The organism is Vibrio hepatarius (assembly GCF_001274785.1).
GTDB classification, from domain to species: Bacteria; Pseudomonadota; Gammaproteobacteria; order Enterobacterales; family Vibrionaceae; genus Vibrio; species Vibrio hepatarius.
The window spans coordinates 807,401-922,743 of record NZ_LHPI01000001.1 but is presented as its reverse complement, the minus strand read 5'-3'; the positions used below and the strand labels follow the sequence as shown (position 1 = coordinate 922,743).

Below are 115,343 nucleotides of genomic sequence, written 5' to 3'. Positions count from 1 at the left end.
GAACTCGCCATTGAATTGGCGGCTGCATGTGAACAGAAAGGTGTTCTTTTTGTTGATGCTCCTGTCTCAGGCGGTCAAGCCGGGGCTGAAAATGGCGCTTTGACCATCATGTGTGGTGGTCAACCTAACGCATATGATCAAGTAGCCCCAATCATGCGCAGCTATGGTAAGCAATCAAAGCTAATGGGTGAAAATGGTCAAGGCCAGAGAGCTAAGATGGTTAATCAAATATGCATAGCGGGTGTTTTGAAAGGCTTGAGTGAAGGGCTACTGCTAGCTCAACGTTCAGGTTTAGATATTGGCGAGCTCGTAGATGTATTAAAGCATGGTGCTGCGGGTTCTTGGCAAATGGAGAATCGTTCATTAACGATGTCAAAAGGTGAATTTGACTTCGGGTTTGCGATCGATTGGATGCATAAAGACTTGGGTATCTGTTTAGACGAAAGCAGAAAGTTGGGTATCACACTACCACTGACAACGACGGTAGACAGTGAGTATCAAGAGTTACAGAAGCGTGGCTTAGGGTGCATGGACACATCTGTACTTATTAAAGTTTACGAATAATTAATGAATTAAGGATTTTTCAACATGGAATGGTTAGGGAACGACATTACATTATGGGTGTTAGTTGCACTGATGCTGTCCGCATTCGCTGCTGGGTTTATTGACTCAGTAGCTGGTGGAGGTGGTTTGATTTTAGTGCCATCATTTATTCTAGCGGGCTTACCTCCTCAAGTAGCGTTGGGACAAGAAAAGATAGTAAGTACTCTCGGGACAATTGCAGCAATACGCAATTTTGTCAGAAACAAGTGCGTAGTTTGGACTGCGGTTGCAACAGGTATACCTGCTGGATTGATAGGTGCTTATGTAGGTGCAGAAGCTATTCTTTATTTCGACCCAGATACGGTTGGTAAGATCATACTTGCAATGCTTCCTATTGGTATCGTGCTTTCGTTCATTCCTAAAAAGAGTGGCGAGCAAGATAAGGATGTGCCAATTAACAAAAACGTTATCCTATTTGGTGTCCCAGCAGCCGTGTTTGTGATTGGTTTCTATGATGGATTCTTTGGACCTGGTACTGGCAGCTTTCTGATCCTTGCTCTTCATTATCTGTTGAAATTTGATTTAGTGGCGGCATCTGCGACGTCAAAGTTGTTCAACTTTGCATCTAATGTTGGGGCTCTAATTGCTTTCATGCTAGCTGGCAGTGTGCTGTATGCGTTGGCTGTTCCTTTGGTGATTATGAACTTGTTAGGCAACCACGTCGGCAGCTCTTCTGCGATGAAATATGGCCCTAAACTGATCCAACGTACAATATCTTTGTCGCTTAGCCTATTGATGATTTCGTTGGGTTACAAATTTATCTTCTAGTAAGAACTTACAGCTTAGCTAATCGCTTAAAATCATCTTTCGAGCCCTTTATTTGATTGAAATTAAATAAAGGGCTTTTACTGTTAATGGGCGACTAATTATGCGCCTTTGCGAACTTTCTCTTTTACCATCAAAGAGTAACAATTAGAATTGAGTGATCATTTTCCAGTGGGTGCGAGTATGATTCGTCACAATTTAATCGGTTTTTTATCGTCGTTGTTTGCTCTGGTCGGTCTGATTTTTGTCATGATGGATGGCTCTCACTTTCCACTCCTGCAGTGGCCTTACGAAGCTTTTCAGGGATTGGTTTTCTCTTTCGTTTGGGGTTTTGGTGTATCGATTACGATTGGTTATTTCTTCTCAATAATGGTCGTTGTTACAGTTTTGGTTGTAAGTTTTGCACTAGGGCATAAATTATCACGCTGTTTTGGTCGAAATAGGTAAACTTCGCTTATTGAGGTTACAGTTACAGCTACAGCGGTAAGACGTTAGTACTCTTCTAACCAGCATTTAAGATGTTTGGCGGCTTTAGCTCAATTACACTAGGTAAACTAACAAGATGGAATGGAATTTAGATCCAGTACTGTTTTCTATAGGACCGTTAAGAGTTCATTGGTATGGCGTGTTATTTGCCATAGGAATTGCTTCGGGTTTTAGTGTTATGAAACGCATATTTACCAATGAAAATCGGCCCTTATCAGAACTGGATTCTTTGTTAGTTACTTCTATAGTCGGCATTATTTTAGGAGCTCGGTTAGGGCATTGCCTATTTTACGACCCTCATTACTATTTTGAACATCCGCTTAAAATAATCGCTATTTGGGAAGGGGGACTCGCTAGTCATGGTGGTGGCTTAGGTGTGTTTATCGCTGCCTTGTATCATGCCAAACGCTACAATATTGGAAAGTTGTGGCTGTTAGATAGACTTGCTATCTCAACCGCTATTTTTGCATTTTTTGTGAGGCTTGCAAATTTTGCCAACTCAGAGATACTCGGAACATCATCAGACTTACCTTGGGCTATCATTTTTCAACGATTAGACAACATCCCCAGACATCCTGCACAGCTATACGAATCTATTTGCTATTTGGCTATATTTTTTCTGCTTTGGTCAATATACCGAAAAACGAACATTGCGCGCTATGACGGAGCGATTCTAGGGATATTTTTAACATTAGTATTCAGTGCTAGATTTATGATCGAGTTTGTTAAAGTGAAACAAGCGTCCTACACAACAGATCTCGCTCTTACTGTTGGGCAGCTACTTAGTGTGCCATTTTGGTTAGTTGGATTATCTCTGTGTCTTTGGGCTATGTTCCATCGTAAAAATAGCTTGTAATAACGTTTTTAAGATTGATTCCTAACGTTTGATTTTTTCTTTTAACCGTTGGTTTATTAGTCCAAGGTGCATTGCTTCCTTTTTGATAGCTAATTGAGCATTCTTTAACACGATCGAAATTAATCAAGGCGGCGATAGTGCTTTTTCGAGCAAGCTAATAATATCTCTTTCTTTATAAACTTGAGAACTGAGCAAATGAATCAAACCCAACACCAAAGATGGTCAAAAATCAGGTCAGGTGGCTTTTTCAAATATGTAACACTAAACACTATTTCGATAGTACTGGGTATATTTTCGGTTAGACTTCTCATCCATGCTTTCTCAAGTGAGAAAGTTCCTTTTGAGGAGTTTCTATCAGCTCAGTTTATGAACTTAGGAATAACTGCTTTAGTTCTACCTTTTGTCTTTTGGGGCTTTTGGTTGTATCAGGAATCGAAATACAAAAAAGTGTCGGAAAGATAGCGCGTAAAATAAATACTCAAAGGATTATAAGTGGAAAAGGTTCTCATCAGCTCTTGTTTGCTCGGTAACAAAGTTCGCTACAACGCCAGTTGTCTATCTGTATCGATGTCTGAGTTGGATTGGCTCAAGACCAATGTTGAATTGGTGGTTGTTTGCCCTGAAGTATCGGCTGGTTTGCCGACACCGAGAGCTCCCGCAGAGATCATCAACGGAAAGGGTACTGATGTGATTCAAGGCTCTGTGAAAGTCGTAGGTAATGATGGTGTAGACGCTACTGCACAGTTTCTTGACGGGGCACACAACGCTCTCAGGATGTGCCAACGATTAGGTATCAAGTACGCGGTTCTAGCAGAAGGCAGTCCATCGTGTGGTAGTTCTAAAATCTACGATGGCACATTTAGCGGAGTGAAAGTGGACGGCTCTGGCGTGACTGCAGCGCTTTTAGAGCAGGAAGGCATCAAAGTATTTAGCCAACACACCATTGCAAGCCTTAAAGCAAAGATCGAAGTGAACTGTTGATTATGCGTTTCAATCCCTTTCTCAGCATTTGTTCTGCCAGCTTAAAGTGATTGAGCTCTTTTGCAACGCGCGAGTTCCACGAGATATTAAACTTGTATCACACATTTTAACTGTGATTATATACAGTACTTAATCTTTGCATATCATAAGGTTTTTGAACGTAATCAAGTACCACAGATGACCATTAATTTAGAAGCAGGCATTAAACAACTCGTTGAGGAATTTATTGCCAATGGCAAACCTTGCCCTTCCGAGCAAAGCGTTGCTGAGCGACGTGCTGGGTATCTTGCTAGCACGGTTTTAGCTGGCTCAAGCCCGGTGATGGAACAAGAATTTGTTGATGTGTTAAACGGCGTAGAGGTGAAAGTCTATAAACCAACGGACAAAGCAAACTTGCCCGTAACGATTTACTTCCACGGTGGGTGCTTTATTAGTGGTGGATTTGCAACCCATGATGCTCAGATAAGGCAGTTAGCGCATTTATCAGAGTCCATCGTAATCTGTATTAAGTATCGATTGGCACCAGAATATACTTATCCAGCCGCCCATGATGATGCTTTCCAAGCGGTACGCAGTATTCAGAGCATGGACGTAAATACGGTGGAGATACCGATCAAATCGTTTTTGTTGGTGACAGCGCAGGTGGACAACTGGCTCTCGCGACAACAATGCGATTAAAGAATCAGAATCTTTGGTTGCCTAGAAAGCAAGTTCTTATCTATCCGATGCTTGATCCCAACGGTGCTTCAGAAAGCTATAAACAGAATGGAAACGACTTTGTAATTACCGCCAAAATGCTACTTTCGGGTTTTGATATCTATGCGGGCAGCGCAGAAAAGCGGACTTTTACTCAGGAGCTTAATCTTCTGGAAGGTTCAGATTTTAGTGGTTTACCTGAAACGTTAATTATTACCGCTGAATTTGATCCTCTACGTGACGAAGGGGAGTTGTTATATAAACAGCTGATTGCCCAAGGTGTTTCAGCTTGTTGTGAACGTTACCTTGGTGTGATACACGGCTTTTTCCAGTTGTCAGGTGTTAGTCAGTCTGCAAAGCGTTGTATTCGCAACATCTCAGATGCAATAAAACATTAGATTAAATGAAGTGTTAGAGCTTGGTGAATGTGAGCTCTATGATCAGAGCTCAAGGTCGCTTATGAGATGATGACGATTTCATCATTCTCATCGATAAATAGTACGGCTTTGTGCTGTTCGATTAACTGAACTGCAGATGATGGGGTAACAGCGCCAATTTCACCTTTAGACTTTATCGTCAAAGCATCCCATGCGCGATCTCGGTACTTACCTGTTTCGGTGTACTCAATTAGTACTTTCATAGGCCCTCTCTTATTCGGCTCCGGTGAATGTATAACCAATCTTAATCCTTTGGTTTGAGTTACGCATTAGTTAAAAATGAAACATTAAATTAACATTTTAATAATAATCTTATTTCACATGCACATAGGATGAAGTTGTCTTCTCACCCGTTTGGATTAGGTTTTTTGGTTCAAAGCGTCTTTGATATGGTGGTGTAGGGAGTGTGCCAATACGGTGTTATGTGACTTGATCTCGCTTACGATCAAATTGGATAGATTACAGTAACCATACAGACACGGAGGTATATACCATGAGTAACACTGCACCAAGTAAAGTTAAAGGACATTGTCGTTGTGGTCGCGTAACGTTTGAAGTAACAACTAAACCATTGATTACGATGGCTTGCCACTGCACAGGCTGCCAGCGAATGAGCTCAAGTGCGTTCAGCTTAAGCTCTCTGTTTTTGAGTGAATCATTCACAGTTACATCTGGCGAACCTGTCATTGGTGGCTTACACGGTAGTATTCGTCATTTCTTCTGCGGGCACTGTATGAGTTGGTTGTTTACACGTCCTGACGGCATGGAAGAGTTCGTCAATGTACGCTCAACGATGTTGGAAGATGCGAACAACTACAAACCATTCGCCGAAACCTATACTGATGAAAAGCTCGAGTGGGCAAAAACTGGCGCAGTGCGCAGCTTTAAAAAATTCCCACCAATGGAGAGCTTTCACGAGTTGCTTGAAGAGTATGCAAAGACTCAAGGATAAACCTTAAATACAGACACAAATACCTTGCACTACTTACAGCAGTTATACCGGAATTAAGATTAAGGAATGTTTCATGAAATACGCTCCAATCAAACCTGAGATTACCTTTGATGATTTCGCGAAAGTAGATATTCGCGTAGGTAAAATTGTCGAGGTGAGTGAGGTTGCCAAATCCGACAAGCTTATGAAGCTCACGGTGGATTTTGGGGACCACACTCGCTCGATTTTGGCTGGCATTAAGCAGGAGCGAGACGATCCTAAAGAAATTGAGGGTAAACAAGCGTTGTTTGTCGTGAATTTGCCTGAACGAAAAATGGCGGGAGAAGTTTCGCAAGGCATGCTTTTTGATATTGGTTATGAAGACAAATTGCAGCCATGTCTCGCTTGCCCAGAGAATGAAATGCCTAATGGCGCGAGGGCAGGTTAATGGCTTAGCAAACCGTTTTTAAAATACTGCAGTGAAGTGTTAAAGCTATGGAGCAAAGAATGGACGTCGTCGTTATTGAACAACACACCTCAGAGTATCCTAATCCGATCGTTTTGAACCAAGGCGATAGGGTAGCTTTGGGTGAAATGGATGATGAGTTTCCAAATTGGATATTCGTCACGACAGAAGCCGGTGTTAAAGGTTGGGCTCCGATCCAATATATTGATAAATCAGGTTGTGGCTCAGAAGGAACATTGCTTCACGATTATGATGCGTGGGAACTGAACACGGTAGTAGGTGAGAAGCTCACCGTGCTGTTTGAACTCAACGCTTGGTATCGCGCTTCCAGAACAAATGGTGAAACCGGTTGGGTACCTGTTCGTTCTGTACAGCCAGCATGAAAGTAAATCCTTAATCCAGAGAGGCTTATTTGAATAAACGTATCGTTTTTACTGGTGGACCAGGCTCAGGAAAAACTTCAGTTATAGAGTAATTAAACACGTTGGTTATGAACTAATTGAAGTGCCGAAATTATTAGTTCAAGAAAAGGCAGAGTTTATCTTAGACAAATTAGCAAACGACATTAGCTGACAAGGCTTCCAATCTTGTCAGCAAGTTTCCGCTCATATCATTTATTATTTAATGCTGTGTTTAAGTGTGTTCTCCAGTACCGAAATAGATTCAGCATTTGATGCTCGATCAAAATGCACGTTGACCTGAGTGCCTGCTTTTTCAAACACGACATCATCAAAATCCGTCATCGCAATTTTGTAACCGTTACGAGCAAACAGACTGGTTACTCGAGTTCGTTGTTGTATTTTTAATGCGGATGAAAGCAATTTATCCATACCGTATTGTTCCCCGTTATTTGGCAATCGTTGCAAAGCTTAGTATGAAAGTGCGTTCTTAGCTATGGATATTTTTGCATCTATTTCGCATGTATATGAAATGTCATGCGTTTTAATTATGGGTTGATTAGGGTTTAGATTAATTCCTTATTTAAAGTATGGTTTTGTGTGAGCTAGGTGGTAAAGAGCTTGGTTGTTAATCATGTTGTTTGTTAGTTATAAGAAATAATTAGTTACAAATTACTAGCACGTATTTTGTGGGATTGTCAGGCATGCCCCGCGTGTAGAGCGAGAAGGTTCTGAGTAGCCAATAATGTAAGTTAGTTGGGCGATGTTGCCGCCAATTAGGATTTAGCGATCAAGCTGATATAACAAGGTAGTTTCGTACCATCGCTGCTATTACACTTGGGAAGGTTGCAACTTAAATTCCATGTCTCTTAAATAAAAGTTTACTGTATTTATATACAGTTATTTGTTGTTTTCATATGTTTGCTTATGTATGGTCATTGACTGTTATTTCTAATAAATAGGCAAAGAACAATGCGTGATTCGCTGAGAGAAAAAGTCGTTCAGGTATGCTCGAAGAAGATAGAGCAAAAAGGAGAGAGCGTGGGTGTGTCATTTTATGCATTTTTCGCGAACAAAAATGATGACCCAGAGCTATTGATGGAAGCAGCAACTTGGTGGATTCAAACCCATCAACTCGATCGCTTTGAAAAAGCGACTAAAGTTATGGCAATGGTCAAGTCCGGGCTGTAAAGCTTGCTTAAGCGTGGACTGAGACTCTTTGAGTAGTCAAAAAAGGTATAGGTGACAAATGTGCGAAAGTCAGACCGGCTTTTTCAACTAACGAATATACTTCGAAAACATCAACCGCTTACAGCTCTGCAATTGGCAGAAATGCTGATGGTGTCTGAAAGAACCATTTATAGATATGTCGACGATCTATCTGCTTCAGGGATACCGATTTATGGCGAGCCTGGGATTGGTTACCGTTTAGTTGAAGGTTTTGAGTTACCGCCACTGCAGCTATCGAGAGAAGAGCTAGAAGCGCTTATTACGGGTGTCAGCTTTACAGCTTCCTTAACAGGAAAAAATCTTGCGGCTTCAGCGCACTCTTTGTTGGCTAAGATTGAAGCTGCGCTGCCTAATAGTTCGGATATGATCTCCAATGAAGAACGAGTGATTCGCGTACCAACGATTTATCGTGAAGCCAAAATATATCAACTATGGGGTAAAGTGCATTCCGCAATTGAATCTAAGTGTTGGTTAACGTTGACCTACAATTCACTGTCTGGTGCTGAGACAGTTAGATCGGTGTTCCCGCTAGGATTGTTTTATTGGGGAGGGAAGTGGACTCTTGGCTGTTGGTGTGATCTTCGCAAAGCATATCGAGACCTAAGGCTAGATCGCATCACTGAGTTAGAGTCTAGCGAACGCATAGCCGAACTACCTGAGCATGTTTGTTTGCATGAATACATGGAGATAAAAAGTTCTCAAGCCTACTGACACAACGTTGTCAGTAGGTGTGCCTTATTGTTGGAATTCAACCAACGATATAGGGCACTAATATGATTAAGAACAACAAGATTGAAAACATAGGTGGGATGGAGTTTGCGACGTTCAAACTAAAAGAAGGAGTAACAGAAGTTCGTTTAATAGAACTTGCCCAACGAGTCGAGGAGCAATTTCTCAGCCAACAAGAGGAGCTCATTCTCCATTTTCTCGTTCGTGGCTCTGATGGTCGCTATGCAGATGTGGCAATTGCGAGCTCACAAGTGAAAGCGGAAGAGTACTGCCAGCAGTGGTTAGAGAATGACGCCGCATTGGAGTACTTAGAACGTCTTGATAAAGACTCAGTGAATATGACGTTTTGGACAAAAATCAACTAGGGCGTAACGACACTAATGGGTGGGGCTAAAGGCTTTGTTATGGTTGTTTCCCCACTTACTTTTCCAACCTAGTCAACGACTGATAATCCATTGGCGTCACACTGACCAGCTTTTTAAATTCTCGCTGGAAGTGTGCTTGATCGCTGAAACCCAAATCAAACGCAAGCTCAGACAGTGGCACCTGATTATTATGGCTGATCTTATACACTGCTGACTGACAGCGAATCGCGCGGCTGAACGCTTTTGGCGTCAGGCCAGTATCGTTACGAAAGGTGCGTTGCAAAGTTCTGGCAGAGTAACCCGTGTCGTTGACCAAATCCTGTATCTGAATATTGCCGCGCGCATTGGTAACTCTTGCGATCACTTCCATAGTGAGATGAGAGCAAGTGCGGCTATCAAATTGGCTGACAAAGTCATTCACCGCGCGCGCTTTGCCTAAGAAATCATCCGCCTTGCAAACTTGCTCAAGAATCTTCTCGGCACCATAAACCAAATCACCTAAATCCAATCGGTTCGAAATCACTTCCTCTACATCCAAGTTAAGCAAGTCCGGTATCACGCCCGGTCTAAAACGCACGCCAAAGTAATAATGATCTTGCGTAAAATCCGCTTTTTTTGCTTCAAGGGGCGTACCGCAAATGTAGGCTTTCGGATTATCGGGATTACAGTCGAAGAGTAGGTCGATGCATCCATCTGGAATAGCAATAGTGGAATCTGTACCACTACTCGCGTCAAACGAATAGAAGTGAGAAGTGCATGCACTCTCAGGTGTCAATAACGTATTAAAACGCTTAGCCCCAAGCACAAACCAAGGCTGGACTGAGTGCAAGGAGGCAATTTTAAACTCGAGATTCGCGTCAGGCATACTTTTCTACTCATTAAACGTCAGAGTATCAAAGTCCCATTTTGTTAATTGGATGTAAATTTATATTGTTAATATGTTAATCAATTTTGTGACCTAGCCCATGACTTGTGTCGCAAAAATTCAATATCGCTGCGTGTCTTCACTCTAGTATCAGTTTTAACAGATAAATCACTCAGTTGATTGTGAGCGTTTAAATAGGCTTTTCACGACCAACTGAGACTAATACAGGGAAGTAGGAACACGTATGTCTAGCAATACAAAAATCGATTTTATCTACCTATCTGAACCAGACATGATCAAAGCCGGTGTAACGGATATGGCAGCATGTGTGGACACGATGGAAGAGATGTTCGCACTGTTACACCAAGGTGATTACCGCATGGCGGGACCAAATAATGATTCTCATGGTGCGATGATTACGTTTCCAGAAGAATCACCAATCCCAACCATGCCAAAGCCGACCGCAGACCGCCGCTTGATGGCGATGCCAGCTTACTTAGGCGGCGATTTTGGTACGTGTGGCGTGAAATGGTACGGCTCGAACATTGCCAACCGCGAGAAAGATCTTCCGCGCTCCATCCTAATGTTCATTCTCAATGATATTGAAACCAGTGCACCACTCGCGATTATGTCGGCAAACTTGCTTTCAGCTTACCGCACTGGGGCGATTCCTGGCGTGGGCGCACGCTACCTTGCTCGTAAAGATTCCAAAGTGATTGGTCTGCTTGGTCCTGGTGTGATGGGCAAAACCTCAGTGGCTGCATTTATGGCTGCGTGTCCAAACATCGACACTATCAAGATCAAAGGTCGCGGCAAGAAAAGCCTAGACAGCTTCTTAACTTGGGTGTCAGCGACATTCCCACAAATCACCAATGTTGAAGTTGTCGAGAGCGTTGAAGACGTCGTTCGCGGCTCAGACATCGTAACTTACTGCAACTCGGGTGAAACGGGCAACCCAAGCCTCTACCCAGAAGTGAAACGTGAGTGGGTCAAACCGGGCGCGTTTTTGGCAATGCCTGCAAGTTGCCGCTTAGATGCGGGCATGGAGCAGGGCGATGTACGTAAAGTGCTCGATAATACCGGCCTTTACCAAGCGTGGTACGAGGAAGTGCCAAAACCTGCACACAACATTATCCCACTCGTTGGTGTTCGCTTTATGGACATGATCGAAGAAGGCAAGTTGACCATCGATGACTTAGAAGACCTTGGTTCGATTGTCGCGGGTGAAACACCAAAGCGCCAAAGTGAAGACGAAATCATCATTCTTTCTGTTGGTGGCATGCCAGTAGAAGACGTTGCGTGGGCAACCAAGATTTATCGTAACGCCGTCGAGAAAGGTATTGGCGTCAACCTCAATCTTTGGAATCAACCAGAACTCAAATAACAACGCAGAACACTAGGCTAGTCATTAAAAAGGAAGTCCCCATGACACGTATCGTAAAGGTAAAAACCGGCTCAAAACTGGAAGAAATCGCAAGCTACTCGCGCGTCGTTGCGGTAGATAACTGGATTTTTGTTTCAAACACCGCTGGCCGTAACCCAGAAACAGGTGAAATGCCAAAAGACGTATTTGAACAAACAGAGCAAGTGTTTACCAATATTGAAGTCGCTTTGGCGTCGGTTGAAGCAAGCCTGAAAGATGTCATCACGTCGAAAGTCTTTATTCAAAATCCAGACAACGTTCCGGCCGTGATGGAGTTTGTTGGCACCAAGTTTCGCGGGGTGAACCCAACCACCACGGTCACTTGTCCTCCGCTCGGATCTTCTATTTACGAAGTCGAAATTGAAGTGACGGCTTATCGCGGCGCATCACAGGCAGACGTAGAGGAAATCGTGCTTTCAAGATAAAGGCGGCTAAGGGCGCCGTATCGAGATGAGCGAGAGGTTAGGATGACAAAAAATATCATACGACTGGAAACATCAAACGTTTTGCCGAAGTCCACCGGAGTAGTGATTATCGGTGGTGGCATTGTCGGCGCGAGTGCAGCGCTGACATTAGCCGAAAACAACGTCCCTGTAGTTTTGATCGAGAAAGGTTATGTAGCGGGTGAGCAGTCATCACGAAACCTTGGCTGGATCCGTAAAACCAGCCGACACAAAGAAGACGTGCCTTTGGCGCTAGCCGCTGACCGTTTGTGGGCTGGTATGAGTCAAAGAGTCGGGCATGACCTTGGCTACAAGCAAGCAGGGATTATGTTCCTTGCTGACACTGAACAACAAATGGACATTTACCAAGATTGGCTGGACTCAGTGGATTCGTTGGACCTCGATTCCAGATTGCTAAGTAGCGACAAGGTTAACGCCATGCTTGGTAACAGCAATAAGTCATGGAAAGGGGCGATTTACACCCCTTCAGACGGACGTGCTGAACCGTGTATCGCAACAGTAAAAATCCTAGAAAAAGCAGTGGAACTCGGCGCGCAGGTAGTGCAGCACTGCGCAGTCCGAACGCTTGCTATGTCGGGTGGCCGTGTAAGCGGCGTAGTCACAGAGCAAGGTGAAATCAACTGCGAGCAGGTGTTGTTAGCGGGTGGTGCGTGGTCAAGACGCTTCTTGGGTAATCTGGGTGTCTCGTTGCCAACTCTGCCACTGATTTGCTCAGTGATTAGAACTAAGCCAATGGAGGGGCCGACCGATATTGCGGTGGGTGCGTCAAACTTCTCGTTTCGCAAGCATCACAATGGTGGTTTTGTGATCACGCAGCGCGGTGCGTTAGATGCACCAGTCTGTCTTGATCATCTGTTGATTGGACACCGTTATCTTGAACAGTTGAAACACCAACGTAGCTTTCTACGAATCAAACTCGGCAAGCATTTTGTCGATGATTTAAGAATGCCACGCAGTTGGAAACCGAGCAGCGATACGCCGTTTGAAAAGGTGAGAACGCTCAATCCAATTCATAACCAGAACCTTATCAACGAAGCGATGACCAATTTGCGCCAAGCCTATCCCGTATTTGAACAAGCCGAGATAGACGAAGCGTGGGCAGGGCTGATTGATGTAACGCCAGACTCGAACCCAGTGATCGACCATGTCGCGGTAATACCGGGCTTAACCCTAGCCACAGGGTTTTCTGGGCACGGGTTTGGTACTGGGCCAGCTGCGGGACATTTAGCGGCAGATTTAATCATGGGTAACGATCCGATTATCGATCCGACCCCTTATCGATTTAACCGCTTGTAAGAGTCATTTTCGGGTCTGGAAAGCACCTTAATCAAATTGGTAGGAACTTGCTATGGCAGTAGATATTGAAGCAATTGTGTATGCATCGGATGCCAATAAAGGCAGCCGAAAAGTGTTTGAAGCTGCAATTAACCAAGCAGTGAAGCATCAATCAAAAATTATCTATGTGCATGCGGTGAATAAGGCAGACGTGATTACGCCGGATATCTCTTATTCCTACCTGCCGAGCGACATCGATAAGCTGCATTCCGCTCAACACAGAAACGAGCTAATCGAAAAGCTTAAAACACGAATCCATCGATACATAAAGGAAAAACTGACCGATCTGGATATTCAGGTTCAGTTTTCGATATGTGTTCAATTCGGTAATCCAGAGGAGGTGATTATCAACACGGCAAAGCAGTTTAATGCCGGACTGATTGTTATGGGCAATAGAAAATCCAGTGAATTGTCCAGAGTATTTCTCGGTTCTACAGCCAACAAAGTACTGCAGAAAAGCGAAGTACCCGTATTGATAGTACCAATAGCGAAAAAATAGAAATGCTGGGCATCACCAGCTTCAGAGTACAAAAGGAATTATGATGAAAAGGACTAAACTGATTACTGCAATCGCACTTGCATCGATTTTTGCACCACTCACAAGTGTTGCCGCAGACTACCCAAATCGCCCAGTAAAATACGTTGTGCCGTGGCCTCCGGGTGATTTGGAAGACGTGCTTACTCGTCTAATCGCAGAAGAGATGGCGAAAGAAACAGGCAAGCCAGCCACAGTCGTTAACAAACCTGGTGGCGCTGGAATCATTGGTGCAGCAGAGGTTTCACGTGCGCGCCCAGATGGTCTGACGATCGGCTCGTTCGTTGCCGATATCCTCACCACACACATTCTTTCTGGCAACGCACCGTTTGACCAAACAACATTCGAGCCGGTTGGGATCTTCCTAGACTATCCGTTTGTGATTGCTGCAAAAGCGGATGCGCCATACAACAACCTGAAAGAGCTAGCCGATTACTCGCAAAGCAACAATGTTTCGCTTGCTCACTTTGGCTACCAAGCGCTGCCTACCGCGATCACGTTTAAAGCGGCGGACCAAGTTGGGATTAAGTTCTCGTCAAACGCACCGTTTGATGCGATCAACTGTTCAACGTTAGCCAATGGCGATGCGGACGTGGTCAATACCGTTACGCAAACCATCCTTTCTTGTTTGAAATCTGGCGACGTGAAAATCATCGCTTCGATTACGCACGAACGTTTAAGCATCAGCCCAGATGTCGCAACGCTTAAAGAGCAAACTGGCGTAGAACAAACAACGTGGAACGGTCTGTTTGTGAAGAAAGGCACACCTGACAACGTCAAACAAGTGATCGCAGATATTGCTCAAAAAGCACTTAAGACAGACAAAGTGACGGCGATCAGCCAAAACACTGGTGCCAACGTTTTTTGGATGGGTGGCAAAGAAGCGCAGCAAGTGATTGATAATGACTTTGCTAGTGCCAAAGAGCTGCTGAACTACATGAAGTAAGTCCTTTGGGTGAGTAAACATATCTGGTTCATTTACTCACCCTTTTTTCAGGGAGTTGAACGCATATGACGATTGAAATCAACGAAGTGGTTCTGGAGCAAGAAGACAAAGCAGGTCTTGCGACAAAGAGTCTCCCATCACACTACTATTTTTACTTGCTTTCCTTTATTGGCTCGATGGTACTGATATTGCTCCAACCTAGTCAGGCAAAAGAGGTGCAAAACGCGCACGGTTGGTTCTCTCAGCCTTACGTCGCACCATTACTAGGCCTAAGTATCATCGCTCTGTTTAGTGGTATTTATCTGCTGGTAAATACGATTAAGCACTATCACTGCTTGAGAAGCATTAATCCCATCGAACTGACCTTTAGTGCCATCAGCAGGTATCGAACGGCGGTGATCATCAGCGGTTTCTTTTTCCTCTACATCTTCAGTTTGTCGGTGATTGGTTTCGCGCTATCCAGCTTTATCTTGGTGCTAACCATGCTTTGGATAAGCAACCTGTTCACTCGCTTTTGGGTGATCACTTCCTTTGTCTCCATCGCCATCATCGTATTGGTGTTTAGAGTCGCGATTGCGCTGTGGCTGCCCGATGTGTGGCTGTTCTCGTTCCTTCCCGACCAAATGGCTGACTTTGCCAATATGTACTTGTAGTAATTGGATGTTGTATCGATATGGACACTATTTTTCTCGGAATCAATGAAATACTCACCATGCAAGTCGTACTCGCCATAGTGTTCGGGGCGATTCTTGGTGTGTCGATTGGCTCAATTCCTGGGCTAGAACCTGCAGGCGTAATGGCGATTTTATTGCCAATGACGTTCAACTTTGACCCGTTGCCAGCGGTCACCTTGCTGCTCGGGGTATACGGCGGCGCTTGGTATGGCGGCGCGATCCCCGCAATATTAATGAATACTCCCGGTACGCCCGTGGCGGTGCTGACAACCTACGACGGCTACCCGATGACGCAAAAAGGCGAGGGTAAGCGTGCGCTGTCAATCGCGTACTCGTCATCTTTCTTCGGTGGCATGGTCAGTGTGCTGTCTCTTGTTCTTTTGGCACCTCTTCTATCTCAAATCGCGATGCATTTTGGCTCGGCCGAGTTTGCCATGTTGGCTGCACTTGGAATGATCTTTGTCGTTATGGCGCACTACAAACAAGCGTTTGCAGCGGCGATGATGCTTGGTCTAGGTATCTTCCTCGGTACGATTGGTATTGACCGCTCTTACAACACCATGACGTATACCTTTAACCAAGAATGGCTGTTTGGTGGTGTGCCACTGGTGCCAACCGTGATTGGCCTCTTTGCGATGTCTCAGGCATTTGTTTTGTTATCGCAGAAAGGCAACGACTCGCAAGTCACGACTTATGAAGGCAAAGGGCGCTTCTCTGGAATGCTGGTGGTGATCAAGCATAAATGGACCGCAGTTCGTTCAGCAATTTTAGGTGTCATCATGGGATTGCTACCGGGTGTGGGTGAGTTTGGTTCTCAGTTCTTTTCTTATACTTTGGCGCAGAAACTCTCTAAAAACCCAGATAAGTTTGGCCAAGGCGCAGAAGAGGGCTTAATTGCCTCTGAAACATCGAACAATGCCGTGACGGCTTCAGTCATGGTTCCGCTGTTGGCATTTGGTATTCCTGCCGACGCGTTGATGGCTATGCTGCTGTCTGTGTTTATGGTGCATAACTACACGCCGGGCCCTACCTTATTTGCCGAGCGACCAGAGTTCATTTCTGGCTTATACATCTCGCTGTTTTTAATCAACATCGTCGCATTCATCTATCTGACTTTCAGCAGTAAATGGATTGCTAACCTAACGCGCATTCGCGGACGCTTTATCGGTGCGCTGATACTGGTACTCGGTTTTATTGGCAGCTATAGCCAAAACTACCAATTCTCTGATGCGCTTATCGCACTTGGTTTTGCGGTGTTTGGTTACATTCTTAAACGCGAGCAGATCCCAGCTGTGCCAATCATCTTAGGTTTGGTACTTGGTCCGGTATTTCTTGCCCGTACCAAGCAAGCTCTTGGAGTCTCAAACGGTGACTTCTCAATCTTTTGGGACAGACCAATCAGCCTAGCTTTGCTGAGCATGATCGTCATTTCTATTGGCATCTTTATTTACAGCATGGTTAGAGATAATCAAACAAAAACACAATAACGAACGTCGAAACGAAAGGAACTCACAATGAACCAATTTGGAATGACTATTGATGGTCAAACCGTACAAGGTGAAATGCCATCATGCATCGTGCTCAACCCTGCAAACGAGCAAGAAGCGTTTACCGCGCCAGTGGCGTCAATTGCGCAGCTGAATAAAGCGGTTGAGAGTGCGAAAGCAGCGTACCCTCAGTGGAGTGCACTGTCTCAAGTTCAGCGCGATGGATACATCAACAAAATCGCTGATGTGATAGAGCAAAACGCAAGCGAGTTGGCCGAGATTATCGTGAAAGAACAAGGTAAACCGATGCAACTTGCACAGATGGAAGTGGGTGGTGCGGTGGCATGGACAAGGCACACTGCGAGCATTGAAGTTCCGGTCGAAGTCTATGAAGACTCAGAAAACAAACGCATCGAAGGCCGCAGAAAGTCGATCGGTGTTGTGGGTTCGATTACGCCTTGGAACTGGCCTTTAATGATCGCTATTTGGCACATCATTCCAGCACTGCGAATGGGTAACACAGTGGTACTAAAACCTTCAGAACTGACACCAATCAATACGCTTAAACTGGGTCAACTGTTGCAAGACGTACTGCCTGCTGGGGTGTTGAATGTGGTCTCCGGCAGTGGCGATGTTGGCCGCGCAATGAGTGAGCACAAAGACATCAACAAGCTGGTATTCACTGGTTCGACGCAGACTGGTCAGAACATCATGCAGGCGGCGGCGACAAACTTAAAACGTTTAACGCTTGAGCTGGGCGGTAACGACGCGGGTATCGTGCTCCCGGGCGCGAATCTGGATGCGATTGCTGAAGGGTTATTCGCCACCGCATTCATCAATATGGGTCAAACTTGCGCGGCATTAAAACGTCTTTATGTACATGAATCTCAACATGACGAGCTGTGTCAAAAGCTGGCCGATATTGCCGAAAAACAAGTGGTGGGTGAAGGTAGCGCAGACGGCGTAACCTTTGGTCCAGTGCAAAACAGCCAACAGCTTGAGAAAGTGATCGCGCTGGTGGAAGAGGCAAAACAACAAGGCGCGACGATTTACGCTGGTGGCGTGCGACCAGATAAGCCGGGCTACTTTTTCCCGCCAACGATTGTCGGCAACGCACAAAGCGGAATGCGAGTCGTTGAGGAAGAACAATTTGGCCCTGTATTGCCAGTGATTAAGTACACAACAGTCGCGGATGCAGTAGCGGCAGCGAACAGCGTTGAAGTGGGCTTAGGTGGCTCGGTTTGGGGCGACGTTGAGCAAGCGAGTGAGCTAGCCTCTAAGCTGGAATGTGGTTCGGTGTGGATCAACGGCCACGCGGAAGTATTGCCTCACGCGCCATTTGGCGGCTGTAAGATGTCTGGCTTTGGCGTGGAATTCGGCCTAGAAGGGTTGCTCGAAAACAGCCTGCTGCAAGTCGTGAATATCAATAAATAGTGCTCTTCCTGAAGCCCAAGAAAAACTAGATACCTTCTTATTAGCTTTATGACTGATAAGAAGTATCTACCCCCCGTCACGTATCAGCCTAATAACACTACTTATTGAAAGCAAATGTGTTGGTACGACCTTCAACTAAAGAATAACCGTTTACTGGTACATAGGATTGAATGTGAAGAAGAAGCTAATTCCATTGATTGCGGCATTAATTGGTATTAATGCGTACGCAAACGAGGCGGAGCGCCCTAACATCTTATTTGTCGTCGTTGATGACATGGGTTACTCCGATTTAAGTAAATTTGGCAGTGAAGTGCCGACCCCAAACCTTGATGAACTTGCCAACCAAAGCGTGATCATGTCTAACATGCAGGCGGCACCTGCGTGTTCTCCGACGCGCGCCATGCTTTGGACGGGTGTGGATAGTCACAAGGCGGGCTTGGGTAACATGCTCGAAGAAATGGCGCCCAATCAGGAAGGTCAACCGGGCTATGAGGGGATGATCAACGACAAGGTTGTCCTTATCTCAGAAACGTTGCAACAACAAGGTTACGAGACTTTCTATGCTGGCAAATGGCACTTAAGCAAAGGGGAGGAAAATCGAGCTTTCGAGCGTGGTTTCTCCCAGACATTTGCCCTTAACAGTGGCGGTGCAAGTCACTATGACGATATGAAGCCAGCGTATTCACCGACACCTGAAGCAAAAGCGCCGTACTCAGTAAATGGCAAACTGATCGACAAATTGCCAGCAGAGTTCAATTACTCCACCCAATATTACGCAGATAAAGCGATTGAATTTATCGAGAATGCGCAAGACAAACCTTTCTTTGGAGTGATTAGCTACACGGCGCCGCATTGGCCATTGCAGGCACCGGATAAAGTCGTAGAAAAATACCAAGGCAACTACGATCAGGGATATGAAGCCTTGTATCAAGCGCGATTCGACAAGCAAAAACAGCTAGGACTGATCCCGAAAGACTCAAACTACACCAATAGATACCCAGAGGGACAGGCGTGGGATGAGCTGTCGGACGAGCAGAAAAAGCGCGAAGTAAAATCGATGGAAATCTACGCTGCGATGATCGATCAAATCGACCAATACACAGGTAACGTGATCCAAAAACTCAAGCAGCTTGGAAAGTACGACAACACCATGATTGTGTTCTTGTCGGATAACGGGACGGAAGGTCACACACTCGATGAGGTTTGGCCGATGGACCAGTTTCCTAAGATACGAACCACAATCAACAATACCCACGATTTCAGCTATGAGAACATGGGCAAGAAAAACTCGTACGCATTACTCGGTCCAAACTGGGGCAGGGTGACATCGCCTGGGTTTGATATGTTCAAAGGCTACCCTCAACTTGGTGGTACTCAGGTCATCTCGTTCATCAAATATCCACATGTCGATAAGCAAGGCGTGATGGTGGATACGCTCACCACGGTAAAAGACTTTGTTCCAACCATTCTTGACGTGACCAAGCTGACACAAGCCCACAAAGACAATATTGGCAAAGAACACCATATGTATACTGGACGTTCTCTGGTCGATATAGAGCGCTCAAACGTGAGTGACGAACTGGTTGTTAGAGAGCTGTTTGGCAAAGTCTCTGTGAATGACGGTCAATGGATGGCGACGAGAAACTTTGTCGAGAAAGATAGCAAATGGGCACTGTTCAACGTGCAAAGTGACGTATCCACAACGGTAGATTTGAGTGAACAACATCCTGAGATACTCAAAAAGTTAAAACTTGCGTGGGTCGGTTATCAACGAGAAAACAATGTCATCATCCCTGATTGGGTGAGCGGCTATTAATCGTCAGGGCTTACTTCATTGTGGAGTAAGCCCTTTTTCTTTCCCTAACTCTAGCTAGCGACCTATGACCAAGTACGTTTTCATTTTTACGCTGTTATTAATCAGTCACTTCTCTTTTGCTGGTAAAGAGACTGCGCAGTATGTTGGCTCGCAAATCTGCGCTCAGTGCCATCAAAAGCAAGTCGATGATTGGAAAGGGTCTCATCATGAACTGTCGATGAAGCACGCGAGCGAAGACACGGTGTTAGGCGATTTTGATAATTACCAGTTGAGCGAGAATGGTCGAACGACACTGTTTTATCGTGAGAACGATCAGTTCTGGGTCAAGATGGAGAATGAAAAAGGCGAGTTTGAAAAGTATCAGATTAAGTACACGTTTGGCTGGGAACCGCTGCAGCAGTATATGGTTGAGTTTGAAGATGGTCGCATACAACTCATTCCGTATTCGTGGGATTCGCGTGAGGTCAGCAACCGAGACCGCCGTTGGTTTGCTCTGCACCCTGATGTGAAACCTTATGATGAGTTTTATTGGCGCAATGCGGGGCAGAACTGGAACTATATGTGCGCGGATTGCCACTCAACCAACGTCCAGAAGAACTACAATGCGAAGGAGAATAGCTACAACACCACCTGGTCAGAAATCAACGTGGCGTGTGAGTCTTGCCACGGACCAGCAAGCAAACATATCGAGGCCTTCTCAACTAAACCAACGCCCAATAACTTTGGCTTTGAGCGTAACCTAGCGCAACGTGTTGTCAAATGGATCAGCCGAGACGGTCATGCGACGCTAGAACCAAACCAAATACAACCGACCGATCAAATACGAGTCTGCGCTCAATGCCACAGCCGCAGAGTGCAACTAAACGACAGCTCACTTACAGCGCAACATTCATTGCTGGATAAATATCAACCGAGCCTGATAACCGACGAGCTCTATTATCCAGATGGTCAGGTGTTTGATGAGAATTACGTCTACGGATCGTTTCTCCAGTCTAAAATGGCAGCAAAAGGTGTTACTTGTACCAATTGCCATGACCCACACTCGGCCAAATTGAAGTTACCCGAGCCTGCATTGTGTAACCAATGCCACTCCGCGGAAAAGTTTAATACGACCAAACACACCTTTCATGACGTAAATAGTGAGGCAAGCCAGTGCTCTAACTGCCACATGCCGAAACGCACTTACATGCAGATTGACGAGCGACGAGACCATTATTGGCACGTTCCGAAACCTGAAATCAACCATGTGTCAGGTGGGACCAGCACTTGCAGAAGTTGTCATAGTGATAAGACCGAATTGTGGGCGGCTAAGCAGCTCAATACTTGGTATCCAGATCGTAACTCGTCGCTCGCTGATACACGTATTTACAGCGACTATTTGCTAGCAAAAGACAAACAAAGCTCGTTGGACGTTCTGATTCAACTTATCGAGCAAGAAGAGCGTCCAGAGATCGTTACTGCTTCTTCACTGCTGAAATTGAAAAAGTACGACTCGCCAAAAGTGTTGCCAGTCATGGAACAAGCGGCGCAAAGCGATAATGAGCTAATCAGAATGAGTGTTGCTCAAGCATCATCACGCTTACCTGTAAGCCAGCGCTGGCCACTGCTGAAAACACTGCTTGAGGATGAAGTGTTGGCGGTGAGAAGCGAATCTGCACGAGCACTCGCGGTAGATTGGAACACACTAAACTCACAGCAAAGAGAGCAACTGAAAGCGCCGTTGAGCGAATACATCGATATCCAAACCTTCAACGCCGACCGTGCGTATGCGAGAGCAAACTTAGGGGATTTGTATCGCTTTCAAGGAGAGGTGGAACAATCGATTCAGCAGTACCAAAAAGCAATAGAAATCGAGCCTTACTACGAATCCAGCTACGTGAATCTAGCGGACGTGTATCGCGCCATTGATAGGAATGATTTGGCGATCTCCACCTTACAGCAGGGCTTGCTAAACCAACCTCGTTCGTCTGCAATCCCATTCAGCCTAGGGTTGGCATTATTGCGTAATAGAGAAATCAACAAAGCCGCATTGTATTTAAAAGCGGCTGCGGAGAAGAGTAACAGCAACGACTATTATTGGTATGTTTATTCCCGCGCGGTCGAATCCTTAGATGTTCGAAAATCGATTCTGGCTCTCGATAGAGCACTCAAAGTCAGTAATAAGTCGGTGTACTTGGATTTGATCTGCGAACTTATCGATAAGAACAGCCTCGCCACCGATCAGCTGTATGCGGGTTACAATTGCGCTCAGCTTAATCAGTGAACCTCAATCGGCGGTCGGTTTGCTTTCACCTAATTGAGCCAGCCAGTGGGCGAGTCGACGAATTTTTGGTATCACAGTAAGGTTAAGAGCGAATGCGACAGGCCAAGCGACAAAGAACGAATCTCGCCACGCGCTCAACCATTGCAGGTTTAGCCCGACTTTACTCAGTGATATCACCCCAGACATCATCAGCGCCATAAACAGCGAGCCCAAAATTGCTTGGATTAGAATCTCTTTTTTACTCATTTCCCTATCTCTAATTTGCTACGAAAAGTGCAAGTGATTACCACAAGTGTCTATTCATTCCTGAGCGGCTTTTTTGCATTATTATCCCAGCTACAAAGCAAACAGATAAATAAAACGATAAGTCAGTACTCAACAAGAATAAGGAATTACTATGTCTCTACAACAGGATTTTCGCGACGCAATGTCTAAGCTTGCTGCAGCAGTGAATATTGTCACTACAGGCGGCGAAGCTGGTACTGTCGGTATTACTGCTACTGCGGTTTGTTCAGTCAGTGACTCACCTGCAACAGTCTTGGTTTGTGTTAACCGCAACAGCGCCTCTAACGCAATCTTCAAGCAAAACGGCAACATGTGTATCAATGTTTGTGCAAGCGAACACCAAGAAATGTCGATGCATTTCGCGGGTATGACGGGCCTTGCAATGGAAGAGCGCTTTGCCCTTGAAGGCTGGAAAAACAACGCAGACCAAGTTCCAGTTTTACACGGCGCTCTGGCAACACTGGAAGGCAAAATTGCCTCTAGCCAGGAGGTCGGCACACACACAGTATTCTTTGTTGAGTTACACACTATCCACTCGAACAACAAAGACGGTTTGATTTACTTTGACCGTGAGTTCAAGAATGTTGATGCTCGTGAAGTGGTTGCTGCTGTCGCTTAATATCGACGTGTTAGCATCATAACCTGTAAAAACACCCACTGTTACGTGGGTGTTTTTTTATTTGGTTTGAATGGCGATCAGCTCGTTGAGTAGGTCGGACAACTGCTCATATTTGCTTTCGCCAAGCGCTTCTTTTAACGCAACGTATTGGTCCTCAATTTGAGGTCGAAGCTGTTCGACTAGGGCTGCGGCTTTGTCGGTCATATGAATGTAGAACTGACGACCATCGTGTGCCGACTTTTGCTTGGTTACCAGTCCTTGCTTCTCTAGACGGCTAATAATGCCGGTTAAGCTCGGACTGAGAATGCATGTCTCTTTTGATAGGGTAGAGAAATCGATCGAACCCTTAGTATCTATCACTCTTAAAATGCGCCATTGCTGCTCTGTTAAGTCATTGTCTGCCAGAACAGGGCGAAAGAAGTGCATTGCAATATCTCGCGCTTTAAGTAATTGAAGTGGTAGAGAATTTTCGTATTTAGTCACTTAACTAACCTTATTTTTACTCTTTCTAGCCAACATTTATGCCAACGTTGTTGGATAATACGACTCATCCCTGCGCATATGCTATTACAAGATATAACCTTGGTCTAATAGTAATGGCGTTAGTGTCCGAGTAATTAAACAAAAAAAGCTCTTTAACCAGTAAAGAGCTTTCTAACATCAATAAAGCATATTTGGCAGGTACAGGGCGATAGCCGGTACCAACACAATTAATGCTAATCGAACCATATCCGCTACCCAGAATGGCAAAACGCCTCTAAAGATGGTTGCGGTATTTATGTCTTTAATCAGCCCTGACAGAACGAAAACGTTGAGCCCAACAGGCGGGGTGATCAAACTGATTTCGGTGACTACCACCACGATGATGCCAAACCAAATCGGATCAAAACCAAGCTCGACAATGACAGGGTAGAAGATAGGTACTGTCAGCAACATCATCGACATGCTTTCAAATACACAACCCAAAATAATGTAGATAACCAGAATAAGGCCGAGTGCCATCATCGGGGTAACATTGGCAGTTTGGATCATCTCAACCAAAGCAGTGGGTAAACCCGCGCGGTTGACGAAGTTCGATAAGATCAACGCTGAAATGACCACCGCGAATAGCGAAGCCGAGGTCTTGGCCGTATCGATGAGGATTTCACGTAGTACAGTGTAATTTAACTTGCCACGTACACCTGCCAACGCAAAAGCACCACACGCACCAATACCCGCTGCTTCGGTCGGGGTAAACGCACCGATGTAGATGCCACCCATCACGATCACAAACAACAGTAGGGTAGAGAAGATGCCTTTTAGCGCCAGCATTCGGTCTTTCCAGCATACTCGCTCACCCGGAGGCGCGCTTTCTGGTTTGCGTGACACCACCCACTGCACCGCAAGAAGGTAAAGTACGATACCGAGCAAACCCGGTAAGAAGCCTGCGGCAAACAGCTCGCGGATACTGGTTTCGGTCAATAGACCATAAATCACCAACATCACGCTTGGCGGAATCAAAATCCCTAACGTGCCCCCCGCCGCGATAGAAGCAGAAGCCAACCCGTCAGAGTAACCGTATTTACGCATCGGTGGCATGGCGACTTTTGACATGGTTGCCGAGGTCGCAAGGCTTGAGCCACAAATTGCAGAAAAGCCACCACACGCAAGGATGGTCGACATTGAGAGACCACCGCGACGATGACCAACAAACGCATTGCACGCTTTGTACAACTCGTTGGAGATACCTGCTTTGGTGACGAAGTTACCCATTAAAATAAACAGTGGAATCACAGACAGCCCGTAATCTTGGCCGGTATCGATAATGCGTCTCGCCGCCATCGACATGGCTGCAGACCAGTTGTAATCGTTGATGTACCAAAAGCCGACAAAACCGATCACACCCATCGCAAACGCGAGAGGTAAACGCAGCAAAATCAGCGCAATCAGTACTGAAAAACCGATAATAGATTCAATCATTTAGGCCTCCTTGCCTTTAATGCTTACGTCTGACTCAGAGGATTTGCCAAATAGCATTTGCTTGGTGTAGTAACCCGCATTGAATAGGGTTAACGCACCGCCTACAAAGCCGGTAATTGAAATCAGGTAGGTGACATAACCCAGCGGTAGCTCAAGGATCTCTGTCACTTCTTCGTATTCAAGCGAGCGACCCGCTAACTTCCAGTTGGTTGCGGCGACCAAAATCAGCGAACAAGCACAAATAAGATTGATGATGATCTGACGTAAACTGATCCATTTGCTTGGAAAGTAGTTGTCCAGCAAATCGACGCAGATGTTCTCTTCCTGCCAAGAAACCAAAGGAAAAGCCATAAAGACCATAATCGCGAGCAAGACTTCAACCATTTCTGTTGACCCCAGAATGGGAGCATTCAGTAAGTTTCGAGACATCACATCTACAAACGTGACGACCATCATCAGGAACAAGCTCAAAGCAGCGAGGGAACCAAGCCCTCGCTCAATGGCTTTAGAAAGACTAAAACCAGACATCGCGTTACATTCCTTTCGCTAGCTGTTGGTTGAAGAACTGATACGCTTCTGGACCATTTACTTTGCGTTTTTCTGCAACCTTGTACCAATCTTCCACGAGAGGCTCACTGGCTTGTTTTAGCTGAGTAATCATCTCTGGCGTCGCAGGTGTAAAGGTATGGCCGCCTTGTAGCGCTTCTTGGTAAGCACTTTGGTCAGCGTCGTCCCACATTTGACCAAATAGGCGAGACAGCTTCTCACCAGAAACCGAACGGATCGCTTCTTGGTCTTTCTTAGAAAGGTCAGCGAAGGTGTCACGGTTCATAATGATCGCAAAGCTGCCGCGGTACAGACCACCTGGAATTACCAGTGTGTTGTCTGCCACTTCTGCCAAACGGAACGAACTCAACGCTTCAAACGGTAGATAAGCGCCTTCGACTACGCCTTGAGATAGCGATTCGTAGACTTTATTGGTTGGAATAAACACCGGCGTGACTTTCATGTCTTTTGCCATGGTCGAGATCACCCCGCCACCGACGCGAATCTTCTTACCTTCGATGTCACTGAGCGCGTGAACTGGTTCTTTAGTGATAAGTTGACCTGGTCCGTGAACGCTCAAACCCATCACTTCAACGCCGCGGTGCTCACGGCCTTTCTTCAGGTACTTCTCGTAAGTACGCCAGTACGCCATCGACATCAATTCAGAGCTGCTTCCTTCAGCGAAAGTCGGGATTTCTGGAAGTTGAGTCAGTTTGAAACGACCTGCTTTGTGGCCATGAAAAATCCAAGTGACTTCACCAATTCCATCGGTGACGACATCGATTTGTGTATGGGGAGGGGCGAGATCGTATTCGACTTTCAAAGTCACTCGGCCTTCGGTGGCTTCCTCAATCCACTGACCCCAAGTAGGCCAAACAACTTTGTTGATGCCGTGGTTTGGTGATCCCCAAGTGCTGACTTTGATTACTTTTTCTGGTTCCGCATGTGCCGACATAGAGCTCATTAGCAAAAGTGCTGATGTCGCTATTGAAGCGATTTTGTTTACTCGCATGACGCTAGTCCTTTTTCGTTCACGTTAGGTGGGTTTGCTCACTGAGTGAGTCATAATGATTTTATTTAATATATTAACTAAAAAGGGGTAAACACAAACCGGAATGTTAATGAAGTGTGGAAAATATACTTAATATGTTAATTAGATCAATTTCTGGAAAATAATTTGTCTGATTTGCTCATTTTCTTGCTCGAGTTCGACCTGTAACGGTCAGCAAACCTTTAAAAACAGTGATCCAACTCACCTAATCTGTGAAATGAAAACCAACCAATTTCATTTATTAACTCACGTCGTTGTTTAACTTATTGATACAAAAGGAATAAAAATTTATCGGTGTGAAATTGGACAATAGTTAATATATTAAATAAAGTATTTAACATGTTAATTAAGTTCATCGGCTAGTAGCACGACATGCACACGCCAGAATGAGCAAGTAGCCATAACAAATGTCGGTCGATATAAAAAAAGGAATACAGAATGTTAACAAAGGAGCAGTTGCAAGAAGCGGCTGAACGACTGTACCACGCTGAGAAACAGCGTGAACAAATCTCTGCATTAACGCTGCAGTACCCAGAAATGACGATGGATGATGCTTACCAAATTCAGAGTGAATGGGTAGGGCGCAAGGTGAGCGAAGGTGCTCAGGTCAAAGGTTATAAAATCGGCTTAACGTCTCGCGCTATGCAAATGGCGGTTAATATTGATCAGCCTGACTACGGCGTACTGCTTGACGATATGTTCTTCCCAGATGGCGCGCAGATTAAAGCGGATGATTTCCTTGATCCACGCATTGAAGTCGAGCTGGCGTTTGTCCTGAAAGATAAGCTAGAAGGTGACAATGTCACTATTTTTGATGTGCTTAATGCCACGGACTACGTTGTACCTGCATTAGAGCTCATTGCTGCACGTTGTCATCGTACCGATCCTACCCGCAAAGTCTACGACACCATCGCTGATAACGCGGCAAACGGTGGGATTATCTTAGGCGGTCGACCAATCAAACCAACGGAATTCGATTTACGTTGGGCAGGGGCGATGCTCTACCTCAATGGTCAAATAGAAGAGACTGGCTTGGCGGCTGGAGTATTGGGCCATCCGGCGAATGGTATTTGCTGGGTGTGTAAACGCTTTGCACCACATGGTGTTTCTCTTAAACCGGGACAAGTGATTCTAGCGGGTTCATTCACTAGACCCGTCGCGGTTAAAGCAGGCGACACGATTCACGCTGATTTTGGTCCGCTTGGCGGCATTTCAGTGAAGTTTGTGTAGAGGTGGCTATGTTACCGATTAACCAATTTAAGCAGCAATTGCATCAGCCTCAGACTCTTTGGGGATTATGGCTTGGTCTGCCAGACACAAGCTGCGCGGAAATCTGCGGTAGCGCGGGTTTTGACTGGGTGTTGATTGATGGTGAACACGCTTCTTTCGACTTAACCAGCATCAAACTGCATTTACAGGCGCTTGCGCCACATTCGGCGTCTCCGATTGTGCGTGCTGAAGAGGCGAATCCAACTTTGATCAAACGCCTATTAGATATTGGTGCTCAAACCCTGCTGTTGCCGATGATTAACACCAAACAACAGGCAGAGCAGGCGGTACGTGCGTCTTACTACCCGCCAATGGGTGAACGCGGTATTGGTGCAGCCTTGGCGCGTGCGTCTCAATGGAATCGAATTCCGAATTACCTGCATCAAGCAAACGAGCAAATTAGCGTGCTGTTGCAAGTCGAAACGCAGCAAGCGATCGATAACATCGAAGAGATCGCAGCGGTGGAAGGAGTAGACGGCATCTTTATTGGCCCGTCTGACTTATCCGGCTCAATGGGGCATATCGGCAATCCGTCGCACCCTGTAGTGGTCGCCGCGATTGAGCACGCGATTGAAGTGATTCAAGCCCACGGTAAAGCGGTCGGTATTCTGAGCTTAGACCCAGCGCAAGCGCAGCAATACGCTAAGCGTGGGGTGAAATTCATAGGTGCGGGTGTCGATACCTTGCTGCTTAGAGCTGGCGCAGAGTCACTCGCGCACTCGCTGAAACAGCCGTTATCTGAATCGAACAAGCTCGTCGACAACGTTTATTAACTCGTAGAGTCAGAAACTAGAGAACAAATAATGAATACACAACTACAAGGAAAAGTGGTGTGCGTGGCGCTAAATGACGCTGAGCAACTGCAATCGATGCAGGCCACCTTTGAACAAGCGCCATACAAAGCGTTACCGACTCAACCGGTACTCTACTTTAAACCGCACAACACGTGGAACCACGCCCAGCAGCCGATCGCGTATCCAAAAGGGGACGAGTTGGTTGTCGGTGCAAGTGTCGCACTGATTATTGGTGAGCGTTGTTGCCGCGTGAATGCTCAGTCTGCGTTGGATTACGTCGCAGGTGTGGCTCTGCTACATGACTTTTCACTGCCAGAAACCAGCTACTACCGCCCAGATATTAAGGGTAAGTGTCTCGACAACTCGGCAACACTAAGCCAAGCGGTCATGGTGTCTGATATTGGTGATTTATCACAACAGACAGTGACTACGTATATCAATGGGAAGCAAGTGCAATCACTGCCGTTATCGTGCCTTGAACGTTCAGCTGAGCAGTTGATTGAGCTGATTTCACACATTATGACGCTAGAAAAAGGCGATGTGATCGCGATTGGTTTCGCAGGAGAAAGAACCAAGCTTGCACCGGGTGACGTGGTGCGCTCAGCGTTGGGTGAGTCGGTAGAGTTGGAGAATCAAGTAAAAGGAGAGGCAGCATGAAACGCGCACGTATTGAATATTTGGGAGATGTGCTGTCCGTTACAATTGGCGATGGTGACAATGCGATAACAGCAGATGGTCGCACGATTCCAGCAGGTCAATTTACTTGGCTATCACCAATCGAAAACCCAGGCACCATCTTTGCGCTTGGCTTGAACTACGCGGATCACGCTTCTGAGTTGGCGTTTGAGCCACCAAAAGAGCCGCTTGTGTTCTTAAAAGGTACCAATACGCTGACCGCGCATCAACAACCGTCATACCGCCCGAACGATATCGAATTCATGCATTACGAGTGTGAATTGGTCGCGGTTGTGGGTAAAGAAGCACGCAACGTGAAACGTGAAGATGCGATGGACTACATCCAAGGTTTCACCATCTGTAATGACTACGCGATTCGCGATTACCTAGAAAACTACTACCGTCCAAATCTACGTGTGAAGAGCCGTGATTCTTTGTGCCCAATCGGCCCTTGGATTGTCGATTGTGACGACATCGAAGACGTGAACAACCTTGTGCTCACCACCCATGTAAACGGCGAGTTGACGCAGGAGGGTAACACCTCAGACATGATTTTCGATGTGCCGTTTTTGATTGAATACCTCAGCAGCTTTATGACCTTAAAACCAGGTGATTTGATTGCGACCGGTACACCAAAAGGTCTTAAAGATATCCAGCCAGGCGATGTAGTGCGCTGCACTATCGAAGGCGTTGGCAGCCTTGAAAATCCCGTGTTGTCGGAAGACGACTTTTACGCGCGCCGTACAGTAGAACAGTAAGGAAGTGACATGACTCAACAGCTTGAACAAAATTTAGCGACCGCACAGAAATACCTCGCGCGTTTTCGTGACAACACACTTGGCCACTTTATTAACGGTGAGTGGACGTTAGGCTCAAAAGGTGAAACCTTCGATAACCTAACTCCCACGGACAACACTTCGCTGGGAAAAGTGGTAAAAGGAACCGCCGAAGACGTAGACGCAGCGTGCGAAGCCGCACAACAAGCGTTTACCGCTTGGGCAGAGATGTCTGGTGCGGAGCGCAAGAAGATCCTACACAAACTCGCAGACAAGATTGAGCAGCGCGCGGAAGAAATCGCGCTGGTTGAATCGATGGACTGTGGCCAGCCTTTACGCTTTATGCGTCAGGCGGCAATTCGCGGCGCGGCGAACTTCCGTTTCTTTGCTGATAAATCACCTGAAGCGAAAAACGGTTTGTCACTGCATCAAGATACGCACACGAACTACACCATTCGCACGCCAATTGGCCCAGTTGGGGTGATCACGCCATGGAATACGCCATTCATGCTATCAACGTGGAAGATTGCGCCAGCACTGGCGGCGGGTTGTACTGTGGTTCACAAACCTGCTGAATTCAGCCCATTAACCGCGGCGATTTTGGCTGAATGTGCCAAGGAAGCTGGTCTACCTGATGGCGTTTGGAACATTGTGAATGGCTTTGGTGAAGTTGCCGGTAAAACACTGACAGAACATAAAGCGATCAAAGCAGTTGCGTTTGTCGGTGAAACCGTGACTGGTTCAATGATCCAAGCGCAAGGCGCACCAACACTGAAACGCGTGCACTTTGAGCTTGGCGGTAAAAACCCAGTGATCGTATTTGATGATGCAGACTTTGAACGCGCGCTCGATGCCGTCGTATTCATGATCTACAGCCTCAATGGTCAACGTTGTACCAGCTCAAGCCGTCTGCTTATCCAAAACGGCATCAAACCGAAGTTTATTGAAGCGTTGAAACAGCGCGTTGAATCGCTGCAAGTTGGTCATCCATTAGACCCAGAAACGGAAGTTGGTCCGTTGGTTCATCAATCCCATTACAACAAGGTAATGAGCTACATGACAGCGGCCGAAGAAGACGGCGCAACCATCGCAGTGGGTGGACGTAAGCTGCCAGAAAAAGGCGCAGGCAACTACCTGACTCCGACTCTATTTACTGACGCAGACAACACGATGCGAATTGCGCGTGAAGAGATCTTCGGTCCAGTACTGACGTGTATCGGTTTTGATAGCGAAGAAGAGGCGTTAGAGATCGCCAACGACACTGACTATGGCTTATCTGGTTATATTTGGACGTCCAACACCGGCCGCGCAATGCGCATGGCAACCAAAGTGGAAGCGGGCATGATCTGGGTGAACTCGGAAAACAACCGTAATCTGCCGTCTCCATTTGGTGGTGTGAAGATGTCTGGCATTGGTCGCGATGGTGGTGACTGGAGCTTCGATTTCTACATGGAAACCAAGAACGTTTGTATCGCTCACGACTTGCACCGCGTGCCAACGCTTGGCAAGTAAGCGAAGAAGAACCGACGACCTAGCTAATCTCGGGCTCTGACACGGAGCCCGAAAGGAGAACAAAGTGCCACATTTTATTATGGAGTATTCGCCAAACGTTGAAACGGATATTGATATTTCGGCTTTGATGCAGGCGATTCACCGCGAAGCGATTGACACAGGCGTGTTCCCGAAAGGCGGAATTCGTACGCGTGCAATCAAATGCGACTACTACTTGGTTGCTGACGAAGATCCGGAAAACCGCTTTATCCACCTCACCGCAAAGGTTGGTGTGGGACGAGACATGGAAACCTTGAAAAATGCAGCCCAGCGAGTATTCGATGTTTATTGTGAGTTCTTGTCAGAAGCGTTTGAGAAGCACTACCTCAGCATTGGTTTTGAGATGGTCGAACTTCACCCGCAACTGAACTTCAAGAAGAACAATATTCATCAAAAGCTGGCGCAGGCTTCTCAGTAGTTTCAGGCAATAGTGGTTTAGGGAAGAGCAGATGGATCAGCTTAGCTATGTGGTGATGACGATACTGCCAGTGTTTCTGGTTATCGGTGTTGGCTACGTTGCCTTTAAACGAGAAATCATCCCCCACAATGGTCATAAAAGCTTAGCGGCGTTTGTGTTCAATTTTGGCTTGCCAGCGGCGATTTTCAGTGCGTTAAGCAGTAAGCCACTTGAACAGATTTGGAACACCGATTACGTCATCGCCTATACCTTAGGTTCATTGTTGGCGTTCGGATTAGTAGCAGCGATTGCGCTGCTTAAGTTGAAAAAATCGCCATCTCACGCCGTGATTTTGGGCTTAGGCGGGAGCTTTTCCAACAGTTTATTGATTGGCTTTCCAATCATCTATTTTCTGTTTGGTACCCAAGCGTTAATTCCATTTTCGCTTACGCTGGTGGTCGAAAATCTCATCATGTTGCCTTTGTTATTAACCTTGGCGGACATGTCGAGCCGAGAGAGCAAAGGCAGTCTGAAAAAAACGGTTTTAGAGACAACGAAGAACTTGGCGAAGAATCCAATCGTGATTTCGATTGTGCTCGGCATGCTTTGTTCGGGGCTCAACTGGCAAACGCCTGAAACGGCAACGCGCATTATCGATATTTTAGCTAGCACGGTGACGGGCGTTGCGCTTTTCACCATTGGTGGCGGCTTGGTAGGGGTGAAGCTATCGGGTATGAAACAAGAGATCAGCTTGGTGATGTTGGCCAAGTTGGTACTGCATCCAGTGATTGTGATGCTGTGTTTAATTGGTTGGTTTGAACTTGATCCAACCATGAGTGCAGTCGCGGTGATTTTGGCCAGTATGCCGATGTTTGGTGTGTATGCCGTCATCGGACAAAGGTACAACCTGGGAGGTATGTGCGCAGCGGTGCTACTACCGACCACTCTGTTAGCGATGGTGACCGTGAGTGTTATGACCACCTTCGCGCTGACACTATTTCAATAAGATCAGTAATTTGGAAGATCAAAACAATAACGAAGCATTGTGCGAGCGACGTATTAAACAATGCACTAGGTAAAAGGAAATTAAGAATGGGTAAACTCTGTATCGCGGCTAAAATTACGCACGTCCCGACCATGATCATGTCAGAGCAACCAGGCCGTTTATTCGGTTGCCGCCAAGCCGCTATTGATGGTCACAAAGAAATTGCCAAAATGGCAAAAGAGATGGATGTAGACACTATCATCGTGTTGGACACACACTGGTTGGTGAATGCCGGTTATCACATCAACTCAAATGATTCGTTTTCGGGCAACTACACCAGTCACGAGTTTCCACACTTCATCCAGAACCTTGAATATCAATACCGTGGCAACCGCGCGCTCGGTGATTTGATTGCAGACAAGGCGACGGAAAAGGGCGTGTTTACCCTTTCTCACCAAGTGGATTCACTTGATCTGGAATACGGCACGTTAGTCCCAATGCGCTTTATGAACCAAGATAACCATTTTAATGTCGTGTCGGTTGCGGCTTGGTGTACGGTTCACAGCATTGAATCGTCTCGTATTCTTGGTGAAGCGATTCGTGAAGCGGTAGAACAAAGCGACAGCCGAGTAATGCTGCTTGCCTCTGGTTCGTTGTCGCACCGTATTTGGGATAACGATGAATACGAAGCAAACAACGGTACGTTTACGATTTCAAAAGAGTTTAACCGCCAAGTTGATTTGCGAGTGCTCGAGCTGTGGCGCAATCGCGATTACACAACATTCCTAGAAATGCTCCCTGACTATGCTGCGCTGTGTTCGGGTGAAGGTGGTATGCACGACACTGCAATGCTGTTCGGTGCGTTAGGCTGGGATCAATACCAAGGCGAAAGCACGGTGATCACCGAGTACTTCCCAAGCTCTGGTACTGGCCAAGTTAACGTTGTGTTTGAGGTTACGGAGTAAGACATGAACTTAAATTACCCAGAGCTGTTTCAGCAGCGCTGCTATATCGACGGTCAGTGGGTTGCTGAAAGTGGTCAAACACAAGCGGTAACCAATCCATCTACTGGTAAAGTTATTGGTGAAATACCAGTTTTCGGCGAGCAGCAGGCGAAAGAGTGTATTGCTGCGGCGCAAGCCGCGTTCGAGCTATGGAAGAAGACCACAGCAGACCACAGAGCGGATGTATTGCGCAGATGGTACGAGTTAATGATGGTCAATATCGATGACTTAGCGGCGATTTTAACTCTGGAACAAGGTAAACCCTTTACTGAAGCGAAAGGTGAAATCACTTATGCGGCGAGCTTTGTCCAGTGGTACAGCGAAGAAGCGCGTCGTGCGTATGGTGAGATCATTCCAAGCCACCGTGAAAACGGCAAAATTGTCGTCACCAAAGAGCCAATTGGCGTGGTTGCCGCGATTACACCGTGGAACTTCCCTGCGGCGATGATCACGCGTAAAGCGGCGCCGGCATTTGCGGCTGGTTGTTCTATGGTGCTAAAACCGGCGCAAGAAACGCCGTTTACCGCGTTGGCATTAGCTAAGCTAGCGGAAGATGCCGGACTGCCGAAAGGTTTGTTCAACGTGATCACTGGCGATTCACGTGCGATCGGAGGTGTGTTTACCAGCGACAAGCGCGTGCGTAAAGTCTCGTTCACGGGCTCAACCAATGTCGGCAAAATCCTGATGAACCAATCTGCTTCAACCATCAAGAAATTGGCGTTGGAGTTGGGCGGCAATGCGCCGTTTATCGTGTTTGAAGACGCTGATATTGATGCTGCGGTTGAAGGTGCAATGATCGCTAAGTTCCGCAATGCGGGTCAGACTTGTGTCTGTGCCAACCGTCTGTTTGTCCATGATGCAGTGTACGATGAGTTTGCTGAAAAGCTGGCCAACAGAGTGAAACAACTCAAAGTTGGTGATGGCTTTGCTGATGGTGTCGCGATTGGCCCTCTGATTAACAGCAGTTCGGTTGCAAAAGTACAAGAGCATGTTGACGATGCGGTTGCAAAAGGCGCAAAAGTGCTCTGCGGCGGATTACTTAATGATGAACAACTGTTTGTCGCACCTTATGTGTTAACCGACATGAGTGACGACATGCTTGTCGCAGAGGAAGAGACGTTTGGTCCGGTTGCGCCGCTGTTTAGGTTTAAAGACGAAGCGGAAGTGCTTGAACGCGCGAACGATACCGAGTCTGGTTTGGCGGGCTACTTTTACACTCGCTCACTTGGCCGAGCTTGGCGTGTCGCAGATGCGCTAGAAGTCGGAATGGTGGGGATCAACGAAGGTTTGATCTCGACAGCGGCGGCACCGTTTGGCGGGATTAAAGAGTCTGGGCTTGGGCGCGAAGGTTCTCGTCATGGTATGGACGAGTACATGGAAATGAAGTACATGTTGATGGGTGGGTTGGATAGCTGATCCTTCCCATATCTTTGAGAATGCAAAAAGAGATAACGAATTAGTCGTTATCTCTTTTTTTGTTGAGGCGAAAGTCAGAAGCGGTTTCTCCAACCTGCTTTTTGAAAAAGCGCGCAAAGTATGCAGGGTCTTGATAGCCGAGTTCGTAAGCCACCTGGGAAACGGGCATAGGTGTAAGTAGCAGCAAGCGTCTGGCTTCCTGCATCACACGTTCTGCAACTAAGCGCTTGGACGATAGACCACTGATCTTACGGCAGATGTCATTAAGCCTCGCGGTCGTTAATCCCAACTGATCTGCATACTCTGGCAGCGTCAGGTGTTGCTTGTAATTGACTTCTATCATCTGGTTAAAGCGGTTAAAGATAGCGACATCAGCGCTGCGAAACATAGTAGATACTGGCTGAGTGTTGGCATGGCGCATCACATCGATCAGCACCAGTTGCAATAGTGCTTGGTTGGCAACATCACTCATAAACTCGGTGTTGTCTTGCTCGCTCAACAACATCTCTAATAACGACACTAGCTTAGACGGATTCTCCAAACGGGTACAAAACGGCTGCAACGCGGTTGAAGCCACGTCGTTTCGGCCAATTTCAATGTCGAGCAGACGCCAAACCAACGGCTGACTCGCTGTTATTACATAACCGTTGGCGTAGTCATCGGTGACAAAAGAGTGCGGGACTGTCGGTGGGGTAAAAAACAGCGTCGTACCTGTTTCAGAGTAGTGCGCCTGATCGAGCAATACGTGCGTTGTTCCTTCAAGAATAATATGAAGTTGGTAGTAGCGATCGTGGTAATGGGTGGGCATGTTACGACCAAAAAACAGTGCCAGACTGTCGAGTCGCTCAATATGAAAGTCACTATCGTCATAGCGCGAATCGTAGACTTTACCGATATCCAAGTTAGGTATTGCCACTTGTTCCATGTGTGCTGTCCTTGCTTATTATTCTGCCTTGAACTTAAGCATATCAAATAATAGTTAATATGTTATCTATATCTGCGAAAAGTACAAGTAAACACAGGTAACATCCATTTAACATCACATCGAGTGTGGCAATAATGAACCTACATCCCAATGAGAACAACAACAGGGTTTACGTCAAAAGGAATCGATGATGAAACAGCACAATCCTCTACTTGAAAAGTTAAACGCTATCTTGCCAACCATTGCAAAGAACGCACAACAGGCTGAACAAGACCGCACTCCACCGGAAGAAAATATCCGTCTACTACGTGAAATCGGCTTTTTCCGCGCGTTCCAACCAAAAGCTTACGGTGGCTTGGAAATCTCTCTACCTGAGTTTACTGATTGCGTGGCAGCACTGGCTGGTGCGTGTGGCGGTACAGCATGGGGCGCGAGTTTGTTAGCGACTCACAGCCACCAAATGGCGATGTTTTCTAAGCAAGCTCAAGAAGAGTTCTGGGGCAGCAACCCAGAAGCAACAGCGAGTTCAAGCATTGCGCCATTTGGTAAAATTGAAGAAACCGAAGGTGGTGTAATCATTAATGGTGACATGCGCTGGAGTAGTGGTTGTGACCATGCAGACTGGGCGATTTTAGGCTTTAACCGCTTTGATGACGCGGGCAACAAAATCTACTGTTTCGGTGTTGTTCCACGCCACGAATACAAGATCGTTGATGACTGGTATGCCGCGGGCATGAAATCAAGCGGTACGAAAACGCTCGTGTTGGACAACGTATTTATTCCTGAGCACCGCATCGAAACGGCAAAAGGCATGATGGAAGGCCACTCAGCGGGCTTCGATTTGTACCCTGACAGCGACATCTTCTACACACCTTACCGCCCTTACTTTGCTTGTGGCTTCGCGGCTATCAGCTTAGGTATCGCTGAGCGTATGTTGGTCGTCTTTGCCGAGAAGCAGAAAAACCGCGTCCGTGCTTACACAGGTGCTAATGTCGGTGTCGCAACACCTGCACTCATGCGTCTGGCTGAATCGACTCACCAAGTTGCGGCAGCACGCGCATTGCTTGAGAAAACATGGAACGATCACAAAGAACACGGTGAACGTAAAGAATACCCAGACGCCGAAACCCTCACTTACTGGCGTACGAACCAAGCTTACGCTGTGAAAATGTGTATCGCTGCTGTCGACCGCTTATTTGAAGCGATGGGCGGTATGGCTTGGTTTAGCGATAACGAGGGCCAACGCTTGTTCCGCGATTCGCACATGACGGGCGCCCACGCTTACACGGATTACGATGTTTGTGCACAGATTCTAGGCCGACAATTAATGGGACTAGAACCTGATCCAACAATGGTTTAATAGACTAGGGCGTGTTGACCTTTCGAGATGATTTTTGCAGCAGTTTGTGGGTTCTTTGTACAAGGCAGAGGCTTTGAAATGTAGTTACTTTACTTGAGAAGCAGATAACGCAGTAGAAAGGAGCCACAAACGCTGCCCAAAGGGTTCGATTAAAAGCGTTTTACTCCTTGTTGAGAGGTGTTTTGCTTAGAATAACTAGGCTGCAAACCTCTCGCCGCGATTAAAACGCTTTTATCTCGAACAAAATTTAACCACGAAAGGTCAACACGCCCTAGAGACCAGTTAGTTTCTTTGCCTGCCGACACAGCCGCGAGGTTGTGTCGGTTTTTTTGCGTCTATTACTTTGCCCATAGCCACACCATCATTCAGCTTAAACAACGGTTCCGTCTCGAATAAACCGACTAACTAGCCATCTTTAACCTCAACGTAGTAGCATAGAATGCGCAACGCATAGCGAGCATCAGCCAAGACAGGACTGAGCGACACAAGGAAGAGACATGTACGCAGTGATTTTTAAAGCGAGAACGGGCAAACAAGATGCTCAGTATTCAGAAATGGTTAAGGTGATGCGGGACTTAGCGTTTGAGCGCTACAACTGCCAGGACTTCATCGCTGTTACGGAAGGTGAGCAAGAGATCGCCATCTCCTATTGGAACAGTGAAGAAGATATCCGCCAGTGGCACAAAGACTCTCAACATGCGGTAGCGCAGCAGTTAGGGCGTGATAAGTGGTATCAATCTTACGTGGTTGAAATAGTGAAAGTGGAAAGGCGATACGCGTTTGGCGAGTAAGTTATCAAGCGAATGGGTTTAATCAGATTGTTCTCTTAACATGACCGATAAGGATACCGTCATGATCAGTCATATCGACCATATTGTTCTTACCGTTTCAGACATCGAACAATCGGTAAGTTTTTATAAACGCGTGCTTCACATGCAAGAAGTAACTTTTGCTAATGGGCGAAAGGCCGTTACGTTCGGCAAGCAAAAGATTAACTTTCAATTGTTGGGCCAAGAGCCCCGTAACAAAGCGCGAGTTGGGGCGGGGGACTTGTGCTTGATTAGCCACTGGCCGCTTGCTGACGTCGTACAACATCTGAACGCAGAAAATGTCCAAATCGTTGAAGGTCCAGTACAAAAATCTGGTGCGGTTGGCGCCATTCAGTCGGTTTACTTTCTTGACCCAGACAGCAATTTAATCGAAGTCAGTGTATACGAATAACATGCGTACTGAATATTCAGTCGATGAGCAAACTGTCGATTAAGAACAAACAACCGGATTTAGGCTTGCTTATTTCTTAGACAACAAATCCGTTGACAAGCTCTCACTCATATATGAGGATGATTGCATGAAAGCGAATAATCCACGTCACCAATCTCGAATTATCATCATTCTATAAGAATGGTGGGATTGTTGATGCGCTGAATTTTCTAACCCACCCAGTTGAGGTGGGTTTTCTTTTTTCTGCCTCTGGGATCTTTGATGGTTTATGGAGGTTTAAATGAAAAGAGTTGCGGTGTTCGGTAAACCCGGTAGTGGCAAATCCACCTTGAGTAAAGCACTGGTTGCTGAATCAGGTATCCCTTTGTATCCGCTAGATTCGATTGTCTATCAGCCAAATGGCGAGGCGGTCGAGCGAGACGTGTTTGACGCAGCTCATGACGACATATTATCGAAAGAGAGTTGGATAATCGATGGCTTTGGACCGATAGGTTCGTTTTATCAGCGCTTAGAGGTCGCAGATACGCTGGTGTACATTGATTTGCCGCATATCACCAGCTACTGGCTAGTAACGAAACGGTTATTGCAAGCGGTAAAAGTCAAACCGCAAGGGTGGCCTGATGGCAGTTCTGCCTTGAAAGTAACGTGGCAAAGCTACAAAACTCTCAGGTTATGCCCAAAGTTTTGGAATCAAGATTTCGCTAATAAGCTGGAAGCAATGGCGCCGGATAAAACGGTGCACGTGATTCGTTCACTTTCTGAGTTAAACCATTTTGTATCCCAGCATGTAAGCAAGCTTGAAGTTTAACGTCACTAAGTAAGGAGAATGGCGTGAAGTGTTTAGTTGTCGTTTCCCATCCACTAAAGGACAGTTTGTGCCATTATCTGGCATCTCAAACGGTCGAACACCTTGAGTCAAAAGGTTATCAGATCACGCTAGTGGATCTGTACGAGAATGGTTTTGCTGCCGCATTAACTGAGCAAGAACGACAGAGTTATTACCAATCGACGTTTGATACTACTCAACTCGCTCAAGAGATCGAGCAGTTAAAGCAAGCTGAGTCGTTGGTGTTGGTCTTCCCAACTTGGTGGTTCGGCTTCCCAGCGATTTTGAAAGGGTGGTTTGACCGAGTTTGGGCGCCCGGACATACCTATAACCACGCATCGAATCTTGGACCCATTACTCCCCGTTTAGACAAGCTCAAAGAAGTGAAAGTTGTCACCACGCTTGGTTCGCCTTGGTGGGTTGATAAGTTGGTGCTTTGGCAACCAGTAAAACGAGTGTTGAAAATCGCAATTTTGGGTGCGTGTGTGAAACGTTGTCAGTTCGACATGCTATCGATGTACAAAAGTGAAAATGCCAGCAAGGCACAAGTGGATGCGTTTGTACGAAAAATTAAGGCTAAGTTTTAGTCTCTAAAAGACAAGTAACAGTACCCGTTGGGCAATGGATAATGAGAAAGGAACAATGATGATAGCAAGGGAATGGAAAGCGACATGCCCGAAACAACACGAGCAAGGGTTTATCGAGTATCTTTACCAAACTGGCGTTAAAGAAACGTCTGAGACAGATGGCTTTTTGGGAGCGCAGATATTTAATCGAGAGCTCAATGGTGAAGTCGAAATCACGCTTCTAACGTACTGGAAAGATCTTGAGTGCATTAAAGCGTTTGCGGGAGAGGATATTGGTGTTGCAAAGCTTTATCCAGAAGACGAAAAATATCAATTGAACCCAGATCGTCATGTTAATCACTATCAAGTGCACGAGAATCTGTGGGCATAGAGAACCCGTTTGTGATGGTTGAGTATTCTTGTCGCAGACGATACTCAGCCAGATTGACATTAAGGTCGAATCAGCGCTCAACTCGCAGTATCATACGGAACACATTTAGTTTAAGAAGTAGTGAGTTATGTCTTTTCCTCCATGTCCGAATTGTCAGTCAGAATTTGTTTATCAGGATCAAAACAACTTAGTGTGCCCAGAGTGCGCTCATGAATGGAATCCAGAAGAAGTTGCCGCAAGTGAGGCATTCAATGTTAAAGATGCGAACGGTACATTGCTATCTGAAGGTGACAAGGTAACTTTGGCTAAAGACTTGAAAGTAAAAGGCAGTTCTTTGGTGCTCAAGATAGGCACTAAAGCAGTCATCAGACGGATTGTTGAAGGCAAAGACCATCAACTGGACTGTAAAGTAGACGGGGCTGGTGAAATGATGGTCACGGCTCAATTTGTCAAAAAAGCGTAACCTTAGCATCGACTCCTCTAGGCGCGATGACTGCTCTCAACTATTGCGCCTTTCTCTCTAATAGACTGCATTCTCAAGGAAGTTACACTATGGTTGAAAGGATCAACTACGCTACGTTACCGCAAATCGCTGGCCCTTATGTTCACGCAACCAAGCATGACAAAACCCTGTATGTTTCGGGTTTAACTGCGTTTGGTACATCCTCTCAATCAGAAGGATTACCAGAGCAATGCTCGCAAATTCTGTCACAAATATCTTCGATTTTAGAATCTGAGCAACGCAGAAAGCAGGACATTATTAAGCTCACTATCTTCGTTCGAGATATCTCGTTGCTTGCCACCATTCGAGAACAACTATTTGAGTTCTATGAAGGTTTTCTACCTGCTTGTTCATTGGTAGAAGTTTCTAAGTTAATTCATCCTGACTTATTGATTGAGATAGAAGCGGTCATCGCGCTGGTGGATTGAGCACAAACCACTGACTTTAAAGCGGCTTAAATGGACGTTGTCCTCAGGCGCTGAGCTAAACTTTTGGTCTACACTCTCTAAGGTATTTCAAGTTAGAGGGTTCTACTATGGACCGCAAATTTATACTCACTGCGTTTGGTTATGCGATATTAGGTCTACTTCTTGGTATCTACATGGCTGCATCAAAAAATCATGGTCAATATGTCACCCATGCGCACATTATGTTAATAGGCTTTTTGCTTTCATTTGTTTACGGCTTATGCCATAAACTGTGGTTAAACAACTCGACGTCTAAGCTGGCGATTGCTCAGTTTTATGTTCATCAAATAGGCTCTTTTGTTGTCCTGCTTGGACTGTTTTTACTCTATGGCCAATTTGTCGCATTAGAAACGATTGACCCCATTTTAGCCGCAGCGTCTATCACGGTATTTGTCGGTGTGGTATTGATGAAAGTTGAGTTTGTGAGGTGTACGCGAAAACGTTAATAGTGCGGAGAAGCAGCATCAGTGCAAGGAGGCAAAATGAACATTGGAATCTACATTTATGATCAGGCAGAAGTGCTCGACTTCTCTGGCCCATTCGAAGTTTTTAGCACCGCAAAGCGGTTAGGTAATGAAAACTGGTATGTGTTTTTCGTTTCTCAAAGCGGTGAACCAGTCATTGCTCGGGGTGGACTCCGGTTGTTGCCAGATTATTCTATTCAGAGTCATCCAAAAATCGATGTGCTGCTTGTCGTCGGCGGTGTACATACCAACGAAATGCTCAAGCCAGATGTGTTGGATTGGATAAAGTCGGTTGATCAACATGCGCAAGTTGTCGCTTCTGTTTGTACTGGAGCGTTTCTATTGGCGAATGCCGGACTGCTGAAAGGATTATCAGTCACCACTCATTGGGAAGATATTGCAGATTTAAAAGCGCAATTTTCAGATTTGAAGGTGGCAGACAACAAGCGCTGGGTGCAATCGGGTAAGTACATCACTTCTGGCGGCATCTCAGCAGGAATCGATATGAGCTTACATTTAGTCTCGCAATTAACCACTAAGGTTTCGGCCGAGAAAGTGGCTCATCAAATGGAATATAACTGGCAGAAAAACGTTAAGTAAGCCACTCGTTGCATTGGTCGCTAAAGAAATAGCCTCATCCTTGAGGCTATTTAACGTTATAGCGCTCGGATTTTACGAACCTCGTCGCTTGTGATGCCTAGTGATTCAAGGAACTTCTGATGTTCTTGCGGTTCGAGTTCTTCGAATTTTTGGTGCCACTTGACCATGTCGTTTTCACTAAAGCCAGCAGCTACCATGATTTGTACCCAACGTTCTTTGTTCACGATGTTTTCCTCCAACAAGTTTGGTTCTTGAAGCAACACAACGACTGCTTTCTGTTGTGCGCGCAGGTTTTGAATCTCTCGTTCCAGCTCATAGAAATGATCTTTGAGGAGCTGGGTCTGAGATTTACCTTTTTGGTTCAGCAAGGAGCGGATGCTAGACACCGATAAGCCGTAAGAGCGATAAGAAGTGATAGCACCTAAGCGCTCTACTTCTTTCTCCCCATACCAGCGATAGCCGTTGTCTGAACGGTAAGCTGGCACTAGCAGTTGCTCTTTTTCGTAATACAAAATGGTGGTTCGAGAAATCCCAAATTGTTTTGCGAGTTGCGTAACGGTCAGCATAAACACTCCATTAGTTGAACGAATTTAATCGTGAACCCTAGACTTATAGACGGGTCAAGGTTTAATGGTAAGTTTTATTTATTAGTTTGCAATTGGGTAGGTTGGTGGACTGGAGATGTGCGCAGAAACAAATAGAGAGGCAAGTTGGATTACCTCTCTGCTGGTTACTTTATGTGTGGTCATGCGGCCGCTTATTGAGGTTTAGCACCTCTCATTGAGCCGCGGTGCATGGTGAACTCGTCAACGTCGACAAATCCATCTTGGTCTGCGTCGATGCTCTCAAACATGCCTTCACTGTAAGCCGAGTTTTTCATCAATCGGCCTTCTTCTTTACGTTGTTCCTGACGCTGCGTTTGAAAAGCTTCAAACTCCTCTTTCGAGATTAAGCCATCTTGGTTGGTATCAATATCTTCAAACACTGGTGCTTGGGACATTCCCATGCCCATACCCATTTGGTTATTACCTTTGCCAGCCGCGTAAACAGAAAGGGAAACGGACAGGCAACCTAACAACACAGAAACGATATAACGATTCATGACATTCTCCTTTGCCAATAAGCCGTCCCAAGTATAGAACTCGTTAACCTTAAGTTTTGTGAGGTTAAGCGAGTTTACAAGGAAAGAATTTTATTGGCACGATTGAAGAGCATCTGGGCGAGCTGATTTATTGAGAAGGATTACAACGGTCAGCAGGCTTCAGTATGTGTAACTGGTGCTGCCTGCTGATTGAGAGAGGGGGAAATTAAACCGCCTCTCCCGCTTCGTCTTCTTCAACGATGTCGGTTTCAGTGCTTGCCTGCGCTAGCCAAAGCTGCATGGCTGGGCTTTGAAGTAATCGCTGCTGATAGGTTTTCGCTTGATCTGAAAGTTCGATCCCGTAGGTTTCAAAACGCAATGCGACGGGTGCGTACATAGCATCGGCAACCGACCAATCACCAAACAAGAAGCCCTCTGGATAATCTGTCATTTGCTGTGACCACAACTGATCGATTCGAGCGATATCTTTAAGTGCACCTGCGCTTAAATGTACTTTGCGCTTGGCGCGGCAGTTCATTGGCATTTCATTGCGTAGATAGCCAAACCCTGCGTGCATCTCAGAGGCGATAGCGCGAGCTTTGGCTCTTTCACTTGCAGAAGTAGGCCAAGCTTTACCATCTAAATACGCTTCATTGACGTATTCGAGTATGGCTAACGATTCCCAAACCACAATCTCGCCGTCAACCAAAACGGGCACTTTGGCCGTCGGCGTGACCTTTTCTAGAGCACGGTAAAACTCATCGGTAAATAACGTCAGCTTGATGACTTCTGCATCAAGTTCGTACTGCGCAAGTATCAGCCATGCGCGTAATGACCAACTGGAGTAGTTTTGATTTGCGATATAAAGTTGCATGTTACTTCCTTGTCTGTTGTTTAATTGATTCTAGACTAAGGGATTGTTTTCTTTCGAACTAACGGATAGTTTCAATGGTATATATTGAAAAAATTGATGGATAGTCATAGGCAACATGGATATCGATGCGCTGAGGAGTTTCCTCGCTTTTGTTGAAACGGGCAGTTTTACGCGTGCAGCAAAACAGATCAGTCGAACTCAATCCGCTTTTAGCGCCCAAATGCGCAAGCTTGAGGATGAGCTAGGTGTGAGTTTGTTTGAGAAGCAAGGACGCAACCTAGTATTGAGTGAAGCGGGGCTCGCATTGCGTACTCACGCAGAAGAGCTAGTCAATCTGCACAACAAAGCGCTGAAACAGGTCAAGCGTTATGAAAACAAGCGTCCACTTAGGCTCGGCTGTCCAGAAGACTATAACGAAAGCATCCTACCTAAAGTCATTCGAGTCCTCACTGAGGCTGAGCCGACCTGTTCGATACATGTTTACAGTCAACCTAGTGTCATGCTTCGTCACTGGCTAGATGAAGGCAAGATTGACGCGGCAATTCTCACCAGAGCGCCCAACAGTGAAGAAGGGCATTGGTTAGCGAGTGATCAGGGCGTGTGGATCGCCAATCAAGATTATGATGTTGAAGTTTCTAAACCGATACCTCTGGCTCTGTTTCAGGCCGATTGCAAGTATCATGCTGCCGCTTTGGATGGGCTGATAAAAAATGGGCAAAGTTACCAGTTACTTGCGTGTTGCGATACTGCTTCGGCGCAACGAGCAATCGTACGCAGTGGCCTGGCGATCGGGGCGATGGGAAAACTCAGTGTTACTGATGATTTGAGAATCTTGGCGAATATGCCTGCGTTACCTTCGGTAGATATTGTCTTGGTTTCTGGACCAGAAGCGCATCCGTTACTTGATGACGACTGTCTTAAGTCACTTCTTAGCGCAATAACTCCGGTCTGATGGGGGGAGTTATTTTTCCCCGTTTTTTTACGACTTTGTTCATACTTACCGCACGCTAATTTTGTGAAAAAGTAGTGCGGTAGATAGCTTAAAGAATATGCAACATATGATCGTAATTGATATAAGCTATAAACCTTTCTTATTGTCTGAATAATAAACAATAGCTTATGAAAATTTGCTTGTATATTAAATAATAATTATCTAAATCAACTTAAGTATTAGATTTATAAAAACCATATTATGATAATGGTTTTTATTTTGTCTCAATTTATAGACTGTCGTTAATAATAAATTTCTCTTTATAAAACAAAGTGATCGCCAATCATTTTTGTTTGAAATTTAATCCTTTCTGAAGATTTTTATCTCTCATTGAACTTCTTTTGTTTAACTGTAAGTGATTGAATATTTTTGTATTTGTGCTTATGGGGTGAGAGTGATTGTTACGTGGCTTTATTGCCCATAACAGTTATTTCAAAAAATGCAATTTATATATTATTTCCCTAGTTTTCCTTAATTTGCATAAAGATATTTATTTGCTAGTTTCTTGGTATGAGCGAGGCGTTTTATTAAAAGAAAGTATTTAAATAATAAATTAAGTTCATATTAAATCGAAGGAGTGAGTATGCGCGTTAGTATTTTCGGAATGGGTTATGTGGGTACTGTATGTACGGCCTGTTTAGCTAATCGTGGGCACCAAGTAATTGGTGTTGATGTCGTTCAAGAGAAAGTAGACATGATTAATCAGGGGCAATCACCGCTTGTTGAGCCTGGTTTGGAAGAGCTGCTCGTTAAGGGATTAAATAACAGTAAAATATCAGCAACTACTAGCGCGATTGAAGCGGTTATGGAAACCGATATCTCGTTCATATCAGTACCAACGCCTTCAAAGCCGAATGGCGACCTCAACCTCGAATACGTGAACATTGTTTGTAAGCAAATTGCTGAGGCGATCAAACTCAAAGGTAAACATCATACTGTGGTCATCCGCAGTACCGTATTACCGGGCTCGGTGATGGGGGAGATTCGTGAGACTTTGGAAGAAGCCAGCGGCCTCGAAGCGGGCGTTGGATTTGGCCTTGCGGTTAACCCGGAGTTTCTGCGTGAAGGTACGGCATTGTACGATTACGACCATCCGCCAATGACGGTGATGGGATGCCTAGATAAAACCTCTGCAGAACAACTTACCGAGCTGTATAGCGATATTGACGCGCCACTGTTTGTCGAAACCATCGAAACCGCAGAGATGATCAAATACACCTGTAACGTGTGGCATGCTGTCAAAGTGGCGTTTGCCAACGAAATTGGCAGCATTGCTAAAGCATCGGGTGTAGACGGTCGCAAAGTGATGGAAATCTTCTGTGCTGACAAAAAGCTAAACATCTCGCCTTACTACATGAAGCCGGGTTTTGCCTTTGGTGGTTCTTGTTTGCCAAAAGATGTGCGCGCGTTGTCATTCAGAGCGTCGCAGCTAGATGTAAAACACCCGCTACTTACCTCAATCATGGAAAGTAACGAATGCCATGTAAACAACGCGTTCAAGATCATCGAACAAACCGGAAAACGCAAAGTCGCGCTGTATGGCTTGTCGTTCAAACCAGATACAGACGATTTACGCGAGTCACCTCAAGTGAAGTTGGCGGAAATGTTGCTCGGCAAAGGTTACCAATTACGCATCTACGATGAAAATGTCAGCTACGCGAGAGTCCACGGAGCAAATAAAGATTACATCGAACACAAGATCCCGCACCTCTCGTCTTTGCTACAGGAAAACAAAGAAGATGTGCTGGTGGATTCAGAACTGATCATTCTTGCCAATGGCTGTAAATCCTTTGATACCTTGCTAGACCAAATCTCGGACGAACAAGTCTTGATAGATATCACTGGCTTTATGAAAGAGAAATCTCTAGGTAACAAGCAGGGCATCTGTTGGTAATAGCGCTATGTGGTGGCTGACCTCGTTTCTGAAAGAAGCAACTGGTTGGATCTTTTTACTGACCGCGATTGGTGGCTTGGCGTTGCTTGTGCCATCAACCGTGTTTCAGCTAGACCATCCGGATTACATCTTATTGATTGGTGCGTTAAGTATTTGGCGTTACGGGGTGGTGATACTTCACTTTGTCCGCGGTGTATTATTTTTATACGTGGTGTTTCCAATTCATAGAAGACGGGCTCTTAAGGCGCTTGAACATCAGGCGCCGTCGCACATCTACTTAATGGTGACCAGTTTTCGCATTGATGCTCTCACCACCGCGAAAGTCTACAAATCGATCATTGAAGAAGCGATGCGTTGTGGGTATCCAACCACTGTCGTTGCCTCGATTGTAGAAGAGAGCGATGAGTTGATTTTTAAAGCGTTATGGCAAGAGCTTCAACCCGATGAAAGCATCAAGCTGCGTATCGTCAGAATCGCGGGGACGGGAAAACGGGATGGTTTAGCGCATGGTTTTCGTACTATCGCAAGAGATACACCCGACAGCACGGCGTTAGTGGCGGTGATTGATGGCGACACAGTGCTAGAAAGAGACGTGGTAAAGAACTGCGTTCCCTATTTTTCGCTGTACAGAAACATTGGTGCGCTGACGACCAATGAGTTTTGCGAAGTGCTCGGAAACTACTGGATGAGCCAATGGCACAAAGTGCGTTTTGCCCAGCGTCACCTCAATATGTGCTCTATGGCGCTATCGAAAAGGGTACTCACACTCACTGGGCGTATGTCGATGTTTCGTGCGGAAGTGGTCACCCAGCCCGAATTTATTGAAGATGTGGAAAGCGACAATCTAGACCATTGGCGTTTGGGTAAATTCCGCTTTTTGACCGGTGATGATAAATCCAGTTGGTTTTCTTTGATGCGGCAAGGGTGGGACACCTATTACGTTCCAGATGCGTTGATCAACACCGTCGAGCACCCGCCAGATAAACGTTTCTTCCGCGCGACAAGGCAGTTGATGTTCCGATGGTATGGCAACTCATTGCGACAGAACTCTCGGGCAACCAAGTTGGGCCTGAAGCGTTTAGGACCGATGACGTATTACGTGCTGTGGGATCAGCGCATCTCTATGTGGACCAGTATTCTTGGCCTGTCGGCATCCATTGTCGCCGCTGCGAAGTATTCGCCAATCTATCTGGTTATCTACTTTTTGTGGATTTCAATAACACGGACGGTCGTGACTGTGATGCTACTTGTCTCAGGGCATAGAATCAGCCCAGCTTTTCCTCTGATGCTGTATTTCAATCAGATAGTCGGGTCTATATTGAAGATATACGTGGTTTACCGCTTAGACAGGCAGTCTTGGACAAGACAAAAAACCAAACTCGAAGCACATGACGGCTCGTTCCAAGCCAAGTTTAACAAGGTATCCACTTACATTATGACTTTTTCAGCGGTTTCAATATTTACTGCGGTGTTATTGCATATCGTCTAGGAAAGGGTGAAAAAGTAGGGGTTGATTATGTCAACGGCAAAAGTGAATTTAGTCCATGAAACCGAAGCGCAGCGCCGACACGCTCGGGTCAAACTGCCAGCAAAATTGGTGGTGAAGAACCAAGACGGTGCGCAGCTCCTACTCAACGTGCTCGATGTTTCAGCCAGCGGGTTTTCGATTGAAGCCGCTAGCGGTCAACTCTCAACGGATCGCGTATATAAAGGCGAGCTGTTGGTGAAGATCAACTCGATTGAGCTGAGATTGCCGCTGGAGTTTGTTGTTAAGTACTTCAATGGCGAGAGCAAAAAGGCGGGTTGCGAGTTTAGCTCGTTAGATCAAGAAAAAGCGTCGCTACTACGCATGTTAATCAGTAAGTTTTTAGCGGGCGATTTGACCACCAGTGCCGATGTATTAGCGACATTAAGCCGCGACAATTTTGTCAAAGAGCGCAAGCAGAGTGGTTCAGCTGCTTTGTCTGGATTAAGAAAACTAAAAGCTTTGGTACTGACGGCCTTTGTGGCTTGTATCGGCTTGCTGGCGTTTAGTTATGTCGCGTTGAACTTGTATCAGCACTACTTTGTGGTCAAATCTGTCTCAGCGATGATTGATATCGATAAAGAGCCCGTGTTGTCTCCTACTAATGGCTATTACGAACTGTTGGTCAATGTTGAACAACCCGTTGAGCGGGCTATTCCGTTGGCGGTCATCACCTCATCTGTTTATGAGGTAATGAGTTCCATAAATAAAGCGGATTTTACCAGTGAACAGTTAAAAGAGATCTTGCCGCCAGAGCTGAACAGCTTAGTGAAAAGTCCGTGTCATTGCCGCGTTGTTACCTCACTTAAGAGTGACCGTGAATTCGCCAAACAAGGTGATTTGCTTTTCCAAGTCGCAGCGTTAGATGCTCAGCCTTATGTCACGGCCTATTTCAGTTTTAAAGATGCTGAACACATTACCCAAAACTCGACCGTGCACATTACTATTCCTGGCGATAAAACCCGCTATACCGGTTTGATATCTAATGTGGTGGTCTCTGATAACGACAAACGACCGGATTCCATCATCGCAACGATAGTACCGCAGCAGCCACTCGATATTAGCAGCATTGCACGCCCGGTTAATGTCTCAATCGGTGAGTTTTTTAGTTACAGCGATGTAGATTTCAGCGCTATCGCCAAAGAGTTTGGAACAACCATCGAGTAGGTGCCAGCTATGAAGCGACTGGGAATCATTTTCTTTGTGTTACTCGCCGTTGGATGTCAATCCACTCAAGATATCGAGTTCGCGCGCCTGTTTGAACAGCAGCAACGCGGTGTACAAGCTGAGCAGAGTTTGGTGGCAATGAGTGACGCTGGGTATCTGAAAGCAACCGCCTTTTTAACGCGCTTATACACCAACAGCGAAGACCCACAAAAACAACAGCTCGCTCGCCAGTACTATCAACAACTTGACCAAGACACGTCTAATGCAGATTACGCGCGCCAGTATGTTAAATGGATCGCCGAAGTGAGTCGTGAGCATCCAAGTTATACCCAAACGGCTTATAGCACACTATGGAACCGACAAACGTTGCATCTTGATGTGGCGGACGAGCTAGTCAAATTCTATGGATGGCATCCTCAGCAATACGATATTAGCTCACTAGAGCGTTTTTATGACGAGTGGAAAACCAGTTGGAAGAAAGAAGAGCGGCAAGACGCGCTGATGTATCTGAATCTGGTTACGGATCCCAGCATTTACGCCGCAGATATCGATTTGCTTTGTCAGAAGCGAGGTTCGCAGGAAGACACCAGTGACCGAGCGACTTGTCATCAGCTTTATCTGAAGTTAGCCAAGCAAGCCCAAGACATCAACGCGATAGATGAGCGGATCGAAGAGATCGTTGCGGATTACCAACGCGGTGACATCACCGAAGACGGGGTTGTGCGGTGCAGTCGTACACTGATTGATTACAGCTATGGTGGCAGCTATTTGGCGAAAGGGATGCGGCTGGCAGGAGTGGATTTTAGCTCAGACAAACTGTTTTTGTTTGCAGCGCGATACGAGATGAAAGAAGAAGTACTGATGTCAGAGCAAGAGCTGCTTTCGGGTTTAACCGCGCGTGCGGCTGAGGGAAACCAAGAAGCCACTTTGATGCTAGGGCTGCTGTATATGAGGGACGACCGAGTACCAGAAGATCCAGAGCGCGCGGAAAGCTACCTTAAACTGGTGCTCGAAGACCCGCGAGCGCAGCATAACTTGGGTTTACTTTACCTGTCAGCCAAGCTCGGCGAGGAGAAAATGCAAGACGGCATAGACCTGCTGTTAGCGTCTGCGCGTGGTGGTGACGGCCAAAGTTACATTGAGTTGGCAAAAGCCTTTTATGACACCGCGGGTATCACGCCGAATTACAGCTACGTTTGGATCTTTGCCAATATGGCATTGGAATTTGCCGAGTTTAAAGACCAACAACAACGAGAGACTATTGAAAGCTGGATAAAAGAATCAGGCTCCCAACGAGCTCAAGCCATTTCTGAGCGGTTATTAGAAATTGAAAGACGCGAAGTCCGATGGAGTTTAGCGCTGATGTAGGCGCTGGTGAGGTGAGCGATGAACAGAGAGGCGACAATCAGCCAGATCAACTCTAGACAGGGTGCGAGACGTAAAATCTGGCGTTGTTTGTGCACGCTTTTATTTATCCTCTCACTTGCGCCTGGTTATGCCCTATCCAGTGATATCGCGTTGGAAATGGTCACTCGTGATGCCCCTGAGCTACGCAGTGATCAAAGCTTGCCGGATATGTCTGCTTACAATGTGGCAGGAATCCAGCAACAAATTGCCTCAGCACGGACGAAACCCAAAGCCAAAATCACCCGTCCCAACATGCTAGGCCAAGTGGAAGTGCGCTGGCTCTACGCTGGCGAGAACTTTTGGCAGTTTGCGCAAATGCAAAACAGCATCCCTAAAAGTATTACCATCGCGAACGGCACTGCGGAGCTGGAAGATTTGCAGAGGGCATTTCCGCGCTATGTGGTGAAAGAGACGGATTCAATCTATCTAGCCAAATTGCCGATCGTGGTGAGCATTGGTGCGGGATTAATCATTGATGGAAAAACGCTGAAGTTATCACAAGAGAAAGGCGCGTTTATTTCAAATGGTGGCGCGCTTTATATTACTCACTCTAATGTCCTAGGGTGGCGAGAAAAAGAGGGCAGCGCCGCTACATATCAAGCCGCGGAGGCATATCGTCCATTTGTTACTAGTTGGGGGGGCAGTGAGCTTTATATTGCTGAATCGAAACTCTCTAACTTGGGCTATTCTGAATCTAAAAGTTTCGGTGTTACTTTAACCAGCTACAAAGTCGAGGTTGACGATAGGTTATTTCAACGCAAAGACTTTGACTTTAATAAACTGGCGAGTAGCTGGATTGTGGATTCGACATTTGAAGATAACTACTACGGTTTCTATTGTGACGAAGCGAATCGTGTCGTGCTGCAAAATAACCGCTACAACGACAATATTGTTAATGGAGTCGCGCCGCAAAACGTGGCAGAGCGTCTGATCGTTGCCAATAATGATGTAATGGGAACCAAAGAAAAGCACGGCATCGTCATCTCCAATAAACACAGCAAAAGCTTTGTGTTTAATAACGCCAGTCATGAGAACAGCCGCTCTGGAATTGCGTTAGATAACCAGTCTGAAAACAACTACCTCTACAATAATATGGCGTACAAAAATGGTGGTGATGGTATTACCGTGTACGAGTCTAATTCCAATGTGATTGCTAACAATAAAGTCTACGGCAACGACTCACACGGTATTAGAGTGCGTAACAGCGAGCGAATCTCATTGGTTGATAATTACATCTTGTCGAACAACAAATATGGTGTGTTCTTTGATACGGAGCCGTTAACTGGTTCGCCAAGCGACAGCGGCTCAATAGATGTTGCGAACCAAAACAAATCTTCTGGATACGTTCATGGTGGTGTGATCGCTAATAATCACAGTGGCTCGGTGTACTCGAAAAGTAGCGAGTTCATCTCTTTGTTTGATTTAAAGTTAGAAGGCAACGGCGCCAGCGCTCTGCGGCTCGGCTTTGGTGGTGACATAGAAGAGTTCCACAACCAAATCGTCAAAGTGATGCTGGTGGAGAAGCGTGTTGTGTCGTTGAGTAAAGCCAGTGTGGCTAGACAAGGAGCACAATAATATGCGTGTAATGTTAGCAACGCTCGCTTTGTCTATCATATCTGCTGGCACTTTGGCTGCAGAGGAACAGCCGTACCAAATTGAACCTGTCACCACGCTGTGTAAAGCCGCAGCGAATCCAGCGAATCCAGCGAATTATCGCTCGTCGGAACTTAGTTCGTTTCAACACTTAGTCGCGGGTAGTCATGGTTGGGTGTATCGTTCGAAGACGGACTTTATCGAAGACTTCAGACATAGCAAACGCTATCAAGGTTTGGCGCGCTTTAACGATGCATTAAGCCGTCGTGGTATCAGGCTAGTTGTGATGTACTATCCGACCAGAGGTCTTATCAATCCAAGTGACGCTCCGGATAGCGAATTCAATGCTGAAGCAGCCAAGTATTCCTACCTAGCGAAGCTAAAAAAACTAAGAGAAGTAGGGGTGCTTATTCCCCATTTCGAAGATCTATTAGATGCACAAAACGCTGACCGTCCACTCTATTTCAAACGCGATATTCACTGGACGCCAGACGGCTCGAGAGCGGTTGCATTTGAGGTGGCAAAGGCAATTAGAAACTCTGTTAGCTTAGACCCAAATACTCATTCGAATGTGGTGATTACCAAGCAGGGACGTTATTCGGGAACCAATAGTATTGCGAGTGCGATTAAACAACTTTGCAATCAACAATACGCACCGGAATACGTGCAAGGCTATGGCTATGAAGTGCAATCGAACGATACGAGCGACAAATCGGCACAAGTGGTGTTAATTGGTGGTGGATTTACGGCTTTAGCAGATTTGAATTTTATTGGTTTTCTACAGAACGAACTCAGTGCCCCTGTTGAAGATTTCACTCAGGTGAGTGGCGGATTATTGGGTGGTTGGTCTGCGTATTTAAAAAGTGAGGCAATGACTCATTCACCACCTAAAGTAATTGTTTGGGAAGTGCCGCCTTATTATCCACTGGATGACGATAAAGCGTTTGCTCAGTTAACGCCTATGCTAGATGGCGGTTGCAGCAATAAGCGAACTGTTGCGCGCACTACATTTAACCAGTACGACTACAACACTGGGAGTATCTCGGCATACCTTGGTAACAGCGTGGAATCCAAGTCGCTGCGAAATTTGATTCTAGAGCTTGACGTTGCGGCGCCTGATGTAGAGGAGGTCGGGTTTAAAGCTTGGTATTCAGATGGGCAAGTGCGCAGCTCATCCCTACAACACAGCCGAAGTCTCAACGGTGCCAGCCAGTTCGTGTTCGAACTTTCAGGAAACTTACTCACACCCTCAGGGCATCTGATTGCCTTGGAGCTTACACAAGTGAATGGTCAATCTGCGGCTCGTTTTAAGCGCGCGAACCGACGTGCTCAAATGTCTGTCAAAGTTTGTTCGAGAGGTCGTTAGCGTGTGTCGCGTTGTTTTAGCCGTGGCGCTACTGGGCGTGTGTCTATCTAGCCGTGCTGATGTTGCGATACCTAAAGGGTACCAACAGATTCAAGATTCATTGAGTTATAGCCAAACTAGAAAAGAGCCTTGCGAATATCCCAAACCTTATAGCGATGAATTGTCGTTTGTTAGCCGCTATCAAGGCAGTGACAAAGCGAGAGATACGGTAAATAAACAAGCAGAGAAAGCGTACAAAGAAAGCACCAAAGCGACTCGAGATTTACAGTTGTTTATTGCAAAGAAAACCGACGATATTTTAATTAGAGGTAATGTTCTAGTTGGAGCTGATTGTATTATAGAGGCGTTAATCGATTGGAAAAATAACAGCAGTTTATTAAATGATACAGAAAATAAAACTGGTATCGCAGTGAGGAAATGGACGTTGTCGGCAATATCTTCAAGTTTATTAAAGATAAATAATATTTTAAATAAATACCATCGCGACAAATATTCAGAAGTAAAGGTTTGGCTTGAAAATATGGCTGAGAAAGTTATTGTTGATTACTCAGGAAGGCCATTAAATAAGGTTAATAACCACGACTATTGGGCAGCTTGGAGCGTAATGGCGACAGCGGGATTATTGAATAGAGATGATTTTTATCTGTGGGCGAAATCCGTCTATGTCACTGCGATGGGGCAAGTGGACTCACAGGGCTTTTTGGCCAATGAGCTGCGTCGTCAAACCCGAGCGGCTATGTATCACAACTACGCGCTAACGCCGTTAGTCGGTGTGGCTGCGTTTATGCGCACAAATGGCGATGATCCGCTAACAGTCAACGATGGCGCATTGGGAAGGCTCTACTCTGTCGTGATTCAAAGCACTCATGATTCAACGATCTTTGAGAAAAAAACAGGCCATACCCAGATTGATTACGACTTCTTTTCCTCTGGGCGAATGGCGTGGTTAGCCATCTATCGAACTTTGGTTAATGAGGACAAAAGTATGATAAAACTCATTGATAAAGCAAGACCATTATCATCCAGTCGCTTAGGTGGAAATTTAGAATTAGTATATATGTAAACAACTTACCTGAATATTGGCAATATAAAAATTAAGCGCACTATATTAGTAAGCATTAATTAAACTATAGTTTAATTAATGCATTTGGTTTTATAACTTAAGGCAACAAATTACAATCCTCTTAAATATACATGACAATCGAAACTCACTAATCAGCGATGTTATATACACTATACTTTGTATGATCCAGCAAGTCTGGAATTATTATTTATTGGAATGCAAATAGTTTCTCTGAAACAATCACCTTACTGCGCGTGCCGTAAGGTGGTCAGGCTGTGTGGCTATTGTATATTGTTTTTATTAACGGGAGTTCGATATGAAAAAAACTTCATCGACATTGCCACGGCTGATCCCCTTACTGTTAATTACTTCGTTAACCGCTTGTGATGGCTTCTGGGGTATCAATGACTCCGACGACACCGATCCAAATCCACCGGGTAACAATGGTAACTCTAACTCTGGTGATAAAGGTGAGGTGGATAACATTGTTGACCCAGGTGATAACGGTGGAACCGATGGTTCTGGAGACGGTGATGGCTCAGACGGTTCTGGGGAAACAGGAGGAACCGGCGAAACAGGCGGCTCAGATGGTTCAGACGGCTCGGGTGAGACCGGTGGTGGCACTGGTGAAACCGGAGGCGGTGGATCCGTTACCGAGCCGACCACAGGCTTAGATCCAAACATGCCGCCGTCAGGTAACTTTGACTTAACGGTTTGGAAGCTGACGCTACCAGTATCGAAAGATGAATACTTTGGCACGGGTGGTACGAATGCTGCCGAAATTTTGCCTTTGGAAGCGCCATCTAGCGACTTAAAAACACTGCCACCATTAGATGAAGGCTATGAAGACCCAAACTTCTTCTATACCGCCACAGATGGCACCATGCTGTTTAAAACCCCGCTTTATGGTGGTACTAGTACGGTAAACTCGTCTTATGTTCGGACTGAGCTGCGAGAGCTTTACAATTGGGACCCAAGTAAAAGTAGCGGTGATGCTAACTGGGATAACGAAGGTTCGCATGTGTTAAGTGCCAAACTGGAAGTCGTGTCTTATTGGCCTGACGACCCGCAAACAGTGGTTGGGCAAATACACGCGAAAGACTCAAGCAAGGCACTGGTCAAATTGCAGTGGGATGGTCCAACGAAAAAAGTCCGTGCGATCATCAACGAAGACCCGTCTAAAGGTAATCCGTTTAGCTTGGACTTTGGCGTCGTAGGGCAAGGCAAATTCACCTACACCATCAGCCTGATAAACAAAGATCTGACGATTACGGTTAACGACATTACTCATTCACTAACATTTGGTGAAGGCAATATGAGTGCTGATTGGGATAAACACGTTTACTACTTCAAAGCAGGCAACTACGCACAAGCAGATAAAGCGGGTGGCGGTATGTTTGAAGTGGCGTTCTCTGAGTTAAATGTCCGCCATAGCAATTAGGTTTTTTTAAGCTATCTAGGCAATAGGAACCACTACAAATTAAATAGGTTATGCATTAGATGCATAACCTATTTTTGCTTGTGATTTGATGATACGTAAGTCAGAACTGAAGTTGTATTGTTGCCTCAGTATCTGAGCTGTGTTCGCGTGCTCTAATACGCGTTACCGCCGTGCTGCTATTTTCGTTAACCAGTATAAACGCCGCTTCTGACGCATTGGTCGCAATCAGTGTATTGATGTAGCTGGTGATATCTATCTCTTGGGTAGAAAATGCTTTATTCGTTAGCGTAAAGCTACCCAAATATTCACCTACCGCAGGTTTATCTGCCCAAGTCACTGCTAACTCGACCCAATTTGTATCGGTGCTAAACACGTTGGTTGTGGCGTTGTCTACGCGAGACAGTGCGGCCTCAACAGTCAATGTCGCACTTGATACCGGCTCTGTGTAAGCCGAAATATCGAACTTGAGCAAGGTCTGGCGGTTGTAGTCATCACCTGAGAGTTTCACTTCTAGTGTGTTTCTGGTGCCGTAGTTGCTATTTGGGAACCCATCTCTAACGTAGGTATCTGCAATCACTGGGAGGATTTGACCTACAGAGAGTTTGATAAGTTCGAATGCCGCTACTGTTGAGCTCGACAGATTATTGAAAGTTACTTCACCGTTAGTGGCTGTGTAAGTGTCGACTAGTGCACCATCTTTGAACAGTAAGTAATCAACATCTTTGGTTAGGTTTTCAATCCGGTACTCGACGTTCGGTTCACCAGAGATTGACTGCGTCGTCCATTGATAGTTGGCTTTGCTTGCCGCGACGACTTTTATCTCAATCTCACCAGACGCTATGTTGACCCAAAATGGCAGCGCTTCTACGCTGGTGGTAGTGCCGATAATCCCCGAATCTAAGACCATGGATGATGAAGAGACCGATGCACCCTCAAGCAGCATTTCGCGCACACGGGTGACATCACTGTTCTCTTGCGCGTTAAAGATACGTCCGTCATTGTTGATGAGTTCAACTGTGGCGAGGTCGGTCAGTTTTACATCGACAGGTTCATCGACTTCGACGGTCGCATCACTACTAATGGTTCCTGCACTATCGACTTTCACTTCTAATTGCGAGAAATTGTGCGAATTGCTAAGAATCTGGATATTAGTTGAATCATAAATTTCAACGTCGGTTGGCCCTTCAAACGTGTTGTTGACCACTAGGATATCGTCAGAGTCTCTAAACTTAATTAAGCGCCCGTTGTTTCTCACCAAATTATTTTGGAAGGTGTTATTCGCAGGTCTGCCATCGGTAGTTTCAGGCGTGTCCGAACCACCATATTGATACAAACCATTCTCGATATTGTTGTCGATAGTGTTGCCTTCCATCAGGTTGTCGTGGCTACCTAATGAGAGTCGAATACCGTGCTTGTTACCCGTGATGGTGTTGTTGCGAATGGTATTACGATGACTTTCGAAAATGGCAATACCGTTGTCTGCATTGTCATAGACGGTATTGTTTTCCACTAAGGTATCGTTGGTATCTCGGTGCAACATGATGCCGTGACGGTTACGGTAAGAGTGGTTGCCTGTTATGACCAAATCATTGCAACGGCGCGAACAGATAATCCCGTGGTTACCATTGTCGTGAACGTTGTTGTCGGTGATCACAAGTTCATCGGAATCATCGTGAGGGTCAAGGCCGTAGGATTCATTGTAGGCAACCTCGCTATTGTGGATAGTCATGCCAAACGCACCATAGGAGTACATGCCCATGTAATTATGGTGGATGTAGCTATTGATGATGTCACCATACACATCGACGCGGTCAAAAATTGTTGGATCACTGTCGCCACCGCGTACTTTCCAAACTAAGCCGTAAGACTCAGCATCATAGAAACCCAGATACGAGACTTCACTGTCGATGATGTTCATCGTCGACTCTTTCGCTACGCCGCCTTCTTCAACAGAGTTGACATGAATGAACGCCCGGCCGTTGTCTAGGTCGGTATCCGGAGCGTTGGAATTTGTATCCCAGCTTGTGACCGAGACAGAGCGCATGTCTACAGTGCCGTGCTTGGCCTGTATCTTTACGTGATACTCGTCGAAGCCGTTACGACTCAACATTCTGAAGGTGTTCACATCGCCGCCGATTGTAGTGCCGTGGAGGTTGAGTTGAGAACCATCTTCAATTTGGATCTCTGTCTTTAACAACCAAACACCAGGCGAGGTTTGCTCCAACAACTCTCCGAGCGCGACCGAACTGTATTTATTGACCACGATGCTCTCGATTTGCGAGAGCATACACGTCGCGCCATTCTCGATGTAAATACGATGACTCGAAGAAGAAAACCGTATATCGCTATCGCTGCATGCCCATGACGAAGACGCAAACACAAGTAAACTAAGCCCTACAAGGAGATTGAGTACTCTCCCTACTTGATGAAAACATAACGTTTTTGCCGCGTTATGTAGAATTGAACTACCCATTGTAAGTATCTCTCAATTGGATTAAGTCGTTCTTTCCTGAACGAACTAACAAATGAGCCCACTTGTTATCACTGTCGACACGTTATCTTAGGCTGCAGTTTGACTCTTTGACCGCCTGTTGAGTCTTATGCTTGTTTTGGCCTGATAAGCACTGCGCTCAGCTCATGTGTAACTGATTTTCCATGAGCTGATGTGTCTTTATGAACCCATTACTCATTAAGTAAAAGTGCCATCACTTCCGCTGTTTTTTCCTGCATTAATAGTGGGTCACCTCTGGATTCAACGTTCAATCGAACGACCGGTTCGGTGTTTGACGTACGCAGGTTAAAGCGCCAGCCGTCAAACGTTAGGCTGATTCCATCGGTGTAATCATCTTCTAAAGCTTCCTCTTTGTATCTGTCCAAGACGCGCTGTATTGCAGCTTCTGGGTCTTCCAGTTTGCTGTTGATCTCACCTGAAGATGGGTAAGCAGTAATTCTATCTGCCACTAGCGTTGATAGCGGCTTGCCTCTCAGTGACAGCAGCTCTGCGACGAGAAGCCACGGAATCATGCCGCTGTCGCAGTATGCGAAGTCACGAAAGTAATGGTGGGCGCTCATTTCGCCGCCATATACTGCATCTTCACTGCGCATCCGTTCTTTGATAAACGCGTGGCCGGTTTTGGTTTGAATTGGCTGACCTCCGTTCGCTTTGACGACATCGATGGTGTTCCAAGTTAAACGTGGGTCGTGGATGATTTTCCCGCCCGGGTTCCTTTGTAGGAAGGCTTCACCAAGTAATCCGACGATGTAGTAACCTTCGATAAAGCTGCCTTTTTCATCAAATAAGAAGCAGCGGTCAAAGTCGCCATCCCAAGCAATCCCCATATCGGCGTGGCTATCCAGTACCGCGTTGGAGGTTTCCGCTCGTCGTTCTGGTAGCAGTGGGTTAGGAATACCGTTAGGAAATGTCCCATCCGCTTCATGGTGTATTTTGACGAAGTCGATAGGTATATGTTTGGCTTTGAAGCGTTCTTCTATGGCGTCGATGACGTGCCCAGCTGCGCCATTGCCCGCATTCACGACCAGCTTTAATGGTTTGAGGTTTTGGATGTTGATGTAGTCGCTCAAAAGATGGCAGACATATGCGGCCAAAGTATTTTGGCATTTCAACTTGCCGCGGTGCGTCGAATGTGGGAAGTCGTTGGCTTCTGCGAGTTGTTGAATCATCTTCAATCCGGTGTCACCAGAGATGGGCTGGCTGCCGGCTTTGACGAGCTTCATACCGTTGTAATCAATCGGGTTGTGACTGGCAGTGACTTCAATACCTCCGTCAACGTCTAGGTAAGAGGTCGCGAAGTAAATCTCTTCAGTACCCGTCATGCCGATGTCGATCACGTCTACACCGGCATCCATCAACCCATCGGCAACCGCGAGCTTGAGTTCTTCAGAAGTCAGACGAACGTCGCCACCCACGACCACGCTCTTGGGTTTGAGAAAATCACCGTATGCTCGACCAATTCGATAAGCAATATCGGCGTTTAACTCCGTACCTAGTTTGCCCCTGATATCGTAAGCCTTAAAGCAGGTTAGTTTTTCAGACATAATTAACTCCGGCCGTATCTATCTTCAAAACGGACAATGTCATCTTCGCCAAGGTAAGGCCCTGACTGAATTTCAATCAGCTCTAAAGGGATCTTGCCTGGATTCTCAAGTGCATGAACTACGCCTAAAGGAATGTAAGACGACTGGTTTTCGTAGAGCAGCATTTCCTGATCGCCAATGGTGACTTTTGCGGTACCAGAAACGATGACCCAGTGCTCGGCGCGATGGTGGTGCATTTGAACCGACAGTTTCTCGCCGGGTTTAACCGTAATGTGTTTAACTTGGTAGCGTTCACCATGGTCGATGGAGTCGTAATTACCCCAAGGTCGATAGATTTGACGATGGTCCTCAAACTCGGTGCGACCGCAGGTTTTTAACTCACTAACGATATCTTTGACGTCTTGAACTTTGTCTTTATGGGCAACAAGGACTGCGTCTTTGGTATCAACCACAACGATGTCTTCTAATCCAATAGTTGCGATGAGGCGGTGTTGGCTATGCACCAGACAATTGTGGCTGTCATGGATAAGTGCGTCGCCAATGAAGGCATTGCCGTGAATGTCTTTGTTCTGTACTTCCCAAAGCGCAGACCAACTCCCAATGTCACTCCAGCCTGCATCGAGGGGGAACACCACTGCATCTTTGGTATGTTCCATCACGGCATAGTCGACGGACTCATCTGGGCAAAGTGCAAACAACGCTTCACTGATTCGTGTAAAGCCTAAGTCGGTGGTGTGGCCTTCATAGGCGGCTTTGGTGGCTTCAAAAATATCAGGGCGTAGCAGCTCAAGCTCTTGTAGGTAGCGACTTGCTTTGAACAAAAACATGCCGCTGTTCCAAAGATAACCACCGGTTTTTAAGTAATCTTGAGCGGTTTCTAAATCAGGTTTCTCGACATACTGATTCACCTCAAAACCATAACCACCATTGAGTTCATCACCTTGTTGGATGTAACCGTAACCTGTATGCGGGCAGGTTGGCACTATACCAAAAGTGACCATTTTACCTTTCTCCGCGCTTGGAATCGCACTGGTGAGGGTTTGCTGGAACTGAGCAATGTCTTGAATGATGTGGTCCGCTGCCAAAACTAATAGCAATGGGTCTTGCTCGTCTTCCATTGCCGCAAAGGCTGCCAGCGCTATGGCTGGCGCTGTGTTGCGTGCAACAGGTTCGAGAATGATTGGACCAAGTTGGTCATTTTTGCGTAACTGTTCCGCGACGAAAAATCGGTTTGCTTCACTGCATATGGTGATTGGGTGTTGAACGTCCATCCCTTTCAAACGCGCCGCAGTGGCTTGCAACATGGTTTGGTCTTCGGTAAGACGCAGAAATTGTTTTGGATAATGCGAACGAGAAAGTGGCCAAAGTCGAGTGCCAGAACCGCCTGCTAAGATAACTGGTAGCATCATGATAAGAACCCCCACACGTTCAGTGTGTCAACTCACTAGAATTTCCGTGGTGAAAGTCGATTTTTAGGCGTGCAAAGGACTGCGCATGAACCATTGTATTAAAACGTCATACGTTTGCTCATCCTTGTGCGGAGACCTCTCTATCGGCTCTCTGTACAACATACTTTCGTTGTACATTTCCCTTGGATACCTCTTTAAAGTAGACAAGCCAAAGCGAAAAAAGAGTCTAAGAAGTGAGACAAGTAACAAAGGTGTTAATAATAAGAGGTGTTATTAGGTTGGTGACGAAAGGGAAGCCTAACCAAACTACACACTAATCAATACGTTGTATTCAATAACCGGACAAATGACTTTATATCGGTTTTTTTCAACTTGTATTAACTTTGCGAAAGCAACACCGCGCAGCTTACAGAGCTTAAGTAAGCAAATTGTTGAACTGCTTTGGTATGTGTATCGTAAACGGTAATGCTTTGATTTAATTTGAATTTTCCTTTATCTATTTAAAAGCGATTTTGAGGACGCCTGTGATAACTGTAAGAAATTGAGGAAGTTAATCTTGAACGGTAGATTGTAGCGTTGCAATTTTTGTTTACATTGGCGGGTGAGTGTTAAATCAGTGCGAATTGTCGGCCGGCACAATACTGACATCATACTCAATGTATTCACTCAAGTGCTTATATTCTCAAGACTAAAGTTCAAGTGCCATTAGTTGCTTATCGTGGTAGCCTTTGAGTCCTTTGGCTTAGCCACGACTGAGACGACTCGAATGCAGAATCAACAGGTTTTTAATCGATACAGTTTGGCCGGATTAGGTGCCACCTTAATCGGTAATGGGATTGGTCGTTTCGCCTACATTGCGTTGATGCCAGCGTTAATTCAAGCAGGTTGGTTTGATGAAAGCCAAGCATCGTACCTTGGGGCCGCGACGCTAATTGGTTACATCTTTGGTGCGCCTGCGATAGGCTTGCTAACTAAGCGTTTCTCGATTGGCGTGCTGATAAAAGCCGCGATGTTAGTCAGTAGTTTTACCTATTTGGGCTGCGCAATAGAGAATGCCCCTATAGCTTGGTATTACATGCTGCGAACACTAGCAGGTATTGCGGGTGCAATGCTGATTATACTGGCGCCGCCGATCGTGGTTCGCATGCACACCCCAGCGATCCGTGCGCGTATCAGTGGGATTATCTTTTCCGGCATTGGGCTTGGCGCATTGTTGTCTGGCACACTCGTTCCTTTGTTGATTTACCACAGCATTGTTTCCGCATGGTTGGGCATGGGCGTAGTGGCGCTGATTACGACTTTCTTAACCTGGAATGCGTGGTCTACTCAGTCTGAGCAACAAGCAGCGGGTGTCGTTAATGCTTCTTTCGCCAATTTATCCAACGTCCAGCGCATTACCGTCATCCTTATTTTGATTGCCTACAGCCTAGATGCGATTGGCTATCTGCCACACACCATGTTTTGGGTAGACTACGTCGTCAGAGAACTTGAAATGCCTTTCTTTACCGGTGGGCTTCTTTGGGCGAGCTTTGGCTTTGGTGCGATGATAGGTCCATTGTTAGCTGGCGTAATGGGAGACAAGTTCGGCGTAAGGCGCTCACTGGTAGTCTCTTTCATGTGTAAGTCTGCCGGCGTTGCTCTGCCTGTGATTAGCCAGCATCCAACCGCGCTATTTGTCTCTGCTTTACTGGTCGGGATTTTTACCCCAGGTACTGTCTCTTTGGTTTCTATTTATACCCTCGAATCCGTCGGTTATGAATTACATACTAAGGCGTGGGGGATGATGACCATGGCATTTGCTTTGTCTCAGGGGATCGTTGGTTATTTAATGGCGTATCTTGCACCCACGCTGAGTTCGTACAATGTGCTGTTCTCAACCAGTGCGGGTGTTCTTATGATCTCGGCGTGCCTTATCGCGATTTCGCCGACACCGATTAGAGAACCGTTTCCCGAAGGCGATGCATTACAAACAAAGGATTGATAATGAAACTATACCTCAACGATACTTCACCATTTTCTCGAGTTGTACTCGCTGCCGCCAGCCTAGTTGAAGATCTGTCTATTGAGTTGGTTTGGGTGGACCCATGGCAGTCACCACAAAATCTAACACGTGTGAATCCATTCTCCATTATTCCAGCTTTGGAATTGTCAGACGGTATACCTCTGGTTGAGAGCCTGTGCATTTGTCAGCATCTCATCAACCGTTTCAAGCCGGTTGATCTAAACGATATCGACTATACGGACGCTCGCGAAGTCCAAGTATTAGGCATCGCAAAAACATTGATGGAAGTGGGTTTTAGAACCGTTGCATTAGGTCGATTTACAGATGGTGACAATGAAATGATTGTACGTGGCCGCAATGGTGTGGGCGAATGCTTGCAACGATTAGAGAGTCAACTTAAGCATGAGCTCAAGCCTGTAGCGACAAAACCAAACCTTGCGATTTTGTATCTGCATGCCGCACTCGACTATGTCGCGTTTAGGCATAGTGAGGCGTTTCAGTTGCATGCTGGAGAAAACACAGCGGCGTTTCTCGAACAATCACCATTTAGACGAGTACTCGATAGCATCACTCCAGATGAACTAGCGAGTAAGCCTACATTTGAGCAAATTAAAAAAGCAGCGCTGTAATCCAGTGCTGCTTTTCGTCCAAGTGCAATTTAGTGTATTAACCGATCAATTGTGATCGCATTCACCGCACTCTGTATCAATTTCTGGTTCATACTCATAGGCGTACACCAGATCAGAGACTTTGCTTGGTTGTAAAACTTCTTCTTGCGGGATATTGAATCTAAAAGCCATGATACGGTTGAAGATGCCCCAGTGCTTCAGTAAGCACTCTTCATGATCGGTGGTGATATCTTTCCACGTTTCAATCATAAATGGTGTTAGGCTAGCTGCGCCGTGGGCAAACATCATCATTTGCCATTTAATTTCCCATACATTCACTGGTGTTTGCGGGTTCGCAGTGTTGTACTCGTCTGCAATGCCATTAATGATGTGTTCTATTTCACCTGTATTATCAATGAAATAGTCAAATAGAGCATCTTCTTGACGAACTGCGTCAGCGATAAGTTGAATAGGCTGTTTATAAGTGAGCATGTGTGCGAGAAGGCGAACAGCAAATATGTACAACTTAACGTTTGCAGGGGAATCGGCCGGGATGCGCTCTATAACAGTGAGAAGGTATCCTGCCATGTATTTATGTAAACCATCACTGATGGCGTGCCAGATTTTCTCTTTGCTACCGAAATGGTGTCTGAGTAGGCTATGTGATACACCGACTTTATCACTGATGTTACGAAGAGATACGCGCTCATAGCCCAGCTCACAAAAGAGCTCGGTTGCAACACGCATTATCTCGCATTTTGTCTGCTCAGCGCTTTTTGCGCTGCGACGACCTTGTTTCTTTTCTATCATTTTTTCTATCAATTACTCGCGACCGCGGTATTTCTACCAGATATAAACGAAAGTTTCATCTTTATCGTTGGCAATAAAGCTAGCATACCAAAGTTTTTACTGCCCATGCGGTAAATAAACATTGATGTCGTCGATGATTTAACCAGATTGTGATGTAGAAGTACAAAAAGTAGGGAATTAACGTGTTTCAGTTTGATTGCCGTTTCTCAGCATTGCTCAGTCGATTCAAGAATATTTGCATCTAACGGCAATCTCTGTAGGTAGACATCGCTAAAGTGTTGTCTATTTGGCTAAGTCAGTCAGTGTGTTTGCTTCCGATTTTCGAGCAATAAAACCATTGATGAAACAAATTTCTCAATCAGTAAGCGACGAATCCAACAGATAAAATCAGATAAATCTGAGGTCGTGAATAAGAAAAGCAGTAAACACTGCAAAACATCTGTTTACCGAACAGTGTTTGAGGTTTCTGGTAAAAAATTCTGTTTAATGTTTTGGATATGTCCATAACCCTAGGTTTAAATATTTATATTAAGATTGTATATATTATACTTTTGTCTATATCTATAAAGTTAAATAATTTGCTTAAATTTAAGTTGGTTGTCTTTAAATACCCAGTGACACACATATTTTCTTAATGATGAATATACAAAAGTATTAATAGAACAATACGATTTTATCATCTCAACTAAATGTTAAATAATTATTAAAACTTTCCGTATGAAAACCGGTTAAGTATCATGAAAACAATGAAAATCAGTTGAAATTCAGTTAAATCAGTATGTTGCCGTTTATTGGTTAGGCTCTCTCTCTGTTGTTTGGTAAGTAATACAATAGCTTAAGAGTGATTAACAACTGAATAACATTTCATTCTATATGAGACTTTGTTCAACATTATGTATTTAAGTTGAAATAGTATTTGAACTGTAACAAATAGAGTTTAGCTTTATTAATTAAGGCAAGGGTAGATGCCCCAAGCATAAAAATTTTAATAAAATTTGTCTGCGTTATTATTAATTCAGACATTTAAACTTAAATTAATAATTGCTGTTAGAATGGAGTCTATTAATGAAAAAGCTCGCTTTGATCACGGGATCAAAAGGCGGAATTGGTTCTGCAATCTCTTCTCAATTAGTGGCCGATGGCTATCGCGTTATCGCTACTTACTACACGGGTAACCTTCAATGTGCTTTAGATTGGTTTAACGAAAAAGGCTTTACAGAAGAGCAAGTTAGACTGTTTGAGCTAGACGTAACTGATACCGAGCAATGTGCTCAGCGTTTGGAACAGTTATTGAAGGATGAAGGTACGATCGACGTAGTGGTTAACAACGCTGGTATAACTCGTGACGGCGTATTCAAAAAGATGACACCTCAAGCGTGGAAAGACGTCATCGAAACCAATCTAAATAGCCTTTTCAATGTGACTCAACCGCTTTTCGCCGCAATGTGCGAAAAAGGTGGCGGGCGCATCGTCAACATTTCATCCGTCAACGGGTTGAAAGGTCAGTTTGGTCAGACAAATTACTCTGCTGCTAAAGCTGGCATGATCGGTTTCTCAAAAGCGCTAGCAGCGGAAGGTGCGCGTAGCGGTGTAACGGTTAACGTTGTTGCACCGGGTTACACAGGCACGCCGATGGTTGAGCAGATGAAACCGGAAGTTCTCGAATCCATTAAAGCTCAAATCCCTATGAAGCGTCTTGCGACACCAGAAGAAATTGCTAAGTCAGTTTCATTCTTGGTGAGTGAAGCAGGCGCGTACATCACCGGTGAAACGCTGTCGGTTAACGGCGGCTTATACATGCATTAAGGATTTGAACCATGGAAAAAGTATACATAGTTGCGGCTAAACGCACGCCAATCGGTGCATTCGGCGGCTCGTTAAAAGACATCTCTGCGGGTGAACTAGGCGCAGTTGCTATCAAAGCAGCACTAGAACAAAGCGGGGTAAAGCCAGAACTTATTGACGAAGTGATCGTTGGTAACGTTGTTGGTGCCGCGCAAGGGATGGGGATTGGTCGTCAAGCGGCTATCTTTGCTGGCGTACCAGAAAGTGTCCCTGCTTATACGCTAAATATGGTGTGTGGCAGCGGGATGAAAACCGTGATGGATGCGGTCAGTCATATCCGTTCTGGTGATGCGTCAGTGGTTGTTGCAGCGGGTGTCGAAGTGATGTCGCAGATTCCATTCACGGTTTCTAGCGCTATTCGTGACGGCCACAAAATGGGCAACATGAATCTAACAGATCTGCTGATCAACGACGGCCTAACCGATGTGTTTAACCAATATCACATGGGTGTGACGGCGGAAAATGTCGCTCGTGAAGTGGGTATTTCACGCGAACAGCAAGACGACTACGCACTGGCAAGCCAGATGAAAGCGGTAGCCGCTATCGAAGCTGGTAAGTTCGAACAAGAAATTGTTCCTGTCGAGGTGAAAAAGCGCAAAGAGACAATTGTTTTTGATACCGACGAATACCCAAAAGCGAACGCTACCTTAAGTGCGCTGCAGAAACTGCGCCCAGCTTTTGACCGTGAAGGAACTGTTACAGCAGGAAACGCCTCTGGTATCAATGACGGCGCGAGTGCCATTGTCGTAGCGAGCGAGTCTGCGGTAGAGCAGTACGGATTAACACCAATTGCTGAAATTATCAGTTATGCGCAATCAGGTTTGGATCCTAAAGTCATGGGATTAGGCCCTGTTGAAGCGGTAACACGCGCTTTGGACAAAGCCGAGTTAGCAACTAGCGATATTGACGTCTATGAGCTAAATGAAGCATTTGCTGCTCAAGCTTTAGGAGTTATTCACTGCCTAGCAGACGAACATAATGTACCGGTTTCTTCAATCTTGGATAAAGCCAACGTCAATGGTGGCGCTATTGCGTTAGGTCATCCACTAGGTGCATCCGGTAACCGAATTTTAGTTTCACTTATTCACGAACTTAACCGAAGCAATGGCCAATATGGCGTAGCATCGCTTTGTGTGGGTGGTGGAATGGGCACAGCTGTTGTCATTAAATCAATCGCTTAGCACTGTTGCTAACGCATTGTAATTTAAATGGAATTAACTTAGGAGTAATACTCATGTATACCGATTTTTTCAAAACATTCACTGACCAAACTGAAAAGAACCTAGAACCGTACCTAAAGTTCAACAAGCTAGTAACGAAAAACGTTGAAGTGCTGACTGAGCTTCAGCTAAACGCTATTCGTACTTACAGCGAAATGGGTTTAACTCAGATGAAAGCAGCAAGTGAAATCAAAGATGTGACTACACTTACTGCATTCAACAGCCAGCAACTGGGTGTTTTGACTAAGTTGTCTCAGCAAATGTTGGACGACAGCAACAAGCTTCAATCGATTGCTAAAGAATTCAAAGACGATGTAGAGCAACTCACTACGGAAAACCTTAAGACAGTGACTCCCGCATAACACTGTGTTTACTGCCGCCGCAAGGCGGCTTTTTTTCCGATTTTAGGAGTAATGCTATGTATCAAAACTTCTTTTCGGACTACCTTGTAAAGCTCCAAGAAACCAATCAACAGTGGTGGGCTGAACTTGAGAAAAGCAGGGCAGCCGTCAATTCACCGCTGAACAAAGCGATGCAAGAAGTCAACTTTGAAGATACGGCTAAGCTATTCGAAAGTGCCGCAAATCAACCTGCGACACTATTGCAAATTCAAGCCGAGTGGTGGCAACAGCAGATGCAAATCTGGCAAAACGTTGCGCTGGTTGGTAATACTGCACCCGTCGTGGAACCAGAAAGTGGTGACAAACGATTCTCCAATCAAGAATGGCAGCAAGACGTCTTCTACAACTTTATTAAACAATCTTACCTGTTGTTTAGTAAAACCTACATGCAGACGATCGACAGTATTGAAGGTTTAGATGAAAAGAGTAAAGAGCGCCTGAGCTTTTTCTCGCGTCAGGCGATCAATGCTCTGTCTCCAAGTAACTTCATCGCAACCAACCCGGAATTGCTGAAGTTAACGTTGGAGCAAAACGGTGAGAACTTGCTAGCTGGCTTAGATCAGCTTAAGGCCGATCTGGAATCAAGTGCTGACATTCTCAAAATTCGCATGACGAACAACAACGCATTCCGTGTTGGTGAAGATATTGCGAATACTGCGGGTGATGTGGTGTATCAGAACGAGTTATTCGAACTGATTCAATATCGTCCGCTCACTGAGGCTGTGAACGCGGTTCCTCTGTTAATCGTTCCGCCGTTTATCAACAAGTACTACATTCTTGATCTGCGTGAAAAGAACTCAATGGTTCGCTGGTTGCTCGAACAAGGTCATCCAGTATTTATGATGTCTTGGCGCAACCCTGGCGCGAAGCAGCGTGACGTAGAGTTTGGTGACTACGTTACTGAAGGCGTGGTGAAAGCCGTTTCAGCGATTGAGTCGATCACTGGTCAAGAACAGATCAATGCTGCGGGTTATTGTATTGGTGGTACGGTCCTAGCGAGCACCATCGCTTACTACGCAGCCAAGCGAATGAAAAAGCGTATAAAGAGTGCCACTTTCTTCACCACGCTGCTTGATTTCTCCCAACCGGGCGAAGTGGGTGCCTATATCAATGACACCATCATCAGTGCAATTGAGCTGCAAAATAATCTCAAAGGCTACATGGACGGGCGTTCATTGAGCGTCACATTTAGCTTGTTGAGAGAAAACAGCCTTTACTGGAACTACTATGTCGACAACTATCTCAAGGGTAATAGCCCGGTAGACTTCGATTTGCTCTACTGGAATAGCGACAGCACTAATGTATCGGCGGCATGCCATAACTTTATGTTGCGTGAGCTATACCTTGAGAACAAGCTGGTTGAAGACAAAGGTGTGAAGATCGGTGGCGTGTGGATTGATCTGAATAAGATTAAGATCCCAAGTTACTTTGTTTCAACCAAAGAAGACCACATTGCACTATGGCAAGGTACATACCGAGGCGCATTGCAGGTCGGTGGAAACAAAACCTTTGTGCTGGGTGAATCTGGTCACATTGCAGGTATTGTTAACCATCCAGCTAAAGGGAAGTACGGTTATTGGGTGAATGACTCACTTGATGATAGTGCAGACGAATGGTTGTCTAACGCCAAACATAGTGAAGGTTCATGGTGGACGCACTGGAACCAATGGTTGCTAGGCTTTAATCCGCAGGAACAGGTTGAGCCATACAATATTGGTAATGATGACTTCCCTGTTATCGCTGTAGCACCAGGTGAATACGTCAAACAAGTGTTACCTGTTGTTGAAGATTGATTTACTAAGAAGATAAACGCCAAAGCCCCAAACTGAGTTTGGGGCTTTTTGTTTGACCTAAGCGATAATCTCGCCGAAAGAAAAAGTGAGGCGATATCGTTTGAATGTTATGCATATATCTGATTAATTGGTAACTCAATTTTTTGGTGAGGGATCGTTATGAAAACAATCGGTGTGATTGGTGGGATGAGCTGGGAATCGACAGTGAGCTACTATCAGCTGTTAAACAAAGCTGTCAACCAAGCGAAGGGAGGTTTCCACTCTGCAAAGTTGATTCTCAATAGTGTGGACTTTGCAGAAATAGAGCAATTGCAGCGCAGTGGTGAGTGGGATAAAACGGCGGCTATACTCTGTGAAGCCGCGCAGTCACTAGAGCGAGCAGGTGCCGATTTCATTCTGATTGCAACCAACACCATGCATATTGTGGCGAGTCAGGTTGAAGAAGCGGTCAATGTGCCACTTATTCATATTGCAGACGCAACCGGTACACAGCTCGTTAAGCAAGGCATTACCAAAGTCGGTTTGCTAGGTACTGCGTTTACCATGGAACAAGCATTTTATAAGCAGCGCCTAACCGACAAGTTCGGCATTGAGGTGATTGTCCCTAATGGTGTGCAGCGTAAGTTGGTGCACGACATTATCTATGATGAGTTGTGTAAAGGGCAGATCAGTAGCCGCTCAAGGAACGATTACCAATCGATCATCGAAGAGTTGTCTGAGAACGGCGCGCAAGGTGTGATTCTGGGTTGCACGGAAATCGGTTTGTTGGTCAAGCAAGAAGACACCAATGTACCGCTTTTTGATACCACTAAGCTGCACGTTGAAGCCGCTGTGCATGAGGCGCTGCGATGAATCGAAACGTATGGTTGCTGTCGTTATGCCAAGCATTGTTGATGACCGGGAACATTTTATTAATTTCCGTGATCGGTTTGGTCGGGAAAAAGCTAGCACCCGATCAAAGCATGATTACCTTACCCGTCGCGGTGCAGTTTTTGGGTTTAATGGCAGCAACGATTCCAGCCTCACTGATCATGGGACGTTTAGGACGACGCAAAGGTTTTAGCATCGGTAACCTAGTCGGTATTACAGGAGCCAGCGTTGCAACCTATAGCTTGTCGAACGAAATGTTTGGTTTGTTTTGTGTCGGAACCTTGCTGCTTGGCGTTGGCATTGGCTTTGGTACGCTCTACCGGTTTGCCGCGATAGAAGTGTGTGAAGAACATGCGCGCCATCAAGCTATTTCCATCTCTATGGCTGGTGGCGTATTGGCGGCAATGCTAGGGCCGAACTTGGCAATTTATTCACAACAGTGGTCGCCAGATGGTTTGTACGTTGGCGGATTTATGGCGTTGATCGTGCTAAACATCATTGCACTGATTTTGCTTCAAACCATCAACTTCCCTGAGCCAGTGAAACACCAAGATGCGCCTAAAGCAGATAAGTTGGCTGAGATTATCTCCGCGCCCAACTTTATGTTGGCAGTATGCGCCGCAATGGTTTCTTACGCGGTGATGAATATTCTGATGACTGCGACACCACTTGCGATGATTGGTTGCGGCTTCGATTTCGAAAAAGCCGCAGGCGTGATTGAATGGCATGTTCTTGGTATGTTCGTCCCGGCATTTTTTACCGGTAAACTGATCCAACGTTTTGGGCCGAGACAAATGATCCTTCTAGGCGGCTTGCTGTTCGTGGTTTGCATTGGTATCAACATCCACGGTCAGTCAATTTGGCATTTCACTTTGGCTTTGATCTTATTGGGCGTTGGCTGGAACTTCATGTTTATCGCCGCGACAGGTTTGTTTAGTCAATCATACGCAGCGCAAAATAAAGCCAAAGCACAGGCATTCAACGAGTTCTTCGTCTTTAGCTGCGTCACAGTAACCGCGTTGTTATCCGGCTGGCTCGAATCGACAGTAGGCTGGGAAGCGATGAACTTATACGTTTTACCATTTGTTATCGCAATCATCGTGATGTTTGGCGTCAACACATATCGCGCGAATAAAGTCGTGGCATGATGTGATTTAGATAAACAAAAGAGAGACTTACTAAGTCTCTCTTTTGCTATCTGAGGCGTTTGAATTTACGGCGCTGGGCTATACAGCCTAGGTGAGTCGTTTTTAGGTAAATGAATCAGGTTAAGGTGATTTCTTCTTGCCCACTCAACGGTTAAGGACGTTGGTGCAGATAAACAAACCAGTGTAGCGACTTTTGCTCTGACAGCTTTGTGGATCAGCTCTAAACTGCAGCGACTGGTCATGATTGCGAAACCGCTTTTAGTATCAATATCGTTGAGTGATAACGCGCCGATCAGTTTGTCCAGAGCGTTGTGTCGGCCGATGTCTTCGCGGCACAAGACGATTTCACCTTTTGCATTGGCGAACAACGCAGCGTGTAATGCTCCGGATGTTTTAGCCGCTTGTTGATGAATAGCGATTTTGTCGCGTAGCCCGTCAAATACCAAAGGGTTGGGGGCAGGATAAGGCGTAAGCGGCATTAGATCGGGTAGAGCCTGCTCTAGCGCTTCAACACCACAGATACCACAACCAGTTGTGCCCGCAAGGTTACGTCTTTGCGTCTTCATCTGCCAAAAAGCACGGTTGCTGATTTCAACCTCGGCGTAATGTGATTCTCCATCACCGCTGATTTGAATATCGCGTATTTCACTAAAGCTTTTGACGATGCCAGTGCTTAGGCTGAATCCTCGTACAAAATCTTCCATGTGGCCCGGTGTCACCATCATCACCGCCTGACTAATACCGTTGTAACTGATGGCAAGCGCAGATTCACTCGCTAGCGGCATGTCTTGAACGTGGCAATCGCCAGTCAACTCTTTGTAGCGTAGCGCGTTTGGCAAAGGAGGCGCTTGGTTAAAATCCGCTAGATCATCATGTAATTGAACAGTGCATCTCATGAATTTACCTCATTTACCTAAAGCTCTTGATTGGCGAAGGTGACGTTAAACTATTGATTAAATATGTTTCTTGCTTCGGCGAAGCATTGATCAGTCATTGCTGAATAAGGCTCTTGCTTACGCTTCAACAGACCGAGCGGAGAGTGCACAACCGCTTTTTCGATTGGCACAATACTCAGCTGTTCGTTTAACTCTTCAAGCCCTGAATTCAGCGGCATAATGGCGCAGCACAGACCGCTCGTGACCGCTTGAATCAAATGGAATGTCGAATTACTTTCAATCACGGTTTGCGGCACAAGCCCTTTACTACCAAAACTCAAGTCAATTGAATGGCGATAGTGCATCCCTTTCGATAGCAGTCCGAGAGGAATATTGCTAAGTGATTCCCACCGTACTTCTTGCTCGGCAAAATCAAAAAATCGACGGTCGTAGAGCACACCTAAGTCGGTAGAATTCATTTCTATAACGTCAAAGTAAGCCGTATTGACTTGGTCGACGTAGCACATACCCAAATCCAACTGATTACGATTCAGTTGGTCTATGATCTGCTCTGACGTCATGGATAAGACTTGAAAGCGCAGCTCGGGAAACATCTCCGCTAGCGGTTTAATCAACTGCATGGGGTTTTGACTAGCCAGTGGAACCATACCAATACGCAGCGACCCAACGAGTTGCCCACGACAGTTTGCGGCTTCAGCGTGCAAGCCGTCGTGTGCGGCGAGTACCGTTTTTGCCCACGCGAGAATTCGCTCTCCGGCTTCAGTAAATCCTTCAAAGCGTTGGCTTCGTGCAATCAGTTCCAAATCCAATTCTTCTTCCAAGCGTCTAATGCGCATAGAGAGAGTCGGTTGGGTGATATGGCACAATGCAGCCGCTTGACCAAAATGTTTGGTTTGGTCGAGTGCAATGAGGTATTTGAGCTGTTTGATATCCATGAATGCTGACAGAAACCTTTAAACCGACGTTGCGCTTAGATAGATGAAATTGATGACTCGATGGTTCATTTACTTTGATCCGTGCAGCGCAACGATTTTTCACTTTCTCAGTCAAGAGCAAAGTGTTGAGTAAAATTGATCTAAATCAAGGTTAAGCTGAGTGCTTAGAGTGGTCAAATATAAACTATCTATAGTGTGATAGATGGTATCTATTGCTGAGAGTGTCGTATTTACTGAGTTTTATCTCAAAATAGAGTGAGATGTAGGCGATGAATGCAATGCGGCAATAGTATTTGTTTATCACTGGTATTTGAAGACAACTTAAATGCGAGTGATGAATTTTCATCATAGATTTTGTTTATCACTCGTTCGGCAATATCAATTGGACGCATACTGCTTATGCACATAATCTTTGATTTAGATCAAGGCGCAACGTGTGCCAATCTATCTCAAGTATCCAAAACAGTAGACAGGCAAAATTCTTAATTATAAATAACCGTTCCGCTACTTCCGCATTATTTAATAACGCGCCTGTTACCACCGGTCACCTGTTTGCTGTTGTTCCTGTTCGTGAGGAGTAAAGTCGTGAGCCATAAAGAACAAATCAAGCAGTACAAAGGCCCAGCTGGTGGTTGGGGAGCGTTAAAAGCCGTCACTAAGAGTTGGTGGGGCAGTGAAAATGCGGTCAAGAACATCCGCACCATGCTTAAGACCAACCAAAATGGTGGTTTTGATTGTCCCGGATGTGCATGGGGTGAGTCGCCAGAAAGCGGTAAAGTAAACTTCTGTGAGAATGGCGCTAAAGCGGTGAACTGGGAAGCTACGAATCGCTTTGTTGATCCGGAATTTTTTGCCAACCACAGCGTTAGCTCTTTGCTGAATCAAACCGATTACTGGCTTGAATACCAAGGCCGCATTACCCATCCAATGAAATATGACGCTTCCAGTGACCACTATGTTCCTATCGAATGGAATGAAGCGTTTGAGCTGGTTGCAAAACACCTAAAGCAACTGGAATCACCTCATCAAGCCGAGTTTTATACCTCTGGCCGTGCAAGTAATGAAGCTGCGTTCCTGTATCAGTTATTTGTTCGTGCGTTTGGTACCAACAACTTCCCTGATTGTTCAAACATGTGCCATGAAGCCAGTGCCATCGGCATGAAAGATACCATTGGTGTTGGCAAAGGTACGGTGATCTTTGATGATTTTGAAAAGGCAGACGCCATCTTCGTGATTGGTCAGAACCCAGGAACTAACCATCCGCGTATGCTGGAACCGTTGCGAGAAGCGGTAAAACGTGGCGCGCAAGTGATCTGTTTGAATCCGCTTAAAGAACGCGGATTAGAACGCTTTCAAAACCCGCAAGTGCCAATTGAGATGCTTAGTAATGGCTCAAAACCGACCAATACTGCTTACTTAAGACCTGCGTTGGGTGGTGATATGGCAGTGTTTCGAGGCATCGCCAAGTTCTTGTTGCAATGGGAACGAGAGGCGCTGGCATCAAACGGCAAAGCGGTATTTGACCGCGAGTTTATTAGCCAACACACCACAGGCATTGATGAGTATCTAGCAGAAATTGACGCCACGTCTTGGGAGCACATCGCTGACCAATCTGGACTTGAACTGAGTGAAATAGAAATGGTGGCGAGCATGTACCGACGCTCGGAGCGCGTGATTATGTGCTGGGCTATGGGACTGACCCAACATCGTCATTCAGTGCAAACCATTAAAGAGGTGGCGAATGTGCAGATGTTACGAGGTAACGTTGGCAAGCCGGGGGCAGGGCTATCCCCAGTACGTGGTCACAGCAATGTGCAAGGTGACCGTACGATGGGTATTGATGAAAAGCCATCTGCTCAGCTACTTGATAGTATCGAGCGCCAATTTAACTTCAAAGTACCACGCGAAGTTGGCCATAACACGGTTCAAGCGATCATGGCAATGGAACAGAAACAATCTAGAGTCTTTATCGGCCTAGGCGGAAACTTTGCTCAAGCAACACCAGATACTGAACGTACGCACCAAGCGATGAAGAATTGTGATTTAACCGTGCACATTTCAACCAAATTGAATCGCTCGCACTTGGTGACAGGCAAAGATGCGCTGATTCTACCGTGTCTTGGTCGAACAGAGATTGATACACAAGCCAATGGCCCACAAGGCGTAACGGTGGAAGATACGTTTAGCATGGTTCACATCTCTTATGGTCAGTTAAAGCCGCGTTCAGAACAGCTACGTTCGGAACCCGCGATTATTGCAGGTATTGCCAACGCAACACTTGGTCATCATCCAATTGACTGGAACTGGGTGATAGAAGACTACAGCCGTATTCGCAATCTGATTGCTGATACGATCCCAGGCTTTAAAGGCTTTAATGAGAAACTCGAACAACCCGGTGGTTTCCACTTAGTGAATCCGGCGGCGGAGAGAAAATGGAACACAGTGAGTGGCAAGGCTCAGTTCAGTTCAAGTGAACTACCAAAGCAGCTAATCAGCGAAGCGCTATTGGAAAGCGGTAACAAGCCTGATTTGATCTTGCAGACTATGCGTTCACACGATCAATACAATACGACGTTGTATGGCCTGAATGACCGCTACCGAGGTGTGTTTGGAATGCGCGAAGTTCTGTTTATCAACGAAGCCGACATCCTCAAGCTAGGGTTCAAGCCCGGCGATAAAGTGGACATGGTTTCTTTGTGGGAAGATGGCGTTGAGCGCAAAGTGAAAGGCTTCACACTTGTGGCTTATGATATTCCGAAAGGGCAGGCTGCGGCATACTACCCAGAGACTAACCCATTGGTTCCGCTCGATAGTTATGGTGAAAGAACCTTTACTCCGACATCTAAGTTCATTGCGATCAAACTTAAGAAATCAACGTCAGATGCGATTCCACTTTCTGAAGTAGAGTAAAACAAAACGGCTGATAGTTTCCTATCAGCCGTTTTCGATTTGACTGGCAAAAGCTTAGGCGCTGGCGTAGATCACGCTACCACCTTTAATCGTGTCGATGATTTCTTGTGACAACTTAGTCGGTAGTGCAGGGCATCCCCAACTGCGACCTAAATAACCATGTTGCTTGATGAATGACTCATTGGCGTAGTCCGCACCGTGAATAACAATGTAGCGCTCACGAGCTTTGTCGTTGACTCCACTGGTTAGCCCATCAAGGCGAAGTGAATACCCATTCGAGCCGTAATAGGTTGTGTCGGTGAGAAACGTACCTAAAGATGTTTTACGCGAGTTGATAATATTAGAAAAGCGTTTTGCGACCGTTTCTCCGCTATTAACACCGTGCGCTACATAGGTATTAAATACCAGTTGCTTCTTTTTTAAATCAACCACATAAAAACGTTTCTCGGTAGACGGTTTGCTGTAATCGATGATGGTTAATAATGACTTTCTTCGGTCTAGCGTCTCTTTATAGGCAATATAAGCGTCACTGAATAATTGAAAATCAATCACGCCTTCAAGTTGAGCTTGTTTATAAGTGTTTTCAATAGTTTGAGTAATATAGCTATTTTGGATTTTCGCTTTTGACGTTTGCGAAAAGCAAGGTAACGATAGACCTAACGTCGTTACAAATAACAGTACAGTTAACGATTTCATGTTTGGCTTTCTTAGTTTTATTCTACATTACGCTATGAAATGAAGCTAAGTGCCATCAATTGAGATGAACTGGCAATTTTCATAGCGAACACTATGCACAACGCTGCATTTATAGGTTGCTAGCTACTAAGTAGTTTTTATTGTGCTTACATTTAAGTCTTTGAATTAAAATGTTTGTTTAAACATAAAATGTAAAAACTAATCAATATTAGGGTGAATTTTATATCATCTGAGAAATAAGTGAAACTTACAGTTTGTTTGTGGTATTTGAAATTATTGAGTTTCAAAGATAGGAAGCGTTATTTTTCAAATAGATAATTACTGAGGGGATTTAAAGTTTTTAATGAGTGTTGGATTAAATTTAAGTGCTTTCTGACAAAAGATATTTGGCAATTTTAAAAGCCTCTCTTTAAAACAGAGAGAGGCTTTTTTTATTATTTTTAGAGAGTTAACGCCATACTCCCCATTGACCAGTCGTGCCAGGTTCGTCGCCTCTCGTCCACCACTGAGCCGTCCATTGTTGTCCGTTGTGGGTCACAACATCGCCCTGATTATAGATTGAGTCCGGTTGCCATAGATTATCCGGTTCAACTGGTGGCGGAACGTCTGCTTTGATAAGCGAAAGCGCGTAGCTGTATGTATCGTTTGGCGCTAGTACTTGGTTTGCGTGTACGTTGTTTGAGTCAAACATGTAGTGACTCATTTCTTGATGCCAAATACCAACGTACCAGTCACCAGTTTGTTGAGAGTTAAATTGGTCAGCAATTTCACCTGCCCAAGTCGCGGTGTTATTGGCGGTGATCGCCAACGAAATATCGACAACTTCTGTACCTGTCGCGTTAAAGGTTCTAAAGCGAACAGTATCGCCAGATTCAACAGGACCAAAGCCTTGCGGCACAAAATAACCTAAAGAAGTTAAGTTGTTGCCGGGCTCGACTGGGTCGACCGGATCGGTCGGCGTTGTGCCCGTACTACCGAGAGTGATGTCGCTACAGTTGTAGAATCCTTCACCTCCAGCATCGACACGTTGCCAGCGAGTGTAAAGAATCGCATCACCGCTACGATCGGCAGGGAAGGTAACTTTCATTCGGTAGCGTTTGTCTTCACCGATGATTACATCACCCGAAGTATCGATCAGTTCTAGGTCGTTCCAAGTTAAAGGCTGTGTCGCATCATAAGTTGGCTTGGTTAAGTAGAATTCCCAATAAGAAGGGCTGTGAGGTGCTTTACCGTAAAATGCCAGTTCAATTTGATTGTTAGCATCTAACGTGACGTTAGTGCGTTGCCAGTGCGGCGATGGGATATTTAAACCACTTTTCGACGCGTCGCCAGCGGAACACAGTTCACCGTCACGTACTACTGCTTGCACGTGGGTAATATCGCGATAGTTAGCAACGTTAGCTGAAATTTCAGAACGCTGAACAAACGGGTGTGCACCTGACTCGTCATAAGCGGCTTGGCATGCCTGATTGGGAATTTCGTTTGTCCAAAAGCCGCCATCCAGATAACAGATGTTTTGACGTGCATTCGGAAACTCTACCCAGCCATGAGCATTGGCATTGAAGGAGCTAAGTGCCGCTATAGCGCTTAAACTCAACAATGGAAGTGTAATGTTCGATTTCATTATTCATCCTTATTGTGGCTAATTGGCTACATCAAAGGTGTAGCGATACAAAGCTAGCAGGATGAGATTGATTGAAGTGTGAGAATAGATTTTGAATTTGTCAGAGTGGCACATTCTTTCCAGCATTTAATGTTGAGTATCCATCGACTCGACTGACTCTTTCGAGTCACTTCAAATTGGTACACCGAATGCAGAAAAAATAAACGGGGACGAAATGATTCGTCCCCGTTGTTTTCTATTATTTTACAGCTGGTTGCTTAAGCGTGAGCAAACTTATATGTGCGGTAGCCACCAATCAGGTTACGCGCCTTGTAGCCGTTATTGACCAACTGGCGATAAGCGACATTCCCGCGTAAGCCAACCTGACAGTAGATAATGATCTCTTTGTCTTTTGGTAACTCGCCCATGCGTTGGCGTAGTTGGTCGACTGGGATGTTGATAGCGCCCGCTAAACAACCGACCGCTTCTAGTTCACCTGGGTTGCGGACATCAAGTAAGATCTGGTCTTCGCTTAAGTCACAAATCTCACCGTAATGAATGGCTTTCGCGTCGCCTTTAATTAGGTTGCTCGCGACGAATGCAGCTTGGTTGATAACGTCTTTTGCGCTGCCGTATGGTGGCGCGTACGTCAACTCTAGGTGTTGCAACTGCTCAACCGTCATGCCTGCGCGTTGTGCGACAGCCATAACATCAATACGTTTATCTACGCCATCTTTACCAACGGCTTGCGCGCCGAAAATTTTGCCGTTTTTCGGATCAAACAACATTTTAAACGACACGATTTCTGCACCAGGGTAGTAACTTGCATGACTCGCGGTATGTACATAAACCTTTTCGTACTCAACGCCATCGCGCTTAAGTTGCTTCTCGTTTTTACCAGTAGAAGCGACGGCTAGGTCGAAGATCTTACAAATAGCCGTGCCTTGTGTTCCTTGATAGGTTTCGTTACGTCCCAGCATATTGTCTGCGGCCATACGACCTTGGCGGTTAGCCGGACCAGCCAGCGGAACTAACGTTTGTGCACCAGTGACAAAATCTTTCTCTTCAACTGCATCACCAACCGCGTAAATAGCAGGATCGCTAGTCTGCATCATTTCATTGGTGTAGATGCCGCCAAGCTCACCGATTTGAAGCCCGGCTTCTGCCGCGAGTTTGGTTTCTGGTCGAACACCGATCGCCATAATTAGAATATCGGTGGTTAGCGATTCACCATTGTTTAGCGTTAAGTTAAGTTCACCTTCAATGTGTTGGTGTTCTTCGCTTTCACCTGAACCAACGCTAGCGATATGGTCATTAGGGATGTACTCCACAGATTGAAGGGCAACGCCCAGTTTTAAATTGATACCTTTTTGACGAATTTCTGCATGGGCAAAACCTGCCATTTCACGGTCAACAGGTGTCATGACTTGATCGGCCATTTCAATCAATGTGGTTTTAATCCCCAGTTGGTGGAAAGCTTCCATCATCTCAAGTCCGATAAAACCGCCACCCACAACCGTTGCGTGTTCAGGCTTGTTCATTTGGATGGTTTGGATGATGCGATCCATATCCGGAATGTTGCGTAATGAATGAGTCAGCGGGTTATCGATTCCTGGAATCGGTGGAACAACAGGGCCTGCACCTGGGCTGAGTAGTAGAAAGTCGTAACTTTCACTGTACTCACTACCATCCACTAAGTTTTTCACCGTTACTGATTTATTGTGGCGGTCGATACTGACGACTTCATTCATTACACGAACATCGACGTTAAAACGCGCTAAGAAACTTTCAGGTGTTTGCAGGAGCAATTTGCTGCGTTCTTGGATATCACCACCGATATGGTAAGGAAGGCCACAGTTCGCGAACGAAACAAAAGGGCCTCGCTCGAACATGATGATCTCTGCATCTTCACTTAAACGACGCGCACGAGCAGCAGCAGAAGCACCACCAGCTACACCACCAACAATAAGAATCTTAGTCATTTGGAACTCCGTTAATGAAAGCCTAATTTTTTAAGGAAAAACGCCGCAGGACAAATGCCAGTGAAAGCACTTTGGATTAAGTTTGCCCCTATAAATACGGTTAACCATATAAAGCCACTGTGTACAGTGACGGTTAAGACAACAGAAAGCAACACCATGCTTCCGGCGAATACACGTACTGCATTTTCAAGAGTCATAATCGTTCTCCTTACGAATCCGTTTCCCCTGATGTCAACCACTATAGAGGTATAAATTAGAAAAGTCTAATGTTAATTTATCTAAATTTAAACAATCTAAATTAGAATTGACTAATTAATATTGTTTAGTATTATCTAATGTAAATGTATTAATCGAGGTGAGTCATGGTTGATGTCGCTGTGAATATGGCAGAAATGCAAAAGAAAGCAGTAGAAGCCGCCGAACTGTTAAAAGTTATGGCCCATCCTGAACGATTGATGGTGCTTTGTCAGCTTACCAAAGGTGAGGTGGGTGTCGGTACATTGCAGAATGGTTCGTCGTTGAGTCAGTCTGCGTTTTCCCAGCATTTAACGGTTTTGCGTAAGTACGGGCTAATTAAAGCTCGTAAAGAGTCTCAGCAAGTTTTTTATTCGTTGAATGACCCGCGAGTCATTCAACTGATCCATAGTTTGCAGTCCACATTTTGTGGCGCGTAGTTTGAACAATTAAGAGGTAGATATGGCTTTCAGTATTCCTTGGGAATCGCTTGCAGGAGGCATTTTATTAGGGATTTCAGCGACGATTATGTTGCTGTTAAACGGAAAAGTCGCTGGTATTAGCGGCATTATGACGGGGTTGCTCACGCCTAAATCAAAAGATTTTGCGTGGCGTTTGTTGTTTGCCCTAGGAATGGTATCAGGCGGTGTTATCGGAGTCTTAGTGTTCGCTGGTGAAGTACCGACTGAATATTCGAGCAGTACGCTTGTATTGGCGCTAGCGGGTTTATTAGTGGGGATTGGTACAAGACTGGGTAACGGTTGTACCAGCGGACATGGAATATGTGGCATCGGACGTCTGTCCAAACGCTCAATGGTTGCAACCTGCGTATTCATGTTTGTTGCGGCGGTAACGGTTTTTGTTCGTCTTCATCTGATTTAACTCCTAGTAGGTATAAAAATGAATAAGTTGGTGTTTCGTTTAACGTCGTTGGTGGCTGGTTTTTTATTTGGTTTAGGCATGATCATCTCAGGCATGGCTGATCCAGCAAAAGTGATTGGGTTTTTGGATGTAGCTGGTGCGTGGGACCCGAGTTTAGCGTTTGTGATGGGCGGAGCGTTGATGGTGTTTATGCCAAGCTATTTCCTGATCATTAAACCGAAGCAAAAGCCGCTAGTTGCAGAAGAGTTTTGTTTAGCAAAAAGCAAAACCATCGACTCTCGCTTAGTGAGTGGTGCAGCGATTTTCGGTTTGGGTTGGGGTATTGCTGGCGTGTGTCCTGGGCCTGCGTTGTCAAGTTTGGCTCTCGGTAATCCGGGCGTTTGGATCTTCTTTGCCAGCATGATGGTTGGCCTAGGAATGACAAACTTGTTGATTGGCATGAAAAACAATCGTGAATCACAGACTCAAACCGCATCGTAGCTAATCGCTGTAAGTGGAATATGTCTGCACAAGGAGTGGTGCAATGAAATTGATTACTTGGAGTATCGCTGTTGCATTGGCTGCATCTGGCCATGTGATGGCGCAACAAAACAGTGGGCAATATACGGTTAAAATTGAACCACTTCCGCAGATTATCCATCTTGATGGCGTTGTGCAGGCTGTTAATCAGGGAACTGTCGCTGCACAAACTTCTGGTCGAGTGGTGGGATTGCACGTTGATGTCAATGACTACGTCAAACAAGGCGCTGTGCTTTTAGAAATCAGCGCTGTTCAACAATCAGCCTCATTGGATGCGGCGCAAGCTCAATTAGCCAGTGCCAATGCGCAAAATCGCGAGGCGCAAGCTCAAGTTGCCCGTTATCGACAACTTTTCCCCAAAGGTGCAATATCACGCGATCAAATGGACAGTGCCGAAGCGCGCGCGCGAACTGCTGCCGCTGCGGTTAAATCCGCACAAGCCAATGTCGCACAGGCTAAAGAATCGCTTGGTTATACAAGTGTCACCGCGCCCTATGATGGCGTCGTTACCAAGCGCCATGTTGAACTGGGCGAAACTGTCGCTCCAGGCACACCGCTATTAAGTGGCTTTTCGCTCGATCAATTGCGTGTGGAAACCGAAATCCCTCAACGTTACCAAAGTGATGTCGAAAACGTTGCTCAGTTTGATGTTGTTGCACCCCAAGGGAAGCGAATTGCGCCAACCGAGTTCAGCCTCTTCAGTTACGCTGACCCGCAATCTCACACCTTCAAAATGCGTTTGCAGCTTCCTGAAAACCTAGAATCCCTCGTACCGGGAATGTGGGTCAAGACTGAGTTTCGTTACGGTGAGAAAAACACCTTGTTGATCCCTAATTCATCGGTGGTGCGCCGCGCGGAATTGACGTCGGTATATCGCGTGAATGGCGATAAGCGTGTACTGAATCCGGTTCGTTTAGGTCAGGAATACGGTGATTACGTTGAAGTCCTTTCAGGGTTAGAAGAAGGGGATGTAATTTCCAGCGTTGCTTTAGCGATAGAAGGGAAGTAATTATGGATAATCGACTCGGTATCTCGGGTCGCATAGCGGCGGCCTTTCAGAACTCAGCCATGACTCCATTGCTAGCGCTTGTTGGGCTGTTAATGGGGTTGTTTGCGGTGATTATCACCCCTAAAGAAGAAGAACCGCAGATCGACGTTACCTTTGCTGATGTTTACATCCCATTTCCAGGCGCTTCTCCGGCCGAAGTCGAAAGCCTTGTGACCACGCCTGCAGAACAGGTGATTTCAGAGATTCAAGGTCTTGATAAGCTTTATTCTTTCTCCCAACCCGACGGTGCGATGATCGTCGCGATCTTTGAAGTGGGTGTGAGCCGTAACGACGCAGTGGTGCGTATTTACAATAAACTTTACTCGAACAAAGATTGGATGCCGCAAGGCGTTGGAGTCGGTGAGCCGATTATTAAACCGAAAGGGATTGAGGATGTGCCGATTGTCAGCATTACGCTGTCTGATCGCTCTGGTCACATCGACCAGCAACAACTTACTCAAGTGGCGCATGGTTTAGAAACCGAGCTAAAGCGCATCAAAGGTACTCGTGATATCTATACCGTTGGTGGCCACAATACCATTGTGGATGTGCGCCTTGACCCCGCAAAAATGAACGCGTTTGGCATCACTCTTGACCAGCTAAATCAACACCTTCCTGCCGCCAATACCAGTTCAGCGATGCTGCGCATTACGCACGACAACCAAGAGTTTCCAGTGCAGGTCGGACAGTTTCTAACGCGAGTCGAGGAAGTAAAACAGTTAGTTGTGGGTTTGCACAACAACACCGCTGTCTATCTTGAGGACGTTGCTGAGATAAAGCTGGGAACTGACACACCATCGCAAAATGTATGGACGAGTGACAAGTCCGGTATTTATCCAGCGGTTACTATCGCGATAGCCAAGAAAAGTGGTGAGAATGCGGTGAACGTTGCTAACGCAATAGAAAGCCGCCTTGCTGAACTCGAGAATCAGTTGATACCCCAGGATATCGACGTTGAAATCACCCGTGATTACGGTAAAACCGCCGCCGACAAAAGCAATACCCTGATCGGTAAACTTGCCTTTGCAACAACCGCCGTTGTGCTTCTTGTGTTAATTACGATGGGCTGGCGTGAAGCGTTGGTGGTGGGGTTTGCCATTGTGGTAACGCTAATGATCACTCTGTTTGCGTCTTGGGCATGGGGATTCACGCTTAACCGCGTATCGCTATTCGCACTGATATTCTCTATCGGTATTTTGGTCGATGATGCCATCGTTGTGGTTGAAAATATTCATCGCCATATGTCAAAGGGTAAGCAAGCGCTTAACGAACTCATCCCTGTCGCCGTTGATGAGGTGGGTGAGCCAACCATACTTGCAACGCTAACAGTGATTGCTGCGTTGTTACCTATGGCGTTTGTGAGCGGTTTGATGGGGCCATACATGAGCCCGATCCCTATTAATGCCTCAATGGGGATGTTGATTTCGCTGGTGGTTGCGTTTGTGGTATCGCCTTGGTTAGCGCGTCATTTCCTCAAACCTGTGGTTCATCACGAGGGCGCAGCTGCAAATTCCATCTTCCATAAAATTATGGCTCCGTTTGTGACTGCTAAAGCCCAAGGTCGAAATCGATTTATGTTGCTACTGGCAATATTGGCGTTAATTGTTGGTTCAATCATGTTGCCTGTATTTCAGGCGGTTGTGCTCAAGATGCTGCCATTTGACAACAAATCGGAGTTCCAAGTCGTACTGGATATGTCAGAAGGGACGTCACTAGAGCGTACGCAGCGTGTCCTGTTTGAAATGGGTGAGGAGTTGAATAACGTCGCGGAAGTGACTGGATATCAGATCTACAGCGGAACTGCTGCGCCCATCAACTTTAATGGTCTGGTTCGTCACTACTTTATGCGCAGTCAATCGAATCAGGGTGATATTCAGGTCAATCTGGTTAGTCGAAAAGAACGGGACCGAGATAGTCACGCGATAGCGTCCGCAATTAGACCTACGCTAAACCAAGTCGCTGAGCGCTTTGGCGGTAAAGTTAAAGTGGTTGAAGTGCCGCCGGGTCCACCAGTGTGGTCACCGATTCTTGCGGAAGTGTATGCACCGACACCAGAGCTTCGCCAACAAGCGGCGCGACAAGTGCGAGAGATATTCCGCGCGACGGAGGATATCGTCGATGTGGATATGTATCTGCCGGAAGCCCATCAAAAATGGCAAGTGGTGATCGATAGAAGCAAAGCGGCGCATTACCAAGTCCCTTACGCGTCGATTGTGGATGCATTGGCGACGGCTGTTGGTGGCAAGCCAATAACGTACTTACACGGAGAACACCACAAGTATCCGGTTCCAATTCAAATTCAGGCGAGTGAAACGGCGAAAGTACGTTTAGAGCAGGTCTTGAATATGAAAGTTGCGAGTCAAACTGGAAATACCTATCCATTATCGGATTTGGTTGAAGTGCGTCAGACACGCATGGATGACTATATTGTCCACAAGAACATGGTACCGATGGTAATGGTTGTTGGTGATATGTCTGGTTCGCTTGATAGCCCGTTGTATGGGATGTTTAACATCGGTAGCGCACTAGACTCGCAGATGAATCTCGAGCAGTACTACATCAATCAACCTGATGGGCTGGACGGGATTTCTGTTCTATGGGATGGGGAATGGACGATTACCTACGAGACATTCCGTGATATGGGCATTGCTTACGCTGTTGGTATGGTCTTGATTTACCTACTGGTAGTGGCGCAGTTTAAGTCTTATCTTGTGCCGCTTATTATTATGGCTCCCATCCCTTTGACGATTATTGGTGTGATGCCAGGGCACGCGTTACTTGGCGCACAGTTCACCGCAACATCTATGATAGGCATGATAGCGCTGGCGGGTATTATTGTGCGCAATTCCATCTTGCTGGTGGATTTTATCAACCAACAGGTCGATGAAGGGGTAGAGTTTGCCGAAGCGGTGATTCAATCGGCTGCTGTCCGTGCTAAGCCGATTATGCTGACAGCCCTTGCGGCGATGATTGGCGCGGTGTTCATTCTTGACGACCCCATCTTCAATGGACTCGCGATCAGCTTGATTTTCGGTATCTTCGTTTCCACCGTCTTAACGCTATTAGTTATCCCAGTGCTCTATTACGTGGTGATGAAATCCCGCTTATAAGCGTCAAGTCGATAAAGTTATCAGCCGCCAAAACAAAGCCCCGAATTATACGGGGCTTTGTCTTATTTGATGATCGCTTGAATCGGACAGTGGTCACTCAAGTGATATGAGAGCACTTGATTCGTGTTGAAGGTGACTTGTTGAACGTTGGAAGCGGTTAGTTTGTCGCTGACGATAATATGATCAATCAACGAACGGAATTGGTGGGTTTTGTTTGGCTGTTTACGCGAGCGTACCTTGCAGTCTGCTGATGTAAGCTGAGTAGCAAGCGAAGCATTTGTACTTTTAGTTATGCTTTGCCACAACCAATCGCCTGAATAACTGAGGTTGTGGTTGAAGTCTCCTAAGATGACATAAGCTTGGTTTTGATGCTCTCGTTCTTTTATCCATTTGTTTAGCACGCCGCCTTGGGATTTTAGCGTTTTACAGTGGCGGTCATTGCGGTATGCGCCAGCGCAACGCGCTTTCAAATGGACAGAGAGAGCATGAATAGGCTGCTCTGAGTTAGGGTAAAGCACGATATACGTTGCAAATCGAAGTTTGCTCCCCGATTGAGTATCAAGTGGAAAGTCTACAGGGTCTGAAGTTGGGATACCTCTTTTGACTGCAAAGCCGGTGTATTGGTTGATGTCATCGAATTGAAGATAGCGGTTAGAGCGCTGGCTGCGGTCAGAGAAGAACAGTTGGTAATCTGAGCCGACAACATCGCCAATGATTTGTGGGTCATTGACCTCTTGGAATGCAAGTACTTCACTTTTCGTTTTTATGAAGTGTTGGTTGAGCTTTTGAACATCAGTTGCACTTCGATGCGATTCAGAAAATTTAGCGGAAGGCGACGAGCTCAACCATTCAATATTCCATGAGGTAAATGTGGTCGCTGTTGCGCTGATCGGACAAATAATCCACAGCATCAAAATACTCACTACAAGCGAACAAATTTTAGCCACTGACATATCGACATGCTCCTTTGTCTACATTGACCCTTTATCCTATAAGACCTGCAAAAATTTCAAGAGGAAAAAGTCCAAAATTACAAATTTCATGGTTTTCTTTTCAAACGAGATCGGTGCCACTAACTTCGATTTGATCTTAATCGATGGGCTGTTTTTATTGATCAATATCAATACTTTTCATCTGTGCATCTCGTTAAATACGCCACAACATATAGTGTCAAAAATACAATAAACAACCCTATATAGTGTCTTTGTGGATAACTCTGTGAGTATGCTAAGGGTAAGGAGAGAAGGTGAAACCAATCGTAATCAAACGTGATGGCTCAAGAGCCCCGTTTAGCAGGGATCGCATTCAAGCGGCAGTTGAAGCAGCAGCTGAGCATGTCGACAAAGAGATCGCAATTTATGCACTTAATGTTGCTCTGGCCGTTGAACTGCAATTGAAAGATCACGATGAAGTTCATATCACGGAAATCCAAACCCTAGTTGAAAACGAATTGATGCAAGGTCCGTACAAGTCACTTGCGCGTTCGTACATCGAATATCGCCATGACCGCGATATAGCACGTGAGAAACAAAGCGCACTCACGCGCGAAATCGAAGGTCTGATCGAAGAAAGCAACGTCGATCTTATCAATGAAAACGCAAACAAAGACGGGAAAGTGATCCCGACTCAACGTGATTTGTTGGCAGGTATTGTTGCTAAGCACTACGCGAAAACGCACATTCTTCCACGTGACATCGTGCAAGCACATGAGCAAGGGGATATTCACTACCACGATTTGGATTACGCACCTTTCTTCCCTATGTTCAACTGCATGCTGATAGACCTAAAAGGCATGCTGACTCATGGCTTTAAAATGGGTAACGCTGAAATCGATACACCAAAATCGATTTCAACCGCGACGGCGGTTACCGCGCAGATTATTGCTCAGGTGGCGAGTCACATTTACGGTGGTACAACCATCAACCGCATCGACGAAGTGCTGGAACCTTACGTAATGACCAGCTACGAGAAGCATTTGGACATTGCTAAAGAGTGGGATATTCATGATCCAGAATCGTTCGCGCGCGCACGTACTGAGAAAGAGTGTTACGACGCTTTCCAATCTTTAGAGTATGAAGTCAACACACTTCATACCGCAAACGGCCAGACGCCATTTGTCACTTTTGGTTTCGGCTTAGGCACCAGTTGGGCGTCACGTCTTATCCAAACATCGATTCTTAAAAACCGCATAGCTGGTTTGGGTAAAAACCGTAAAACCGCCGTGTTCCCAAAATTGGTGTTTGGTATTAAAGATGGTTTGAACCACAAAGCGGGTGACCCTAACTACGACATCAAGCAACTTGCGCTTGAGTGTGCGTCTAAACGTATGTACCCAGATATCCTTAACTACGACAAAGTAGTTGAAGTGACTGGTTCATTCAAAACACCGATGGGATGCCGTAGCTTTTTAGGTACTTATGAAGAAAACGGCGAGCTTATCCACGAAGGCCGTAACAACCTTGGTGTTGTGAGCTTGAACTTGCCACGTATCGCGATTCGCGCCAAGGGAGATGAAGCGAAGTTCTACGCGCTATTGGATGAAAAACTTGAGCTTGCTCGTCGCGCCCTAGAAACGCGTATTTCTCGTCTAGAAAATGTTAAAGCACGCGTTGCGCCAATCCTTTACATGGAAGGTGCATGCGGTATTCGCCTGAAAGCAGACGAACCAATTGCAAATATTTTTAAAAATGGTCGTTCATCAATCTCACTTGGTTACATCGGTGTACACGAAACGATTAACGCACTATTTGGTACCGATAAGCATGTTTACGATGATGGTGAGCTGCGTGAAAAAGCAGTCTCAATCATCAAGTATCTGAAAGATGCGGTAAACAAATGGGCGGAAGAGTCAGGTTACGGATACAGTTTGTACGGTACGCCTAGTGAGAACTTATGTAGTCGTTTCTGCCGCATTGATACTAAAGAGTTTGGTGTGTTAGAGGGCGTGACTGACAAAGGTTACTACACCAACAGTTTCCACTTGGACGTAGAAAAGAAAGTAAACCCATACGATAAGATCGACTTTGAGATGCCATACCCGCATATCTCTAGTGGTGGCTTTATCTGTTACGGTGAATTTCCGAACATGCAGCGCAATATTGAAGCGCTAGAAAATGTTTGGGATTACAGCTACTCACGCGTTCCTTATTACGGGACGAATACACCGATCGACGAGTGTTACGAATGTGGCTACATGGGTGAATTTGAATGTACCAGTAAAGGCTTTACTTGCCCAAGCTGTGGCAATCACGATTCAACCAAAGTCTCCGTAACACGTCGTGTATGCGGTTATTTAGGTAGTCCGGATGCACGTCCATTTAACTTCGGCAAACAAGAAGAAGTGAAACGCCGAGTTAAACACCTTTAGTCACCGTGTGTTCTGCGAGGAAACTAAACTACCTGCAGAGCACCTAAACTACCGCGGTCGATGTTTTGATAAGTATTAAGGCATCGACCGAGATTCATTCAAGCCCTAATGTGGGCTTTTCTTGCTAAGCGCCGCTATGAATTTCCATCAATACTATCCAGTTGACGTTGTTAATGGTCCGGGAACACGTTGTACTTTGTTTGTTTCGGGTTGTGTCCACCAATGCAAAGGCTGTTACAACCAATCCACTCAGCGTTTGGACTCTGGCGTGTTATTCACGCAGGAAGCGGAAGATCGAATCATCGCCGACTTAAATGATGAGCGAATTCAACGTCGCGGTCTTTCTTTGTCTGGTGGTGATCCGCTCCATCCTGCCAATGTTGCCGACATTTTAAAGTTGGTTAAGCGTGTACGCAGCGAATGTCCAGAAAAGGATATTTGGGTCTGGACGGGCTATACGCTGGACGAGCTGGATGAGAAGCAGCGCGAAGTCACTGAGTATATTGATGTTTTGATTGACGGTAAATTTGAGCAAGACAAAAAGGACCTCAACCTTGAGTGGCGAGGCAGCTCAAATCAAATTATCCATCGCTTTAAACTCTAGCTCTGAAAGCTAGGGGGAAGGGTAGAGAAATATTCTGCGGCGCGATTAAAAGTTAATAACTTGTTAAATAATTCAGGCTGATATTCTGTTTTTCTTGAACTGGATAAAATTTTATTTCTAGTTATGTTAATTAGATGATAACGTGTAGCCATCGCTTGAATTTCAAAGGGTTGTGACTTTCATGTTTTCTAATTTACCGACTCCAACACTGGATCCTATTCTTTCTCTCTCTGTTGCGTACCGCAATGACCCGCGTCCTGAAAAAGTGGATTTGGGTATTGGTGTTTACAAAAATAGCCAAGGCGAAACGCCAATCATGCAGGCTATTTCTAAAGCGCAAGATATCGTTGTAGAAACGCAAAAAACCAAATCTTATGTTGGCTTGGCTGGATGTGAAGAGTTTAACCAAAGCATGGTTGACTTGTTACTTACAGGCACGTCAGCAATGGACCGTGTTGCAGCGATCCAAACTCCAGGTGCGAGTGGTGCACTTCGTATGCTGGGCGACTTAATGAAAGTCGCCAATCCAAACACAACGGTTTGGATTTCGAACCCAAGCTACGTTAACCACCGTCCAGTCATGGAAGCTGCAGGCCTTAAGGTTAAGCACTACAACTACTTTAGCCCACAAACTAAGCAAGTTGATAGCGCGCGTATGCTGGCTGATTTGTCTCATGCTGGTCCTGATGATGTGGTATTGCTACACGGTTGTTGTCATAACCCAACGGGGGCTGACATTGACTTTGACGCGTGGAAAGTAATTACCGAGCTATCGCAGAAAAATGGGTTTATTCCATTTGTTGATATCGCATACCAAGGCTTTGGTGATGGCCTTGAGGAAGACGCAAAAGGTCTGCGTTACATGGCAGATAACGTTGAAGAAATGCTGATTACAACGTCATGCTCTAAAAACTTCGGTCTGTACCGCGAGCGTACTGGCGCGGCGATTGTAGTGGGCAAGTCAGTTCAAGACGTAACCAACGCGAAAGGTAAACTACTGACTCTAGCGCGTGCGACTTACACTATGCCGCCTGACCACGGTGCTGCATTGGTGAAAACAATTCTTCAAAATCAAGAGCTAACCACGATTTGGAAGCAAGAGTTGAGTGAAATGCAACAGCGCTTGTTAAACCTGCGTCAAACATTGTGCGATGAATTGAGAAATTCACACAATACGTCACAATTTGATTTCATTGAGAGCCATAAGGGTATGTTTACGGTACTCGGCTTCAGCCAAGATCAAATGGCGCAACTGCGAGAGCAGTTCGGGATTTATGGTGTTGGCGATGGGCGCATCAACATTGCTGGCTTAACGGAAAAAGATATTCCGTATGTGGCTGAAGCGATTGTAAAAGTGTGCTAAATTATGAAATCAGGCTCGTAAATACGAGCCTGATTTGTTTTGTGTATGTCTCGTCAAAATACTAGGTGGTTAGATGAATCAATCTTGGAAAGCTCTGGTCGCATTACTTTTAGGTGGCAGCTTGATGGCATGTTCTACCGTTGAACAAAAGCCAGTCGAGAAACCTACTGAGAAAACCGAGCAACCAGAAATTGTACTAAAAGCAGAGAAGACTAGTGACGGTAAACTAATTCTTGGTGAACAAGAGTGGGTGTATGTCAAAGGTCTTGATGAAAACTTCGACGCTCGTATTGATACAGGTGCAACAACGTCTTCTATCAGCGCGGTAGATATCACTCCTTTTGAGCGTGATGGTAAAGACTGGGTTAAGTTCAAGATTGAACACGACGGAATTAAGAGCAAGGAGTTGGCTCTACCTGTAGAACGTTGGGTGAAAATTCGTCAATCAAGTGCGGATGGCACGCATCGCCGTGCGGTCGTTGAAGCTTGGATTCAAATCGGTGATTTAGAAGCGAAAACTGAATTCACGCTAACGGACCGTACTCATCTTACTTTCCCGTTATTACTAGGACGTAGTTTCTTCAAAGATGTCGCGGTTGTTGACGTCGCTCGCAAGTACGTTCAAGAAAAACATAAGTAAGATTTGCTCCGTTTGTTAAACCGGTATCTGAAAAGGTACCGGTTTTTTTGTGCCTCAAAATCATAAATGTGAGTTAGCCCATAAGCATCAATGTGAGCATTGATATATCATGCTCCCGCAATCGAGCGTGAATCATGGAAGTCTCTATCTCAGCGAGGCTGTCTGATATGAGATCGCACAAAGTGAAAGGAGTATGGAATGAAACACTTATCTATGGCCGTAGTCGTCAGAAATGGGAAAGTGTTAGTACAAGAAAGGCAGAAAGCTGCGAAGGGAGTGGTAGTTGAATTCCCTGGTGGTGAAGTGCTAGAGAACGAAACAGGCACTGATGCTTCGGTTCGTAAACTCTATGAAGAAACTCATTTGGAAGGTCTTAACCACGTAGCGACGTTTGCGGGGATTAACGATTTTGGTGGTCGAATTTACTACGCGGTCTTTAGAGCGAGTGAGCAAGTGAAACCAAAAGTTGTTGATTCAGAAAGACGTCAGGCGTTTAAATGGCTGAAACCAGACGAGCTACCTCTGGATGAATTCCATACTGCAGACGTTGATTTCATCAACACTAAGCTAGGCAAGTACTGTGTAAGCGAAGCTTAATCGGCTATTCGCTCTCACAGTAAAAAGCCAATCACGAGTGATTGGCTTTTTTTGATCGCTTATTTAATTTCAAGCAATTCTACTTCAAAAATCAGAGTGGCTGCTGGTGGGATAGGACCCGTGCCATTTTTTCCGTAAGCCAGCGGGCTTGGGATAAACAAACGGAACTTATCGCCAGGAGACATGTAAGTGAGACCTTCTTGCCAGCCTTTGATCACTTGGTTCAGCTTGAAGCTGATTGGCTCACCACGGTCAACAGAACTGTCGAAAACAGTACCGTCGATTAACATACCGTGATAATGAACATTCACCGTGCTGTTCGCCGTAGGGTGTTCTGTACCTTCACCTTTCGTGATCACTTCGTATTGCAAGCCACTTTCTGTTGTCACAACGCCTTCTTTCTTGGCGTTCTCTAACAAGAATGCCTGACCAACAGCAAAGTTCTCTTCGCTCGCTTTATGATTTGTCCAAGTACGGTAAATCATAAAGCCTGCAAGGATAAAGATAACGAGGGGAAAAATAATCTTCGACATTTGTAGAGTCCGGTTATTTGTTTTGGTTGATTAGGTAATTGATGGTGTTCGCAATGCCTTGCTCATCTTGGTGGCCTGAAGTGATAACCATGTACTTACCGTTTACGATAAATGTTGGTACACCGTTGATCTCGCCTTTTTGCGTAATTTCATCCGCTAAGTGCATTGCTTTAAATAGTTGAGTTTGCTGCGCTTCGTCTAGCTCATATGGGCTAATTAGATCACGTGAATGGAACACTTGATCAATCGCTTCTTTCTTCTCTGTTAGCGTTGAGCCGTCACCCAACTGAACAGCAGCAAATAGCTCAGTCATCATGTCGTGATCAGGTTTACCACCTAACTGCATTTCAGCTGTGTAGTAAATCATAGCGCCAACTTGCGCGCTTTCATTGAAAGTTACATGCACTTTGCCGATTGACTGATTTGTTAACTCTTCAAGCTGTGGAATAACCTCTTCCATCTTACGGCAGTGACCACAGTTTAAAGAGAAAACTTCAGTCACTTGAGGAAGGCGGTAAGTCGATAGGTTGTCAGGTAATTGCTGAAACTGTTGTCCTTCTTGAGGCACATTGTTGTCTGAACAGCCTACTAATAACGCAGCCAGCGAAATAGCGAAAAGAGAAAATAGCTTTTTCATAGTTTGTTCTCGTTGTAAGCGTCATTAAGTGAATAATTACGCGTGAAAAGTTAGACGAATTTTACTCTTTCGATCATCAGAACGAAATAGGAAATACCGTCAAATGCTTAGCAAATTGTTTCAATCAAGGAGAGTGGGAGAAGTTGACGCGGGCGACTAAAATATCACTAAAGGTTTTGAATTTTGGCCGATATAGAAAGAGTATCGAAATTAACCTCATGGTGGAGAGATGAAATACTTAGCTTTACCTCTGCTCGTATTGCTGTCTGGCTGCGCAGATATGGCAAGGAACGTATCAAATATGACAGAAGACTTGCTGGAAACGGCACCTAAGTCTGATGCTGAGCTTCGATACCCAGAATGGGGTTATGCACCACAAAAAATGGTGACGGGTATTCAACCGGCTTCGCGTTCAATGCCAGTAGCTGCTAATGAATACAATGACTTGCAACAGTTTCTCTCGAGAAGCGGCGTTGCCTATGAGCTGTTACCGGGTAACCACATGATGGTTAAACTTAAAGATACGGTTAATTTCAACACGGGCTCTTCCCAAGTCAAAGCCGATTCTGCTTACTGGCTAAATATGCTCGGTAGCTTCTTGGCGACACAGCGTGGCATCGACATCGTGATTGATGGTCACTCAGACAGCACCGGTGCGGCTAAGTTTAATGATGGATTATCTGAAAGACGCGCTAATGCGGTTAAACAGCAATTGGTGAGAAATCGAGTGTCAAAACAGTCGATTTTTACTCGTGGGTATGGCGAGTACGTACCAGCATGTTCTAACTCAACGTCGATGGGTAAAGCGTGCAATCGACGAGTTGAGTTGCTACTGATTGTCTCAGATAACTGATTAGATACGTCAGTTAAACCAATACAAATTCTCTAAATAGCAAAAGCCCCGGATGTTTATCCAGGGCTTTTGGTTTTAAAACTGTTTTAAGCGGCGTTTTTCACTTCACTACTTTTTTTTTCACTTTGCATTTTTGCTAGGAAGTATACGTTCACGCATGCAATGAAGCCGTTAGTGACTACAACTGGCCATGCATCAATCATTAGGCCGTATGCAGTAAAGAGTGCACAGCCAATAAAGTTAAGAACACGTAGCTTAACAATGTCTTTCATGGTTAGAGAAATAGCCACCATGATAGAAGCTGCGTAGCCTAAAATTTCAACCATATCCATAATTTGACCCTCTAAAAGTTTGCCGATGGTTTATCGGTACCATTTCTTCTCTTCTTGAGATTAATGAGGAAGCTCCGTGCCTCGAATGGTCTAAATGATTATCTGTGGTGAAATATATCAGGGGCAAAACTGTGATAAAAGCCCCAAATATTCTAACGGAGAAGGTTAGCGATTACGCAAACGTTTAACGCTATTAACTGAATTGTAATAACTAAAAGTGTTGATTCTCCGAAAGCCAACAGAATGGTTTAAAAAAGAAAAAACCTGCACGGGTGCGTGCAGGTTTTATTAATGATCAGTTTAACTAAGACTACTTACGTTTGCCTTGTAGAACTTGTTTGTCTGCTTCAGTCAGTTCGCGGATGCGACGGCTGATTTCACGACGTTCTTTTGAAATCTCAGCGCTCTTGATGATGTGATCATCAACACGATCTTCGTAGTCCGCCTTCATATTCTTAACGATGCCAACGATTTCGTCGTGCGTCATTTCTGGCTTGATGTAATCAAGCAGGTTTTCAAGAAGGTCAACACGTTTGCGGTTATCGCGGACTTTTTTCTCGTTATCGATTAGCTCACGCTTGAGTTTATTTTTACGACGAGCCTGAGCTACGATCTCAAATACACCACTCATAGGTTCCTTTCCTAATTTTTTCACTTAACTACCAATGATTAAATCACAACATGCAGGTTGATAACAGCCTTTAGATCAATCATTCCAGTATGTTGACGCTTTTATAGGCAACCGTTTGTCAGGTGATTGTTAGCAAGCAATGATCGATATATGATTTGTGCATTCTCATTAACCATTTGCGCAACAAGATGCGAACGTCTGATATCATTGTTCATCAAGAAGAAAGCGAGCAAACGCCAAAACCTGCAAGTCGACTTGAGGTTGCATATCGCGACGAACGAAAAAGACAAGAAATCACTGAAGTTGAATTGAACCGTACTAAAATCGTGCTGATTGATGAAGACGGGAATATGAAAAGGGTCGCTATACTTTCTGAGCACTAGGCGCTTGGGAAGCACATAATAAGGAAAGCAAAATGAATATTGAATTGAGCCCTGTAGAAGCTCGTGTTATTGGCTGTCTGATCGAGAAAGAAGTTACCACTCCTGACTATTATCCACTGACGCTAAACAGCCTGACTGCTGCATGTAATCAAAAAAGTAACCGTGAACCTGTTATGGCGTTAAGCGATACTGACGTGCAGCAAGCCGTGGATGGTTTGATTGCGCGCCGATTAGTGAGTGATGAAAGTGGTTTCAACAGCCGCGCTAGCAAGTTTCAACATCGTTTCTGCAATACCGAATTTGGCGATCTCAAGCTTTCAAAACAAGAAAAGGGCATTACTTGTTGTTTGTTGCTGCGTGGACCACAAACACCGGGCGAGCTTCGTACTCGTACAAATCGCTTAGCCGAGTTCTCTGACGTAAAAGAAGTAGAAGCGGTATTGGAGAAAATGGCAAGCCGCGAAGAAGGTGCTTTAGTGGTTAAGTTGCCGCGTGAGCCGGGTAAACGTGAGTCTCGCTATATGCACCTATTCAGTGGTGAAGTCGATGTCGAGTCTTTTGCAACTGCGGCAGCGCCAGTACAAGGTGGCGACAATGAACGCATTGAGGCACTGGAAGCAGAAGTAAGCGCACTGAAAGAAGAGTTAGCTGAGCTGCGTGCGCTCGTGGAACAACTGACAGATTAATGTCTCAAGAGATTTCTCAACGCAGTGCGGATTGGCATGTCTATTTGATCCGCACTCGATCAAATGCGCTTTATTGTGGTATCACGACCGATGTAGAGCGCAGATTTTCGCAACATACCAGTGGTAAAGGCGCCAAAGCGCTAAAGGGTAAAGGACCTCTGCAACTGGTGTGGCACAACCTTGCAGGTACGTCACGCAGCGAAGCATCCAAAGTAGAACACCAAATTAAAAAGCTTCCTAAATCAACCAAAGAGCGTTTGGTCAGGGGAGAATTAGAACTTTTTGCCGTAGTTTCACTGTAGTTGCGCGCGATTTCGTTCTGTTTTCAATAGGCGAATAGTCGTTATCCGGCGTAATGTCCCTAAATCTACTCAATATTGTCTGTAAATTGAACATTTAGCAGCATTCTCATGCTTTACCGCTACCATCATTGGTTTGATTTATTATACTGACTCTATTCTCATAGCGGGGGTGGATAATATCCTAATGTTCAAAGCATTGCAGTTCTCTCTTCTTTCCCTTTTTACTTTGACGTCATACGCTCATACCACTCAAGTATTGAATGGCTATTGGCAATACGATGAGTATCTGGAAGCCTATCCGGCACAAAAAGCATTAACCGATGAGTTGGCCAGCGCTGTCAGACAGCCTCCAACGCCGATATCCATTAAACAAGATAAGCCGATATCTATCGCGGTTGTTTATCCTGGGCATCAAGTGTCCGATTACTGGAGCAGAAATATTCGCGCTTTTGAAGCGAGGATGGAAAAGCTCGGTATTCGGTATGAGATCAACCAAGTCTTCACTAGGCCAAGCGTTGATGTTAGACAACAAAGCCTTTCTCTACTTGCCGCAATTAAAAACGACGCGGATTACCTGATCTTCACTCTTGATTCTACTCGTCATCGTAAGTTCATTGAGCACGTGATGAGCTCGACGGATACCAAACTTATTCTGCAGAATATCACCACACCGGTGAGAGCTTGGACCGAGCAACGACCATTTATGTATGTAGGTTTCGACCACCTTAACGGCACTCAAATGTTAGAGGAGTACTACAAGAGTCGTATGGACGACGATAGTCGCTATTCGGTACTGTATTTCTCAGAAGGCTACATCAGTTACGCTCGTGGCGATACGTTTATCGAAGAGATGAGCCACCACAACGGGTACAAGTTGTCGTCATCGTTTTACACGTCAGCGACAAGAGAATCCGGCCGTGAGGCAGCGATAAACGCGTTGAAAAAAGACCCTGAACTACACTTTATTTACGCTTGTTCTACTGATGTCGCGTTAGGCGCTGCAGATGCGTTAAAAGAACTTGGCCGAGAAGACATTATCCTAAACGGCTGGGGTGGTGGTACGGCAGAACTTGAAGCGATTGCGAAAGGTGAACTGGATGTCACGGTTATGCGTATGAATGATGATACTGGCGTAGCGATGGCAGAAGCGATCAAATGGGATCTTGAAGGTAAGAGCGTGCCACACATTTACTCGGGAGATTTTGAATTGGTGACCTCGGAAGATACACCGCAGGCAATCGAGAAACTCAAGCAACGGGCATTCAGGTACTCTGAACAATAATGAGAATATTATTTAAGCGTAGGAACTCACATCAGTTAGCTACGCTTCTCACTAACTCGATCTTTTTGACTATTGCTGTGTTGATACTAGTCATGATGCTGCAAAACTATCAGGTCAACCGAGAAGTTGTAGCTCAAGAGGTCGCTCGTACCAAAACTCAAACACAAAGCCTTGTTCAGGAAATCTTCAACTTTCACCTCAAATCATTAGAAATACAGCAAGACAGCTATAGCCGAAGCGAGCCTTTGGTTGACGCAATCCACGCCGAAGACAGTGTCGGTGTCGACCGTTTTTTCTCAGGTTTAGACCATGTTTTACCCAACTTGTCGCCTGATCTTCGCTTTCTCACTACCAGCGACGGCGTGGTTTGGGACGATGGCAACTCGCAGTTCTATGGTATCGAAGGCGCTCGCTTAACCGTCATCAGTAGAGATATTGTGGTTGGCAGCGACTGGCATGTCGCACAAGTACCATCATCGATGGGAACACATTACTTGATGGTACGTAGAACACCTGTCGTTGACATGAAAACCGGTGAGGTCGTCGCGCATCTCTACATCGGCGTTGTGCTAAACAACAACTATTCGTTGGTTAATGTGCTGGCTTCGGGCAGTAACGCTGACGAGCTTTTTCTTGCGGTTGGCTCTGAAATTATTGCATCGAGCACCAAACCAGAAGACACCCGCCACATCGAATGGTTAGAGCAGTCGCTTAAATCGATCAACGCGAGTCGTTACTTGGTTTCACGCACAGATTTAACCATTTCGAACGCGCCTACGTTTCTTTCTGTCTACAACATCCAAGGTAATGAGCACATTGACAGCTTTGTTCAGAACCAATATCTATGGATGGTCTTCACTGGCGTGCTAATTGCGTTCTTTGCTGTCTATACCCGACTTTGGCTAGGTAAGCGTGTATCGGTAGAGCTCGAAAAGCTGATGCTTTACATCAAGTCGACGCTTAAAAGCCAGCACGCGGTTAACTTTGAAGGCTCGGCAATTGAAGAGTTTCATCGCATTGGTGAAAGCTTTGAGCTGTCATTCAAGCGTCTTGATGAACGTGACAAGCAGTTCGCCGATCTATTTAATTTTTCGCTTTCGCCAATCACGCTTTGGAACAAAGAAGGCGAGCTGATTCGTTACAACCCAGCGGCTGAGCGCAGTTTTAAAGACGAAAAAGTCAAAAGTTGTCTGCTGGCTGAGTTGCGTCACCATATTCGCATGTGTGCCCAAGGTGCGACACTGACGGGCGTAAACACCACTATCAACGGCAAAACCTTCCGTTGGAATCTGTCACCAATCATCAGCGATGACTCAACCAATCAAGTGATGGCGCTCGGGCAGGACGTAACCAGTTTTGTTGAAGCGGAAAAGCAGAGTCAGGCGGCCAAAGAAGAAGCGGAAGAATCAGCAAGAGTACGCGCAGATTTCCTCGCGAAGATGAGCCATGAGTTAAGAACGCCACTTAACGGCATTTTGGGTGTGTCACAACTGTTGAAACATCAATTACAAGATAAGCACGCGCTAGAGCATGTTGATGTGCTTTGTAATAGTGGCGAACATCTGCTCGCGGTATTGAACGATATCCTCGATTTCTCGAAGATCGAGCAAGGTAAGTTCCACATTCAACACAGTGAATTTCGTTTAGTGGAGCTGGTGAATACCGCAGAAAATATCTTCCGTCCGCTCTGCTGTGAAAAAGGCATTGCACTCAAGATGACACGTGAGTTCAGCGAAGACACGTGGGCGGACAGCGATCTGGTACGACTTAATCAGATTCTATTTAATCTGGTCAGCAACGCGATTAAATTTACTCATAAAGGTGAAGTAAACGTGGTGATTCGATGCGTTGAGAAAGAGAGCCAACATCTGCTGGAAATGGAAGTTGAGGATACCGGTATTGGTATCGATGAGAGCCAGTTGACCGCGATCTTTGAGCCATTTACCCAAGCGGAATCGACCACCACTCGTGAGTACGGCGGCAGTGGCTTGGGCTTGGCTATCGTGCATAGCTTAGTGGAGTTGATGAACGGCCAGATCGATATCATCAGCCAAGTTGACCAAGGTACACGCGTATTTATCACGCTGCCGATCGATATTATTAATGGCGAGCGCGACCAAGAGCAACGTACGCTTTTGATTGAGCCGTCTGAAATGTTTGATGAGTCACTACAGGTGCTACTTGTTGAAGATAACCACACCAATGCTTTTATTGCCAAAGCTTTCTGTGAGAAATATGGCATGACAGTCACCTGGGTTCAGGATGGGCGTAACGCGATTGAATACTTGAAAGAGAATGACGATATCGCGCTGATCATGATGGACAATCAGTTACCTAACTTAGGTGGTATCGAAGCGACACGAATCATACGTGATGAACTGCGCCTATCAACACCAATATATGCTTGTACTGCCGATGGGATGCAAGACACCAAGCAGGCGTTTATCACCAGCGGCGCGGATTATGTCTTGGTCAAACCGATAAAAGAGCTCGCCCTGAACAAAGCGATGATTCACTTTAAAGAGAACTTTTACCATCAACCTTAAGGTTATTGGACGAGTAAAGAAAATGGAGAGCTAAGCTCTCCATTTTTTATCTTGCGAGTTTTTGATGGGCTCGGGTGAAATGATCCGCGCAGAATGCGCCGACAATTGATAGCTCACCCGCTAAGCAAAGGCTCGCGGCCACTTCAGCCAATGCTTTTGCATTGCCACTACCGTGTAAGCCCAAAATATCTAAACACGCCTTTTGACTCGGTAATCCAGTCCCGCCGCCAACGGTGCCTAGCATCAGGTTTGGCAAGGTAACACACGCATACAAGCCGCCTTGTTCGTTGATTTCCATGCGCGTCATACCAATCGCTGATTCGGCTACGCACGCCGCGTCTTGTCCGCATGCGATGTATAACGCGGCAAGCGCATTGGCATAATGGGCATTCACGCCAATTCCGCCGCTAAGGGCTGAACCTGTTGTTGTCATTTGGCCGAATTTAACCATCTTTTCTGGCGTGGTGTGGAGGTACTTCTTGACCAACTCGCGAGACAAATGAACATCGGCAGATACTTTCTTACCGCGCACATGGCGTAAAGTGTGGGTATTGGGCTTTTTATCTCCTGAGAGATTGCCATCCAAAAACGCTTCTCTCGGTTCGATAGGCGCATGCTCAAGAATGTAATGAAACACTTTGTGCGTCGCGATGGTTACCATGTTTTGACCGGACGCATCGCCAGTGTGAAACTCAAACACCAGATAAACTTGGTTACCGTCGATATTGACGTTGATGTCGTGCAGCTTACCGTGTGATGTCGTTGATTCAGCGACCTGTTTAAAGTGGTCGTACTGAGTAACCACCCATGCCACGAACTGTCCGGCGTCTGCTAAGCGCTCAAAGGCAAATACGGGCGTACGAGTGACACCTTCGTTTAATAGCATCGCACTTGCACCACCAGCGGCGGTAATCAGTTGAGCGCCACGATTGTACGAAGCAACGAGTGCGGCTTCGGTCGTCGCGAGTGGTACTAAATAATCTTTGTTGGCATACAAACCATTGACGCGAAGTGGTCCAGCAATACCGACAGGTAACTTAACGGTGCCGATGAAATGTTCGATGTTCTTATTGTATAGCTCGGCGTTAGTTTTTGATTGCTCATCAAGCAGCGCATCTTGGTCAGTTAAGGATTCCAGTTTTTGCCAGCGCTTGGTGAGGTTCTTCTCTGAAATATATGGGCTTGGTGTCAAGCGCAGGGAAGGGCGTTCAAAATGAGGTTCGAGTAATTGTTCTAACTTATCCGTGTCAGGACCTTGTTCAAAGATCGAGGTAGTACCGTTTTGAGACAAGTTTAATTTGGGCATAGCGAAAATGAAGAAAAAAGTTATCGGAGGATTCTAACGGCTCAGCTGAGGATAACAATAGCTGTTTATAGTTTGCTACAACTTAGTGTGGACTAGATATGGATATCGAGCAGCGAACCGATCATATCTTGATCTCGTTGCAGCACGTTAGTACCGATGCGGCTGTATTGATTGGCTTGGTTGAGTTTAACTAAGGGTTCGATATCGGAAACGTTAGGTGCTTTAAATTCAACCTTGTTGAAATCGAGTGATGAGGCTTTTTCAACGGGCATTTGGGTGCGAGCATTAATTTCAAGCGCAGCTTCGTGAGCCATCTTCGATGACTGTTCTAGCAATTGGTAGCTAGGCTGAACGGCTGACACTGACATAACTCTCTCCTTTGATACTTATAGCTTATGATGAACCACTGCTTTTTCAAGTCCGTTAAGAAAATAAGCTAGAGATCAATTGCGCTTCTTCGTCGGTAATCACGACGTTATTTTCGCGCTCGAGTTTGTTGTCAATATCACCACGCAGTTGGCGTAGTTGTTGAGGGCTCAGTGTTTTAACTTGTTCACGAACCATGTCAAAAGATAACTGACTGTGAATGCTTCGTGATTGTTTTCCTGACGTATGAAAGATGCTAGTTCTCATCCCCATTACCTTTTCTTAATTATGTAAGAATAAGCTTACGTCTGATTGGTTAATTAATGTCCGAGTTTTGTCAGGGTATTTTTAAAGATAAGCAAGGGAAGCCTTATGTGGCCTCCCTTTGGCGCAGTTGCTTATGAGTGGTTAGTGATTCGTGCCGCAAACTTATTAGCGAGTGAATGCAATTCGGGTAGCATGCGATAAATCAAATAGAGTTGCTGCAACACCATGCGTACTGAATTTTCATCTTCTTCACGCCATTCTGATAGTCGCGCTTCCAGATGTGGGTCGTCGATTTCCGAAGTATCGCAGCTTTCGCAATGGTCGTTGAGTTGGTTAAATAGCACTTCCAAATGCTTGTGGATCGCTCGGTGCGCATCCAACACCAGTTGGTGGGTATCTTCATTGTCGATACGTGTCCTGTGCGCGCCCAACGCAGAGATATAGCTGAGTAGTGCATGGCTGAGTGTCAGAAAGCGAAAGCTCTCATCGGTCGCAGAGCGATATTTCCCCGGTTCTGCCAGCATCGAACTGACTGCATTGGTTAGGTTTGCATCTTGATTGTGCGCATCGCGGCGAGCAATTCGGTAAGACAAGTTGTCTTTTTTACCGATTCGATACTGTCCGATGATCTGCGCTAGATAATTCTTGTTCGCCAGAATAGCATCAGCCATCACTTTGTGTAAACGACGTGATTGCCAGTCTGGGAAGATAAGAACAACCGCCAGTACCGCCAAAGCGCAGCCAATTAAGGTATCCGCTAAACGTGGCAGCACTACCGCGTAACCTTCACCAAGTTGGTTAAAGCAGAACAGCACCAGCAGCGTGATAAATCCTGTTGCGTAGCTGTAGTTGCCCTGTCTGAAGGCAAAGAAGAACACGCCCGACACCACGATAAAGAACAACTGGCTTTCTTCGGTTGGGAACAGCGTTAGCAAGAACACACCACCCAACAAACCCGCTAGTGTGCCGATTATCCGTGACACCAACTTCTGCCGTGTCGCACTGTAGTTTGGCTGACAGACAAATAGCGTGGTCAATAATATCCAGTATCCGCGCTCAATATCGAAAAACTGAATGATCCCGTAACCCAGAGTGAGTGCGACCGACATTCTGATCGCGTGCCTGAACAGCATTGACCGCTTATCAAAGTTAGAACGAATGCGGTGCCACATCGCTTTTAGAGTGTGTGCTTCTGTGTCATCAAGCACGCCTTCTTCAAGTCTATTGGCGTCAGGGTTGTTAACGTTGCTGAGCTGCTTTTCGACCGTTGAAAGGTTATTGAATAGGTAGTTAAGCTGATTCAGTAGTGAACGCCACTGTGGGTTTTCTTGGTTTTGTAGATAGCTTAGTGAGCTCATTAACTCATCCAGCGCCAGAATCGAGTCACCTGTGTGTTGATACTCTTTCCCCAAGCGAATCGAATTGGCGATCTCTCGACACGCTTTGGCTTGCGTTTCAAGTAGGTATTTAAAGCGGAAGAGAATGTCGTAACGACCAAAATGCTCCGCTAATTCTTGATAGCGATAGTGGCTGGAGCTAATACGCTCGTGAATGTCTTGTGCAAGAAAGTAAGTATTTAAGAAACGGTCACTCGCGCCGTCGACGTGCCCACGCTTAGAGCGGCTAAGTAAGGTTGCTTTGCATTGGTTGAGCGCCGTAACGGTCGCTGCGTTAAGACGCGCCTCTTCAATTCTGTGTGGCTGTGGCACTAAGTTCGTTACCGGGTAGAACAACTGACTCTTGGTATCTAGATAGTTCGCGAGCTGTAAGAACACATTCGCCAAGCTTTGTTGTACTGGCTGCATCGGCCAAAACGCCGACCAAATCATCGAGATTAAAAAGTACCACGCAGCACCAGTTAGCAATAACACCGGTTGAAGCCATAAATTGGTGCTTTCGTGCGCGCCAAGCATGGTGTAAATCGCGATCAGAAGTGAGCCAAACGCAATACTCGCGTATCGAGGGCCAACCGCGCCAAGCATGATAAAACCAAATGTGGAAGTAAACAGACCTATGGCAAACAGAATCGGCGAGTTAAACAGCAGCTCAATTGAAAACGTCGCCACCGCAAAACAGATCAGCGTTAAGGTGACGGACTTAAGCCTGCCAGTAAATTTGTCATCACTCTCAGCAAGCGCAGCTGCAATAACGCCAAGAATCAAAGGAATGATCAGAGAGTTAAGTTCGTAGTACCAAGCGGGAATAACGACACCAAGTAAGGTGACGAGGATCAGCAAACTGTAGTTAATGGTTTTGTTGGCCCAATAAAGGCGTAACTGACTGAGAAATTGCACGTGATTTCAACTTTCTGTTTTGGGTAACGACCATTCTAGTAGATAGTCAATGGTAAACTTCTGATGCAAATAAAGAAACAAGTTCATTCGACTAATCAATGTACAGCGTGAACTTGTTGGCGGATATTGACATGATTTTTTCAAACTCGTTTTGTGTTGGGTTATGATAACGGCCACGAATTCCAAGGACATTACAAGAATGCAGCTAATCGCAAACAAGACTGCACAGTTTTTTATCCAAAACGAATACCATCAAGTTTCGCTTGAACCAGATTTTCTCGTATTAAGCTCTGACCGAAGTGAAGAGCGCATTCCTTTCAACGTATGGAGCGGAAAGATCAAGCTCAGAAGGGGATTATTCTGGGGCGGACTACAGTTTTATGCACATACGGAAAATGGAAAAGAACAGTCATGGCTTGTTCAGGGATTAGATTGGGAGAAATGTCGTGATTTCGCCCGCCATGCCATCGCCAGTTATCAAAAGTGGCACCACCACCAATGCGAACAGCTAAACCAATATCTGCCGAAGTGGGAATCCACTGTGCAGGGCTTTGTTCGTCAACCTGCATTCTTAACCCATTCCAAAGTAGAAAGCTGGTTAGTTGAGCTTGAACAAGACTTCCAAAAAATGGAAATGGATTTGGAAGATGCGCAACTGCGAATGCCAGAACGCATGCAAGAGTTAATGCCGTGGATTATCGAAACCGATGCCAAACTCGCACAGCGTAATGAAGACTGGATGGTGACCGAGCTTGAGAACTGGAAAGTGTTGTTCTCGCGTATTGAATCATCGCCACTTAACCTGACTCAGCAACAAGCCGTGTTATTGAATGACGATAACAACTTGGTGCTTGCCGGCGCGGGTTCTGGCAAAACCAGCGTATTGACCGCGCGCGTTGCTTATTTGCTACAAAGTCATTTGGCACAAGCGGAAGAGATCTTAATGCTGGCATTTGGCAAAGATGCGGCGAAAGAGATGAAGCAGCGTCTGGATGACAAGATTGGTTTAAGCGCGGAAAAAGTTAAAGTAAACACTTTCCATCAACTTGGTTTGATGATCCTAAACCAAGTCGACGATAAAGAAGTGGTGATCTCGCCGCTTGCTGTCGATGACAACCTGCGTAACGCTTGGTGTATCGATTGGCTGAAAAAACACTGGATGACGCCAACCAACTTCAAGCGCTGGCAAAAGCACCTACAAAAATGGCCAATTGCTTACCTTGCCGGTGATGATGAGCTTGGTAGCCACGTTGAAAACCCGAAACTGATCGCTTGGTTGGCAAAACAGCTGGCGCAGTTGTCTGCAATGGGAACGAGCAAAAAAGAGATTCAGCAACAGCTGGTGGACCACGAAGAATATACGCGCCTTAACAGTGAGCTTTCGCTTGCTTGGCCGTGTTATACCGCTTGGCAAGAAATGCTGAAAAACGAAGGCCATATCGACTTCAATATGATGATCACTCAGGCAACGAAACTGGTTGAAAAAGGCAAGTTCCGCGCGCCTTGGAAATACATCATGATTGACGAGTATCAGGACATTTCACCGCAACGTTTAGCGTTGATAGAAGCGCTATGTCAGCAAAGTGAGCATCAATCTTGTGTGCTGTTTGCCGTTGGTGATGACTGGCAGTCTATTTATGAATTCGCGGGTTCTGATGTTGACCTCACCACGGGGTTCACCGAACGTTTTCCGCGTTCGACGGTACATAATCTTGATACGACGTATCGCTTCAACAATCAAATTGGCGAAGTTGCCAATCGATTTGTGCAGCAAAACCCAGCGCAGATTGAGAAAACGCTTAAGAGTCATAAAGAGCAAAAAGCCAAAGCCGTCACGCTGGCACCAAGTGCTAATGTAGAAAAGATCCTTGATGATCTTAACCGCAAAGCAAAAAGCACCATGTCTGTGCTGCTGTTAGGGCGTAACCACTACCATAAGCCAGAATTACTTTCAGATTGGCAGAAACGCTTTGGTTTGTTGTCAATTGAGTTTATGACGTGTCATGCGAGTAAAGGTAAAGAAGCCGATTTTGTGATTATCTTATCGGTAGATGAAGGACAGTTCCCAGCACGAGTGAAGACGTTGCATTTAGACAATGTTCTGACTCAGTCGGGCGATAGCTTCCCGCACGCAGAAGAGCGCAGACTGTTTTATGTCGCCATGACGCGAGCGAAGAAAAAAGTGTGGATCACCTACAAAGGGGCGGGTTCGAGCTTTATCAAAGAATTGACCGAACAAAACTACCCAGTGACGGTTCAGAAGTAAGGATTAGAACAACATGAGTGGACAATTTTGTATTACGCTGACCACAACCAATAACGCAGCCAACACTAAGCAAATCATCGACGCGGTGTTAAACAAAGGTCTGGCTGCTTGCATTCAGACGATGCCAATTCAAAGCCACTACATATGGAAAGGTGACGTTTGCTGCGATGATGAAACACTGCTGATCATGAAGACCAAGAAAGCGTGCTATGCAGAGCTAGAGCAGGTCATCGTGGAGCATCACGACTATGAGACTCCACAAGTTGTTCAGGTTCCGTTTACAGAAGGCTTCAACCCTTACTTATCTTGGATTGAAGAGAACACACGCTGCTGAATAACCAGTAACACCAATGACGTTAATGCGCCCAGTGTATCCATCATCATATCTTTTTGCGCATCCCACACGTCACCTTGTGAACCTAAAAATGCAATGCCTTCGTCACCACCGGCGAGGGCGGCATACCACCATTCAATGATCTCGTAGCCAGCCGCAAGCGACATGATCGCGAACAGAGCGAAGAATATCGCAATCCCGGCATTCGCCAGATCCTTTCTAATCAAGTACTCCGCGATAGGGTAGGCATAAAGTCCGATAGAGTAGTGTGCTACTCGGTCAAATTGGTTTCGCTCAGATCCAATCAATTGATTAAACCAGTCGAAAGGCACTTCTGCGAAGGTGTATTTAGAACCTATGGTGTGCAGAACCAACCAAACAAACATCAGCACATACGCGGTATTGGAGAAGCGATAAGAGCGCGATACCCACCAAATAACCGCGAGTACACCAACGGCTGGGATAATCTCTGCTATCCACACCGCTCTAGATGAAGGCTCGATTGCTGAAAATATAAATACAATCGAATAGAGCGCCGTGAGCCAGTAAAGAACAGGGGATTTGTTTGACGGCATATAAAACCTTTTTGATAACGGATGAGCGGTTATCATGCCATTGAATAAAACGCCGTTCAATTGCAATTTTTCGGCTAAGAAACTCCATGATTAACAAAATGTGTTGGAAAATCTCTCAGGTGCACAATAAAACAACAAACTCATCGCAGCATTTCATCAAAGTTTGATTTACCTATACTTCACACATAGAATCGCGACTCTAATAGCAATAACGAAAAGTAAAAGTCATGAAACTGGAAACTGTGGATTATCTTGCAGAGGACGCTGCTGAAAAATTTGTTACATCGCTTCGCGAAACGGGTTTTGGTGTTCTGAAAAATCACCCAATCCCTAAAGAGCTTGTCGAGTCAATTTATGAAAACTGGTACAAGTTTTTTACCTCTGAGCGTAAAAACGAATTCACCTTCAACGTAGAAACTCAAGATGGTTACTTCCCGCCTTCCGTCTCTGAAGTTGCGAAAGGTCACTCAGTAAAAGACATTAAAGAGTACTTCCACGTTTACCCTTGGGGACAAATCCCTGAAGAGCTAAAAGAGCAAATCCTAGATTACTACGAGCGTGCTAACACGTTCGCTCAAGAGCTGTTAGGTTGGGTTGAAGCTCACGCGCCAAAAGAAGTTCAAGAGAAGTTTTCCGTTGCGCTGTCTGAAATGATCAATGGTAGCCAGAAGACACTGCTGCGTATTCTTCATTACCCACCAATGACAGGTGAAGAAGAACCGGGTGCGATCCGCGCTGCAGCGCACGAAGACATTAACTTGCTGACGGTTTTGCCAGCAGCTAACGAACCTGGCCTGCAAGTGATGGGCAAAGATGGTAACTGGATTGACGTACCTTGTGACTTCGGCAACCTAATCATCAACATTGGTGACATGCTGCAAGAAGCATCGGGTGGTTACTTCCCATCGACAACGCACCGCGTGATTAACCCAACGGGCGGACGTCAGGAGCACTCTCGTATTTCTCTGCCACTGTTCCTACACCCGAAACCAGAGGTGGTATTGTCAGAGCGTTACACGGCAGACAGCTACCTAATGGAACGTCTACGCGAACTTGGCGTTATCTAAACTAACGTTAACTTTGTTCAAGAAAGCCAGCACTCGCTGGCTTTTTTAATATAAAAAACCAATACTCACTCGACAAAGTCCGATTTTTAACGTTTTATAAACAAGTTGCATAAAAGGGTAGAAAGCAGAGTGAATCAAGAGGTTAGGGCGCAGTTTCAACAGTACATGGAAAACCCATTGCTGTGGCCAATTTTAGAAGTACTACGTAAAAAGCCATCGGATTGGAAGGTACATACGCTTGCCGCGCATTTGAATGAGCTCGGCTTTATGCCGATTCTTGACGCCAGTCCTGACAAAGACCTGTTTAAACGCAACTTCTTGATTATGAATGCGCTCTATCAGTTGCAAGAGACGCTCTATCCTGACCATTGGGTGCAAGTGCAAGCAATGGAAATTGCCTTGTTGTCTCATTATGTTGCCGCTGGACAGGCGATCGACATCGACGATCCTCTGCGCGAATACTATCTAGACTGGCACAATTACGAAGCAGAAGAAGGCGAAGTAAAACGTCTGCTCAATGAATTCTGGACGAGATACCGAGAGTTTGTTGGTGGCACCAGCACGTTAGACCTTGACCGCGCCAAGGCGCTAAAACTCTTCGACCTACCACATGATGCCAGCGCGCAAGAAATCCGTAAAACATGGCGAAAATTGGCACTCAAATGGCATCCAGACCGAGAAAACGGTAACAGCGAACGTTTTAGAATTCTCTGTGAAGCGTGGAACGTACTAAGGTAACAGTTACCCCGATTAGCACTAGTGTTTCAGACGAGATAAAGCCCCAGAATTTGGGGCTTTTTGCTAAGTTACGTAGTGCGATTTATACGTTCAACTCCTTCAAACAACGATCACACAACACCGGTTTTGAGACTTTGGGGTGTAATCGAAATCGCGCCCATAACTCTGGTTCCGCTTTGGTGACAAATATACCACCGAGTAACGGAACCAGTAGTGCCAATGAGACTGATGAGAAACTACTGCCAGCAATCCAAGTTGAAATGCTTAACGCAATCAACGGGAAGAACAGAAAGCAAATCGACGCAGTAAACGGTGTAGAGACTTGGCCAAGTTTAAAGTAGGCAACAATGCCACCTACGCTAGCAAACAAGCCAAGGTAAATAACCGCCGTCATTGAGGTCATTGAAAACTGATTCACGTCCGGCTGCTCAACCACCAGTGAGGTAACAAACAGCATTACCGAGGCGATAAAACTCGGCAATGCGTTGTAACTGAGGACGGAAATACCTTTACAGTATTTTTCGACACACACGTACATCACAGCATGTATAGCAACCGCGCCGCCCAAAGCAACAAAACCTAATAAGTAGTCTTCTCCACCTAAGCTCATTTCAGTCGCGAGGATCAGTATCAAACTGAGCACTGCGATGAAAAGTCCAAACATTTGCAACTTACGCAGTCTCAACCCGAGAAACAAACTCGACGTAACCATGACTGCAATTGGCATGTTGGCAAAGATGATGGAGGCCAGCCCTGACGAGATGTACTGCTCGCCAAAAATCATCAGCGTAAATGGGATCGCAAAGTAAAAGATTGCGACGATGAACATCCAATGCCTTTTCCGTTTCGGAAACAATAATGGCTGTTTGAAGTGTTTCGCGAGTATCACCAACAAAGGCGCAGCAATAAAAAAGCGCAACCCAGTAGCAAATATCGGCGGGATGGTTTGCACCGCAACTTCCATCGCGAACCAAGTTGTGCCCCAAATCAAGCACACTGAAACGAACAAGATAGCAGGTAAGTGTTTAAACGTCATAACAGCCTCCCGTTAGTGTGGTAATTACAAGATGGGCAGGGCATGTGAAAAAACGCTCTTGATGAGCAAAGCAAATCATTTTCATGGTTGTTTTCCTATCACAGGATGGTGCAAATAGAGTGCTATTTACACGCGTAACAAATTCGCACGGCAGTTCGTGCAGTGAAGTTGTTTGCAGCAACGTGCTGCGAGATAGGAGTTAGGCTATTGGAGGGCGATAGAGGGAGCGCGAATCGGCACTGGTGTAATGAGTGGAGCTATTTGTCACCAACTCGTATCGGAGTGGCGCGTTATAAGACCGCTGCTGGGTTTCTACAACGGCGTTACCTGAAGCGTGTCCATGAGAACAACACTGTTTTCCGAAGCAGCTTCCACACAAGTCACAGCATGCCAACTCAATCTTGTCTATTGCGTCATCCGGCAAGCTGCAATAGTTAAGATGCGCTACTGCATCCGTTGTGATGTGGTTTTGGTTTGACGAGAGATCTGCACGAGCAAAGCCACTTGAAAGCACTAAAGCTATCAAGATGCTCAACAGAAAGTAAGTTGTCGATGTGGCTTTACTCAACATCACAATATCTCATCAAACAGATTAGAAATGGTTATTGTCAAGATACTCATCAGGTTAGCGAAAAACAAGATGGCTTTACGTTTCTTTACTCGATGTGCGGGAGGAGTGAGGCAACGGTGTATAATCCAATATCAGAAAGAATGACAACTTGGAGTTGGACAAAAATGAGTCAGTGGTTTTACTAAATTAGCATTTCAAGGATTACTTTAGGTATTGCAAAACCTCTAATGTAGTGGCCAAATTAACTCAGCCATTACACCCCTTTTACTCCTCATGCTCAGAGAGCAGCTCACCTTCCCGACTGAATTGCCTCCATATACCGACCTTTTCACCTTCTCGGTATTGCCCCTCTTCTTTAAGCTGACCACCTTGATAATATCTACGATAGGCGCCCTCCAGTTTGTCATTCCGGTAGTTTTTCACCAGTTGGAGACTGTTATCGTCATAAAAACGTGTCCAGGTGCCAACTTTCTTGCCTGCCTCATAATATTCGATGCATTCCTTCGTGCCATTTTCATAAAACTCGATGACCTCACCGTGAAGGTGACCCTCCTTGAAGTAGGCGACCCCTTTCAAGGTGTCGGTATTTTGAAAATAGCTGCGCCACTCGCCATCTTCCTTATCCTCAACCATGGTGCCTTCTAACACGACCTTGCCTAAACTGTATTTCTGCCACAGGCCGTCACGCAGGTCGTCTACATAATGGACAGAGTAATTAATCTGTCCGGAACTCCAGTAACTCGTGTACCAGCCGTTACGCTTACCCTCACGATATTCTATAGATTCAGACAGCAGCCCCCCCTCGAAACCGTAGTGCTTTTCCATGCCCTGTTTCTGCCCATCTTGATATGGGATTTCCTTATTAAGGGTACCATCTTCCAGGTAGACACGAGTCACGCCCGCTATCTGACCATCGACATAATGCGTGACAGCCTTGACGGCACCACTTTCATAAAACACCAGCAGCTCGCCGTTAAGCTTACCCTGACTTAACGTAGTCTCCTCCTCTAGCCACCCCTCATCGCTGAAATACTTGGCCTTACCGCTATAGGGTTCGGTCTCACCACGTAGATGAAAGCGGCCGTCGATATTTTCAAGTTGCTCAAAGTCGACAAAGTCTTTGAGAGGCTCATCCATTATCATGTAGTAGCCCACAAGCCCCAAAAAAAGCACGACGCTCAGGGACACCAGCCGCCTGCTCGATTTTGTCATCCTTTTTCTCCATTTTCCTTATAATTCATTGAATCTTATAACAAAAGACATGGATTTCCCCTCCCGAGGATCTGCCACACTCATGTGGTCATTGCTTAAACCGGAGGCACCATGTCTGATTATTCTTAATTTTGGCGGTATCGACTTAGCTAAAAATCACTTTAGTATTCATGTCGTTGACGTAAAAGGTAAAGTCGTTCTGCACAAGTCGGTGAGCCGCTCTAAATTGCTCACTACCATATCAAACTTTCCTCATATGTGCATAGGCTTAGAATCGTGCGGTGGAGCGCCTTACTGAGAGCGGTTTATGGTGCCTGTCCCTTTAAACTATTTAAAGGTGTA

General features: G+C 45.7%; 113 protein-coding genes and 2 pseudogenes (1 of these 115 cut by a window edge). 81 read left to right on the top strand and 34 right to left on the bottom strand.

Annotated features, from left to right (window positions below):
* The 6 genes and pseudogenes from AKJ31_RS04180 to AKJ31_RS04150 all read left to right on the top strand — a co-directional run.
* Positions 1-564, top strand: the 3' portion of a protein-coding gene (locus AKJ31_RS04180; protein ID WP_053407818.1) for an NAD(P)-dependent oxidoreductase. It extends 306 nt beyond the left edge of the window; 564 of the gene's 870 nt are visible here — the last part of the coding sequence; its start codon lies beyond the left edge, outside the window; its stop codon occupies positions 562-564.
* A 24-nt stretch (positions 565-588) separates the two neighbouring features.
* The gene (locus AKJ31_RS04175) at positions 589-1,371 is read left to right on the top strand and encodes a TSUP family transporter (protein ID WP_053407817.1); all 783 of its coding nucleotides are present in this window, start codon (positions 589-591) and stop codon (positions 1,369-1,371) included.
* Positions 1,372-1,551: 180 nt separating this feature from the next.
* Entirely contained in the window at positions 1,552-1,815 is a 264-nt protein-coding gene (locus AKJ31_RS04170; protein WP_053407816.1) for a hypothetical protein, read from the top strand.
* Between the two features lie 115 nt (positions 1,816-1,930).
* Positions 1,931-2,710 carry a prolipoprotein diacylglyceryl transferase gene (lgt, locus tag AKJ31_RS04165; protein WP_053407815.1) on the top strand — a complete coding sequence of 260 codons (780 nt, stop codon included), beginning with the start codon at positions 1,931-1,933 and terminating at the stop codon, positions 2,708-2,710.
* 492 nt (positions 2,711-3,202) lie between these two features.
* The gene (locus AKJ31_RS04155; RefSeq protein ID WP_053407813.1) at positions 3,203-3,691 is read left to right on the top strand and encodes a 2-thiouracil desulfurase family protein; all 489 of its coding nucleotides are present in this window, start codon (positions 3,203-3,205) and stop codon (positions 3,689-3,691) included.
* A gap of 177 nt (positions 3,692-3,868) precedes the next feature.
* A pseudogene (locus tag AKJ31_RS04150) lies at positions 3,869-4,785 on the top strand (alpha/beta hydrolase).
* 59 nt (positions 4,786-4,844) lie between these two features.
* On the opposite strand, the gene AKJ31_RS04145 reads toward AKJ31_RS04150, so the two are convergent.
* On the bottom strand, positions 4,845-5,027 hold the full coding sequence (locus tag AKJ31_RS04145; RefSeq protein ID WP_053407812.1) for a hypothetical protein: 183 nt from the start codon (positions 5,025-5,027) through the stop codon (positions 4,845-4,847).
* 290 nt (positions 5,028-5,317) lie between these two features.
* On the opposite strand from AKJ31_RS04145, the gene AKJ31_RS04140 reads away from it, so the two are divergent.
* The 3 genes from AKJ31_RS04140 (at position 5,318) to AKJ31_RS04130 (ending at position 6,604) form a co-directional block, all read left to right on the top strand.
* Entirely contained in the window at positions 5,318-5,776 is a 459-nt protein-coding gene (locus AKJ31_RS04140; RefSeq protein WP_053407811.1) for a GFA family protein, read from the top strand.
* Positions 5,777-5,849: 73 nt separating this feature from the next.
* Complete coding sequence (locus tag AKJ31_RS04135; protein ID WP_053407810.1) at positions 5,850-6,203, top strand: tRNA-binding protein; 354 nt, start codon at positions 5,850-5,852, stop codon at positions 6,201-6,203.
* A gap of 59 nt (positions 6,204-6,262) precedes the next feature.
* Positions 6,263-6,604, top strand: coding sequence for an SH3 domain-containing protein (locus AKJ31_RS04130; protein ID WP_053407809.1), 342 nt, complete (start codon positions 6,263-6,265; stop codon positions 6,602-6,604).
* A gap of 234 nt (positions 6,605-6,838) precedes the next feature.
* Here AKJ31_RS04130 and AKJ31_RS04125 read toward each other — a convergent pair whose 3' ends face one another.
* The gene (locus AKJ31_RS04125) at positions 6,839-7,051 is read right to left on the bottom strand and encodes a hypothetical protein (RefSeq protein WP_053407808.1); all 213 of its coding nucleotides are present in this window, start codon (positions 7,049-7,051) and stop codon (positions 6,839-6,841) included.
* A gap of 540 nt (positions 7,052-7,591) precedes the next feature.
* Between AKJ31_RS04125 and AKJ31_RS04120 the strand changes: the two genes are divergently transcribed.
* From AKJ31_RS04120 to AKJ31_RS04110, 3 genes are all read left to right on the top strand, one after another.
* Positions 7,592-7,810 (top strand): DUF6500 family protein, encoded by a 219-nt coding sequence (locus AKJ31_RS04120; RefSeq protein ID WP_053407807.1) that lies wholly within the window; start codon positions 7,592-7,594, stop codon positions 7,808-7,810.
* Between the two features lie 51 nt (positions 7,811-7,861).
* The gene (locus tag AKJ31_RS04115) at positions 7,862-8,560 is read left to right on the top strand and encodes a helix-turn-helix transcriptional regulator (RefSeq protein ID WP_333702076.1); all 699 of its coding nucleotides are present in this window, start codon (positions 7,862-7,864) and stop codon (positions 8,558-8,560) included.
* Between the two features lie 62 nt (positions 8,561-8,622).
* Positions 8,623-8,943, top strand: coding sequence for a hypothetical protein (locus AKJ31_RS04110; RefSeq protein ID WP_053407805.1), 321 nt, complete (start codon positions 8,623-8,625; stop codon positions 8,941-8,943).
* A 55-nt stretch (positions 8,944-8,998) separates the two neighbouring features.
* Here AKJ31_RS04110 and AKJ31_RS04105 read toward each other — a convergent pair whose 3' ends face one another.
* Positions 8,999-9,808: a helix-turn-helix domain-containing protein gene (locus tag AKJ31_RS04105; protein WP_053407804.1), complete on the bottom strand. Its 810-nt coding sequence runs from the start codon at positions 9,806-9,808 to the stop codon at positions 8,999-9,001.
* A 244-nt stretch (positions 9,809-10,052) separates the two neighbouring features.
* Between AKJ31_RS04105 and AKJ31_RS04100 the strand changes: the two genes are divergently transcribed.
* The 10 genes from AKJ31_RS04100 to AKJ31_RS04055 all read left to right on the top strand — a co-directional run bounded on the left by AKJ31_RS04100 (position 10,053) and on the right by AKJ31_RS04055 (position 22,185).
* Positions 10,053-11,192 carry an ornithine cyclodeaminase family protein gene (locus AKJ31_RS04100; protein ID WP_053407803.1) on the top strand — a complete coding sequence of 380 codons (1,140 nt, stop codon included), beginning with the start codon at positions 10,053-10,055 and terminating at the stop codon, positions 11,190-11,192.
* Between the two features lie 41 nt (positions 11,193-11,233).
* A complete protein-coding gene (locus AKJ31_RS04095; RefSeq protein ID WP_053407802.1) occupies positions 11,234-11,656 on the top strand; it encodes a RidA family protein in 423 nt (140 codons plus the stop codon).
* A gap of 42 nt (positions 11,657-11,698) precedes the next feature.
* Positions 11,699-12,991: an NAD(P)/FAD-dependent oxidoreductase gene (locus AKJ31_RS04090; RefSeq protein WP_053407801.1), complete on the top strand. Its 1,293-nt coding sequence runs from the start codon at positions 11,699-11,701 to the stop codon at positions 12,989-12,991.
* Between the two features lie 52 nt (positions 12,992-13,043).
* A complete protein-coding gene (locus AKJ31_RS04085; protein ID WP_053407800.1) occupies positions 13,044-13,529 on the top strand; it encodes a universal stress protein in 486 nt (161 codons plus the stop codon).
* Between the two features lie 40 nt (positions 13,530-13,569).
* Positions 13,570-14,511, top strand: coding sequence for a tripartite tricarboxylate transporter substrate binding protein (locus AKJ31_RS04080; protein ID WP_053407799.1), 942 nt, complete (start codon positions 13,570-13,572; stop codon positions 14,509-14,511).
* Between the two features lie 65 nt (positions 14,512-14,576).
* Positions 14,577-15,164 carry a tripartite tricarboxylate transporter TctB family protein gene (locus tag AKJ31_RS04075; protein ID WP_053407798.1) on the top strand — a complete coding sequence of 196 codons (588 nt, stop codon included), beginning with the start codon at positions 14,577-14,579 and terminating at the stop codon, positions 15,162-15,164.
* Positions 15,165-15,184: 20 nt separating this feature from the next.
* Entirely contained in the window at positions 15,185-16,672 is a 1,488-nt protein-coding gene (locus tag AKJ31_RS04070) for a tripartite tricarboxylate transporter permease (RefSeq protein ID WP_053407797.1), read from the top strand.
* Positions 16,673-16,699: 27 nt separating this feature from the next.
* Positions 16,700-18,106: an aldehyde dehydrogenase family protein gene (locus AKJ31_RS04065; RefSeq protein WP_053407796.1), complete on the top strand. Its 1,407-nt coding sequence runs from the start codon at positions 16,700-16,702 to the stop codon at positions 18,104-18,106.
* Between the two features lie 172 nt (positions 18,107-18,278).
* The gene (locus AKJ31_RS04060; protein ID WP_053407795.1) at positions 18,279-19,922 is read left to right on the top strand and encodes a sulfatase-like hydrolase/transferase; all 1,644 of its coding nucleotides are present in this window, start codon (positions 18,279-18,281) and stop codon (positions 19,920-19,922) included.
* Positions 19,923-19,986: 64 nt separating this feature from the next.
* Positions 19,987-22,185: a cytochrome c3 family protein gene (locus AKJ31_RS04055; RefSeq protein WP_053407794.1), complete on the top strand. Its 2,199-nt coding sequence runs from the start codon at positions 19,987-19,989 to the stop codon at positions 22,183-22,185.
* 3 nt (positions 22,186-22,188) lie between these two features.
* Here AKJ31_RS04055 and AKJ31_RS04050 read toward each other — a convergent pair whose 3' ends face one another.
* Positions 22,189-22,431, bottom strand: a complete 243-nt coding sequence (locus AKJ31_RS04050) for a DUF2798 domain-containing protein (RefSeq protein ID WP_053407793.1) — start codon at positions 22,429-22,431, stop codon at positions 22,189-22,191.
* 151 nt (positions 22,432-22,582) lie between these two features.
* Between AKJ31_RS04050 and hpaC the strand changes: the two genes are divergently transcribed.
* A complete protein-coding gene (gene hpaC / locus AKJ31_RS04045) occupies positions 22,583-23,089 on the top strand; it encodes a 4-hydroxyphenylacetate 3-monooxygenase, reductase component (protein WP_011150195.1) in 507 nt (168 codons plus the stop codon).
* Positions 23,090-23,146: 57 nt separating this feature from the next.
* Here hpaC and hpaR read toward each other — a convergent pair whose 3' ends face one another.
* From hpaR to AKJ31_RS04025, 4 genes are all read right to left on the bottom strand, one after another.
* Positions 23,147-23,572: a homoprotocatechuate degradation operon regulator HpaR gene (gene hpaR, locus AKJ31_RS04040; RefSeq protein ID WP_072161212.1), complete on the bottom strand. Its 426-nt coding sequence runs from the start codon at positions 23,570-23,572 to the stop codon at positions 23,147-23,149.
* A gap of 177 nt (positions 23,573-23,749) precedes the next feature.
* Entirely contained in the window at positions 23,750-25,048 is a 1,299-nt protein-coding gene (locus tag AKJ31_RS04035) for a TRAP transporter large permease (RefSeq protein ID WP_053407792.1), read from the bottom strand.
* Complete coding sequence (locus tag AKJ31_RS04030; protein ID WP_053407791.1) at positions 25,049-25,576, bottom strand: TRAP transporter small permease; 528 nt, start codon at positions 25,574-25,576, stop codon at positions 25,049-25,051.
* A gap of 4 nt (positions 25,577-25,580) precedes the next feature.
* Positions 25,581-26,606, bottom strand: a complete 1,026-nt coding sequence (locus AKJ31_RS04025) for a TRAP transporter substrate-binding protein (RefSeq protein ID WP_053407790.1) — start codon at positions 26,604-26,606, stop codon at positions 25,581-25,583.
* Positions 26,607-27,083: 477 nt separating this feature from the next.
* Here AKJ31_RS04025 and hpaH point away from each other — a divergent pair, with 477 nt between their 5' ends.
* The 9 genes from hpaH to AKJ31_RS03980 all read left to right on the top strand — a co-directional run bounded on the left by hpaH (position 27,084) and on the right by AKJ31_RS03980 (position 35,512).
* Complete coding sequence (gene hpaH / locus AKJ31_RS04020) at positions 27,084-27,875, top strand: 2-oxo-hept-4-ene-1,7-dioate hydratase (protein ID WP_053407789.1); 792 nt, start codon at positions 27,084-27,086, stop codon at positions 27,873-27,875.
* A gap of 8 nt (positions 27,876-27,883) precedes the next feature.
* Positions 27,884-28,687, top strand: a complete 804-nt coding sequence (gene hpaI, locus AKJ31_RS04015; RefSeq protein ID WP_053407788.1) for a 4-hydroxy-2-oxoheptanedioate aldolase — start codon at positions 27,884-27,886, stop codon at positions 28,685-28,687.
* A 30-nt stretch (positions 28,688-28,717) separates the two neighbouring features.
* On the top strand, positions 28,718-29,365 hold the full coding sequence (locus tag AKJ31_RS04010) for a fumarylacetoacetate hydrolase family protein (RefSeq protein ID WP_053407787.1): 648 nt from the start codon (positions 28,718-28,720) through the stop codon (positions 29,363-29,365).
* Entirely contained in the window at positions 29,362-30,141 is a 780-nt protein-coding gene (locus AKJ31_RS04005; protein ID WP_053407786.1) for a fumarylacetoacetate hydrolase family protein, read from the top strand. The genes AKJ31_RS04010 and AKJ31_RS04005 overlap by 4 nt, the downstream gene beginning before the upstream one ends.
* Positions 30,142-30,150: 9 nt before the next feature.
* A complete protein-coding gene (hpaE, locus tag AKJ31_RS04000) occupies positions 30,151-31,671 on the top strand; it encodes a 5-carboxymethyl-2-hydroxymuconate semialdehyde dehydrogenase (RefSeq protein WP_053407785.1) in 1,521 nt (506 codons plus the stop codon).
* Between the two features lie 64 nt (positions 31,672-31,735).
* Positions 31,736-32,128, top strand: a complete 393-nt coding sequence (locus AKJ31_RS03995; protein WP_053407784.1) for a 5-carboxymethyl-2-hydroxymuconate Delta-isomerase — start codon at positions 31,736-31,738, stop codon at positions 32,126-32,128.
* 31 nt (positions 32,129-32,159) lie between these two features.
* Entirely contained in the window at positions 32,160-33,113 is a 954-nt protein-coding gene (locus AKJ31_RS03990; RefSeq protein WP_053407783.1) for an AEC family transporter, read from the top strand.
* Positions 33,114-33,199: 86 nt separating this feature from the next.
* A complete protein-coding gene (gene hpaD, locus AKJ31_RS03985; protein WP_053407782.1) occupies positions 33,200-34,057 on the top strand; it encodes a 3,4-dihydroxyphenylacetate 2,3-dioxygenase in 858 nt (285 codons plus the stop codon).
* A 3-nt stretch (positions 34,058-34,060) separates the two neighbouring features.
* Positions 34,061-35,512: an NAD-dependent succinate-semialdehyde dehydrogenase gene (locus AKJ31_RS03980; RefSeq protein ID WP_053407781.1), complete on the top strand. Its 1,452-nt coding sequence runs from the start codon at positions 34,061-34,063 to the stop codon at positions 35,510-35,512.
* 40 nt (positions 35,513-35,552) lie between these two features.
* Here AKJ31_RS03980 and hpaA read toward each other — a convergent pair whose 3' ends face one another.
* Positions 35,553-36,437 (bottom strand): 4-hydroxyphenylacetate catabolism regulatory protein HpaA, encoded by an 885-nt coding sequence (hpaA, locus tag AKJ31_RS03975; RefSeq protein WP_053407780.1) that lies wholly within the window; start codon positions 36,435-36,437, stop codon positions 35,553-35,555.
* 187 nt (positions 36,438-36,624) lie between these two features.
* On the opposite strand from hpaA, the gene AKJ31_RS03970 reads away from it, so the two are divergent.
* From AKJ31_RS03970 to AKJ31_RS03925, 10 genes are all read left to right on the top strand, one after another.
* Entirely contained in the window at positions 36,625-37,797 is a 1,173-nt protein-coding gene (locus AKJ31_RS03970) for a p-hydroxyphenylacetate 3-hydroxylase oxygenase component (protein WP_206666978.1), read from the top strand.
* Positions 37,798-38,294: 497 nt separating this feature from the next.
* Positions 38,295-38,588 (top strand): antibiotic biosynthesis monooxygenase family protein, encoded by a 294-nt coding sequence (locus tag AKJ31_RS03965; RefSeq protein WP_053407779.1) that lies wholly within the window; start codon positions 38,295-38,297, stop codon positions 38,586-38,588.
* 61 nt (positions 38,589-38,649) lie between these two features.
* Positions 38,650-39,018, top strand: coding sequence for a VOC family protein (locus AKJ31_RS03960; RefSeq protein ID WP_053407778.1), 369 nt, complete (start codon positions 38,650-38,652; stop codon positions 39,016-39,018).
* Between the two features lie 280 nt (positions 39,019-39,298).
* On the top strand, positions 39,299-39,826 hold the full coding sequence (locus AKJ31_RS03955; protein ID WP_053407777.1) for a P-loop NTPase family protein: 528 nt from the start codon (positions 39,299-39,301) through the stop codon (positions 39,824-39,826).
* Between the two features lie 23 nt (positions 39,827-39,849).
* The gene (locus AKJ31_RS03950) at positions 39,850-40,431 is read left to right on the top strand and encodes an NAD(P)H-dependent oxidoreductase (RefSeq protein ID WP_053407776.1); all 582 of its coding nucleotides are present in this window, start codon (positions 39,850-39,852) and stop codon (positions 40,429-40,431) included.
* A gap of 55 nt (positions 40,432-40,486) precedes the next feature.
* Positions 40,487-40,801: an antibiotic biosynthesis monooxygenase family protein gene (locus AKJ31_RS03945; protein WP_245639016.1), complete on the top strand. Its 315-nt coding sequence runs from the start codon at positions 40,487-40,489 to the stop codon at positions 40,799-40,801.
* Positions 40,802-40,928: 127 nt separating this feature from the next.
* The gene (locus tag AKJ31_RS03940) at positions 40,929-41,264 is read left to right on the top strand and encodes a zinc ribbon domain-containing protein YjdM (protein ID WP_053407774.1); all 336 of its coding nucleotides are present in this window, start codon (positions 40,929-40,931) and stop codon (positions 41,262-41,264) included.
* Between the two features lie 89 nt (positions 41,265-41,353).
* Complete coding sequence (locus AKJ31_RS03935; RefSeq protein WP_053407773.1) at positions 41,354-41,731, top strand: RidA family protein; 378 nt, start codon at positions 41,354-41,356, stop codon at positions 41,729-41,731.
* 107 nt (positions 41,732-41,838) lie between these two features.
* On the top strand, positions 41,839-42,216 hold the full coding sequence (locus tag AKJ31_RS03930) for a hypothetical protein (protein ID WP_053407772.1): 378 nt from the start codon (positions 41,839-41,841) through the stop codon (positions 42,214-42,216).
* 36 nt (positions 42,217-42,252) lie between these two features.
* Positions 42,253-42,834, top strand: a complete 582-nt coding sequence (locus AKJ31_RS03925) for a DJ-1/PfpI family protein (RefSeq protein ID WP_053407771.1) — start codon at positions 42,253-42,255, stop codon at positions 42,832-42,834.
* A gap of 56 nt (positions 42,835-42,890) precedes the next feature.
* Here the strand turns inward: AKJ31_RS03925 and AKJ31_RS03920 are convergent, their stop codons facing one another.
* The 3 genes from AKJ31_RS03920 to AKJ31_RS03910 form a co-directional block, all read right to left on the bottom strand.
* Entirely contained in the window at positions 42,891-43,400 is a 510-nt protein-coding gene (locus AKJ31_RS03920) for a MerR family transcriptional regulator (protein WP_053407770.1), read from the bottom strand.
* 191 nt (positions 43,401-43,591) lie between these two features.
* Entirely contained in the window at positions 43,592-43,936 is a 345-nt protein-coding gene (locus AKJ31_RS03915) for an EF-hand domain-containing protein (protein WP_053407769.1), read from the bottom strand.
* 205 nt (positions 43,937-44,141) lie between these two features.
* Complete coding sequence (locus AKJ31_RS03910; RefSeq protein ID WP_053407768.1) at positions 44,142-44,789, bottom strand: glutathione S-transferase family protein; 648 nt, start codon at positions 44,787-44,789, stop codon at positions 44,142-44,144.
* 115 nt (positions 44,790-44,904) lie between these two features.
* On the opposite strand from AKJ31_RS03910, the gene AKJ31_RS03905 reads away from it, so the two are divergent.
* The 9 genes from AKJ31_RS03905 to AKJ31_RS03865 all read left to right on the top strand — a co-directional run bounded on the left by AKJ31_RS03905 (position 44,905) and on the right by AKJ31_RS03865 (position 57,236).
* Entirely contained in the window at positions 44,905-45,741 is an 837-nt protein-coding gene (locus AKJ31_RS03905; protein ID WP_053407767.1) for a LysR family transcriptional regulator, read from the top strand.
* A gap of 622 nt (positions 45,742-46,363) precedes the next feature.
* Entirely contained in the window at positions 46,364-47,674 is a 1,311-nt protein-coding gene (locus AKJ31_RS03900) for a nucleotide sugar dehydrogenase (RefSeq protein ID WP_053407766.1), read from the top strand.
* Between the two features lie 7 nt (positions 47,675-47,681).
* A complete protein-coding gene (locus tag AKJ31_RS03895) occupies positions 47,682-49,163 on the top strand; it encodes a glycosyltransferase family 2 protein (RefSeq protein ID WP_053407765.1) in 1,482 nt (493 codons plus the stop codon).
* 27 nt (positions 49,164-49,190) lie between these two features.
* Entirely contained in the window at positions 49,191-50,366 is a 1,176-nt protein-coding gene (locus tag AKJ31_RS03890; protein ID WP_053407764.1) for a PilZ domain-containing protein, read from the top strand.
* 9 nt (positions 50,367-50,375) lie between these two features.
* The gene (locus tag AKJ31_RS03885; RefSeq protein ID WP_053407763.1) at positions 50,376-51,734 is read left to right on the top strand and encodes a tetratricopeptide repeat protein; all 1,359 of its coding nucleotides are present in this window, start codon (positions 50,376-50,378) and stop codon (positions 51,732-51,734) included.
* Positions 51,735-51,752: 18 nt separating this feature from the next.
* Entirely contained in the window at positions 51,753-53,348 is a 1,596-nt protein-coding gene (locus tag AKJ31_RS03880) for a right-handed parallel beta-helix repeat-containing protein (RefSeq protein ID WP_053407762.1), read from the top strand.
* Between the two features lies 1 nt (position 53,349).
* Positions 53,350-54,732 (top strand): alginate O-acetyltransferase AlgX-related protein, encoded by a 1,383-nt coding sequence (locus tag AKJ31_RS03875; protein WP_053407761.1) that lies wholly within the window; start codon positions 53,350-53,352, stop codon positions 54,730-54,732.
* 1 nt (position 54,733) lies between these two features.
* A complete protein-coding gene (locus AKJ31_RS03870; protein WP_053407760.1) occupies positions 54,734-55,795 on the top strand; it encodes an alginate lyase family protein in 1,062 nt (353 codons plus the stop codon).
* A gap of 316 nt (positions 55,796-56,111) precedes the next feature.
* Positions 56,112-57,236, top strand: coding sequence for a polysaccharide lyase family 7 protein (locus tag AKJ31_RS03865; protein WP_053407759.1), 1,125 nt, complete (start codon positions 56,112-56,114; stop codon positions 57,234-57,236).
* Positions 57,237-57,336: 100 nt separating this feature from the next.
* Here AKJ31_RS03865 and AKJ31_RS03860 read toward each other — a convergent pair whose 3' ends face one another.
* From AKJ31_RS03860 to AKJ31_RS03850, 3 genes are all read right to left on the bottom strand, one after another.
* Positions 57,337-59,523, bottom strand: coding sequence for a CBM96 family carbohydrate-binding protein (locus AKJ31_RS03860; RefSeq protein WP_053407758.1), 2,187 nt, complete (start codon positions 59,521-59,523; stop codon positions 57,337-57,339).
* A 395-nt stretch (positions 59,524-59,918) separates the two neighbouring features.
* Positions 59,919-61,292: a phosphohexomutase domain-containing protein gene (locus tag AKJ31_RS03855; protein WP_053407757.1), complete on the bottom strand. Its 1,374-nt coding sequence runs from the start codon at positions 61,290-61,292 to the stop codon at positions 59,919-59,921.
* A gap of 2 nt (positions 61,293-61,294) precedes the next feature.
* Positions 61,295-62,701 carry a mannose-1-phosphate guanylyltransferase/mannose-6-phosphate isomerase gene (locus AKJ31_RS03850; protein WP_053407756.1) on the bottom strand — a complete coding sequence of 469 codons (1,407 nt, stop codon included), beginning with the start codon at positions 62,699-62,701 and terminating at the stop codon, positions 61,295-61,297.
* Between the two features lie 766 nt (positions 62,702-63,467).
* Here AKJ31_RS03850 and AKJ31_RS03845 point away from each other — a divergent pair.
* The gene (locus AKJ31_RS03845; protein ID WP_053407755.1) at positions 63,468-64,682 is read left to right on the top strand and encodes a YbfB/YjiJ family MFS transporter; all 1,215 of its coding nucleotides are present in this window, start codon (positions 63,468-63,470) and stop codon (positions 64,680-64,682) included.
* A 2-nt stretch (positions 64,683-64,684) separates the two neighbouring features.
* Positions 64,685-65,332, top strand: coding sequence for a glutathione S-transferase N-terminal domain-containing protein (locus tag AKJ31_RS03840; protein WP_053407754.1), 648 nt, complete (start codon positions 64,685-64,687; stop codon positions 65,330-65,332).
* A 45-nt stretch (positions 65,333-65,377) separates the two neighbouring features.
* Here AKJ31_RS03840 and AKJ31_RS03835 read toward each other — a convergent pair whose 3' ends face one another.
* A complete protein-coding gene (locus AKJ31_RS03835; protein ID WP_053407753.1) occupies positions 65,378-66,121 on the bottom strand; it encodes a TetR/AcrR family transcriptional regulator in 744 nt (247 codons plus the stop codon).
* 1,065 nt (positions 66,122-67,186) lie between these two features.
* On the opposite strand from AKJ31_RS03835, the gene AKJ31_RS03830 reads away from it, so the two are divergent.
* The 6 genes from AKJ31_RS03830 (at position 67,187) to AKJ31_RS03805 (ending at position 73,398) form a co-directional block, all read left to right on the top strand.
* Positions 67,187-67,927 (top strand): SDR family oxidoreductase, encoded by a 741-nt coding sequence (locus tag AKJ31_RS03830; RefSeq protein WP_053407752.1) that lies wholly within the window; start codon positions 67,187-67,189, stop codon positions 67,925-67,927.
* Positions 67,928-67,938: 11 nt separating this feature from the next.
* A complete protein-coding gene (locus tag AKJ31_RS03825) occupies positions 67,939-69,147 on the top strand; it encodes an acetyl-CoA C-acetyltransferase (protein ID WP_053407751.1) in 1,209 nt (402 codons plus the stop codon).
* A 53-nt stretch (positions 69,148-69,200) separates the two neighbouring features.
* A complete protein-coding gene (locus tag AKJ31_RS03820) occupies positions 69,201-69,548 on the top strand; it encodes a phasin family protein (protein ID WP_053407750.1) in 348 nt (115 codons plus the stop codon).
* A 56-nt stretch (positions 69,549-69,604) separates the two neighbouring features.
* Positions 69,605-71,380, top strand: coding sequence for a class I poly(R)-hydroxyalkanoic acid synthase (gene phaC, locus AKJ31_RS03815; protein WP_053407749.1), 1,776 nt, complete (start codon positions 69,605-69,607; stop codon positions 71,378-71,380).
* A 159-nt stretch (positions 71,381-71,539) separates the two neighbouring features.
* Entirely contained in the window at positions 71,540-72,232 is a 693-nt protein-coding gene (locus AKJ31_RS03810) for an aspartate/glutamate racemase family protein (protein ID WP_053407748.1), read from the top strand.
* Positions 72,229-73,398, top strand: a complete 1,170-nt coding sequence (locus tag AKJ31_RS03805) for an MFS transporter (protein ID WP_053407747.1) — start codon at positions 72,229-72,231, stop codon at positions 73,396-73,398. Before AKJ31_RS03810 ends, AKJ31_RS03805 begins: the two co-directional genes overlap by 4 nt.
* 65 nt (positions 73,399-73,463) lie before the next feature.
* Here AKJ31_RS03805 and fdhD read toward each other — a convergent pair whose 3' ends face one another.
* Both fdhD and AKJ31_RS03795 read right to left on the bottom strand, forming a co-directional pair.
* Entirely contained in the window at positions 73,464-74,294 is an 831-nt protein-coding gene (gene fdhD / locus AKJ31_RS03800; RefSeq protein ID WP_053407746.1) for a formate dehydrogenase accessory sulfurtransferase FdhD, read from the bottom strand.
* A 50-nt stretch (positions 74,295-74,344) separates the two neighbouring features.
* Entirely contained in the window at positions 74,345-75,229 is an 885-nt protein-coding gene (locus AKJ31_RS03795) for a LysR family global transcriptional regulator AcsS (protein WP_053407745.1), read from the bottom strand.
* Positions 75,230-75,814: 585 nt separating this feature from the next.
* On the opposite strand from AKJ31_RS03795, the gene AKJ31_RS03790 reads away from it, so the two are divergent.
* Positions 75,815-78,139, top strand: coding sequence for an FdhF/YdeP family oxidoreductase (locus AKJ31_RS03790; protein WP_053407744.1), 2,325 nt, complete (start codon positions 75,815-75,817; stop codon positions 78,137-78,139).
* Positions 78,140-78,193: 54 nt separating this feature from the next.
* Here AKJ31_RS03790 and AKJ31_RS03785 read toward each other — a convergent pair whose 3' ends face one another.
* The 4 genes from AKJ31_RS03785 to AKJ31_RS03770 form a co-directional block, all read right to left on the bottom strand.
* Positions 78,194-78,835 carry a murein L,D-transpeptidase catalytic domain family protein gene (locus AKJ31_RS03785; protein WP_053407743.1) on the bottom strand — a complete coding sequence of 214 codons (642 nt, stop codon included), beginning with the start codon at positions 78,833-78,835 and terminating at the stop codon, positions 78,194-78,196.
* 448 nt (positions 78,836-79,283) lie between these two features.
* Entirely contained in the window at positions 79,284-80,459 is a 1,176-nt protein-coding gene (locus AKJ31_RS03780) for a lytic polysaccharide monooxygenase (RefSeq protein WP_053407742.1), read from the bottom strand.
* A 257-nt stretch (positions 80,460-80,716) separates the two neighbouring features.
* The gene (locus AKJ31_RS03775; RefSeq protein WP_053407741.1) at positions 80,717-82,420 is read right to left on the bottom strand and encodes an FAD-dependent oxidoreductase; all 1,704 of its coding nucleotides are present in this window, start codon (positions 82,418-82,420) and stop codon (positions 80,717-80,719) included.
* An 11-nt stretch (positions 82,421-82,431) separates the two neighbouring features.
* Positions 82,432-82,617, bottom strand: a complete 186-nt coding sequence (locus AKJ31_RS03770) for a YgaP family membrane protein (protein WP_053407740.1) — start codon at positions 82,615-82,617, stop codon at positions 82,432-82,434.
* Positions 82,618-82,782: 165 nt separating this feature from the next.
* Here AKJ31_RS03770 and AKJ31_RS03765 point away from each other — a divergent pair, with 165 nt between their 5' ends.
* The 5 genes from AKJ31_RS03765 to AKJ31_RS03745 are packed head-to-tail and all read left to right on the top strand — an operon-like array spanning position 82,783 to position 88,213.
* Entirely contained in the window at positions 82,783-83,094 is a 312-nt protein-coding gene (locus tag AKJ31_RS03765) for an ArsR/SmtB family transcription factor (protein ID WP_053407739.1), read from the top strand.
* A gap of 22 nt (positions 83,095-83,116) precedes the next feature.
* Positions 83,117-83,536: a YeeE/YedE family protein gene (locus AKJ31_RS03760; RefSeq protein WP_053407738.1), complete on the top strand. Its 420-nt coding sequence runs from the start codon at positions 83,117-83,119 to the stop codon at positions 83,534-83,536.
* An 18-nt stretch (positions 83,537-83,554) separates the two neighbouring features.
* Complete coding sequence (locus AKJ31_RS03755) at positions 83,555-84,016, top strand: YeeE/YedE family protein (RefSeq protein WP_053407737.1); 462 nt, start codon at positions 83,555-83,557, stop codon at positions 84,014-84,016.
* Between the two features lie 43 nt (positions 84,017-84,059).
* Positions 84,060-85,064 (top strand): efflux RND transporter periplasmic adaptor subunit, encoded by a 1,005-nt coding sequence (locus AKJ31_RS03750; protein ID WP_053407736.1) that lies wholly within the window; start codon positions 84,060-84,062, stop codon positions 85,062-85,064.
* A gap of 2 nt (positions 85,065-85,066) precedes the next feature.
* Entirely contained in the window at positions 85,067-88,213 is a 3,147-nt protein-coding gene (locus AKJ31_RS03745) for an efflux RND transporter permease subunit (RefSeq protein ID WP_053407735.1), read from the top strand.
* Between the two features lie 62 nt (positions 88,214-88,275).
* Here the strand turns inward: AKJ31_RS03745 and AKJ31_RS03740 are convergent, their stop codons facing one another.
* Complete coding sequence (locus AKJ31_RS03740) at positions 88,276-89,166, bottom strand: endonuclease/exonuclease/phosphatase family protein (protein WP_053407734.1); 891 nt, start codon at positions 89,164-89,166, stop codon at positions 88,276-88,278.
* A 293-nt stretch (positions 89,167-89,459) separates the two neighbouring features.
* Between AKJ31_RS03740 and nrdD the strand changes: the two genes are divergently transcribed.
* The 5 genes from nrdD to AKJ31_RS03715 all read left to right on the top strand — a co-directional run bounded on the left by nrdD (position 89,460) and on the right by AKJ31_RS03715 (position 94,784).
* Positions 89,460-91,580, top strand: coding sequence for an anaerobic ribonucleoside-triphosphate reductase (nrdD, locus tag AKJ31_RS03735; protein WP_053407733.1), 2,121 nt, complete (start codon positions 89,460-89,462; stop codon positions 91,578-91,580).
* Between the two features lie 136 nt (positions 91,581-91,716).
* On the top strand, positions 91,717-92,184 hold the full coding sequence (nrdG, locus tag AKJ31_RS03730; RefSeq protein ID WP_053407732.1) for an anaerobic ribonucleoside-triphosphate reductase-activating protein: 468 nt from the start codon (positions 91,717-91,719) through the stop codon (positions 92,182-92,184).
* Between the two features lie 181 nt (positions 92,185-92,365).
* Positions 92,366-93,547: an amino acid aminotransferase gene (locus AKJ31_RS03725; RefSeq protein WP_053407731.1), complete on the top strand. Its 1,182-nt coding sequence runs from the start codon at positions 92,366-92,368 to the stop codon at positions 93,545-93,547.
* Between the two features lie 73 nt (positions 93,548-93,620).
* Complete coding sequence (locus AKJ31_RS03720) at positions 93,621-94,187, top strand: ATP-dependent zinc protease family protein (protein WP_053407730.1); 567 nt, start codon at positions 93,621-93,623, stop codon at positions 94,185-94,187.
* Positions 94,188-94,385: 198 nt separating this feature from the next.
* Positions 94,386-94,784 (top strand): NUDIX hydrolase, encoded by a 399-nt coding sequence (locus AKJ31_RS03715; protein WP_053407729.1) that lies wholly within the window; start codon positions 94,386-94,388, stop codon positions 94,782-94,784.
* 59 nt (positions 94,785-94,843) lie between these two features.
* On the opposite strand, the gene bamJ is transcribed toward AKJ31_RS03715, so the two are convergent.
* Complete coding sequence (bamJ, locus tag AKJ31_RS03710; protein ID WP_053407728.1) at positions 94,844-95,317, bottom strand: BamJ family beta-barrel-assembly machinery protein; 474 nt, start codon at positions 95,315-95,317, stop codon at positions 94,844-94,846.
* Between the two features lie 13 nt (positions 95,318-95,330).
* Positions 95,331-95,954, bottom strand: a complete 624-nt coding sequence (locus AKJ31_RS03705; RefSeq protein WP_053407727.1) for a thiol:disulfide interchange protein DsbA/DsbL — start codon at positions 95,952-95,954, stop codon at positions 95,331-95,333.
* Positions 95,955-96,183: 229 nt separating this feature from the next.
* On the opposite strand from AKJ31_RS03705, the gene AKJ31_RS03700 reads away from it, so the two are divergent.
* Positions 96,184-96,807, top strand: a complete 624-nt coding sequence (locus AKJ31_RS03700; RefSeq protein WP_053407726.1) for an OmpA family protein — start codon at positions 96,184-96,186, stop codon at positions 96,805-96,807.
* A gap of 86 nt (positions 96,808-96,893) precedes the next feature.
* Here the strand turns inward: AKJ31_RS03700 and AKJ31_RS03695 are convergent, their stop codons facing one another.
* Complete coding sequence (locus tag AKJ31_RS03695) at positions 96,894-97,139, bottom strand: YgjV family protein (RefSeq protein WP_053407725.1); 246 nt, start codon at positions 97,137-97,139, stop codon at positions 96,894-96,896.
* Positions 97,140-97,449: 310 nt separating this feature from the next.
* Positions 97,450-97,770 carry a DUF496 family protein gene (locus AKJ31_RS03690; protein WP_053407724.1) on the bottom strand — a complete coding sequence of 107 codons (321 nt, stop codon included), beginning with the start codon at positions 97,768-97,770 and terminating at the stop codon, positions 97,450-97,452.
* A gap of 188 nt (positions 97,771-97,958) precedes the next feature.
* Here AKJ31_RS03690 and AKJ31_RS03685 point away from each other — a divergent pair, with 188 nt between their 5' ends.
* The 5 genes from AKJ31_RS03685 (at position 97,959) to luxQ (ending at position 102,969) form a co-directional block, all read left to right on the top strand.
* On the top strand, positions 97,959-98,153 hold the full coding sequence (locus AKJ31_RS03685) for a hypothetical protein (protein WP_053407723.1): 195 nt from the start codon (positions 97,959-97,961) through the stop codon (positions 98,151-98,153).
* A 32-nt stretch (positions 98,154-98,185) separates the two neighbouring features.
* Positions 98,186-98,839, top strand: a complete 654-nt coding sequence (locus tag AKJ31_RS03680) for a YceH family protein (protein WP_053407722.1) — start codon at positions 98,186-98,188, stop codon at positions 98,837-98,839.
* Positions 98,839-99,141, top strand: a complete 303-nt coding sequence (locus AKJ31_RS03675) for a GIY-YIG nuclease family protein (protein ID WP_053407721.1) — start codon at positions 98,839-98,841, stop codon at positions 99,139-99,141. The genes AKJ31_RS03680 and AKJ31_RS03675 overlap by 1 nt, the downstream gene beginning before the upstream one ends.
* A gap of 184 nt (positions 99,142-99,325) precedes the next feature.
* Positions 99,326-100,423 carry an autoinducer 2-binding periplasmic protein LuxP gene (locus AKJ31_RS03670; protein ID WP_053407720.1) on the top strand — a complete coding sequence of 366 codons (1,098 nt, stop codon included), beginning with the start codon at positions 99,326-99,328 and terminating at the stop codon, positions 100,421-100,423.
* The gene (luxQ, locus tag AKJ31_RS03665; protein ID WP_053407719.1) at positions 100,423-102,969 is read left to right on the top strand and encodes a quorum-sensing autoinducer 2 sensor kinase/phosphatase LuxQ; all 2,547 of its coding nucleotides are present in this window, start codon (positions 100,423-100,425) and stop codon (positions 102,967-102,969) included. Before AKJ31_RS03670 ends, luxQ begins: the two co-directional genes overlap by 1 nt.
* A 46-nt stretch (positions 102,970-103,015) precedes the next feature.
* On the opposite strand, the gene AKJ31_RS03660 is transcribed toward luxQ, so the two are convergent.
* The 4 genes from AKJ31_RS03660 to yccS form a co-directional block, all read right to left on the bottom strand.
* A complete protein-coding gene (locus AKJ31_RS03660) occupies positions 103,016-104,275 on the bottom strand; it encodes a hydroxymethylglutaryl-CoA reductase (RefSeq protein ID WP_053407718.1) in 1,260 nt (419 codons plus the stop codon).
* A 92-nt stretch (positions 104,276-104,367) separates the two neighbouring features.
* Entirely contained in the window at positions 104,368-104,643 is a 276-nt protein-coding gene (locus AKJ31_RS03655) for a hypothetical protein (protein WP_053407717.1), read from the bottom strand.
* 55 nt (positions 104,644-104,698) lie between these two features.
* Positions 104,699-104,908: a hypothetical protein gene (locus AKJ31_RS03650; RefSeq protein WP_053407716.1), complete on the bottom strand. Its 210-nt coding sequence runs from the start codon at positions 104,906-104,908 to the stop codon at positions 104,699-104,701.
* Positions 104,909-105,039: 131 nt separating this feature from the next.
* Positions 105,040-107,202 carry a YccS family putative transporter gene (gene yccS / locus AKJ31_RS03645; RefSeq protein ID WP_053407715.1) on the bottom strand — a complete coding sequence of 721 codons (2,163 nt, stop codon included), beginning with the start codon at positions 107,200-107,202 and terminating at the stop codon, positions 105,040-105,042.
* Positions 107,203-107,401: 199 nt separating this feature from the next.
* Here yccS and helD point away from each other — a divergent pair, with 199 nt between their 5' ends.
* Both helD and cutA read left to right on the top strand, forming a co-directional pair.
* Positions 107,402-109,468: a DNA helicase IV gene (gene helD / locus AKJ31_RS03640; protein WP_053407714.1), complete on the top strand. Its 2,067-nt coding sequence runs from the start codon at positions 107,402-107,404 to the stop codon at positions 109,466-109,468.
* Positions 109,469-109,481: 13 nt separating this feature from the next.
* Complete coding sequence (cutA, locus tag AKJ31_RS03635; RefSeq protein WP_053407713.1) at positions 109,482-109,802, top strand: divalent-cation tolerance protein CutA; 321 nt, start codon at positions 109,482-109,484, stop codon at positions 109,800-109,802.
* Here the strand turns inward: cutA and AKJ31_RS03630 are convergent.
* Positions 109,766-110,377 carry a DUF2238 domain-containing protein gene (locus AKJ31_RS03630; protein ID WP_053407712.1) on the bottom strand — a complete coding sequence of 204 codons (612 nt, stop codon included), beginning with the start codon at positions 110,375-110,377 and terminating at the stop codon, positions 109,766-109,768. The two genes, cutA and AKJ31_RS03630, sit on opposite strands and share 37 nt — an antisense overlap.
* Positions 110,378-110,604: 227 nt before the next feature.
* Between AKJ31_RS03630 and AKJ31_RS03625 the strand changes: the two genes are divergently transcribed.
* Positions 110,605-111,444, top strand: a complete 840-nt coding sequence (locus AKJ31_RS03625) for an isopenicillin N synthase family dioxygenase (protein ID WP_053407711.1) — start codon at positions 110,605-110,607, stop codon at positions 111,442-111,444.
* A 165-nt stretch (positions 111,445-111,609) separates the two neighbouring features.
* On the top strand, positions 111,610-112,182 hold the full coding sequence (locus tag AKJ31_RS03620) for a DNA-J related domain-containing protein (protein WP_053407710.1): 573 nt from the start codon (positions 111,610-111,612) through the stop codon (positions 112,180-112,182).
* A gap of 82 nt (positions 112,183-112,264) precedes the next feature.
* Here AKJ31_RS03620 and AKJ31_RS03615 read toward each other — a convergent pair whose 3' ends face one another.
* Both AKJ31_RS03615 and AKJ31_RS03610 read right to left on the bottom strand, forming a co-directional pair.
* A complete protein-coding gene (locus AKJ31_RS03615) occupies positions 112,265-113,218 on the bottom strand; it encodes a DMT family transporter (RefSeq protein ID WP_053407709.1) in 954 nt (317 codons plus the stop codon).
* A gap of 835 nt (positions 113,219-114,053) precedes the next feature.
* Positions 114,054-115,001, bottom strand: coding sequence for a toxin-antitoxin system YwqK family antitoxin (locus tag AKJ31_RS03610; protein WP_053407708.1), 948 nt, complete (start codon positions 114,999-115,001; stop codon positions 114,054-114,056).
* A gap of 111 nt (positions 115,002-115,112) precedes the next feature.
* Here AKJ31_RS03610 and AKJ31_RS22435 point away from each other — a divergent pair.
* Positions 115,113-115,296, top strand: a pseudogene (locus AKJ31_RS22435) (IS110 family transposase); the annotation flags it as partial.
* Positions 115,297-115,343 lie beyond the last annotated feature (47 nt).

Coding starts and splice junctions, on each gene's coding strand:
- AKJ31_RS04175 (WP_053407817.1), top strand. CDS start 589: ATGGAATGGTTAGGGAACGACATTACATTATGGGTGTTAGTTGCACTG.
- AKJ31_RS04170 (WP_053407816.1), top strand. CDS start 1,552: ATGATTCGTCACAATTTAATCGGTTTTTTATCGTCGTTGTTTGCTCTG.
- lgt (WP_053407815.1), top strand. CDS start 1,931: ATGGAATGGAATTTAGATCCAGTACTGTTTTCTATAGGACCGTTAAGA.
- AKJ31_RS04145 (WP_053407812.1), bottom strand. CDS start 5,027: ATGAAAGTACTAATTGAGTACACCGAAACAGGTAAGTACCGAGATCGC.
- AKJ31_RS04140 (WP_053407811.1), top strand. CDS start 5,318: ATGAGTAACACTGCACCAAGTAAAGTTAAAGGACATTGTCGTTGTGGT.
- AKJ31_RS04135 (WP_053407810.1), top strand. CDS start 5,850: ATGAAATACGCTCCAATCAAACCTGAGATTACCTTTGATGATTTCGCG.
- AKJ31_RS04130 (WP_053407809.1), top strand. CDS start 6,263: ATGGACGTCGTCGTTATTGAACAACACACCTCAGAGTATCCTAATCCG.
- AKJ31_RS04125 (WP_053407808.1), bottom strand. CDS start 7,051: ATGGATAAATTGCTTTCATCCGCATTAAAAATACAACAACGAACTCGA.
- AKJ31_RS04120 (WP_053407807.1), top strand. CDS start 7,592: ATGCGTGATTCGCTGAGAGAAAAAGTCGTTCAGGTATGCTCGAAGAAG.
- AKJ31_RS04110 (WP_053407805.1), top strand. CDS start 8,623: ATGATTAAGAACAACAAGATTGAAAACATAGGTGGGATGGAGTTTGCG.
- AKJ31_RS04105 (WP_053407804.1), bottom strand. CDS start 9,808: ATGCCTGACGCGAATCTCGAGTTTAAAATTGCCTCCTTGCACTCAGTC.
- AKJ31_RS04100 (WP_053407803.1), top strand. CDS start 10,053: ATGTCTAGCAATACAAAAATCGATTTTATCTACCTATCTGAACCAGAC.
- AKJ31_RS04095 (WP_053407802.1), top strand. CDS start 11,234: ATGACACGTATCGTAAAGGTAAAAACCGGCTCAAAACTGGAAGAAATC.
- AKJ31_RS04090 (WP_053407801.1), top strand. CDS start 11,699: ATGACAAAAAATATCATACGACTGGAAACATCAAACGTTTTGCCGAAG.
- AKJ31_RS04085 (WP_053407800.1), top strand. CDS start 13,044: ATGGCAGTAGATATTGAAGCAATTGTGTATGCATCGGATGCCAATAAA.
- AKJ31_RS04080 (WP_053407799.1), top strand. CDS start 13,570: ATGATGAAAAGGACTAAACTGATTACTGCAATCGCACTTGCATCGATT.
- AKJ31_RS04075 (WP_053407798.1), top strand. CDS start 14,577: ATGACGATTGAAATCAACGAAGTGGTTCTGGAGCAAGAAGACAAAGCA.
- AKJ31_RS04070 (WP_053407797.1), top strand. CDS start 15,185: ATGGACACTATTTTTCTCGGAATCAATGAAATACTCACCATGCAAGTC.
- AKJ31_RS04065 (WP_053407796.1), top strand. CDS start 16,700: ATGAACCAATTTGGAATGACTATTGATGGTCAAACCGTACAAGGTGAA.
- AKJ31_RS04055 (WP_053407794.1), top strand. CDS start 19,987: ATGACCAAGTACGTTTTCATTTTTACGCTGTTATTAATCAGTCACTTC.
- AKJ31_RS04050 (WP_053407793.1), bottom strand. CDS start 22,431: ATGAGTAAAAAAGAGATTCTAATCCAAGCAATTTTGGGCTCGCTGTTT.
- hpaC (WP_011150195.1), top strand. CDS start 22,583: ATGTCTCTACAACAGGATTTTCGCGACGCAATGTCTAAGCTTGCTGCA.
- AKJ31_RS04035 (WP_053407792.1), bottom strand. CDS start 25,048: ATGATTGAATCTATTATCGGTTTTTCAGTACTGATTGCGCTGATTTTG.
- AKJ31_RS04030 (WP_053407791.1), bottom strand. CDS start 25,576: ATGTCTGGTTTTAGTCTTTCTAAAGCCATTGAGCGAGGGCTTGGTTCC.
- AKJ31_RS04025 (WP_053407790.1), bottom strand. CDS start 26,606: ATGCGAGTAAACAAAATCGCTTCAATAGCGACATCAGCACTTTTGCTA.
- hpaH (WP_053407789.1), top strand. CDS start 27,084: ATGTTAACAAAGGAGCAGTTGCAAGAAGCGGCTGAACGACTGTACCAC.
- hpaI (WP_053407788.1), top strand. CDS start 27,884: ATGTTACCGATTAACCAATTTAAGCAGCAATTGCATCAGCCTCAGACT.
- AKJ31_RS04010 (WP_053407787.1), top strand. CDS start 28,718: ATGAATACACAACTACAAGGAAAAGTGGTGTGCGTGGCGCTAAATGAC.
- AKJ31_RS04005 (WP_053407786.1), top strand. CDS start 29,362: ATGAAACGCGCACGTATTGAATATTTGGGAGATGTGCTGTCCGTTACA.
- hpaE (WP_053407785.1), top strand. CDS start 30,151: ATGACTCAACAGCTTGAACAAAATTTAGCGACCGCACAGAAATACCTC.
- AKJ31_RS03990 (WP_053407783.1), top strand. CDS start 32,160: ATGGATCAGCTTAGCTATGTGGTGATGACGATACTGCCAGTGTTTCTG.
- hpaD (WP_053407782.1), top strand. CDS start 33,200: ATGGGTAAACTCTGTATCGCGGCTAAAATTACGCACGTCCCGACCATG.
- AKJ31_RS03980 (WP_053407781.1), top strand. CDS start 34,061: ATGAACTTAAATTACCCAGAGCTGTTTCAGCAGCGCTGCTATATCGAC.
- hpaA (WP_053407780.1), bottom strand. CDS start 36,437: ATGGAACAAGTGGCAATACCTAACTTGGATATCGGTAAAGTCTACGAT.
- AKJ31_RS03970 (WP_206666978.1), top strand. CDS start 36,625: ATGATGAAACAGCACAATCCTCTACTTGAAAAGTTAAACGCTATCTTG.
- AKJ31_RS03965 (WP_053407779.1), top strand. CDS start 38,295: ATGTACGCAGTGATTTTTAAAGCGAGAACGGGCAAACAAGATGCTCAG.
- AKJ31_RS03960 (WP_053407778.1), top strand. CDS start 38,650: ATGATCAGTCATATCGACCATATTGTTCTTACCGTTTCAGACATCGAA.
- AKJ31_RS03955 (WP_053407777.1), top strand. CDS start 39,299: ATGAAAAGAGTTGCGGTGTTCGGTAAACCCGGTAGTGGCAAATCCACC.
- AKJ31_RS03945 (WP_245639016.1), top strand. CDS start 40,487: ATGATGATAGCAAGGGAATGGAAAGCGACATGCCCGAAACAACACGAG.
- AKJ31_RS03940 (WP_053407774.1), top strand. CDS start 40,929: ATGTCTTTTCCTCCATGTCCGAATTGTCAGTCAGAATTTGTTTATCAG.
- AKJ31_RS03935 (WP_053407773.1), top strand. CDS start 41,354: ATGGTTGAAAGGATCAACTACGCTACGTTACCGCAAATCGCTGGCCCT.
- AKJ31_RS03930 (WP_053407772.1), top strand. CDS start 41,839: ATGGACCGCAAATTTATACTCACTGCGTTTGGTTATGCGATATTAGGT.
- AKJ31_RS03925 (WP_053407771.1), top strand. CDS start 42,253: ATGAACATTGGAATCTACATTTATGATCAGGCAGAAGTGCTCGACTTC.
- AKJ31_RS03920 (WP_053407770.1), bottom strand. CDS start 43,400: ATGCTGACCGTTACGCAACTCGCAAAACAATTTGGGATTTCTCGAACC.
- AKJ31_RS03915 (WP_053407769.1), bottom strand. CDS start 43,936: ATGAATCGTTATATCGTTTCTGTGTTGTTAGGTTGCCTGTCCGTTTCC.
- AKJ31_RS03910 (WP_053407768.1), bottom strand. CDS start 44,789: ATGCAACTTTATATCGCAAATCAAAACTACTCCAGTTGGTCATTACGC.
- AKJ31_RS03905 (WP_053407767.1), top strand. CDS start 44,905: ATGGATATCGATGCGCTGAGGAGTTTCCTCGCTTTTGTTGAAACGGGC.
- AKJ31_RS03900 (WP_053407766.1), top strand. CDS start 46,364: ATGCGCGTTAGTATTTTCGGAATGGGTTATGTGGGTACTGTATGTACG.
- AKJ31_RS03895 (WP_053407765.1), top strand. CDS start 47,682: ATGTGGTGGCTGACCTCGTTTCTGAAAGAAGCAACTGGTTGGATCTTT.
- AKJ31_RS03890 (WP_053407764.1), top strand. CDS start 49,191: ATGTCAACGGCAAAAGTGAATTTAGTCCATGAAACCGAAGCGCAGCGC.
- AKJ31_RS03885 (WP_053407763.1), top strand. CDS start 50,376: ATGAAGCGACTGGGAATCATTTTCTTTGTGTTACTCGCCGTTGGATGT.
- AKJ31_RS03880 (WP_053407762.1), top strand. CDS start 51,753: ATGAACAGAGAGGCGACAATCAGCCAGATCAACTCTAGACAGGGTGCG.
- AKJ31_RS03875 (WP_053407761.1), top strand. CDS start 53,350: ATGCGTGTAATGTTAGCAACGCTCGCTTTGTCTATCATATCTGCTGGC.
- AKJ31_RS03865 (WP_053407759.1), top strand. CDS start 56,112: ATGAAAAAAACTTCATCGACATTGCCACGGCTGATCCCCTTACTGTTA.
- AKJ31_RS03860 (WP_053407758.1), bottom strand. CDS start 59,523: ATGCTCTCGCAAATCGAGAGCATCGTGGTCAATAAATACAGTTCGGTC.
- AKJ31_RS03855 (WP_053407757.1), bottom strand. CDS start 61,292: ATGTCTGAAAAACTAACCTGCTTTAAGGCTTACGATATCAGGGGCAAA.
- AKJ31_RS03850 (WP_053407756.1), bottom strand. CDS start 62,701: ATGATGCTACCAGTTATCTTAGCAGGCGGTTCTGGCACTCGACTTTGG.
- AKJ31_RS03845 (WP_053407755.1), top strand. CDS start 63,468: ATGCAGAATCAACAGGTTTTTAATCGATACAGTTTGGCCGGATTAGGT.
- AKJ31_RS03840 (WP_053407754.1), top strand. CDS start 64,685: ATGAAACTATACCTCAACGATACTTCACCATTTTCTCGAGTTGTACTC.
- AKJ31_RS03835 (WP_053407753.1), bottom strand. CDS start 66,121: ATGATAGAAAAGAAACAAGGTCGTCGCAGCGCAAAAAGCGCTGAGCAG.
- AKJ31_RS03830 (WP_053407752.1), top strand. CDS start 67,187: ATGAAAAAGCTCGCTTTGATCACGGGATCAAAAGGCGGAATTGGTTCT.
- AKJ31_RS03825 (WP_053407751.1), top strand. CDS start 67,939: ATGGAAAAAGTATACATAGTTGCGGCTAAACGCACGCCAATCGGTGCA.
- AKJ31_RS03820 (WP_053407750.1), top strand. CDS start 69,201: ATGTATACCGATTTTTTCAAAACATTCACTGACCAAACTGAAAAGAAC.
- phaC (WP_053407749.1), top strand. CDS start 69,605: ATGTATCAAAACTTCTTTTCGGACTACCTTGTAAAGCTCCAAGAAACC.
- AKJ31_RS03810 (WP_053407748.1), top strand. CDS start 71,540: ATGAAAACAATCGGTGTGATTGGTGGGATGAGCTGGGAATCGACAGTG.
- AKJ31_RS03805 (WP_053407747.1), top strand. CDS start 72,229: ATGAATCGAAACGTATGGTTGCTGTCGTTATGCCAAGCATTGTTGATG.
- fdhD (WP_053407746.1), bottom strand. CDS start 74,294: ATGAGATGCACTGTTCAATTACATGATGATCTAGCGGATTTTAACCAA.
- AKJ31_RS03795 (WP_053407745.1), bottom strand. CDS start 75,229: ATGGATATCAAACAGCTCAAATACCTCATTGCACTCGACCAAACCAAA.
- AKJ31_RS03785 (WP_053407743.1), bottom strand. CDS start 78,835: ATGAAATCGTTAACTGTACTGTTATTTGTAACGACGTTAGGTCTATCG.
- AKJ31_RS03780 (WP_053407742.1), bottom strand. CDS start 80,459: ATGAAATCGAACATTACACTTCCATTGTTGAGTTTAAGCGCTATAGCG.
- AKJ31_RS03775 (WP_053407741.1), bottom strand. CDS start 82,420: ATGACTAAGATTCTTATTGTTGGTGGTGTAGCTGGTGGTGCTTCTGCT.
- AKJ31_RS03770 (WP_053407740.1), bottom strand. CDS start 82,617: ATGACTCTTGAAAATGCAGTACGTGTATTCGCCGGAAGCATGGTGTTG.
- AKJ31_RS03765 (WP_053407739.1), top strand. CDS start 82,783: ATGGTTGATGTCGCTGTGAATATGGCAGAAATGCAAAAGAAAGCAGTA.
- AKJ31_RS03760 (WP_053407738.1), top strand. CDS start 83,117: ATGGCTTTCAGTATTCCTTGGGAATCGCTTGCAGGAGGCATTTTATTA.
- AKJ31_RS03755 (WP_053407737.1), top strand. CDS start 83,555: ATGAATAAGTTGGTGTTTCGTTTAACGTCGTTGGTGGCTGGTTTTTTA.
- AKJ31_RS03750 (WP_053407736.1), top strand. CDS start 84,060: ATGAAATTGATTACTTGGAGTATCGCTGTTGCATTGGCTGCATCTGGC.
- AKJ31_RS03745 (WP_053407735.1), top strand. CDS start 85,067: ATGGATAATCGACTCGGTATCTCGGGTCGCATAGCGGCGGCCTTTCAG.
- AKJ31_RS03740 (WP_053407734.1), bottom strand. CDS start 89,166: ATGTCAGTGGCTAAAATTTGTTCGCTTGTAGTGAGTATTTTGATGCTG.
- nrdG (WP_053407732.1), top strand. CDS start 91,717: ATGAATTTCCATCAATACTATCCAGTTGACGTTGTTAATGGTCCGGGA.
- AKJ31_RS03725 (WP_053407731.1), top strand. CDS start 92,366: ATGTTTTCTAATTTACCGACTCCAACACTGGATCCTATTCTTTCTCTC.
- AKJ31_RS03720 (WP_053407730.1), top strand. CDS start 93,621: ATGAATCAATCTTGGAAAGCTCTGGTCGCATTACTTTTAGGTGGCAGC.
- AKJ31_RS03715 (WP_053407729.1), top strand. CDS start 94,386: ATGAAACACTTATCTATGGCCGTAGTCGTCAGAAATGGGAAAGTGTTA.
- bamJ (WP_053407728.1), bottom strand. CDS start 95,317: ATGTCGAAGATTATTTTTCCCCTCGTTATCTTTATCCTTGCAGGCTTT.
- AKJ31_RS03705 (WP_053407727.1), bottom strand. CDS start 95,954: ATGAAAAAGCTATTTTCTCTTTTCGCTATTTCGCTGGCTGCGTTATTA.
- AKJ31_RS03700 (WP_053407726.1), top strand. CDS start 96,184: ATGAAATACTTAGCTTTACCTCTGCTCGTATTGCTGTCTGGCTGCGCA.
- AKJ31_RS03695 (WP_053407725.1), bottom strand. CDS start 97,139: ATGGATATGGTTGAAATTTTAGGCTACGCAGCTTCTATCATGGTGGCT.
- AKJ31_RS03690 (WP_053407724.1), bottom strand. CDS start 97,770: ATGAGTGGTGTATTTGAGATCGTAGCTCAGGCTCGTCGTAAAAATAAA.
- AKJ31_RS03685 (WP_053407723.1), top strand. CDS start 97,959: ATGCGAACGTCTGATATCATTGTTCATCAAGAAGAAAGCGAGCAAACG.
- AKJ31_RS03680 (WP_053407722.1), top strand. CDS start 98,186: ATGAATATTGAATTGAGCCCTGTAGAAGCTCGTGTTATTGGCTGTCTG.
- AKJ31_RS03675 (WP_053407721.1), top strand. CDS start 98,839: ATGTCTCAAGAGATTTCTCAACGCAGTGCGGATTGGCATGTCTATTTG.
- AKJ31_RS03670 (WP_053407720.1), top strand. CDS start 99,326: ATGTTCAAAGCATTGCAGTTCTCTCTTCTTTCCCTTTTTACTTTGACG.
- luxQ (WP_053407719.1), top strand. CDS start 100,423: ATGAGAATATTATTTAAGCGTAGGAACTCACATCAGTTAGCTACGCTT.
- AKJ31_RS03660 (WP_053407718.1), bottom strand. CDS start 104,275: ATGCCCAAATTAAACTTGTCTCAAAACGGTACTACCTCGATCTTTGAA.
- AKJ31_RS03655 (WP_053407717.1), bottom strand. CDS start 104,643: ATGTCAGTGTCAGCCGTTCAGCCTAGCTACCAATTGCTAGAACAGTCA.
- AKJ31_RS03650 (WP_053407716.1), bottom strand. CDS start 104,908: ATGAGAACTAGCATCTTTCATACGTCAGGAAAACAATCACGAAGCATT.
- helD (WP_053407714.1), top strand. CDS start 107,402: ATGCAGCTAATCGCAAACAAGACTGCACAGTTTTTTATCCAAAACGAA.
- cutA (WP_053407713.1), top strand. CDS start 109,482: ATGAGTGGACAATTTTGTATTACGCTGACCACAACCAATAACGCAGCC.
- AKJ31_RS03630 (WP_053407712.1), bottom strand. CDS start 110,377: ATGCCGTCAAACAAATCCCCTGTTCTTTACTGGCTCACGGCGCTCTAT.
- AKJ31_RS03625 (WP_053407711.1), top strand. CDS start 110,605: ATGAAACTGGAAACTGTGGATTATCTTGCAGAGGACGCTGCTGAAAAA.
- AKJ31_RS03620 (WP_053407710.1), top strand. CDS start 111,610: ATGGAAAACCCATTGCTGTGGCCAATTTTAGAAGTACTACGTAAAAAG.
- AKJ31_RS03615 (WP_053407709.1), bottom strand. CDS start 113,218: ATGACGTTTAAACACTTACCTGCTATCTTGTTCGTTTCAGTGTGCTTG.
- AKJ31_RS03610 (WP_053407708.1), bottom strand. CDS start 115,001: ATGACAAAATCGAGCAGGCGGCTGGTGTCCCTGAGCGTCGTGCTTTTT.